This is a genomic window from Arthrobacter sp. zg-Y844, assembly GCF_024385465.1.
In the GTDB taxonomy this organism is placed as follows: Bacteria; Actinomycetota; Actinomycetes; order Actinomycetales; family Micrococcaceae; genus Arthrobacter_B.
The window spans coordinates 55,914-169,086 of sequence record NZ_JANFLS010000002.1 but is presented as its reverse complement, the minus strand read 5'-3'; the positions used below and the strand labels follow the sequence as shown (position 1 = coordinate 169,086).

Genomic DNA, 113,173 nt, shown 5'->3' with positions numbered 1-113,173 from the left:
TTCGGAAACCCGGCCCCGAAGACCCGTGGCAATCCGGTCCAGGAAGTCATCCACCTCATTCTGCGCATACCCCTCGCGGAACTTTGTCGGCTGGAACCTCTGATTTATTACCTCTTCAGGGCTGAGAATTGAAGCGGTAACGTCCTGCCTAAAAATGTCCGTCTTTGGCAGTTCAAGACGTTCCTTTTCGAGTCGCCGAAGCTCCTGGACAGTGCGTTCCAGGAAGTCATCCACCTCGTCCTGGTCATAGCCCTCCTTGAATTTGGTGGGCTGGAAGCGCTTCGCGACAACCTCTTCAGCTGTGAGAGTTCCGGTTCCGTATGTGACGGATTCCCCCTTGGATTTGGTGGATTTCGAAGCATTCGGCAATACCAAGGTGAGCAGGACTATTACCGCGACGAAAATCCAGGTTTTTCCTGAGCCTTCGCTTTCACCCGCCCCTTGGGCCATTACCGCTGAAACATACTCAAAAGACATGGAGTTCGACTTTCGTAAGGTCAGTCTGTGTCACAGCTGAACGGATCAAAATCCTGGCGACAATAACTGTAACCGATTGCTCCTTTCGAAAGCCGCCATTGATTTCGATGTTTCCGGCTATGTCCAGGACCACCCTGCAGCCGGCCGCCCGCGGCCCGCGGCGACTGTCTCACTGGATTTGGACAGGGCAGGGTTACGGGCGAGCATCCGGCCCAGGTTGGAGGAGTCCGGTTCGGTGCGTCCGGCGGCCGCCGCGAGGCTCCGGCTGATCCGTGCGGCCTGGGCCGTGGTGAAGTGCTTCCCCAGCAGCGCCTTGGTCAGTACCGCGTCCACCCAAAGCGCGTCCAGCACGGTGCCGGCGGTACGGCGGATGATGGTGTCGTGGTCGAACGGCAGCCCGGATACTCGCTCCACCGGCGTGACCCTAACGGCGGCTTCGTTCAGCCCGGCGTCCGGGTGCAGGACAGCGGTATGGACAATCGAAATGGTCGGCCCGCGTGGATCCCGGTCCGGGTTGTCGTAGACACCCGCCGTGTCGAGGTGTTCCACTCGGTCCTCCCCTACTCCGGTCTTGACCGTCAGCGCCCGCAGTGCGGCCTCGGCCAGCCGTTCGGAGGGAAGCAGGAGGACGCCGGGGAGCGCCTGCACGCCGGCGAAGGGCTCGTTGGCCCGCTCCGCCGTCACCAGGCACAGCCCCCCGTCCCTCACGATGAAGGGCACGGTATCGATCGAGACGAGGGGCTGCAGCCTTTCGGAATTCATGAGGCAATGTTACCGAGCACGGCACGGACGTCCGCGAAGGACTGGCGGCGGAGGAACCCGCCGTTGGCCCACACGGGCTGCAGCAGGGATGCCGCTTCCTGCTCGGGGGTGGCCTTCTCGATGAGGACCAGTTCGCCGTCGTCGTTCCGGGTGACGGCCAGGCGGCCGGTGGCGGAACGCTTGGACCCGAAGCCCTGGGCGGTGATCGGATCCTTGAACACGTTACGGGGCTGGCCGTTGACCTCGATGTAGGTGACCTTGATGGCCGAGGAGAACGTGTCCCGGGTGACGTACTGGTAGGTGAACGAACCGGCGCCGAGCACGACGTTCTCCGAGGCGTAGCCCGCTTTCTCCAGGCGTGCGGTGATGTCCGCGGCACGCTCGGGGGTGATGGAGTCGCCGTACATAACGCGCACGTAGTTCAGGACCTTGTAGCCGGCGTGGTTGCGGGTGGAGCCGAACTCGGCTTCCAGGAGGGCGACGACGCCGAAGTATGCCGGGTCCTCTGCCATCGACGGTGCCGTGTCGGGGGCGACGGCGCCGGGGCGGGTGGAGGTTCCGCAGACGATGTCGGCCGGGTCTCCGGAGTCGGGACGGATGACGACGTTGCCGTCGCGTGAGGTGATGATGTCCTTGAGCCCGGGCAGGATGCCCTGCAGCACGTGCCACAGGTCGTACCCGTCGGAGACCAGGGAGATGTTTCCGGTGGGGTTGGCCTCCAGGATGTGGCGGAAGGTTTCCGCTTCTCCGTCCTGGCCGCCGGCGCACATCACGGCGTGCTCGCTGGCGGGGATGGAGCCGAGGATCTGGCCGTTGTCCGTGCCGAAGGCGGAGTTGTAGTAACGGCGGATGAAGTCGGCCGAGCCGAGGGAGTCCGAGCCCTTGAAGGAGAGCAGGTGGCCGGCGCCGGACGCTGCGGCTGCTTCGATGCCGGGCATGCCCCGGAAAGAGAAGTCGTGGAGCTGCCAGTCCACATAGGCGGCGTCCGTGCCGGTCTTCGCGGCGGCGGTGTCCAGGATGCCGCGGTACTTGTCGGCAATGGTCGCTGCGGTGGAGGGCTGCCAGATGGAGGCGCTGAGCGCCGTCTCGATGTAGTTGACCAGCCAGAAGAACTCCGGCTCGGTGGATTCGACGGTGACGGAGGGGACCCGCAGGGGCACCCGGGTTCCCTCGGGCACGGCACGGAAGATCAGCGGCAGGTAGCCGCGGCGGTGCAGGGACCGGATGTGGTCGGTGCCGACGGTGTTGGGGCCGAGGATGTCGTTGAGGCCGGCCTGGTACTCGGCCACGGCGTCGTCCTCATCGGCGGCGAAGAACGGTGCGAAGGCTTCAATGCAGAACTTCTGCAGGAAGGCCTGCAGGCCGAAGTGCACCACGTGGTCAACGCCCTCGATCCGGGAGCCGCGGTTGGTGAAGTTGGAGAGAACCTTTGTGGTGCCCCGGGGGTACATGTGGATGTGGCCGAGCTTGTACGCGTCTGTCTGGAACAGGGCTGCGGTGATGCTGGCGGTGGTCAGGGCGGTCGGTGCTGATGTCGTGGTCATGGCCGGTTCCTTAGATGAGGTGGGAGATCAGGGGCGTGATGGAAGCGGCGACGTCCGGGTTGGCGGCGCCGGGGTGTGAATCCGTGGTGTAGATGGAGCCGTAGGCCTGCCGCAGCTGGGCTGCTTTGCCGGAGAACACTCCGTGGCTCACCCACAGGTCCAGGCGGTCCGGTCCCAGCCCGGTGGCTGCGGCCAGGCCCATGAAGGTTCCGCCGCCGTCGCAGATGTCGTCCACGACCAGGAAGCGTCCTTCGTCGGGCAGTTCCGCGCAGGTGAACCCGGACAGCTTGCCGGTGGCAAAGTCCCGGTGCTTCTCGGCGGAGTAGAGCGGAAGTCCGAGGGCTGCAGCGGTTCGGGCGGTGCGTTCCTTCGCCCCGGCGTCCGGGCAGATGACGCCGGCATACTCCCCTGCTTTGTTCCGCAGGACCTGGGCGATGACGGTCGAGGAATCCACAGCGCGCAGGTTGCGGACCAGAGCCGGCATGACGGGAGAGTGCGGGTCGAAGCAGACCACTTCGTCGGCGTTCATGGCGTTGATGAGGTTGGCGTAGACCTTGGCGCCGAAGGGATTGCCGCGGTCCTGGCGGGCTCCGGGCAGGTACGGAATGAGGGCCTGGACCTTGTGTCCGCCCTGGTGGGCGTAGTCGATCCACATGGCCGCGGTTATGTACTCGTTGGCATCGGCGCCGGTGAGGTAGAAGTACAGCGGGGTTTCCGCCGGGCTGCCTTCGACCTTGAGGTGAGCCTCCCCGGCCGGGAAGGACATCGGCGTCGCTGCCGAGTGGACGGTGTATCCCTGCGGGACTGTGGCGTATGCGGTGAACATGCTGCCAGCCTACACAGCTTTTTCGTCATTGGAAGTTTATTGGTCCAATAAACGTAGTATTACGAATAATGACGCCTGGCGTGCGGGCTATTCGCCCGCTGCGCTGACATAACTGCCGCCCAGTTCCGCGGCGAGGGCAGCGATTTGGTCGGGGCCCGGCATCCGTCCCTCACGGTCCGGCAGGACCAGCACGTGCCAGTTGCTGCCTTCGGCGAAGTACGGGAACGGGTTTTCGGCGGCCTGCAGCAATTCAGACGCCTTGGCCCGGTCCGCCTCGTTCTCGTAGCGGACTATTTCGACCGCGTCGGTGCACATCCGGTACTCGGGAAGATATCCGTCGATCTGTATCGTGACCGGTTCCGCTGTGGTGCCGGGGTCGCAGTCCAGGACGCCCGCGACGGCGTCGTACACTTCGTTGACTGAGGCGAAGGAAGGGGCCCCCTCCTCAACCCGAAGGTCGACCGATATCGCCGTCGTGCGGTCCGGCATCTGCCGCTCCACCCGCAGCGACCAGCACCCGGGCTCGTCAAACTCGTAGACGGCGTCCCAGCCCTCCCCCGGCTTGTCCAGCTCCCCTCCAGTGGAAGTGCCCGGTTTCTTCAACGCCTCAACCCGGTTTCCCTGCGGATCGGCAAGCCATGTATCGAACGTACCGGTCCCGGTAACCCGCCAGGCAATTTCCACCGGCGATCCGGTGGAGAACGGAACCGAAGCGTCGGCTGGCTCCACTAAGCCCCAGGCCTGGAAGTCCCGGGCATCGCTCAAGTCCAGCACCCGGTCCTCGCCAAGGACCACGGCGTTTTGGCAGGCCATGATTGAGGCGCCGTCATTCGGTGCCGGCGGAGTGGACTGCTCGTCCGCGGTCGACGATCCGGCGTCCGTGCAGGCGGAAAGCAGCAGCACCGCCGCTGCCGCGGCTGCGAGTCCCTTTACCTTGCGCATCGGCGCCCACCCGTCGTGTTTGGTGGGGACATCATTGCACAGGGCTCGCGGTCACGTGCCGATGTCCCTCCGGGTAAGGGCGACGGCAGCGAGCAGGACCAGCAGCGCGCTTGTGCCATACAGCGCACCGAGCCCGGCCCAATCGGCTCCGTTGCTGAGCGGCCCGGAGCCGAAGGCCCAGTGATAGGGCGTCCAGTCGTGGAGGTAGTCCAGGTCCTGGTTCTGGTTGGCCACCGCGTTGAGGGCGTACCCGCCGACGGCGACCGCAACGGCCGCAGTGAGCGCCCAGACGCGGCGGCCGGTGAAGGCCCCCGCAGCCAGGGCGACGGACGCCGTCAGCAGTGCCAGCCCGACGAGCGCCGCACACCCGGCCCAAACGTGGGAAGGGACGAGTCCGAGTTGTGCGGGGCGGTTGAAAACCAGCACGGCCAGACCCGCGAAAAGGCCGAGCAGCAGCAGACGCGCAACAATGGCGGCGCTGCGCTCCAGCACGAGCTGGACCCGGCCGACCGCGTGGGCCAGCACGAGTTCCAGTGTCCCGCTCTCCTCGTCGCCGGCAATCGCCCGGGTTCCCCAGGAGATGGCGGCGATGGTGAAGAGGGCGAACCCGATGAGGCCGAAGAACGTCGCCTGAGTGTAGCCGGCGCCGGTGGTCAGTTCGTCATAGCCCAGCGCGGAAATGAGTTCGGGCGGCAGGCTCTGCAGGAGATCCTGGAAATCCTGGCCGGCCAGGGACGGATAGAGGGGCAGGTACAGGCTCAGGACAGCGAGGATGCCCGCCGCCCATCCCAGAAGCGGACGCCATGACGCGGCAAGTGAACGGGTGAACAAAGGGAGGCGACTCATTCGGCGGCACCGCCGTCGGCCGGCCCGGCAGCATTCTCCGGCCCGTAAAACCGCAGCACGGCCTCCTCGAGGTCGGGCTCCTGCACCATCAGGTCGAGGAGAGGGTGTCCCGCCAGGGCCGTGATCAGGTCCGGCATGTCACCCTTGAACCGGCCATGGATTGAGGCTGGGCCCAGGGGGTCCGGGTCCGTGGGCACCTGCAGCAGCTCGAAACCGGGCACCCGCCGAAGGCGTTCAACCAAGGCAGGTGCCTCTGCTGCAGGGATACCAATCCGCACACGGCGGCCGGCCGACGCACGGATATCCGCGGTGCTGGCGGCGGATACCACTGCCCCCTTCCGAAGGATGGCCACAGTGTCAGCGGCCTCCTCAATCTCGCTGAGAACGTGCGAGCTGAGCAGTACCGTCTGGCCGTTGCTGCTCGCCTCCCTCACCAGCGCCAGAAACTCCTGCTGAACCAACGGGTCCAATCCGCTGGTTGGTTCGTCAAGGATCAGCAGCGGCGGTTGATGCATAAACGCCTGGATGAGTCCCAGTTTCTGCCGGTTTCCCTTGGACAGGGCACGCACCGGTCGGCCGAGGTCCAGATCGAGCCGCTCCGCCAGCGCCGGAACCGTCCCCGGATCTACGGCTCCACTGATATGTGAGAAAAAGCGGAGAAGTTCCCGTCCGCTGACTCTGTCCGCCAATGCCGGATCCCCCGGCAGGAACCCGATACGACGACGCAGGGCCGGCCCTCCGCTGCGGGGATTAACGCCGAGGACGGCTATCTCCCCGGAGCTGGGACGCAGCAGGTCCAGCAGCAGGCGCATCAGCGTGGTCTTGCCGGCACCGTTGGGACCGATGACCCCGAAGACGCTTCCCGCCGGGACATCCAAGTCGATGCCTTTCAGCGCTGCAACGCGTCCGAAGTTCTTGTACAGCCCGCGGGTGCGGACAACGGCTGAGCCAGAGCCAGGTTCCATGCGGTCAGGCTACGCGCCTGCCGCGGGGGCCGGATAGGCGGCGGCACCGGACGCCGGAGCGGGCCAGGACACGTCCCCCGGAGGATCCTCCCCCACCAGCCCGTCCACGGATTCACGGATCAGATCGGCATGTCCGGTATGCCGGGCATATTCCTCAATCAGGTCGATCAGCATGCGGCGCAGGCTCCCGGCTTGGCCCTCAATGGCGGGCAGCAGTTGCTCGAGTCCGCCCTCGGCCAGCGCTGCGGCAAGGCGTTGCCGTGAACGTCCGACGGCGTCGCTCCACAGCGCGTAGAGGTCCTCCGGGGTGTTGTCTGCGGCGGTACGCCAATCCCAGTCCGGGTCGTTTTGCCAGTCCACGGCATTCCACGGAGCTCCCGGGTCCTGGCCTTTCAGCCGCCAGGCGAAGTACATGTCCTCCACACCCGCCAGGTGCTTGAGGAGACCACCGAGGGTAATGGCTGAGGAGCCGACGGTGGCGGTAAGGGCTTCGGCACCGATGCCGCCGGTTTTCCAGGCAACGGTGGCGCGTTGCCGGTCCAGGGAACCCAGCAGGGTTTCAGTTTCCGTGCCCGCCAGCGGAGGTTCGATTTTGTCCGGGATTCCAGTCATAGCGCCGAAGACTAGGCGGACGGTGCAGCCGCGTCCATACGTGCTTCGCTCCAACGCGCTTTTCGCCCCGCTTACTGGAAGGGCGGCCGCTGATGCATGGTTGACAGCTGCACCCGCCCGCGCGAGGATCACGTCATGACTCGGCAGGAAGCCCTCCCCCTCCGCTGCGCCGTCGTGGCTTTTGCCGTGGCCGCCCTGCTGACCCAACTTGTCGTTGTTCCGCGGATGGCGGCCCGATCCGCGGAAGCCTATCCGGAGGTTGCGTATCTGGCGTCCTCGTACGTCACGGTCATCGGCATCGCGGTGGCCGTCTTCGAGCTGGCGTTGCTGGCAGCCTGGCAACTGGTCTCAGCCGCGGCAGCGGACAGGTCCGTGACACGTCGGACGACGGGATGGGCCAACATCATGGCAGTTTCACTGGGTGTTATGGCAGTACTTTTTGCAGGGGTTTTCGCCCATGCCGGGTTCAACGAGAATATCGGCGGTCCGGCGATACTGTTCGGGCTATTGGTCTTCCTCGCCCTCATCCCCGTCGCCTTTGCCTTCAGATATGGGGTTCTGGGCTGGCTGAAAGAAGAACATTCCGTGCCTTAAACAGCGCTGCCGCCGCGACGGACCCGAAAGGCCCGCCGCGGCGGCAATGGTGCGGATTCCGCTAAGGAACTAGAAGTCCCAGTCGTCGTCTTCCGTGTTCACGGCCTTGCCGATCACGTAGGAAGATCCGGAGCCGGAGAAGAAGTCGTGGTTCTCATCGGCATTCGGTGACAGGGCCGAGAGGATCGCCGGGTTCACGTCCGTCAGGGTGGACGGGAACATGGCCTCGTAGCCCAGGTTCATCAGCGCCTTGTTGGCGTTGTAGTGCAGGAACTTCTTGACGTCCTCGGCCAGGCCGACGCCGTCGTACAGGTCATGCGTGTACTGGACTTCGTTTTCGTACAGCTCGAAGAGCAGCTCGTACGTGTAGTCCTTCAGTTCCTGGCGGCGCTCCTCGGGAACCGTCTCCAGGCCGCGCTGGAACTTGTAGCCGATGTAGTAGCCGTGCACTGCCTCGTCACGGATGATGAGGCGGATCAGGTCGGCCGTGTTTGTGAGCTTGGCCCGCGAGGACCAGTACATCGGCAGGTAGAAGCCCGAGTAGAAGAGGAAGGACTCCAGCAGGGTGGAAGCCACCTTGCGCTTCAGGGGATCATCGCCGCGGTAGTAATCGGTGATGATCTGCGCCTTCTTCTGCAGGTTCGGGTTCTCCGTGGACCAGCGGAAGGCCTCGTCAATCTCCTTGGTGGAAGCCAGGGTGGAGAAGATCGAGGAGTAGCTCTTGGCGTGCACGGACTCCATGAACGCAATGTTCGTGTAGACCGCTTCCTCGTGCGGGGTGAGCGCATCGGGGATCAGCGAGACGGCACCGACGGTGGCCTGCATGGTGTCCAGCAGGGTCAGGCCCGTGAACACACGCATGGTGAGCTGCTGCTCATCCGGAGTCAGCGTGGCCCAGGACTGGACGTCGTTGGACAGCGGCACCTTCTCCGGCAGCCAGAAGTTGTTGACCAGACGGTTCCAGACCTCAACGTCCTTCTCATCCTGGATCCGGTTCCAGTTGATCGCCTGGACGCCGTCGATCAGCTTCAGCTTCTCGGTCATGAATAATTCCTTGTCTTCAAAAGTTCGGGGAAGGGGGTGCGGAAAGCGGCAGCCTTACAGCATGCAGGAAACGCAGCCCTCAACCTCGGTGCCTTCCAGCGCGAGCTGGCGCAGGCGGATGTAGTAGATGGTCTTGATGCCTTTGCGCCAGGCGTAGATCTGCGCCTTGTTGATGTCGCGGGTGGTTGCGGTGTCCTTGAAGAACAACGTCAGGGACAGGCCCTGGTCCACGTGCTGCGTCGCAGCGGCGTAGGTGTCGATGATCTTCTCGTAGCCGATCTCGTACGCATCCTGGTAGTACTCCAGGTTGTCGTTGGTCAGGTACGGAGCCGGGTAGTAGACGCGTCCCAGCTTGCCTTCCTTGCGGATCTCGATCTTCGACGCCACCGGGTGGATGGAGGAGGTGGAGTTGTTGATGTAGGAGATCGAGCCGGTGGGCGGCACGGCCTGCAGGTTCTGGTTGTAGATGCCGTGTTCCATGACCGAAGCCTTCAACGCCTCCCAGTCAGCCTGGGTGGGGATGTGCACGCCGTCGAACAGTTCGCGGACACGCTGCGTCTGCGGTGCCCATTCCTGGTTGGTGTACTTGTCGAAGTACTCCCCCGTGGCGTACTTGGAGCGCTCGAAGCCGGCGAACTTGCGGCCGGTCTCGATGGCCAGCAGGTTCGACGCCCGCACGGCGTGGTAGACCACCGTGTAGAAGTACATGTTCGTGAAGTCGATGCCTTCTTCGGAACCGTAATAGACCCGCTCGCGTGCCAGGTAGCCGTGCAGGTTCATCTGGCCCAGGCCGATGGCATGCGACATGTCATTGCCCTTGGCAATGGACGGAACGGAGCCGATGTGGCTCATGTCCGAAACGGCGGTCAGCGCACGGATAGCCGTCTCGATGGTCCGGCCGAAGTCCGGCGAGTCCATGGTCTTGGCAATGTTCAGCGAGCCGAGGTTGCAGGAGATGTCCTTGCCGGTCTCGTCGTAGGACAGGTCATCGTTGTACGTGGTGGGCTGGGAAACCTGGAGGATTTCCGAGCACAGGTTGGACATGATGATCTTGCCGTCGATCGGGTTCTCCCGGTTCACCGTGTCCTCGAACATGATGTACGGGTAGCCGGACTCGAACTGGATCTCGGCGAGGGTCTGGAAGAACTCGCGGGCACGGATCTTGGTCTTCTTGATCCGGGAATCGTCCACCATCTCGTAGTACTTCTCGGTGACCGAGATGTCGGAGAACGGCATGCCGTAGACCTTCTCGACGTCGTACGGCGAGAACAGGTACATGTCCTCGTCGCGCTTGGCCAGGTCGAAGGTGATGTCCGGGACGACGACGCCGAGGGAGAGGGTCTTGATGCGGATCTTCTCGTCGGCGTTCTCGCGCTTGGTGTCGAGGAACCGGTTGATGTCCGGGTGGTGGGCGTGCAGGTACACGGCACCGGCACCCTGGCGGGCACCGAGCTGGTTCGCGTAGGAGAAGCTGTCCTCAAGGAGCTTCATCACGGGGATGACGCCGGAGGACTGGTTCTCGATCTGCTTGATCGGCGCGCCGACCTCGCGGATGTTGGTCAGTGCAAAGGCGACGCCGCCGCCGCGCTTGGAGAGCTGCAGCGCGGAGTTGATGGAGCGGCCGATGGACTCCATGTTGTCTTCGATGCGCAGCAGGAAGCAGGAGACGAGCTCGCCGCGCTGGGCCTTGCCGGCGTTGAGGAACGTGGGGGTGGCCGGCTGGAAGCGGCCCTCGATGATTTCGTCCACCATCTGCGTGGCGAGCTGCTCGTCGCCGCGGGCCAGGTGCAGGGCAACCATGCAGACACGGTCTTCGTAGCGCTCCAGGTAACGCTTGCCGTCGAAGGTCTTCAGCGTGTACGAGGTGTAGAACTTGAACGCGCCGAGGAAGGTTTCGAAGCGGAACTTCTTCTTGTAGGCGCGGGTGTACAGCTCCTTGATGAAGGTCATGGAGTACTGGTCGAGCGTTTCCGGCTCGTAGTACTCGTTCTTGACCAGGTATTCCAGCTTCTCTTCCAGGTCATGGAAGAAGACCGTGTTGTTGTTAACGTGCTGGAGGAAGTACTGGCGCGCAGCAGCGCGGTCGGCGTCGAACTGGATCTCTCCGTTCTTGCCGTACAGGTTCAGCATGGCGTTGAGCTCGTGGTAGCCCAGGTCCTTGTAAGCCTCCGGGAGCTCCTTGGAGTCCGTCATGCCGGCTTCTGCGACTGATGTGTCCAAAACTTTTCCAATCCTTCGTTAACCTTGGCGACGTCCTCGGACGTGCCCATGAGTTCAAATCGATACAGCACGGGGACCTGGCACTTCACGGCGATGATGTCCGCCGCGAGGCAATAGGAGTCCCCGAAGTTTGTGTTGCCCGCCCCGATCACACCCCGGATCAAGGAGCGGTTGCGCTCGTTGTTCAGGAACTTGATGACCTGCTTGGGAACGGCGCCCCGGGCTGCGGCCCCCGGTGATGCAGCCGTTCCACCGTAGGTGGGAAGCAGCAGTACGTAGGGCCGGGTGGCCAGCAGTGTGGGCTGGGAGGTGTGGAGCGGAAGAGCCGCCGCGAAGATCCCGAGCTTTTCCACAAAACGGCGGGTATACCCGGAGGCTGAGGAGAAGTAGATCAGGGAGGCGTCCGTTTCCGGTTGTCCATCCCCTGCGGATGCCGATGCCGGCGCAAAGCCGGCTTGGTCTGCCATCCCCAGTGCCATGGTTGCTGCGCTCCTGACGGGTATTGCGCGGGTGGTGCGTGATGCGAGGTGCTGCGGCGGGAAAGCCGGACGGAGCCCGGCGGCTCCCTAGGCTACGGAGGAAACCTGCGCCTGGGCCAGCTCTTCGATCTTGTCGGGCCGGAAGCCGGACCAGGAGTCCTGCTCGGTGACGACAACGGGGGCCTGCATGTAGCCCATGGCACGGACGCGCTCGAGGGCCTCGGGGTCCTGCGACATGTCCACGCTCTGGTACACAATGCCCTTCTTGTCGAGGGCGCGGTAAGTGGCGTTGCACTGTACGCAGGCGGGCTTGGTGTAAACCGTAACGGTCATGGCGTGGTCTCCCCTAGTGAAGCGTGAAGTCTGTTCTGTGCTGCTGGATGGTGCCTGATGAAGCTGGCGATACTGGTCGTTCGTTGTGTTCAAAAAGTTGCTTGTGGAGCTTGGTGAAGCTCTCGAAGTCTGTTCCTAGATACTACATCCAGTTCCATGCCCAGACACTACATCTAGTGCGCCCCTCAAGGTGGAACCCCTACATGATGTATTACAAGTATGTCATTACAGGGGGCCGCCGTCCACAGTTTGTGCACAGGGCATGCCGCGTAAATAGGCGGGATTCCAGCGGGCCGGCAGGGGTTCTCCACAGCCTGTGCAGAACGCGATGCACATGTGACGAGGCAGGCAAGATTCAAGCGTGTCGCGTACCGTGGGCGTGTCGGGTCTAGTACCCGCTAACACTAGATATTGTGGTCGGCCCCGCAGGGGCGAGGAAGGAGGGTGCCGGAATGGTCAACCCCGTGCACCTGAAGACGCTGCTGGAGGTTCTCCGCACCGGGTCGTTTGCCGGAGCCGCCCTGCGGCTGGGCTACACGGCCTCGGCCGTGTCCCAGCAGATGTCCGCCCTGGAGAAGGACACCGGTGTGCGCCTGTTCGAGCGTTCCGCCCGCACCGCCTCGCCCACGGAAGCCGCCGTCGTCATGGCCCGGCACGCCGTCAAGGTGCTCACCGACATGGATGCCCTCCTGGCGGCCGCGGCCCGTCCCGGACCTGGCAGCTCAGAGGTGCTGCGCCTGGGCATCTTCCCCAGCCTGGCCACCTTCGCCCTGCCGGAACTGCTGGCGTCGCCCCAGTGGCGGGATCTGGGAATTGACCTGCTGCTTTCCGTCGCCGAACCGGCACAGACCATCCAGGGGCTGCGCACGGGAGGGAACCTCGACGTCGCACTGGTGTACCAGGTGGGCCAGGGCGGGCTGGCCTGGCCGTCCTCCATCAGCCGCCGCTGGCTGGGCGACGATAATTTCCGTGTGGTGCTGCCCGAGTCCTGGGGCATCCGCAGCGGCGCCGAGATGTCCGCCGAGCAGCTGGCGGGGATGCCCTGGATCATGCATCATCCAGGCACCCCCGATGCCCTGGTGATCGAGCGGCTCTTCGCCAGCTGCAGCCTCCACCCGCAGGTGGCCGCGTACTGCGATGACTTCAACGCCAGCCTGGCCATGGCTTCCGCCGGCCTTGGCGCGGCGCTGGTGCCCGAACTGGCGATGCTGAACCGGCCGGCCGGCACCGTGGTGCTGGATGTCCCCGAAATCCGGCTGGCCCGTAGCATCTTCGCCCTGCTGATCCATGAACAAAACGTGCAGGTCCGGCTGTTCCTGGACCGGCTGGCCGATGTGCTGGGCCGCCGGAGCATAGTGCCGCTCCCCACATCCGGTGCCCGGCAGGGCTGAAAAGTCGTTTCCTGAGTTAGGCCCGGGCCATACTCGAAACATGACCACTGGCGAAAAAACCATCTCCAAACGGTCATTGAGTGCCGTTACCAACCGGGTGACCGGAGTCCTGCGCGTCACCCGCTTCCAGCTCGCCTTCAAGGCCACCCTCGCTGTCGGCATCGCCTGGACACTTGCCCCGCACGTGCCGGGGGTGGCTTCGCAGTACCCGTATTACGCTCCGCTGGGTGCCATTGTCAGCATGTACCCCACCGTCTCCGGTTCCTTCCGCACCGGCATGGAAACCCTGGCCGGCCTGGTGACCGGCATGCTTTTGGCGCTGGGGGCCCTGCTGATCGGCACCCCGAATGTCTGGACCATTTCCGTGATCGTCGGCATTGGCGTGCTGCTCGGCGGGTTGAACTTCCTGGGGGCGTCCGGCCGGGAATACGTGCCGATGGCTGCGCTGTTCGTGCTGCTCCTGGGCGGTGATGATCCGGACGGCTATTCGTTCGGCTACGGCGTGCAGATGCTGGTCGGTGTCGTTGTCGGGCTGGGCGTCAACGCCCTCGTCTTCCCGCCCCTGCACCTGAACGGCGCCGTCAACGGGCTGGTCACACTGCGGAAATCGCTGGCACGGCAACTGCGGGACATGGGAACGGCGCTGGAGGAAACCTGGCCGCCCAAACACGAGGACTGGTCCCAGCGCGAGAGCGAACTGGATACCCTGACCAAGGAGGTCCGGGAAGCCGTGGAGCTGGCGGACACCAGCCGGCACGGAAACATCCGCAGCCGCAAGTACAGCCGTGATTTCACTGCCGACTACCGGGCGCTGCGGGCCATGGAACGCGCCACCCGGCATGTGAAGGACATGACCGAAGTCCTCACCGACGCCATCTGGCGGAATCCGCAGAACGTCGCTGTCCCGGCCGCCCTGACCGTACCCCTGGCCAAGGCAGTAAACGGCTGTGCCGAAGCGGTGGAGGCCTGGGATCCCGAAAGCGAGGAGCACTCCACGGCAACCCAGGCGCTCGTGGAGCTGGTGCGCCTGGTCAACACCTCGGGCTCGGCCGACAGCCCCGTGGATGCGACGGCCGCCCTGGCCATGGACCTGCGCCGCATCCTGCGGATCATCAACACGGAGTCCGACGGCGACGCCTAGGTCCGCGCCGCCCTTTCCTGCAGCGCGGGCGGACGGTTAGACTCCCCCGCAGCAGGGACCGCAACCAGGCCGCGCCGCACGAAGGATGACGCCGGACAAGGGACAGCGCCGTGAAAATTGTCGTTACCACGCCCACGGGGCACGTTGGTTCCCGGGTCTTAAGGCTGCTCATCCAGGCAGGCGTCCGGCCGACGGCCCTGCTGCGCGACGCCTCCCGGCTGGAGCCCGGGCTCCGGGGGTTCTGCGATGTGGTGGAGGGCAACCAGGACGATGAGGACGCCGTCCTGCGTGCCACCTTCGGCGCCGATGCCCTGTACTGGGTGGATCCGCCCAGTGATGACGACGACCCGCTGGACGGCTATGAGCGGTTCGGGGAGACGGCCGCCGCAGCGGTGACCGCCAATGCCGTTCCGCGCGTGGTGTTCCAGAGCAGTGTGGGGGCCGAGGTCCGCAGCGGGTTCGGTGAAGTGGACGGCCTGGCCCGCACGGAAGTACTGCTGAACGGTACGGGCGCGCACGTGACGCACCTGCGCTGCGGCTATTTCTTCACGAACCTGCTCGCTGATCTGGACTCCGTGCGCGCCGGCGTGCTGACCACCATCCTGCCCGTCGAGCACCGGATGCCGTGGGTCGATCCGCGGGACATCGGGGACGTTGCGGCCGGGCGGCTGCTGGCCACGGACTGGCACGGCAGGCGCACCCTCGGGGTTCTCGGCCCGCAGGACCTCTCGTTCCGTGAGGTTGCCGCGGTTGTGGGTGCCGCCGTCGGCCGCCCGCTGGCCGCACTGCAGATATCCGAGACGGAGTATGCCGGCATGCTGCGCGGGGCCGGACTAACGGAGGCCAGGATCGAGGGGATCCTGGGGATGTCGCGCGGCCAGCTGGACTTCACCCCGGAAGACCCCCGCAGCCTGGTGACCTCCACCCCCACCGCCCTGGCGGCGTGGGCTTACGATGTCCTTCGCCCGGCCCTGAATCCGCAGAGCTAGTACACGGGAAATTACCCCCTGGAAGCCGGTTTCAGGAAATTAATTGCATTCCCCAAAAAGCCTGAAATAAAGGGCATCCAAGGGCTGGCGGGCCCTCCGGGAACGCGTCTTCTTATTGACACTGCCCGGCGGAAAAGCAAGACTTCGAAATGTAAACACAGATTGAACTGCGATTCATAAAGCACCATCCGTAGGGGTCAGCCGCCCGGAAATCGGGTTAGACAACATGGAGGGCCTCCCCACTAAAAAGGGGAACCAATGTTAATGAAAAAACGCAGAATTGCACTGCCGGCATTAGCCGTATTCTCACTTGCCGCTATATCCTTGTCGGGTTGTTCAACAGCAGATACGGCGGAAGGCTCCGCTGTCTCGGAGACCCCGGCAAGCCAGAGCCCGGGAGCCGACCCGTCCGAGTCCGCGCTCCCGGTCGCAGCGCCGGATCCGGGCGCAGCCGTCCTGGTCGTCCAGACCAATAGCCGGAACGGCGGCGTCCGCGCCGTCCGCGGTCTCAAGACCGAGGCCGAGGCCGTCACTCTGCAGGCAGCCTGCGCCCAGACCGGCACCATGACCATCGAGCTGGCCAGGGTAGGACCAATGGAGCTCTCATGCGGGCCGGATGCGAACAACCATTCGCTTACCGTGGACATCAGGCCCGCCGCAGGGGTGCTCGATGTGGACGTACACGGCACCGAAGGCGTTCCTTGGGGAGTAACGATCACTGAGGCGGAACTGCCCTAAACCGCAAACCGGCTCGTGCCCTGGGACCTCCCAGGGCACGAGCCGGTTCTCGAAAGCGGGAAAACTACCCCTCGTCGGTCAGCAGCCCGAGCTCCGCGAGCTGACGGGCCATCCCGGCGCCGTCGGGCGCGTAGATCCAGGGGACGTCCACGGGGGTCTCCCCCGGCTTGCCCGTCCGTCCGCCGGCCAGCACCGCTTCGCCGGCCGACAGCTGGCGGATGGCAATGGCCCGGACGTTTTCCGGGTGGCGCTGGGCGAAGTCGGCGTAAATCTCTTCGTCATGCTGGCCGTTATCGCCGATCAGCAGCCACTTGATGTCCGGGAATTCCTGGGCCAGCCGTTCCAGCTGGCTGCGCTTGTGCGCCTGGCCGCTGCGGAACCAGCGGTCCGTGGTGGGACCCCAGTCGGTCAGCAGCAGCGGACCGGCCGGATACAGGTTGCGGGTAATGAACCTGGTCAGCGTAGCGGCGACGTTCCAGGCGCCGGTCGAGAGGTAGAGCACCGGGCCCACGGGGTTTTCCCGTGCCAGGCGGTCCATCATCACCGCCATTCCCGGTGTGGGCGTACGGGCGTGCTCATCGAGGACAAAGGTGTTCCAGGCTGCCAGCATCGGCCGTGGAAGTGCGGTGACCATGATGGTGTCGTCAATGTCCGACACCACGCCTACCTCGGCGGCCGGATCCACCACGTAGATCGGCGCGGTGGTTTCCTCGCCGTCTTCGGAACGAAGCAGGACGGTAGTCCAGCCCGGAGCAAGATCCGCAGGAAGGACGGCGTCAACCACTCCTCCCCGGTCCGCGGTGACCACATGCTTCTGGTCGCCCACAACCACGGTGACCGTGGCTTTGTTGACCGGCGGGCTCATGAAGTTCCGCCAGCCGCGGATGCCGTCGGCGATCGCCTTGGACGCCATCGACTTTTCAGCGCCGTCAAAATAACCGGGCTTGGCCAGGATGACCCGGCCAAGTACGCGCACCCATTCCGTGGAGCCGTATCCGGTGAAGGGAAGGACTATCTGCACGTCCCCCCGCTTCCGGGCACGTTCATCGCGCCATGCATGCAGGGAATCCTCCATGCGCATGCCGAGGTGGGCCACCGGAGTTTTGTCCGCCGGACGGTCTGCGGGGTTTTTTGTCATATTCCTAGTCTGTCAGATGCTTCGATCGCAGGTATTTGCCGTTGCTCCGGCGGATCAGCACGCTAGATGCGGTACTTTGACCGGACCGGGCAGTCGAACGGATCCCGGGCGGAGAGCCCCACCTCGTTGAGGTACCGGACCACAATGGCGTAGGACTGCACGAGCGTGGTCTCGGTGTAGGGGATGGAGTGCTTGGAGCAGTGTTCCTTCACCAGTTCGCTGGCCCGGGCCAGCGACGGCCGGGGCATGCTCGGGAACAGGTGGTGCTCCACCTGGTAGTTCAGTCCACCCATCAGGGTGTTCATGCCGCGGCCCACGATGTTCCGCGAAGTCAGAACCTGGCGGCTAAGGAAATCGACCTTGGAGTCCCTGGGGAGAATCGGCATGCCCTTGTGGTTCGGGGCGAACGAAGCACCCATGTAGACACCGAAAACTGCAAGCTGCACGCCGATGAAGGCGAAGGCCATTCCCACCGGCAGGAAGAAGAACACGGCAGCCAGGTACAGGCCCAGACGGGTGAAGACCATGACCAGTTCGGAGATGCGTCCCTTGACCTGCTTGTTCGCGAACAGGTGCTTGATGGACGTCGCATGCAGGTTGATGCCCTCCAGCATCAGCAGCGGGAAGAACAGCCATCCCTGGCGGCGTGCGAACCAGGCCATGAAGCCCTTCTGCCGTGCCGCCTGCTCCGGAAGGAAGGAGATGGTGTCCATGTCGATGTCCGGGTCCTTGCCCACCGTGTTGGGGTTGGCATGGTGCCGGCTGTGCTTGTTCATCCACCACTGGTAACTGATGCCGACGACGGCGTTTGCCACGAACTTACCGGCCCGGTCATTAGCCGGCCCCGATTCGAACACCTGGCGGTGCGAGGCCTCGTGCGCAATAAACGCTAGCTGCGTCAGGAGGATGCCCAGCGCCGCGGCGATGAGCAGCTGGAACCAGCTCTCCCCGATAAAGAAAGACCCTGTGGCGGCGGCAACCAGGCCGATGCACAGGAACACGAAAGTGGTGATGTAGAAAGAGCTCCGGCGCTTCAGCAGGCCTTCGTCACGGACGGCTTTAAGCAGTCCGGAGTAGGTGCTGGTGACGTTATTCCGGCGCGGCTTCTTTTCGCTCGGGACTTCTTCAACGGGTGCAGTGGAGGATGCGGTTAAACTCATGCGGCCTTCTGGTGGTGTACGACTTCCCAGTCGGCGTGGCGAGCGGTTTCGCTCTGCGGATGTGACCACCCTAACCCGGAAGGCTGGTGTTTGTCTGTGACATTGCGCTGCGGCTGCCGAGCGTTGCGTGCTGGAGGGTGCGGCATTCCGCGTTTAGGGTGGGTGCAGACAACGGAGGTCACCATGGGTAACCGCAACGACGCCGGGACTCCGGCTCCCCCTCTGCAATTGTTCCCGCCCGGCTTGCCGGGAACACCGGACCCATCCTCAACAGCCGTGTCCCCTCCCTGGCTGACCCCCGAAACCTATTGGCCCGCATTGTCGGAGGCCACCGCGGCCCTGCCGGCACCGGTGGCGGTGCTGGGGCTGGAGGCTCTTCGGTCCAACGCTGCGGACCTGCTCCGGCGCGCCGGCGGCATGCCCCTGCGGATTGCCAGCAAGTCCCTCCGCGTCCGCGGCGTCATAGAGGCGCTGCTTCAGCTCCCCGGTTTTCGGGGCGTTTTCGGTTACACACTCCCCGAAGCCCTGTGGCTGGCGGAGCGGTGCACGGATGTTTTAGTGGGATATCCCAGCACGGACCGGACGGCTCTCACCCGGCTGCTGGGCGACGAACGGCTGGCCGCCCGGGTGACCCTGATGGTCGACGACGAGTCCCAGCTGGACCTGATAGATGCCCTGGCACCGGCGGGCAAGCGCCCGGAGGTGCGTATCTGCCTGGATGCGGACGCCTCCTGGCAGGCGCCGGCGCTGGGCTTCATCGGCACCCGGCGGTCTCCCCTGCACACCCCGGACGACGCCGTCCGACTGGGCCGTCGGATTGCCGCCCGCCCCGGCTTCCGGCTGGTGGGTTTGATGATGTACGAAGCCCAGGTGGCCGGCGTGGGCGACGCGGTTCCCGGGGCAGGCCCGCGGAATGTCCTCATGCGGCACCTGCAGCCGCGGTCCATGGCCGAGCTCCTCGGCCGCAGGCAGCTCATTGCCGGGCGGCTGCGCGATCTGGCCCCGCTCGAATTCGTGAACGGCGGCGGCACCGGCTCCATCGAAGCCACGCGCGCGGACCCGGCGGTCACCGAGATAACGGCCGGTTCCGGACTCTTCGGCGGACACCTGTTCGACAACTACCGTGCGTTTACGCCGGCCCCTGCCGCCGCCTACGCGTTCGACGTCGTCCGCCGTCCGACGTCGGACACCGCCACCGTGCTGGGCGGCGGATGGATCGCCTCGGGGCCGCCGGGAGCCAGCCGCCTTCCGCGTCCGGTCTGGCCGGCGGGCCTGCGTTTCCTCCCGCGGGAAGGGGCGGGAGAGGTACAGACTCCCCTGCACGGTGCGGCTGCCGGGATGCTGCGTCCCGGTGACCGCGTCTGGTTCCGGCATGCCAAGAGCGGCGAGCCGGCCGAACACCTCAACGAGTACCAGGTCGTGGACGGCGGGAAGATCGTGGACACGTTGCCCACCTACCGCGGCGAGGGGAAGGCGTTCCTGTGAGGGCGGCGGGCGCCGGGTGGGAAAACTGGGGACGGAACGTTACTGCGGAGCCGCTTCGCGTGGAGCGCCCGCTCGATACCGCCGGCCTGCAGCGTTGCGTGGCCGGCGCGGCCGGCGCCGGGCAGCGGGTCAAGGCCGTAGGGGCGGGCCACAGCTTCACCGACATTGCCGCCACCGACGGCGTCCAGCTGGACCTCAGTGCCCTGCAGGGGGTAGTCGCCGTGGACACCGGAAGGTGCCGGGTGCGGCTCCGGGCCGGCACCCGGCTGCATCGGATTCCGGCACTGCTGGAACCGTACGGACTGGCAATGCCGAACCTCGGCGACATTGACCGGCAGTCCATCGCCGGTGCAGTTTCCACCGGGACGCACGGAACGGGTGCCGGGTTCGGCGGAATGGCCACCCAAGTGGCGGGCGTGACCCTGGTCCAGCCCGACGGCGGCCTGCTCAGCGTGGGCAGCGGGGATCCCCTGCTCCCGGCCGCCGCCCTCGGACTGGGTGCCCTGGGTGTCATCGCCGACGTCACCCTCCAGTGCGTACCCGCATTCGTGCTCCAGGCCGAAGAACGATCCGAGCCCCTGGCGGATGTGCTCGAGGGACTGGACGACCGGGTGAAAGCAACCGACCATTTTGAGTTCTACTGGTTTCCGCACACCGACCGCGCTGCCACCAAGGCGAACACCCGCCTGCCCGGTGCTGCCCGCTGCCGTCCGCCCGGTCCCGCTGCGCGCTGGATTAACGACTCCCTGCTGGCAAACACCGTGTTCCGGGGTACCTGTGCCGTAGGCAGTGCGGTACCGGCGGTTGTCCCTGCCGTGAACGCCGCCGCGGCACGGCTGCTCGGCGGCCGGGACTATTCGGACGCTTCGGCGCGGGTCTTCACCACCCGGCGCAACGTGAGGTTCCGGGAAATGGAGTACGCCGTCCCGGCGGACCGCCTGGGCCCGGCCTTCTCCGCCCTCCGGGAGCTGATCGAGGAGCGCCGCTGGCGGATCTCTTTTCCCGTGGAGGTCCGCTGGGCGGCGGCCGATGACCGCTGGCTGTCCACCGCCTACGGCCGGGAGACCGCCTATATAGCCGTGCACCGCTATTACCGGGAGGACTTCGCCGAGTACTTCGACGCCGTCGAGGAACTTATGCTCGCCCACGGCGGGCGGCCGCATTGGGGCAAGCTGCATTCGCTCCAGGCGGCGGCACTGGCGGAGCGGTACCCGCGTTTCAGGGACTTCCTGGCGGTACGGGAGCAGCTGGATCCGGGCCGGGTCTTCGCGAACGCCTATCTGGACCGGGTGCTGGGCGCCTAACGGCCATCGCGCCGGAGGCACCGTACGATGGTCTGCAGCCGACCCGAAGGAGTGCCGTGACCGCCGCGCCCGCCCAAAGCCAGACCACCGTCCTGCCCCGCTCGTGGTGGTGGGGATTCCTGCCTTTCGCAGCAGCCTCTGCCGTTCATGTCGGGGCGCGGGCAGTCGAAGCCACCGACATCGCCGAACCCACCAAACTCACCCTGATGCCGCTGCTTGCCGTCGCCGCCCTCTGGGGCGCGCGCGGCGTCGTCCGCGGGCCTGCCGGCCGGATGCTGCCGGCGGCACTGCTGCTTGCGGCCCTGTTCTTCTCCTGGATCGGTGACGGCGCCGCCGCGTTCTTCCCGTCGGCACCGGAACTGCCGGTAATGCTCGGCTCCTTCGGCCTGGCCCACGTCTGTTATATCTGGCTCCTGGCGGGGTACGCCGCTGCCGGACGAATCCCGCGGTGGGCACTGGTCTTCCCGCTGTGGTGGGTACTGATGCTTGTGGTGCTGTGGCCTGCACTGGGCGGTCTGGCCCTGGCCGTGGCCGCGTACGGCATTGTCCTCGCCGGCACCGCGGCGACGGCGGCGCGCTGCCGGCCGATGGTGGCCGCCGGCGGCCTGCTGTTCCTGGCCTCGGACACGATCCTGGCCGGCCGGATCTTCCTGCCCGAGCAGATGCCTGACTGGACCAATCCCCTTGTCATGCTGACCTACTGTGCGGGGCAGGCCCTTATTGTTGCCGGGGTGCTTCGGACCTGGCGGGACGGACGCTGAGGGTCCAGCCCCCCGTGGAAACGCCTCAGCCCTCCGCGGGCCGCATCATCGGCGGGCTGAGGTACTCGTCCTTGACGGTGAATACCGCTGCGGGGGCACCCTTCCCGCGGAGGACCTTGCGTCCGGTGTCCCGCAGGGCGCCGGTCATCTTCCGGGTGAAGTTCCCGGCGTCGAGCTTGTCGGTGTTCCACACGGCCTGGTACACGCGGCGCAGCTGGTAGAGGGCAAATTCCTCAGGCAGAAGCCTGGCTGCGGTGAGGGTGTATTCGATCTTGCCGGCAAGGCGGTCCAGGGCCGCGGTGAGGATCTCGCGGTGGTCGAAGGCCAGCGCCTCATTGGCGAGGACGTCATATACCGGCATCCACTGCGCGGCTGCAGTGTCGGTGCCCGGGTTCAGCACGGGCAGGGCGCTGCCGTCGGTTGCGAGCAGCGCCAGATGGGCGACGGACACAACGCGCATCCGCGGGTCGCGAACAGGTGAGCTGTAGGTGGCGAGCTGCTCGACGTAGGCGCGGTGCGCACCCAGGTCCAGTCCGGTTTCCTCCTGCAGCTCACGCCACGCAGCCGTGAGGGCATCCTCATCCGGCCCCACGAAGCCGCCGGGCAGAGCCAGGGCACCCTTGAAGGGATGCCCTCCGCGGCGGACGAGCGCTGCATGGAGGGTGCTTCCTTTGACGGCGAAGACGACCAGATCCACGGTCAGCGCAACGGAGGGATACTCCCTGGGCGCGTAGTCCTGAAGGAACTGCTCTTCTTCGGTGGCCATCAGGCTCCTGTCAGTACCGTCCGCTTTGCCCAGGGCGGTGAGGTGAAGCGGTTCCGCTGGGCGATGATGAGGTCGATTATCTCAGTTGCCGTGGATATCCGCTCCTCCGGAGTGCCGGAAACAAGGATCCAGGAATGCCCGGCTGCCGTGAGCTCCTCCTTGAACCACTCGGTCATTTCGGCCCGGGGGTGCTCCGGATCGCGCCATCCGTCGTCCTCGAAGGGCACGCCGTCGTGGTCGGTGACGAGGTAGAGGTCGCGGCGGGGCAACCGCTCCACGGCATGGTAGGAACCGTAGCTTTGCTCACCGATGTAGATCCGTTCAAAGAGCGCAGTGGCGATCACATCCGTATCGGCAATGACCAGCGGACACCGCGCCGCTGCTTCGTTTTCCATCTCGTTCTGCCGTTCCCCGATGACGGCGAAATCCTCCGCGGTCCAGACCATGTCGGACAGGACGGCGTCGGGCTTGGTTTCCTGCAGAGCGGCGAACTTGTCATAGGTGTACTGGCGGCCGAATTCGGGAACGTCGACGAGCTCGGGGAAGCTCGCCCGGTAGTGCTCGGTCAGTGCCCGGGCGAGGGTGGTGGTGCCGGCGGACTCGGCTCCGACCACGATGATTCGCACGGCCATGTCCTGCCGGGCACCTTTGATGATGTTCCGCCAGGCTGCGCCGATGTCGTCCCGGCAGAGGGTGCCGCTGACGGGATAGGCGGTGCGGAGCCTGTCCACCATGACGTGGGCCGCGCCGAAGTCCTGCGCGAGTTCGCTGCCGTAGTCCTCGGAGCTGAAGACGGCGTCGACGGCTGTGATGCCCTTTAGCTTGAGGGCGATGCGCAAGGCCTCGTTGTGTGCCTTCCAGATGGTCCGGGAGTTGTAGTCCACCGGGCAGTCGTCCGGCATCCCGATGACCGTTACGTTCGTCTCTGCGAACTCGGCGGCAAGCCACTTCACCCGGTCTTCAAGGGCGATACTCTCGAACCGGCTGCCAAGGATGACGACGGCGAGCCTTGTGCACTGCTCCGACGCCCGGGCGATGAGGTGCCGGTGGCCGACGTGCGGCGGATAGAACTTGCCGATCACGACACCCTGGCCAAACAGGCTCATGCCGGTATCTTTCCGGCCTCGGCAGCCGGGCGGACGGCCGCGGTGCGGGTGCGCTTCCAGTCGATAAGACCGTAGACGCAGAGGGCGGTGAAACCGATGTAGAGGATGGCGGTGAGGTTGAGTCCGCGGGAGAAGTACAGCGGAACACTGACGAGGTCGATGGCAATCCAGACGTACCAGTGCTGGAAGATCTTCTTCGCCTGTCCGTAGGTGGCCAGGAGCGACGCGGCCAGGACGAAGGCATCGGGCCAGGGAACCTCGGAGTCGGTTCCGTGCGTGAGGATCATGGCGATCCCCACGGTGGCCAGGACGACGGCGGCGATACCGGCAATAATCTCGTTCCGGCTTGCGTCGCGGATCGGCAGGTCGCTTTTCTGCTCCGTATCCTTGGCGCCGCGGACCCAGTTGTACCACCCGTAAACGGCGACGCCGGCGAACACGGCCTGCAGGAGGGTCTCGCCGTAGAGCCCGGCCCCGAAGAAGAGAACCATAAACGCGATGTTGTTGATGATGCCCACGGGCCAGTTCCAGGCCTTCTGCCGGGCGACGCCGTAGACGCAGGCAGCACCGGTGACGAACCCGATGACTTCGATCCAGCTGACGGGTGCTCCAAGCAGGGATGCTGCCGGCGAGTTCATCCAGTCCAGTACTGCATTCATGACGCTCTCCTGATTTATTGTCAGTGTGACAATGAGTAGCCTAAGGCCGATGGTGAGAGAACGGAAGACCTGCCGTGGACCAGTATTGAGAGCTACGTCACAACAAACCGGAGCATTCCGGGCACTAAAAAACCGCTGGACACAGGATTTCCCGTGTTCCAGCGGTCTTGTTGGTGGAGCTGAGGGGACTCGAACCCCTGACCCCCTGCATGCCATGCAGGTGCGCTACCAGCTGCGCCACAGCCCCGAACTTTCAGTGATTTTCCACCGCAAACCCTTCGGTCTCCCGAAGGTTTTGGTGGAGCTGAGGGGACTCGAACCCCTGACCCCCTGCATGCCATGCAGGTGCGCTACCAGCTGCGCCACAGCCCCAAAACTAAAGGTTGTTTACTTCACTTTCCCGTTCACCGGGGCGAAGCAACTCCTCTACCTTAGTACAAATCAACAGGAGCGCAAAATCCACTCAGCGCTCCCCTGACGGGCAGGAAAGAGGGTCTTTCAGCCCTCCACCGGGCCGCTGGGAAGCGAGTCCAGCCCCACGTTGTGCTGGGCCAGGTGCCAGGCGGAATTCCCGTGCCGGTCCGGGATTTCCTGAAGGACCGACCAGTGGCAATTGGATACCCCCGAGATGACCGCCCAGGACTCCGTAGGCAGGCCGAGCAGCGCGCAGATTCCGGCGCGGATCGCTCCCCCGTGGCTTACGGCCACAAGCGTGCCGCCGGCAGGCAGTTCCTGGACGGCCTCCCCCACTGCCTCGGCGACCCGCCGGCCGACGTCGACGCGCGTTTCCCCGCCGCCCGCCCGGGCGCTGCCTACTCCCGCCGACCAGGCGCTGAGCAGCGGTGCGTCCTGCTCCGCGATCTGTGTGAAGGTACGCCCTTCCCACGTGCCGGCAAATGTTTCCCGCAGGCGTTTGTCCTCCGCCACGTCAAGACCGGTCTCGGCGGCCAGGACCCTGCCTGTGCCCAGGGCACGGCTCAGGTCCGAGGAAACTATCGCGTCGGGTTCGAGGAACCGCAGCACTGCCGCCGCCTCGGCAGCCTGCCGCAGGCCGGTGTCGTCAAGGGCAATATCCTGCTGCCCTTGGAAGCGCCCCGCCCGGTTCCATTCCGTACGTCCATGGCGCCAGAAAACCACCCGGCGCGACGCGGAATCCGGATCCCAAGGGGCAGGGGCGCTCATGGTCACAGGCTATTCGGACTCGGCGCCGGCAGGAGCGTCTTCAAGCTGGAGGTCAACCTCGGGGCAGTCCTTCCACAGACGCTCCAAGGCGTAGAACACGCGGTCCTCCTCGTGCTGGACGTGCACAACGACGTTGGCGTAGTCCAGCAGGACCCAACGGCCTTCGCTGCGTCCTTCACGGCGCACGGGCTTGAGGTCCATCTTGGACAGTTCCTCTTCGATGCCGTCAACAATGGCGTTGACCTGGCGCTCATTCGAGGCCGAGGCAATGAGGAAGACGTCGGTGATGGCAAGCCGTTCGCTCACGTCGATTGCGACGATATCGTCCGCAATCTTGGCCGAGGCCGCTTTGGCCGCCGCCCGTGCAATGTCGATGGAAGATTCGGTGGCGCTCAAAGTGTGTCTCCTTGGGGTAATCGGTCAGCCGCCAAGGCCGCCGACGATCATTAGTACTCCGACGATCAGGGCAAGTGTGCCCAGACCTGCAACTCCGGCGGCCGCAAAACGCAGCCTCCGGGTACGGCCGAGTCCGGCCGTCATGACATCTAGGGGGTCAAGCCCGAAGGCACTGCGGGCACCGATGGGGGCCGCAGCTTCCTCGGATTCAACCGGTTTATTGACCAGCGCATCAGCGCGGGCGAGGATCCGTGAATGGCGCACGTCCGTGGCGCCGACGGGTACCCGGCGCGGCACGGACGCCGGACGCTGGGCAGGAACCGCCGGCAGGGGCCGCGCGGCAGCAGCCTCCGGATCCACCACCGGCGTCGACGAGGTGACAATGGGAATGTGCGAGGTCTGCGGCGCCTTCATCACGGGATGTTCCATCCCCGGGACCTTCACGAACTCGAGCGGCGTCACCATCGCCAGGTTGTGGGCAGTACTCGGGTCGCTCGGCGACGGTTTGCGCTGCTCGTTTTCCTGCGACAGTTTCTCGATGGCGCGGGTGCGGCGGTTCAGTACCTTGGCACGTTCGGCCAGGGCCTTCTGCTGGGCCAGCAGTTCCAGGTCCACGGCCTGCGGATCATCAACCTGCAGTGCCTCCATGGCCGCAACATGGTTGCGGGCCTGTCCCTCCAGTGCCTGGCGGGCAGCCAGGGCCTGTTCCACGCTCATACCCTCGACGTCGGCGTTCGGGTCGGTGCCGGCAGCGGGACCGGCGGCCGGACCTTCCGTAACGGCGGGAGTTGCCAAAGCCGGTGCCGCGCGGCGGCTCTGCTTTCGGGATGCCCGAGAGCTCAATTCCTGCTCGTCCTGCGTTTCCGCAACCTGCCGTTCCGAAGCCTTAAGTTGCGGAGCCTTGGGCTCCGGGACCTGGGACTCCGGTTCCGCGTCCGTACCCGCCAAGGACGATTGCCGGCGTCGTTCCCGACGCAGCGACGGACCGGCAGGTGCCGGTGGAGACGGTTCGGAAGAGACCGGTCCGGTTGCCTCCGGCGAGGCCGGGACATCCGCGGGCAACTCAGCCGAGCCGGCCCCGGTACCCGCAGCTGCAGCACGCTGTTGCTGCTGCAGCCTCAGCTGGCGGCGGGTGGGCGGCGCAGTCTCAGGGTCACGGCGCTCCGGCGTCTCTGCCAGGGCCTTGTACGCACGCAGCGCTTCCCGGTCCCGGGCACGCTGCTGGGACTCACGTTCCCGCGGCCCGGCCGGGGAATCCACGGGTACGTCGGCCGCCCGGCGGCTGCGCCGCGGCGCGGACTCTGGACCGTTAGTCATTTCCTACCCATCCGGTATGTGTATTTACGCTACTGGTTCTGTTTCGGTTTCCGCGGAGTTCGGAGCCTGCCTGTCGGCGGCGTACAAACGGTGCTTCGCGATGTACTGCACTACCCCGTCCGGGACGAGGTACCACACGGGGTTGCCTTCGGCCACGCGGCGCCGGCAATCGGTCGACGAAATCGCCATGGCCGGCACGTCCAACAGGAAGACGTCATCCCGGCCGACGTTCTCCAGAACGTGCCCCGGCCGCGTCACCCCCACGAACCGCGCCAGTGACCACAGCTCCTGGATGTCTTTCCAGGACAGGATCTGCGCCATGGCATCGGCGCCGGTAATGAAGAACAGGTCAGCCTCGGGCCTTGCCGTCTTCAAGTCACGCAGAGTATCAATGGTGTACGTAGGGCCCGGCCGGTCGATGTCGACGCGGCTCACCGTGAACCGCGGGTTCGATGCCGTAGCAATGACCGTCATCAGGTACCGGTGCTCGGCCGGACTCACCTGCTGGGCGGCCGGCTTATGCCACGGGTCGCCGGTGGGGACGAAAACCACTTCGTCCAGATCGAACGTGGACGCAACCTCACTCGCGGCAACCAGGTGGCCGTTATGAATGGGGTCGAACGTTCCACCCATGACTCCGAGGCGGAATCTGCGCTTTCCGTTGCTTTGTGTCCGCTGCGGTTCACCCATGGGGAAGAACGCCTCCGCTGACTCCACGTACGGGGTCAGTCCCGGATGGCCTGGCCGTGGTCATGCTTGTCGGGGAACTGGCGCTGGGGGTCAACGTGCTCCGGCTCGGCCGTGTGGCGGTTGCCCACATTGGAGAAGGACACCGTGATCAGCATCAGCAGCAGCAGCGCCGCAAAGATCACTCCGCCGTAGACGTACGGAGACGCCGGCAGTTCAACGTGGTGTTCTTCGGCAGCAGTAAACACGGCGCCCGTAAGCTGGATCAGCATGTATCTCCCCTAGAGATCGATAGGTTCCGCCGGGCAGCCGGCGGAACGGGTTCTTAGTCAATGGTACGCGTAACGGAGTGCACATCGCAGCCGGACCCGTCGCCGGGCGCTGGACGGAACTAGTCGCGGATCTGCCCGTCGCCCTGGATGATCCATTTCGTGGTGGTCAGTTCCCTGAGCCCCATGGGGCCGCGCGCATGCATTTTCTGCGTGGAAATTCCCACCTCGGCGCCGAGCCCGAGTTCGCCCCCGTCCGTGAACCTGGTGGAGGCATTGACAATCACCGCCGCGGAATCGATCTCCGCAATGAACCGCTCCGCATTGGCAAGGTCATTGGTGATGATCGCTTCAGTGTGTCCGGTGGTCCAGCGCCGAATGTGCTCCAGCGCGTCATCGAGCGTGTCCACTACCGCCACGGCCAGGTCCAGGTCCATGTACTCACGCCCCCAGTCGCCGTCGTCGGCTTTTTCCGCGCTGACTCCGGCGGGCAGCAGTTCCATGGCGCGGGGGTCGGCGTGCAGGCGGACGCCGGCGGCGGCCAGCGCCGCCAGGACATCGCGGGCAGCCGGAGCACCCTCGTGGATGAGCAGGGTCTCGACGGTATTGCAGACGCTGGGGCGCTGCGTCTTGGCGTTGAGCAGGATATCCACTGCCATCTCCACCGGCGCCGTCCGGTCCAGGTAGATGTGGACGTTGCCCTCCCCCGTCTCGATGACGGGCACGGTGGCGTTGGTGACGACGGACTGGATCAGGGAGCGGCCGCCGCGCGGAATCAGCACGTCCACCCGGCCCCGGGCCTTCATCAGGACGGTGGCGCCTTCACGGCCGTACTGGTCAACGCTCTGCACGGCATCGGCGGGCAGGCCCGCTTCCTCGAGGGAGTCACGGATGATCTCCACGAGGACGGCGTTGGTGTTCTCCGCGGCGCTGCCGCCGCGCAGGAGAACGGCATTGCCGCTTTTCAGCGCCAGTCCGGCAATATCGAGGGTGACGTTGGGGCGGGCCTCGTAGATCGCGGCCACCACGCCCATCGGAACATGCACCTGGCGCAGCCGCAGGCCGTTGGGCAGCGTCTGGCCGCGGGCTACGGATCCCACCGGATCCGGCAGCCCGGCCAGGTTCTCCAGCGCTGCGGCCAGCGCGGTGATGCGTGCCGGCGTCAGCGACAGCCGGTCCAGCATGGCCGCGGAGGTCCCGTTGTCCCGGCCTGCCGCCACATCGCGGGCGTTGGCCGCAAGGATGGCGGCCTGTTTCGCATTGACGTTCTGCGCAATCTGGCGCAGGGCGCGGTCCTTCCAGGCACGGTTGGCCCGCGCCAGGCGCCGGGCAGCCGTGCGGGAACGGTCGGCAAGGGCATGGACCTGGGCTTCCACGCCGTTGTCCGTGCCGGCAGGTTCCAGGTCAGCCTCTGTTGTGTTCACGGAAGTCATGACCCCAGTGTAGGCCCGGTCCCGGCATCCGGCGCGGGTGCCGGTGCTTCGTTGGGGTGCAGGAGAACGAGGTCGTTTACGTGGACCACCGCGCGTTCATAGCCGCGCCCCAGCTCGCGGGATAGTTCCCGGGTGGAGCGGCCGAGCATGGTGGGCAGTTCGTCCGAACCGTAGTTGGTCAGGCCATGGGCAATCACGCGGCCCGCGGTATCGGCCAGGGCAACGGCGTCACCGGGTTCGAACTGCCCCTTGACAGCAGTGATTCCTGCCGGCAGCAGCGAACGGTGCCGGTCCCCCACCGCCTTTGCGGCGCCGTCGTCGAGCACCAGGGTGCCTTGGATGCGGGCGAGGTGGGCGAGCCACAGCAGGCGGATGGACCGGCGCCGGCCGCGGGTGGTGAACCAGGTGCCCACGTCTTCTCCGGCCAGCGCGGCGGCCGCGTTGGCCGTGGACGTGACCAGTGCCGGGATGCCCGATTCCGCGGCAATGGTGGCTGCTTCGACCTTGGTTGCCATCCCGCCCGTACCGACGCCGGCCCTTCCCACCTTGCCGATCCGCACGTCCGCCAGGTCCTTGGGACCGGTGACTTCGGGGATGCGGCGGGCACCCTCGGACGGCGGACCGTCGTAGAGGGCATCGACGTCGGAGAGCAGGATCAGCGCGTCGGCCTTCACGAGGTGCGCCACCAGGGCGGCCAGGCGGTCATTGTCGCCGAAGCGGATTTCGTGGCTGGCGACGGCGTCGTTCTCATTCACGATCGGCAGGACACCGAAGTTCAGCAGCCGTTCCATGGCCCGGTGCGCATTGGCGTGATGGGCTCGGCGCATCAGGTCCTCGATGGTGAGCAGCACCTGGCTGACCGTGACACCGTGCACACTGAACGCCTGCGTGTAACGCGCCATCAGCAGGCCCTGGCCCACGCTGGCGGCAGCCTGCTGGGAGGAAAGCTGCGCCGGACGCTTGGTGAGGCCAAGCGGCGCCAGCCCGGCGCTGATAGCGCCGGAGGAGACCAGGATGATCTCGGTTCCCTGCGCATGCCGGGCGGAAAGCACGTCGGCCAGGGACCGCAGGGCAGAGTCGGAGATCCCGCCCGCCACGGAGGTCAGGGACGAGGAACCTACCTTGACCACCACCCGGCGGGCCCGGGCAAGCCCGGAGCGGGAAGTCAACGCACGGCGGGCAGGAGAGGCGAATTCGATGTGTTCACTCATAACCTGCCCAGCCTATGCGCTGCGCCCCGTCCCCACCGGGAAGATGAAGGCGTTACTCCGCTTCGTTACCCTCGACGTCCGCAGGACGGGACGAGTGCTTGTAGTTCACGGACTCGGTCCAGATGCCTGCCTTGCGCTCGGCTTCGAGCTCGTCCCGGGCGGCAGCCCGGGCTTCCTTGCGCTTCTGGTGGTCGCCGCGCTTTTCCTCGCGGGTGGGGCGGGAGAAGTCTTCGACACGGATGTCGCTGCCACGCGGGGAGGCGGCAAGCAGTTCCGCACCGCCGATCATCGTGGGCTCCCAGTCGAAGACGACGCCGTCGCCCTCGCCGATGACCACGGCGTCACCGGGCTTGGCGCCTTCCTTGAACAGTTTCTCCTCCACGCCCAGCTTGGCCAGGCGGTCCGCCAGGTAGCCCACGGCTTCGTCATTGGTGAAGTCGGTCTGCTGGACCCAGCGAACCGGCTTCTCGCCCAGGACGCGGAAGAGCGGCTCAAGGTTGCGCTCCTCGCGGCGGATCAGGAAGCCGCCCTTGTAGTTGACGCCGCGCGGCTTCAGGACCGGCGGCTGGATGCGCGGCGGAGCCTTCTCCACGGCGTCCCGTGCTTCCTTGACGATGGCAGCCATGGCGAACCCGAGCTCACGCAGGCCTTCATGGCTGGACGCGGAAACCTCGAACACGCGGTAGCCGCGCTTCTCCAGTTCCGGCCGGACGAACTCGGCCATGTCGCGGCCGTCAGGAACGTCGACCTTGTTCAGTGCGACAAGGCGGGGACGGCGGTTCAGCGGCACGACGTCGCCGTCGGTGCCCGCGTAGCTCATGTCCACTTCGTACTTCTCGAGCTCGCGCTCAATGACTTCCAGATCCCCAATGGGGTCGCGGTCCGTTTCCAGAGCGGCACAATCCAGCACGTGCACCAGGGCGGCGCAGCGTTCCACATGGCGCAGGAAGTTGTGGCCCAGGCCCTTGCCTTCCGAGGCGCCTTCAATCAGGCCGGGAACGTCGGCGACGGTAAAGCGCACGTCACCGGACTGGACAACGCCCAGGTTCGGGATCAGCGTGGTGAAGGGGTAATCGGCGATCTTCGGCCGGGCCGCGGAGATGGCCGCAATCAGCGAGGACTTGCCGGCCGACGGGAAGCCGACCAGTGCAATGTCGGCGATGGACTTGAGCTCCAGGACAATGTCGGACTCTTCGCCGGGCACGCCCAGCAGCGCGAATCCGGGAGCCTTGCGCTTCTGTGAGGAAAGCGAGGAGTTGCCCAGGCCGCCCTGGCCGCCGGCGGCGGCGATGTACTCGGAGCCCTCCCCAACCAGGTCCGCCAGGACCTCGCCGGCCTTGTTCTTGACGACGGTGCCGTCCGGCACGGGGAGGATCAGCGTCTCGCCGGTCTTGCCCGCGCGCCAGTCGCCCATCCCGTTGCCGCCGTTGGTGGCATGCCGGTGCGGGGCGTGGTGGTAGTCCAGCAGGGTGGTGGTATTCGAGTCAACGCGCAGGATGACGTCGCCGCCGTCGCCGCCGTTGCCGCCGTCGGGCCCACCCAGGGGCTTGAACTTTTCACGCTTGACGGACACGCAACCATGGCCGCCTGTACCGCCCGAAACATGCAGCACTACGCGGTCTACAAAGCTGGCCATGGTTCTCCTTCAAAGGAACTTCTTGATCATGCCAATTCTACTTGGCTTAAAAAACGACGGGGCGGGCCATCAAGGCCCGCCCCGTCGGAAAAGCTAAATGCCGGTGATTACTCGGCGGCTGCAGCAGCCACGATGTTCACGACGCGGCGGCCACGACGGCTGCCGAATTCAACTGCGCCTGCTTCCAGGGCGAACAGGGTGTCGTCGCCTCCGCGGCCAACGCCCTCACCCGGGTGGAAGTGGGTGCCGCGCTGGCGAACGATGATTTCGCCTGCCTTGACAACCTGGCCGCCGAAACGCTTTACGCCGAGGTACTGGGCGTTGGAGTCGCGACCGTTGCGAGTGGAACTCGCACCTTTCTTATGTGCCATTTCTTTGCCTGCCTTTGCTAACTGATATTGAAACCCTCAGGCGGGATCACACCCGCGTTCCCGGCCCTGGGGCCGGCAGGAGAATCAGGAGTTGATGGACGTAACCTTGACCTTGGTCAGCGAGGAGCGGTAGCCCTGACGCTTCTTGTAGCCGGTCTTGTTCTTGAACTTCTGGATAACAATCTTCGGACCCCGGAAGTTCTCGACGATTTCTGCAGTCACGGTAACCTTGGCCAGGTCCTGTGCAGCAGAGGTGACCTTGTCGCCATCAACCAAAAGCAGGGCAGGCAGCTCAAAGGTGCTACCGGCTCCACCGGGGACGCGGTCCAGGGTTACGAGGTCTCCGACGGAAACCTTTTCTTGGCGGCCGCCAGCGCGGACAATCGCGTACACCACTTGGGAACTCACTTCTCTCGACGTTTAATACTTGGATGCGCATTTAGCTGGGACCAGATTGGGCCTGCCTTGCGCCATGCAGTTCCGCCTAAGCCGATAAACGGTTGGAAGGCGTTCGCACCGAAGTTCAAGGCTACGCTAATGGTCCTATAACCCGCAAATGCGGCGCCTGCACACGGTATATGCAGCCGTACATATGCACTCGGACCAAGGGCGCCACCGAACCGGTGCCACTGCTCGATGTCTACTTTATCCCATGATGCCGGTGTTCCGGGCATCGGCGCCACGGCGGGTCCATGGCACGGGCTTAAAAGCCTGCGGGCGGCCCGGCCCCTAAGGGACAGGCCGCCCGCAGGCAGTGGTACGCGGGGCTACAGCTCGGAGGCGGGTACGCCAACGCCAAGGATCACCGGAGCCGCAGCACCGGTCTTTTCCTCACGGGCAACCGGCGGCTTGCCGGCCGCCGTAACCGTATGCCGTGCCGGCGTGGAGGAAACTGCTTCCCCTGCTGCCGGTGCCAGGACCTCGGCGGCACCCTGCGGGCTGCTGGCTGCCCTGCGGCGGCGTGCCGGGCGGGCCGGTGCCTCCGGTGCGGATGCCTGCACTGCAGCCTGCCGGGTGGACTTCGGCTCCTGCGCCTGGGCAGCGGGCTCCGGATCGGCGGCCGGCTGCACGGGCTGGGACACGGCCGAGGCGACCTCGTTGAAGGCTTCGGTCAGGCTTTCGAGGGTCAGGACGGGTTCTTCCTTCACCTGGCGGCGCCTCTGGCGGCGGGGAACCACTACAGTTTCCCCCTGGATGTTCAGCACGGCCCCCGGCTCGGTGTCGGACTCATCATCGGCTGCCTCATTCGCGGCCGGTACCGACGATCCCGCGTCGCCGTTGGCGGCTGCGTCAACCACCTCGTGTGCGGCGGCGGTCGCAGCGGCAATGCTGGCCAAGGCCGCGCGGGCGGCTTCGGCCTTCGCCTGCCGCTCGGCGTCTTCCTGTACCGGTTCCTCAGCCTGCGGCTGCTCTTCCGCTGCCTGGACGTTGCCGTTCTGTCCGCGGCTGCGGTTGCGCTTACGGTCCCCGCGGGACTGCTTTTCCTGCTTGAGGTGCTGCTGGTGGTTATCATCGGCAACCGCGTGGCCGTTGCCGGCCGGCGTGTGGCTGGTGCTGCGGCGGTGCTCCACGGGTACGTCCTGCGTGACGACGCCGCGGCCGTCGCAGTGCTCGCAGGTCTCACCGAAGACCTCGAGCAGGCCGGTGCCCATGCGCTTGCGGGTCATCTGGACCAGGCCCAGCGAGGTAACCTCGGCGACCTGGTGCTTGGTACGGTCCCGGCCCAGGCACTCCACGAGACGGCGCAGCACCAGGTCGCGGTTGGCTTCAAGGACCATGTCGATGAAGTCGATGACGATGATGCCGCCGATGTCGCGCAGACGCAGCTGGCGGACCACTTCTTCGGCCGCTTCGAGGTTGTTCTTGGTGACGGTTTCTTCCAGGTTGCCGCCGCTGCCGGTGAACTTGCCCGTGTTGACGTCCACCACTGTCATGGCTTCGGTGCGGTCAATCACCAGGGAGCCGCCCGAAGGCAGGAACACCTTGCGGTCCAGCGCCTTGGCAATCTGCTCGTCGATGCGGTGCGCCGAGAAGATGTCCTCGTCCTTGGTCCACTTCTCGAGGCGTCCCACCAGGTCCGGAGCCACGTACGTGACATAGGCCTCGATGGTGTCCCAGGCCTCTTCACCGGAGACCACAAGCTTGGAGAAGTCCTCGTTGAAGACGTCGCGGACCACCTTGATGGTCAGGTCCGGTTCGCCGTACAGGAGTTCCGGCGGCAGCGTCTTGGTGGACGTGGACTTGGCTTCGATGTTCTCCCACTGGGCGCGGAGGCGGTTGATGTCATTCATCAACTCTTCCTCGCTGGCACCTTCAGCGGCAGTGCGCACAATGACCCCGGCGTTTTCCGGCAGGTGGTCCTTGAGGATCTTCTTGAGCCGGTTGCGTTCGACGTCGGGCAGCTTGCGTGAGATGCCGGTCATCGAACCACCCGGGACGTACACGAGGTAGCGGCCGGGCAGGGAAATCTGGCTGGTCAGGCGTGCACCCTTATGGCCCACCGGATCCTTGGTGACCTGCACCAGGACCGAATCGCCGGACTTCAGCGCCAGTTCAATACGGCGCGGCTGGCCGTCCAGGCCGGCGGCATCCCAGTTGACCTCGCCGGCGTACAGCACGGCGTTGCGTCCGCGGCCGATGTCCACGAAGGCGGCCTCCATGCTGGGCAGCACGTTCTGGACCTTGCCGACGTAGACGTTGCCGATCAGGGAGTCCTGCTGGGTGTTGGAGACAAAGTGCTCGGCGAGGACGCCGTCTTCCAGCACGCCGATCTGGATCCGCTCGTCACGCTGGCGGACAATCATCTGGCGGTCCACGGACTCACGGCGGGCCAGGAACTCGGCCTCGGTGATTACGTGGCGGCGCCGGCCCGACTCGCGGGACTCGCGGCGGCGCTGCTTCTTGGCTTCCAGCCGGGTCGACCCCTTGACGCTGGTCACGCGGTCCGAGACCGGAGCCTCGGCGTGGGCGCGCGGTGCACGCACCCGGGTGACGGTGTTGGGCGGATCATCGTCCGCTCCCCCGGTCAGTTCCAGATCGGCGTCCCCGCGGCGGCGACGACGACGACGGCGGGAGGTTACGCCGTCGGACTCGGAGTCCTCGGGACCGGTCGCTGCTTCTTCTGCACCGGCTTCCTGCCCGTTTCCTGATTCCGAACCCTGGCGGCTGCGGCCGCGGCGGGACCGGCGGCGGGACCGGCCGGAATCGTCGCTGCCCTCCGCCTCGTCTGTATCTTCGGCTTCGGCGGGCTTGGCCACCGGCACGGAACGCACAGCGGTAAGGTCCGGGGCGTGGAACAGCACCGACGTGGGCGATTCCGGTACCGAGAACGGATCCAGCGCCGAGGTGGGCCCTGCGGCTTCAGCCTTTGCAGGCTCCTGGTTCTTGGCGGGGGACTCTTCCTTGGCGGGTGCTTCAGCCGCGGCGGGCAGCACAGGCTCGGCCGGGGTTTCGGCGGGTTCCGCAGCAGCGGACACGGCCGACTCAGCCGAGCGTGCCGGGCCGGTCGGCGTGCTGGCGCGGCGGCGCGTCCGGGTTTTCGGTGCAGCGGCTGCTTCGGCAGCGGGTTCGGCAGTGTTGGTGGACTCCGGACCGGCAGCCAGCGTCACTTCGTCGGCAGCAGCGTTCTCAACGGCAACGGCATCCACGGCAGGCTTCTTGGCCGGGCTGCGGCGCCGGCGCACTGTCTTGGCGGGAGCTGCTTCAGCGGAGGCGGTTTCGGCAGCTGCGTCAGCGGAAACCGAGTCCGCAGCGGCGGAAGCGGTCTCGGCAACGGCCTCGGGGGTCTCTTCGGGCGGCATGACTGCTTCGGCGGCCGGTGCTGCCTTCTTACGGGGGGTGCGTGTGCGCTTGGGCTTCTCAGCGGCGGGCGCGGGGGTTTCCGGCTGGATGTCCGCCGCTGCCGTTTCGGCTTGCGGCGCCTCCGCTGCGGACTGCCCTGCGGGGGACGCAGCGGGGACAGACTTACGGCGGCTGCGGGTGGCCTTTTTTACGGGTGCCGGCTGCTCGCCCTGCTGCACGGGAAGATCCCCTGCCGCTGCGGTTTCCACAGGCAGTTCATTGGTTCCATTATTCTGATTAGTCATGTAGGCCTATGCTCCGGCCCTGCGGCACTGGCCACATTCCAATGCCCCAAGGCAATGTGTCGGCTGTGCGGTGGCATCGCAGCCTGCCCGCCAGCCGGAAGTCGTCTGGATGTCATTCGAGGTCGTGCCAGCTGTGGGGCGCGGTATCACTCGAAGACCAGCGGCGCTTTTCCTGCTACCCCTGCGGAACGGATAATTTTCGTTACGGCTGTTCTGGGTAGGTCTGGCCGGCGGATTCCCTGGTTCCCATCCGGATTGATGGGCCAACTACACGGGAAGCGTCACCGGCAGAACCGGAAGCCTGTCGCTGGACCGGCGACGGAATGTGGTTCCGTTGTCAGCCAAGCTTCATTATCGCATACGGCCGCCTTTTTGGCCCGTCCCTGCGCATAGACTCGACGCAGATAGTTACTTCCGACAGCTACTCCGTAAGGAGCTTCCGTGCCCTCCAGCGCAGCCCGTCCATCATCCGGCGCCACCCCGGACGAAGCCGCCGATCCCCGGGACCAGGCAGCCGCTGCCGTCCGTCCGGAACGCCGGTCCTTTGCCTGGACGCTCCTGGTCACCTCGGTAGTCGGTTGGGTCGCGTCCGGCATCCTCGTGATTGAACGCCTCCACGTGTACGCGGACGCCGACTACATCACCAGCTGCGACATCAGCCCGTGGGTCTCCTGCGGAACGGTGTTCCAGACCTGGCAGGCGGCCATCTTCGGCTTCCCCAACCCGCTGATCGGCATCGTGGCCTTCGCCGTCGTCATCACCACTGCCATGGGGCTGCTGGCGGGTGCCCGGTTCTCCCGCTGGTACTGGATCGGACTGCAGATCGGCGTCACCCTCGGCATGGTGTTCGTGGTCTGGCTGTGGAGCCAGGCACTGTTCGACATTTACGTGCTGTGCATCTACTGCATCGTGGTGTGGGCGGCCATGATTCCGCTGTTCGTCTTCACGACCATCCGCAACCTGACGGCCGGCACCATCCCGGCGCCGGCCGGCCTGGTCCGCTTCCTCACGGACTGGGCGTGGCCGATCGTCGTTCTCCTCTGGGTCGCGACGGCGGCGTCCATCTTCTTCCGGTTCCTGAACTCCTTCCTGGGCAGCTAGACCTCCCCCGGAGTTTCAGCGGCCTTGGGTTGAAGCTACCGTTCCAGCGGAAGCCCCCAGGCGAGCACCACCGGTATGTCCTGGCCCTCCCATGTGGCCGTCAGCGAGGGGTCCGGTGCCGTGCGTCCGTCCAGGTCCAGCAAGCGCACTACGGAGAACTCCCAGCCGCCCTCGGTCAGGACGGAGGTTGCCCAGCCCTCCGGATCGGAAGCAGGCGCATCAACCAGCCCGGCGCCGTCGGGCATCCCCGTGCTGCTGACCTGCACGGTTTCGGACAACAGCTCGCGTCCGCCGTCGCTTTCAAGGTACTGGGCGGCCTGCGGCTGCCGGGAAAGGAGTGCCGCTTCCAGGGCCCGGGCGTAGACCGGGTCGCCGAGCGCGTCGTAGACCCAGCGCCGCCCGAGCACCGAGTGCTCCATTTCGTTGATCAGGAATTCCTCCGCGCCGGCCAGCGGTGCGCCGCGGTAGGTCAGGGGCACCTGCAGCAGCAGTGAACCGGCTTCCACGATATGGGTTTCGATTCCCACCTCGCCCTCGGGGTCATCGAACCGGAAGGAAGCCACCTTCCGAGCCGTCACCGGTTCCGTTGAGGGAAACCACCAGGTGCCCGGCAACCAGCCGGAGATCAATTCCATTTTGCCCGGACGCAGCTCGGCGTCGTATATAAGTGCCATGGCCACAGCCTAGGCGACTTTCTCCGGAACCCGTGAGGAATTTCCCCCGCCGGTTCCCCGTTGGCCCAGAGGAAGGCGTGCGGAAGATTGCCCCGCAGCGCCGCATTTCGATCCATGAGGAGAACCATGCTCAGAACCACGCCCGCCCGCCCGGAAACTCCCCGCACCGCACTCGTTGCCGGCGCCACCGGAATCGCCGGAGCGGCCCTGGTGGACCTGCTCGCGAACGAGGGCTGGACCGTCCTGGCCTTGTCCCGGAAGGCCGGAAACCCCGACCCGGCGCGTCCCGGCGTCGTTCCGGTTGCAGCGGACCTCGGTTCCCCCGACAGCCTGGCAAAGGCGCTGGAAGGCGCCCGCCCCACGCATGTCTTCTTTACGTCCTGGTCCCGGCAGGAGACGGAGGCGGAGAACATTGCCGTCAATTCGGCCATGGTCCGGAACCTGCTCACCGCTCTGGCGGACGCTCCCCTGGAGCATGTGGCCCTGATGACCGGGCTCAAGCACTACATGGGGCCGTTCGAGGCGTACGGGGAGGGTCCCATGCCGGACACTCCCTTCTCCGAAGACGAGCCGCGCCTGCCGGTGGAGAACTTCTACTATGCGCAGGAAGACGAACTGATGGCAGCGGCCGAGCGGCAGGGCTTCGCCTGGTCGGTCCACCGTGCCCACACCGTGATCGGCTTCGCCGTCGGCAACGCCATGAACATGGGACAGACCCTTGCCGTGCAGGCGACACTCTGCCGCGAGCTGGGGATGCCGTTTATTTTCCCGGGTTCCGAAACCCAGTGGAATTCGGTCACCGACATGACCGACGCCGGCCTGCTTGCCGAGCACATGCTTTGGGCCGCTACGGATGGGCACACCGCCAATGAAGCCTTCAACGTGGTCAACGGCGACGTTTTCCGCTGGCGTTCCCTGTGGCCGCGCCTGGCCGCCGAGTTCGGGGTGGAACCCGTCGGATTTGAGTCGGAGCCGCGCCCGCTGGAGGAGCAAATGGCCGGTATGTCCGAAGCCTGGGCCAAGATTGCCGCCGAGCACGGCCTGGCCGAGCCTGACCTCCGACGCCTGGCCTCCTGGTGGCACACAGATGCCGACCTTGGCCGGAAGGTCGAGGTACTCACGGATATGAGCAAGAGCCGGGTCGCCGGTTTCACGGGCTACCGCCGCACGGAGGATGCCTTCAAGGCGCTCTTTGCGCGGCTTCGGGCCGAAAACCTGATTCCCTAACGGGCGGGAAGCAGGCGGATTACACAGGAAGGGCCGGCACCAGTGATGGTGCCGGCCCTTCCTGTGTCCGGATGGACTGTGCTGTCAGTTGAACCAGATGCCGATTTCGCGGGCCGCCGATTCAGTCGAATCGGAGCCGTGGACCAGGTTCTGCTGGACGGCGGAACCCCAGTCGCGGCCGAAGTCGCCGCGGATGGTGCCCGGTGCCGCCGTGGTGGGGTCGGTGGTGCCGGCCAGGGACCGGAAGCCTTCAATCACGCGCTGTCCTTCAAGGACCACCGCAACAATCGGCCCGCTGAGCATGAACTCGACCAGCGGCTCGTAGAACGGCTTGCCCTGGTGCTCGGCGTAGTGCTCTTCGAGGATGCCGCGGGTGGCTTCGGTCTTCTTCAGCTCGGCCACGGTGTAACCCTTGGCTTCGATCCGGGCCAGGATGGCTCCGGTGAGCCGGCGCTCGACGCCGTCGGGCTTGATCAGGACAAGTGTGCGCTCGGTGCTCACGGTGTATCTCCTTGGAACGATCGGATATCGGATCTAAGCCTAGTCGGTGCCGGCGGCGGTTTCGGGGCCGGCTGCCGCGTTGCCTTCCTCGGGATGGGCTTTCTCCCATTCGGCCTGCATCCGGTCCCGTTCGCGGTTTTCCCGGTCCAGGCGCATTCCGGCTTTGAGTCCATACCACCAGGTCATGGCGAAGAGCACGCCGACGAGGAACATCATGGGTTCCAGGAATCCGCTGGCAATGATCACCAGCTGCAGGATCCACCCGATCAGCGGACCCGACGGCTTGGAGAGCAGCGCACAGGTTCCGATCAGCGCCGCTGCCAGCAGCAGTCCGCCGCTGAGCAGCAGCGGCGGGGAGATGCTGTCCCGGTGCAGCCCGAAGACCGCCAGCGTCCCGAACAGCACCACGAATGCTTCCAGCGTCAGCACCGTCGACGCGAACATCACCTTGACGGAGCGGCGCTTCTTGGGCATTCCCGGACGCCATTCGCGCTGCGCTTTGGTCAGTTTAGCCATAGCTGCGAAGCCTACTTTCCGAGGAGGGTGCGCGCTTCGGCGACCAAGGTGATGGAACCGACCACGAGCACGCCGCCGGAGAGATCGTTGTTCTCCTCAGCCTTGGCTACGGCCCATTCGATGGCGTTGTCCAGGCCTGGCTCGACCTGGATGTCTTCGTCGGCGAACCCGGCGTCCACGGCATCCTGGACCAGTTCCTCGGCGGGAATGGCCCGCGGCGAGCCGGACTGGGTCAGGACAATGCCGCTGACCAGGTCGCCGAGCTGTTCGCGGAGTTCGCTCAGGATGCCGACGGCGTCCTTCTCCGCCAGGATGCCGACCACCAGGACAAGCGTGGTGAAGTTGAACGCCTCGCGCAGCGCCTCAGCGGTTGCCTTCGCGCCCGCCGGGTTGTGCGCGGCGTCGACAACGATGGTGGGTGCGGTCCGCACCACCTCAAGGCGGCCCGGCGAGGTGACGGTCAGGAACCCGGTACGCAGCAGTTCGACGTCGAGCTCCTTGGTCCCGCCGCCGATGAAGGCTTCCAGCGCCGCCACGGCTACTGCGGCATTTTCGGCCTGATGGGCGCCGTGCAGGGGAACCTGCAGGTCCTCATAGCGGCCGGCGAGGCCGTTGATGGTGACCATCTGTCCGCCCACTGCCATCACCCGGGATTCGACGCCGAACTCGACGCCTTCGAACCGGAATGGGACGCCTGCCTCGTGGGCCTTTTCCAGCAGCACCTGCGCTGCCTCCATGGGCTGGGCGGCGCTGATGAGGAACCCGTCCTCCTTGATGATGCCGGCCTTTTCCCGGGCAATGTCGGCGACGTCGTCGCCGAGCAGCTCGGTATGGTCCAGGGAAATGGGTGTGACTACGGAAACGGTGCCGTCGCCGACGTTGGTGGCATCGGTGATGCCGCCGAGGCCCACCTCGATGACCGCCACGTCCACCGGTTCGTCCGCGAACACCGCGAAGGCCAGGATGGTCACGGCTTCGAAGTACGTCAGCCGGGGCTCGCCCGCGGCCTCCAGCTCGGCGTCGACAATGTCCAGGTAGGGATGGATCTCGTCCCAGATCCGGACAAACGTTTCATCGCTGACAGGCTCGCCGTCAATGCTGATCCGCTCGGTGACGCTGGTCAGGTGCGGGCTGGTGTACCGGCCGGTCCGCAGCCCGTAGGCCCGCAGCCCGGCTTCGATCATGCGGGCGGTGGACGTCTTGCCGTTGGTACCGGTGATGTGGATGATCGGGAACGCCTTGTTCGGCTCCCCCAGTACCTCCATTGCCCGGAACAGCGGAGCCATGCGCGGCTCCATCTTGTTCTCCGGCGCGCGGCTAAGCAGCTCGGCGTAGACGCTCTCCACGGAGAACCCGTCAATGGAACCGGACGGGCGGTCTGCTGAACTCATTAGATCTTCTCCACTGTGACGGTGTATTTCTCGGCGTCGGTATCGGCGCCGTCGGTGACCAGGTCCCCGGTGATGACGAGGTCATCGGTGAGCGTTTCGGCCTTCACCAGGGCCACGTTGGCCTGGAGGGCGGCTGCCTCTTCCTCCCCCGTGCTGATGCGGGTGCGGATGCGGTCGCTGATATGCAGGTTCGCGTCGCGGCGGGCCTGCTGGACCGCCCGGATGGCGTCGCGGGCGGTGCCTTCGGCGGCCAGTTCCGGGGTGACCTCGGTGTTGAGCACCAGGAAGCCGCCGCCGGGCAGAACGGCAACCGCCTTGGCGGATTCCCCTTCATCCGATTCGACGACGGTTTCCAGGGTGTACTCCTGCGGCTCCAGGGCGAGGCCGCCGGCGGTGACCGTGCCGGCGTCGTCCACGGACCAGTCGCCGGACTTGGCAGCCTTGATGGCCGTCTGGACGTTCTTGCCCAGGCGGGGCCCGGCGGCGCGCGCATTGACCACGAGCTTCTGGCTGATGCCGAATTCTGCCGGGTCGGCGTCGGCGGCCTCCACCAGGCGGACGTTCTTCAGGTTCAGCTCATCCGCGATGATCGCGGCGAACTGGCCGGTCAGGGACTGCGCCTCCGGAGCGACGACGGTCATTTCGGACAGCGGCAGGCGCACGCGCAGGTTGGCACCCTTGCGGAGCGAGGAACCGACGGAGGCAATCCGGCGGGTCGCCTCCATGCGTTCCACCAGGGCCGGGTCGCTGGGGAAGAGGTCCGCGTCCGGCCAGTCGGTCAGGTGCACGGAGCGCCCGCCGGTCAGGCCGCGCCAGATTTCCTCGCCGATCAGCGGCAGCAGCGGAGCTGCCACCCGGCACACGGTCTCCAGGCAGGTGTAGAGCACGTCGAAGGCCTGCGTATCTTCTTCGAAGAAGCGTGTACGGCTGCGGCGGATGTACCAGTTGGTCAGCGTGTCCATGTAGGCGCGGAGGATCTCGCAGGCCACGGACACGTCATAGGTGTCCAGTGCCGTGCCCATGTCCCGCACGAGGTCGCCGGTGGCGGCGAGCAGGTAGCGGTCCAGCGGCTCGGTGGAGTCGTAGCAGGCCTTGGCCTCGTAGCCGTTGCCGTTGTTGGCGGCGTTGGTGTAGAGGCTGAAGAAGTGCCACACATTCCACAGCGGCAGGATGGCCTGGCGGACGCCGTCGCGGATCCCCTGCTCGGTGACGATCAGGTTGCCGCCGCGCAGGATCGGGGAGGCCATCAGGAACCAGCGCATCGCGTCGGAACCGTCACGGTCCAGCACCTCCGAGACATTCGGATAGTTCTGCAGCGACTTGGACATTTTCTGCCCGTCGGAGCCCAGGACAATGCCGTGGCTGATGACGTTGCGGAAGGCCGGCCGGTCAAACAGTGCCGTGGCCAGGACATGCAGGGTGTAGAACCAGCCGCGGGTCTGGCCGATGTACTCGACGATGAAGTCGCCGGGGTTGTGGTTCTCGAACCAGTCGGCGTTCTCGTGCGGGTAGTGCACCTGGGCGTACGGCATGGACCCGGAGTCGAACCACACGTCCAGGACATCCTCCACGCGGCGCATGGTGGATTGTCCTTCTTCAGGGGTGCGGGGGTCGTCCGGGTTGGGCCGGGTCAGCTCGTCGATGAACGGGCGGTGCAGGTCCGGCTGGCCTTCCTTGTTCAGCGGCAGCCGGCCGAAGTCGGCTTCCATTTCAGCCAGCGAACCGTACACGTCGGTACGGGGGTAGTTGGGATCGTCCGAAACCCAGACCGGGATGGGGCTGCCCCAGTAGCGGTTGCGGCTGATGGACCAGTCACGGGCGTTTTCCAGCCACTTGCCGAACTGGCCGTCCTTGACGTTCTCCGGGATCCAGTTGATCTGCTGGTTCAGCTCGACCATGCGGTCCTTGATCTTGGTGACCTCAACGAACCAGGAGGAGACCGCCTTGTAGATCAGCGGATTCCGGCAGCGCCAGCAGTGCGGGTAGCTGTGCTCGTAGCTGGCCTGGCGCAGCAGCCGCCCCTCCGCCTTCAGGACGCGGGTGATCGGCTTGTTGGCGTCGAAGACCTGCAGTCCGGCGATGTCGGCGAGCTCCCCGACGGCGAACATGGGCAGGAACTTGCCGCCCTCGTCCACGGAGAGGATCACGGGGATGCCGTATTCCTCGCAGACCTTCTGGTCGTCTTCACCGTAGGCGGGTGCCTGGTGGACGATGCCGGTGCCGTCGGTGGTGGTGACGTAATCCGCGGTGACGATCTGCCAGGCGTTGGCAGTGCCCCACTTTTCCGTGTCGGTGTAGTAGTTCCACAGCGGTGCGTAGCGCAGCCCGGCGAGGTCCTTGCCGAGGTGGACGGCGGTGACTGCCGCGCGGGCCGCCTCGGCGTCGTCGTACCCCAGGTCCTTCGCGTAGGAGCCCACGAGGTCCTCGGCCAGGAGGAAACGTCCCTCGCCCGCCTGGGTGCCCTTCGGACCCGCGGGCACGACGGCGTAGCGGACCTCGGGTCCGACGGCGAGGGCCATGTTGGTGGGCAGGGTCCAGGGGGTGGTGGTCCAGGCGATGGCCTGCACGCCTTCGAGCTCGGCGGAAAGCGCGTTGTCGCCGGCGGTGATGGGGAAGGTGACCGTGACCGTCTGGTCCTGGCGCATCTTGTAGACGTCGTCGTCCATGCGCAGCTCATGGTTGGACAGCGGCGTCTCGTCCTTCCAGCAGTACGGAAGCACCCGGAAACCGCTGTAGGTCAGGCCCTTTTCGTGCAGGGTCTTGAACGCCCAGATGACCGATTCCATGTACTCGACGTTGAGCGTCTTGTAATCGTTCTCGAAATCGACCCAGCGGGCCTGGCGGGTGACATAGTCCTGCCAGTCGCCGGCGTACTTCATGACCGAGGCGCGGCAGGCATCGTTGAACTTGTCGATGCCCATCTTCTCGATCTGGACCTTGTCGCTCATCCCGAGCTGCTTCATGGCCTCGAGTTCGGCGGGCAGGCCGTGGGTGTCCCACCCGAAGCGGCGTTCCACGCGGCGGCCGCGCTGGGTCTGGTAGCGGGCCACCAGGTCCTTCACGTAGCCGGTGAGCAGGTGGCCGTAGTGCGGCAGGCCGTTGGCGAAGGGCGGACCGTCGTAGAAGACGAACTCGTTCTCGCCGTCGTTTCCGGCCGCCCGGGCGTCGATCGAAGCCTGGAAGGTGCCGTCTTTGTCCCAGTACTTCAGAACGCGTTCTTCGAGTTCCGGAAACCGGGGAGAGGAGGGAACGGCAGCAGAAGCTGCGTCGCCGGTGCTGGCTTTGGGGTATACAGAGGGCATATTCGTCATCCTGATAGCGGCAAGTGAATCTGGCTGTGGAACAGGATGCGAGGGCGGCCTCTACCGGCCCCGAAAGGCCGGCGGTAACCGCGGTACCACCTCGCTTGCCGCCGTGCGTTCCCGCTGGTGCTGGGGTCGCGCGGCTGCCGCTCATTGACTGCTGTGACGGGCTTACCCGTCCGGTTCTACTGGGCTGCCCCTATTTAAGAGGTAGCTGTTCTTCCGGAAGCTCACCGGTGATGGCCGGGTCAGTGCTGTTCCGGTCAAGTTTAGGCCACGCCCGCGCCGGTTGTCGAAGCACCGTCCCCGGCGGGGCGCTCCGGGAGTACCTGCCGGCCTACAATCCGGTGCGTATGACCTTGTGCTGGGCAGCCTGCGCCAGCGGGCGCAGGACCACCTGGTCCAGGTTGACGTGGTGCGGCACGTTCAACGCGAACGCGATGACCTCGGCGATGTCTTCCGCCGTCAGCGGTTTTTCGACGCCGGCGTACACCTTGTCCGCAGCCTCCTTGTCCCCCACCCGGTTCAGGGAGAATTCCTCTGTCTTGACCATGCCCGGGGCAATCTCGATGACACGGACATTGTGTTCGGCTTCCTCCAGGCGCAGTGTCCGGGCCAGCATCTCTTCCCCGGACTTCGCTGCACTGTAGCCGGCACCGCCCTCGTAGGCGGTAAAGGCCGCCGTCGACGTGAGCAGCAGGACCGATCCCCGGCCGTTCGCCCGCAGTGCGGGCAGGAATGCCTGCGTTGTCCGCAGTGCCCCCAGCACATTGACGTCGTACATGCGCTGCCAGTCGCTGATGCTTCCGCTCGCGACCGGGTCGAGTCCGAAGGCACCGCCGGCGTTGTTGATCAAGGCGGCCACTCCCCCGCCCGCCAGGACCTGCTCGGCGAGCCGTGCCACCGAAGCGTCATCCGTGACATCCGCAGCGATGGCTTCAGCACCGGTTTCCCCTGCGAGCGCCTCCAGCTTCTCCCTGCGGCGGGCGACGGCGACGACGTCCCAGCCCGAGGCGCGCAGTGCACGTACTGCGGCAGCCCCGATCCCTGAACTTGCTCCGGTAACAACGGCCCGCTTCGGTGTGATCTCAGTCATGGCTCCACTTTAGCCAGCGTTTGGTTCCGTCCTGGTTTTGCGGCGCTTTCCTTCCCTCTGTGACGACGGCGGTCGCTGGGCATGTTCGCGCAGGTTCCACATGTCCCGCGTCTTTTTCACCAGATCCACAAATTCCTCCGGCCGGTGCAGGACAAGTTCCGCGGTGATCCGCAGCGTGATCCACCCGGCTGCTGCCGACGCGTTCCAGCGTCGCCGGTCCGCGCGGTAGTGCTCCCGGCTGCTGTGGAACGCGAACCCATCGATCTCGATGATCAGCCACCCGTCAACAAGCAGATCCACTCGTCCGAGACCAGGCAGGGCCACCTCTGTCTCAACCCGCAGTCCGGCGTTCAGCAAGTGGAACCGCGCGCAGACCTCCAGCGGTGATGCCGTGGTGCGCCGAACGGTCCCCAGCAGGGCCCGGACCTGCCAGTCCTGCTGACCGGAGAATTCCTTCTGCAGGCTCTGCAGTCCTACGGCTTTGGTTACGACTGCGGATTCCGCCATCACCAGTGCGTCCAGCGGGGGAAGGCAGCGGAAGGCGTCCTTCAGGATCTGCCGGGGCGGTGCTATCAGCCGGTGTGCCGACCGCTGTCCCCGGTGGACAACCGTGCCGGGTATTGACCGGGCCGCGTCGCACCGGACGTGTACGGTTTCGGGTGGGGTCAGCAACCACCAGCCAAGAATGTCGGCCGCCGAGGTGCATGTCAGCGAGGTCTGGCTGCGTGCGGCATGGACCAACCGGGCGTCTGCCTGAGGCAGCGCCAACGTTCCGCGGGCCACGCGCCGGACGATCCCGGTGCGCAAGGCCTGGTCGATCGTGCGCCGAGGGAACCCATTGGCGGTCAGCGTCCCGTAGCTGGCCACTCCGTAACGTGTGAGCAGGAATGCCTCCAGTTGCTGCATCCCCTCACAGTGGCGGGTCTCCGGCCGGTTGTTGCTCTTCCGTGCTGCGGGGTGGCTTGCATCAGGTCACCCGATGCGGTTCGGTCCTGTGTGGAGGGATGGAGGCCGTGCCTGCCCGCACGGGGTCCCACGGTTTGGGGCTCCTGGCATCCATTGAGGCCCCACCGGCACCAGCAGCACCACCCGGTGGGACGCTGTGCTCGCAGATGGACCCAACCCGCACAGGCGGGGGCCAAGCTGTAGGCTCTCGGTACGCCCCCCCCCCCAATGGCTGCCCCGACCCTCCGCGAACCGAACAGGACCTATCCATGCCTCATGTCGCCAGATTCCTCGCCGGAGTACTCCTCGCCAACGCAGTCCCGCACGGGGTCAGCGCCGTCCAGGGCCGAAGGTTCCCCACCCCGTTTGCCGATCCGCCCGGCGTCGGACTCTCGGGCCCCGTGGCCAACGCCGTCTGGAGCGCCCTGAACGCAGCGGGCGGCGTCGCCCTTCTGGGCCGGGCCCCGTCCGGTCCGCGTGAACGCATCTCGCTGCTCACCGGAGCAGTCGCCATGACCTTCTTCCTGGCCCATTACTTCGGGAAGTCACCGCAGGATGGGAAACAGGCGGCAACACCCGGGACAGTCCGGTAAACCCGGCAGTGCCTCAGACCATAGGCCTGCATGGAAGAATGGAAAGCATGGCTGAACATATCCCGGGCACAGACACGCCCGACAACGAACCCCAGACCGTTTCCGTCCCCGACAAGCCCGCCCTTGAGGGGCTTGAGTCCAAGCTGAGCGCCCGCTGGCGCGAGGAGGGAACGTACGCGTTCGAGCCGGACACGGTCCGCGACGAGGTCTACTCCATCGACACTCCCCCGCCCACGGCCTCCGGCTCGCTGCACGTGGGGCACATGTTCTCCTACACGCAGACCGACGTGATGGCCCGCTACAAGCGGATGACCGGCAAGAACGTCTTCTACCCGATGGGCTGGGACGACAACGGCCTGCCCACCGAGCGCCGCGTGCAGAATTACTACGGTGTGCGGTGCGATCCCACCAAGCCGTACGACGCCGACTACCGCCCGCCTGCCAAGGCCGCGAAGAACCAGCGTGATTTCGACGTCGTCTCCCGCCGCAATTTCATCGAGCTGTGCGAGGAGCTGGCGGTGGAGGACGAGAAGGTCTTCGAGGACCTCTTCTCCACCCTGGGCCTGTCCGTGGACTGGAACCGCACCTACCGCACCATCGACGACCACTCACGTGCCGTCAGCCAGCGCGCCTTCCTGGACAACCTGCGGGCCGGCGACGCCTACATGGCCGAAGCCCCCACGCTCTGGGACGTCACCTTCCGCACCGCCGTGGCCCAGGCAGAGCTTGAGGACCGCGAGCAGCCCGGCGCCTACCACCGGGTGAGCTTCCACGCCCCCGACGGCGAGAAGATCTACATCGAGACCACCCGACCGGAACTGCTGCCGGCCTGCGTTGCCCTCGTTGCGCATCCCGACGACGAGCGGTACCAGCGCCTCTTCGGCACCACGGTGAAGTCGCCGCTGTTCGACGTCGAGGTGGAAGTGAAGGCGCACCCGCTGGCCAAGCCCGACAAGGGCTCCGGCATCGCCATGATCTGCACCTTCGGCGACCTGACCGACGTGACCTGGTGGCGCGAGCTGAACCTGCCCACCCGTGCCGTGATCGGCCGCGACGGGCGCATCCTCGCGGATACCCCGGAGTGGATCGCCACCGAGACGGCCAAGGAAAACTACGCGGCCATCGCCACGAAGACCGTCTTCAGCGCCAAAGAGACCGTGGTGGAAATGCTCCGCGAAAGCGGCGACCTCGACGGCGAACCGAAGAAGATCACCCACCCGGTCAACTTCTTCGAAAAGGGCGACAAGCCCCTCGAAGTGGTCACCAGCCGCCAGTGGTACATCCGCAACGGCGGCCGCGACGAGGAACGCCGCGAACGCCTGATTGCCCGGGGCAAGGAAATCGACTTCCACCCGGCGTTTATGCGCTCCCGCTACGAGAACTGGATTGAGGGCCTCAACGGTGACTGGCTGGTCTCCCGCCAGCGCTTCTTCGGCGTGCCCGTTCCGGTCTGGTACCCCCTGGATGCCGCCGGCAACCCGGATTACGACCACCCGGTGCTGCCCGATTCGGCATCCCTCCCCGTGGACCCGGCCGCCGAACCGGCTCCGGGCTACGAAGAGTCTGCCCGCAACCAGCCGAACGGCTTCATCGGCGACGCGGATGTGCTCGACACCTGGGCCACCTCCTCGCTGACCCCGCAGATTGTGGGCGGCTGGAGCGTGGACGAGGACCTCTTCGCAAAGGTCTTCCCGTTCGACCTGCGGCCGCAGGGCCACGACATCATCCGGACCTGGCTGTTCTCGTCAGTGGTCCGTGCCGATGCGTTGAACGCCGCTGCGCCGTGGAAGCACGCCGCGATTTCGGGCTGGATCCTGGATCCGGACCGGAAGAAGATGTCCAAGTCCAAGGGCAACGTGGTGGTCCCCACCGATGTGCTGAACGAGTTTGGTTCCGACGCCGTGCGCTACTGGGCCGCTTCGGCGAAGCTCGGTGCGGATACGGCCTACGAAATTGCGCAGATGAAGATCGGCCGCCGGCTGGCCATCAAGCTGCTCAATGCGTCAAAGTTCGTCCTGAACCTGGGCGCTACGGAGAAGAACGTGGCCCTGGCGGACACCTCGGTGATCACCAACGCGCTGGACCTGGCACTGCTGGCCCAGCTGACCGACGTCGTCAACGCCGCCACGAGTGCTTTCGAACGCTACGACTACGCCAAGGCACTGCAGCTGACCGAGTCCTTCTTCTGGTCCTTCACGGATGACTATGTGGAGCTGATCAAGGACCGTGCCTACGGGGCTGCCGGGGACGCGGAGCAGGCTTCGGTGCTCGCTACGCTGGCGACCACGCTGGATGCGCTGCTGCGCCTGTTCGCACCGTTCCTGCCGTTCGCAACGGAAGAGGTCTGGGGCTGGTGGCGCGCCGGATCGGTGCACCGCGCGCCGTGGCCGAACGTGGACGGTCTCGCCGCCGCAGTGGTGGATGCCGACGCCGGCATCCTCGGCACGGTTGCCGCCGCCCTGGGCGGTATCCGCAAGGCGAAGTCCGAGGCCAAGGTGAAGCAGCGGACCGAGGTCCTCAAGGCCACGGTCACCGCGCCTGAGGGTGCCGTCGCCCGGCTCCGCGCCGGGCAGGCGGATCTGAAGGCCGCCGGTAACGTCCGCGAACTCAACCTGGCCGTCGGCGAGGGCGAGCTGAGCGTTTCCGACGTCGAGCTGGCACCGCCGGCAGAGTAACCGCAGCAGGACAGCAGAACGCCCGGCCGGGTTATCCGGCCGGGCGTTCTGCTTTATGGAAGCAAAGCAATCAGTCGAACTGCGGGCTCTCGGTGCGGCTGCGCTTGAGTTCGAAGAACGCCGGGTTGGAGGCCAGCATAACGGCGCCGTCGAACATCGCGCCGGCCTCTTCCCCGCGCGGAATGCGGGTCAGGACCGGGCCGAAGAAGGCGGTGCCGTTGAAGGCCACGATGGGGGTGCCGACGTCGTCGCCCACCTTTGCGATGCCTTCCTTGTGTGAGGCGCGCAGCTGGGAATCATACTCGTCCGTTTCGGCGTACTGCGCGAGCTCGGCGGGCAGGCCGACCTCGGCCAGGGCCTCACGGATCACCGTGGGGAAGTCGGAGTTGCCGCCGATATGGATTCGGGTTCCCATGGCGTCGTACAGCTTCTTGATGTACTCGCTGCCGTGCAGTTCCTGCGCTGCGATGATCACGCGCACAGGACCCCAGGCCGCATCCATCCGCTTCCGGTAGTCCTCCGGAAGGTGGTCGCGGCCCTCGTTCAGCACGGACAGGCTCATGACGTGCCAGTTGGTGCGGACGTCGCGGACCTTTTCCACCTCATCCATCCAGCGGGAGGTGACCCAGGCGAACGGGCACATCGGGTCAAACCAGAAATCAGCAGTCGATGCGGAACTGGCAGGCGACGCAGAACCATTTACGGTCATGGAAACTCCTTCGAAGCGGTCGATGGCGCATTCAGCGCCGAACGTACTACTCCTCCCAACCCCGTACTACGCGGATTTGTTCCGGCGCTTGGTGGCGACTGCGTGGGAAATGAGGGTCGGTTCGGCCTTCTTCTCCACGGTATCCGCGGTAATGACCACCGTGGCGACGTCCTCCTGGCTGGGCAGGTCGAACATTACCGGCAGCAGCACTTCTTCGAGGATGGCACGCAGGCCGCGGGCTCCGGTGCCGCGGTCCAGCGCCTGGTCCGCGATCGCGTCCAGGGCGCCCTGCTCGAAGGTGAGTTCGACGCCGTCGAGCTGGAACATCTTCTGGTACTGCTTCACCAGGGCGTTCTTCGGCTCGGTCAGGATACGGATCAGGGCCGTGCGGTCCAGATTGGACACGGTGGTGATGACGGGCAACCGGCCGATGAATTCGGGAATCAGGCCGAATTTGAGCAGGTCCTCGGGCATGACCTCGGCGTACGAGTCCGTGCCCTTGGTGGTTTCGATCAGCGGCGCGCCGAACCCGATGCCCTTGCGGCCGGAGCGCGAACCGATGATTTCTTCCAGTCCGGCAAAGGCGCCGGCCACGATGAAGAGGACGTTGGTGGTGTCGATCTGGATGAATTCCTGGTGCGGATGCTTGCGTCCGCCCTGCGGCGGCACGGAGGCGACCGTTCCTTCGAGGATCTTCAGGAGCGCCTGCTGTACGCCTTCACCGGAGACGTCCCGGGTGATCGAGGGGTTCTCGCTCTTGCGGGAAATCTTGTCGATCTCGTCGATGTAGATGATGCCCTGCTCGGCCTTCTTGACGTCGTAGTCCGCCGCCTGGATGAGCTTGAGCAGGATGTTTTCCACGTCTTCGCCGACATACCCGGCTTCGGTGAGCGCGGTGGCGTCGGCGACGGCGAAGGGGACGTTGAGCCGGCGGGCCAGGGTCTGCGCCAGATAGGTCTTGCCGCAGCCGGTGGGACCGATCAGGAGGATATTGGACTTGCCGATTTCGACGTCGTCGGCCGCTACCGCGTCCGCAAGGTTGCCGGCGTTGCGCGGAGCGTGGCCGGCCTGGATCCGCTTGTAATGGTTGTAGACCGCAACGGCCAGCGACCGCTTGGCAGGTTCCTGGCCAATGACGTATTCCTGCAGCGAGTCGAAAATTTCCCGCGGCTTGGGCAGCTCGAAGGTACCCAGGTCAGCAACCTCTGAGAGTTCTTCCTCGATGATCTCGTTGCAGAGGTCGATGCACTCATCGCAGATATACACGCCGGGGCCGGCAATGAGTTTGCGTACCTGCTTCTGGCTCTTTCCGCAGAAAGAGCACTTGAGCAGATCCGTGCTCTCACCAATGCGAGCCATAGTTCAGTCCCCTTAGATGGTCCATCAAAAACGGTTCCGCAGCATGGGCTGAGCCAACCATGATCCACTCTAGGACACTTGGAGGAGCTATTCAGCAACCAAACGGCCCGTGGTGCGATATTACGCGCCACGGGCCGGCTGGACATGCCGTTATTTCGGCGAAGCAGGTTACATCTTGTTAATGGCCGGCGTCTTGAGCTTGCGGGAATCAAGCACCTGGTCGATCAGCCCGTATTCCAGGGCCGAGTCGGCGGTCAGGATCTTGTCACGCTCGATGTCCGTATTGACCTGCTCGGAGGTGCGGTTGGAGTGCAGCGCCAAGGTGTCCTCCAGCCAGGTGCGCATCCGCATGACCTCGGCGGCCTGGATTTCCAGGTCGGAGGCCTGGCCGCCCTGGCCGCCGGACAGCGACGGCTGGTGGATGAGCACGCGGGCGTTCGGCAGTGCCAGGCGCTTGCCCGGGGTCCCTGCGGCCAGCAGCACGGCGGCGGCGCTGGCAGCCTGACCGAGGCAGACGGTCTGGATCTCCGGACGGATGTACTGCATGGTGTCGTAAATGGCCGTCATGGCCGTGAACGAGCCGCCCGGGGAGTTGATGTACAGGGTGATGTCGCGGTCCGGATCCGTGGACTCAAGCACCAGCAGCTGCGCCATGACGTCGTCGGCGGACGCGTCATCAACCTGGACGCCCAGGAAGATGATGCGGTCTTCGAACAGCTTGGTGTACGGATCCTGGCGCTTGAAGCCGTAGGGCGTGCGCTCTTCGAACTGCGGCAGGACGTAGCGGCTGGTGGGCATCTGCGGGGCGACGGCGGAGCCGGCGGTGCCGAAATTATGGTTCATGAATTACTCCTGAAGTCTGCAAATGGAGGGGTGGCTGGCCGGGGACCCTAGTCCTCGTCCTTGCCCTCTGCCTGGTCCTGGTTGGTTCCGCCGCCGCCGGTCACTCCGCCTGCGTGCGCGGAGATCTTGTCGAAGAAGCCGTATTCGAGGGCTTCCTGCGCGGTGAACCACTTGTCGCGGTCATTGTCCTTGAGGATGGTTTCGACGGTCTGGCCGGTCTGCTCGGCAGTCAGCTCAGCCATCACACGCTTCATGTTCAGGATCAGCTCGGCCTGGATCTTGATGTCCGAAGCCGTGCCGCCGATTCCGCCGGAGGGCTGGTGCATCAGGATGCGGGCGTGCGGCGTTGCGTAGCGCTTGCCCTTGGTGCCGGAGGAGAGCAGGAACTGGCCCATGGAGGCGGCCAGGCCGGTGGCGACGGTGACGACGTCGTTCGGGATGAACTGCATGGTGTCGTAGATCGCCATGCCTGCGGTCACGGAGCCGCCGGGAGAGTTGATGTAAAGGTAGATGTCCTTTTCGGGATCTTCCGCGGAAAGCAGCAGAAGCTGGGAGCAGATCGCGTTGGCATTCTCGTCCCGGACTTCCGAGCCCAACCAGATGATCCGCTCCTTGAGCAGGCGGTTGTAGATGTAGTCGTCCCGGCCGGCCGGGTCCACCGTAGCCATGGTGGGTGTGTTCGGTGCAGTTGCCATACTGAGTGACCTCTCGCTCTGGCAGGAACGGGTGCTGGCCGTGCCAGCGGCTCCTGCCGTTTGTCTCTTCTAGGACACTAGCCTGTCGCGGCGGCGATCTGCTTCTGTTTGGCCGGCTGTTCGCTGACGGCGCACGATGCGCGTCACATCGGTCTGTGGCGCGGGCCGCCCGCCAAAGGAACGCTTAAACCACTGTGCCGCCGGCCCTTTCGGACCGGCGGCACAACAGGCGGTTAAGGAAACCGGGACAGGCTAGGCCTTGTCTTCGTTCTGCTGCTCTTCTGCTTCTGCTTCTGCTGCCTCGACCTCTTCGCCGGCGGGCCGGACGAATTCGGTGAGGTCGATCTCGGCACCGGTGGTGTCGGTGACCTTGGCCAGCTCGAGGACCTTGGCCAGTGCCTTGCGGCGGCGGACTTCGCCGACCATCATCGGAACCTGGCCGCTCTGGTCGATCAGCTGGGCGAACTGGTTCGGATCCATGCCGTACTGCGAAGCGGAGGAAACGATGTAGTCGATCAGCTCGTTCTGGTTGACCCCTACTTCTTCCTTCTCGGCTACGGCGTCAAGGATGATCTCGTTCTTGAACGCCTGCTCGGTGTTGGACCGAACCTCGGCGCGGTGCTCTTCGGTGTCGTGGTCCGGACCGGAGGTCTGGGCGCTCTCGGAGTTGAAGTGCTGTTCGATCTGCTCTTCGATGACGGATTCCGGAACCGGAACCTCAACGAGCTCGAGCAGCTTCTCCAGGACCTTGTCGCGGGCTTCGACGCCCTGCTCCATCAGCTTGGACTCGGCGGCACGCTTGGTGAGGTCTTCGCGGAGCTCGGCGATGGTGTCGAACTCGCTTGCCAGCTGGGCGAAGTCGTCGTTGGCCTCGGGGAGCTCGCGCTCCTTGACTGCCTTGACGGTAACGGTGACCACGGCGTCGGAACCGGCGTGCTCACCGCCGGCCAGCTTGGTGTTGAAGGTGGCGGATTCGCCGCTGCTCAGGCCGGTAACGGCCTCGTCCATACCTTCAAGCATGGTGCCGGCGCCTACCTGGTAGGACAGGTCAGCAGCGGAATCCACCTCTTCACCGTCTACCGTGGCGACCAGGTCCATGGTCAGGAAGTCATCGGCGGCGGCGGGGCGGTCCACGGACTTCAGCGTGCCGAAGCGGCTGCGCAGCTCGTCCAGGGCCTTGTCGACGTCGGCGTCGGAAGCCTCGGCGGGCTCGACGGTGACCTCGAGGCCGGCGTAGTCCGGGAGCTCGATTTCGGGGCGGATGTCCAGCTCGACGGTGAAGACCAGCTGGCCTTCGTCGGTGGTCGGGTCCGGCACTTCGGTGATCTCAACTTCGGGCCGGCTCAGGGGGCTGATTCCGGTTTCCTGGACGGCTTCGGCGTAGAAGCCATTGAGTCCGTCGTTGATCGCCGTCTCGAGGACGTAGCCGCGGCCAACGCGCTGATCGATGAGGCGGTTGGGAACCTTGCCCTTGCGGAAGCCCGGGACCTGCACCTGAGTGGCGATGGTCTTGTAGGCCTCTTCGATGCTCGGCTTCAGTTCCTCGAACGGAACTTCGACGTTGAGCTTTACCCGCGTGGGTGTGAGGTTTTCTACGGCGCTCTTCACAGCGTAAGTTCTCCTGAGGGTTCTGGGATTGGTCTGCACCATGGTTATACAGAGTCGGGGTGACAGGATTTGAACCTGCGACTTCCTGCTCCCAAAGCAGGCGCTCTTCCAAGCTGAGCTACACCCCGTCAGTGCACCTGACAGCCTACCTGCCCTGAAGCTGGTATGACGAATTTTCCCGGCACCACGATCGATTCCGCACCCGGTTGGGAGCCGGATACCGGCCGATTACTCACGGCCGGTTTTCGCGTGCTAAGGTAAAACCTGCCTTACGGCGCCGGGGATGTAGCTCAATGGTAGAGCCTCAGTCTTCCAAACTGATTACGCGGGTTCGATTCCCGTCATCCCCTCCACCTTAGAAGGGCCTTCCGCCGCGCGGAAGGCCCTTCTTGCTTTTAGGCCCGTGCAGGCCAGGCGGCCAGGCCGCTGCCCGCGCCCGCGCCCAGTCGGCCTGGCAGGATCAGTCGGCCTGGCAGGACGGGCACCAGTACAGTTTGCGGGCGCCCATCTCGGTTCCCGCCACCGGGGTTCCGCAGCGCCGGCACGGCAGTCCGGTCCGCTTATAGACATAGTGGGCCTCGGACACGGGGACCGGCTCGCCGGTGTCGTCCCGGTCCTGCCGCTCCGTAGTGATGATCCGGCCCTGCCGCACTCCGTCGTTCATCAGGCGCACGACGTCGTCCCACAGGGCCCCCGCCTCGCCCTCGCCCACGCTGCGGCCCAGCCGCCAGGGTGAAATCCGGGCCCGGAACAGCACTTCGGCGCGGTAGACGTTGCCCACCCCCGCCAGCACCTCCTGGTTCATCAGCAGGAGGCCGACAGGCGAGCCCTTGCTGCGCAGCCGGCGCGTGAATTCCGCAGCACGCCCGGCACCTGCGGCGCCGTCATCCCCGGCGCCGCCGTCCCCGCCCGCCAGCGGGTCCGGCCCCAGCCTGGCCAGCACCTTTCGGCGTTCGGCTTCGGTCACCACCTCACAGGCGGTGGGGCCGCGCAGGTCCGCCCAGCCGTGCTTGGAAACCAGCCGGACCCGCACCGCCCCCTTGGGTTCGGGCGGCCCGGAGTAGCCCGCGCCGTCGTCGCCTGCCGCCTCCTGCTCCCCCAGCCGCCGGGGCGCTCCGATACTGGAGGATCCGATGAACGTTTCGTCCCCGCCGAAATCGAAGGCGCCGTAGAGGCCAAGGTGGATGCGCAGGTAGAGATCATGGTCGAAACGCAGGAACAGCTGCTTGCCGTGGGCTTCCGCCGCCTCGAGCACATGTCCGTCCAGCCGGGCGGCACCGGCAGCAAACCGGCCCTGCGGGCTGCTTACGGTGAGCCTTTCGCCACCGAACACCGAGGAGAACTGCCGGGCCAGGCGGTGGATGGAATGCCCTTCGGGCATTAGAGCGTGGAGCCGGTGGTTTCGTACCGTGCAATCTGTCCGATCCGGCGGACATGGCGTTCGGCGTCGCTGAAGGGCTCGGCGAGGAAGGCTTCGATGATTCCGGTGGCCTCCTCTACGCTGTGCTGGCGCCCGCCCACGGCGACGATATTGGCATCATTGTGCTGGCGTGCGAGCTTTGCGGTCTCCAGGTTCCAGGCCAGTGCGGCCCGGACTCCCCGAACCTTGTTGGCGGCGATCTGTTCGCCGTTGCCTGAGCCGCCCAGCACGATTCCCAGGGCATCCGTGCCCGCTTCCTGATCCCGGACAACGGCCTCGGCCGCATCGATGCAGAACGCGGGGTAGTCGTCCTCGGCATCGTATTCCCGGGGGCCGTGGTCGACGACGTCGTACCCCTTGCCCGTCAGATGGGCAATGAGGTGGGAGCTCAGTTCCATGCCTGCGTGGTCGGTTGCAATATGGACGCGCATTTGGGGTAAGTCCGTTTCTTGAGGATGGGGAAAAGACGCTTCCAGCCTAGCTTCCGCTGCAGCCGCGTCTCCAAATTCCCCCGCCTCGACCGGAAACCGCCCTTACATGGCGTTGCTGCGTGCCGATAGAGCAGGTAGGACTATACTCCGATCCCTCCGGATTGGAGCGGTCTACCCGCGTCCGACGCTGGCGTCGCGGATACAGCACCGTTGCGCCCACCAGGAATCGCCCTACAAGGATTAGTCATTTGAAAAGTGCAAAACTCGCCGTTCTGGCCCTCCTCGCCGTTTCGCTGACAGCAGGAGGGCTTCCGGCACAGGAGTACGCCGTCCCCGGCGAACCCGCGGCCACACAGGTCCCCGCCGATCCCGGCGCCGCCACCCTGCCTCCCTCTCCTGCGCCCGACGCCGGCAGCGCCGTCGCGGAAGCCGTGCCGGGGGCTGAACCGACGCCATCCGCCCCGCTGACCGCCGCCCCGGCTGAGGAACATCCCGCCGACGGCGAAGAAAGCCACACGGACACGGCCGAATCCGGGGATGAGCTCGGGTACGACCCCGTGGTCGGCGGGGGCTTCCCGGTCCCCGGTCCCAACACTCCGATGGTCACGGACCCGGACGGGACCGTGCGTTCCGCCGTGGAGACGGACATCTCCGCAGCGCATGACCACGGCGCCTCTGCCTTCAGCAGCGCGGCCGGCGGTGCAAGCACGATGGGTGCCGCTGCCCGCAGCGGGACGATCAACATCACGCTCGTGTACGCCACGCTTACCGATAACCGGGGCGCGGTGAATGAAGCCGGAGCACTTAACTCGATGACCGCGGCCAACCAGTACTGGCGTGCCATGTCCAACGGCCGGCTGGGCGTGCTCCATACCAGCACCCGCGCCATCAACAGCTCCGCCAATTCCCGGCAGGACTACGCCGACATGATGAATACCATCAAGCGTGACCTCGGATGGCGGGACAGCGCCAACAATGCCCTGCTGGTCTTTGTGCCGGCCGGCGATCTCAAGAGCGGGGGGTACGGCGGCATCCTCGGCGGCGGCTGGACTTCCGGTCCCACCAGCGGTTCGGTGTTGATGCCGCAGCCTTCGGGCTTCACCAACAACGTGGTGACGCACGAATTCGGCCACGTACTGGGCCTGCTGCACGCCAACAGCCTCAAATGCAACAACGGCCGATCCGATATCGGTGTCGGCTCCAACGGCGCTTGGGCCGACGGTTCCTGCACCTCGCGTGAGTACGGAGACACTTCCGATCTCATGGGTTACGCACAGTATCCTTCGCCGGCCATTAATTCGTATTTCTGGGACGCCGGCGGTTTCGGCCGCGGCGACGAGATCTACAACGCCGGTACACCCGGATCCTCGATCACATACACCCTGAGGCCCTGGGCCGGCTCTTCCGCGCAGCGTGCGGTGAAATTCAGGGATTCCTCCGGCGAGACCTATTACCTCGAGCTTCGGCTTCCGGTGGGATATGACGAGTCCACGGCTGTCGGCGGCAACCGCGGCGTGAAGATCGTCAAGCCGGACCTGGCGAACGACTGGGCCGTGAATTCCCTGGTTATTGCACCCAACACCCGGGATTTCAGCGGTTATACCAATGCCAACAGCACCTGGCAGGCCGGCCAGACCTTCACCTCGCATTCCGGCACAACGGTGCACGTCAACTGGATCAGCGGCGAAGCCGCGTCCGTCACGGTGACCGGCGGCGTCGCCGCTCGTGCCGGAGCCCCGATCGACGAAGCCCGCAGGGCGCACCCGGAGCTGGGCAACGCGATCGGCGATATCCGCGGCGGGTTGAAGGACGGCGGGGCCTACCAGGACTTCCAAAACGGAGCCATCATCTGGTCCCCCAACACAGGTGCACGCGTTTCCACCGGAGCGATCCGCTCCGCCTGGGCGTCCACGGGTTTCGACGCCGGCTACCTCGGCCTTCCCACCAGTGACGAGGTCTACGGCCTGCCCAACGGCGGCGCCTACCAGGATTACCAGGGCGGCGCCATTATCTGGTCGCCCGCCACCGGGGCGCGGATCTCCAAGAACGGCCCGATCCGCACCGAGTGGGGCTACACCGGTTTTGAACGCAGCTACCTTGGCTATCCCACGAGCAACGAAATAGGCGGACTGCCCAACGGCGGAACCTACCAGGACTTCCAGAACGGAGCCATCATCTGGTCTCCGGCCACGGGCGCGCGCGTTTCCCGGAACGGACCCATCCGTGAAGCCTGGCGCCGTTCCGGCTTCGAGAACAGCCCCATCGGCTACCCGACGACAAACCAGGTGACGCTCGCAGACGGCGGCACCTCCCAGGAGTACCAGCGCGGAACCATCATCCACTCCCCTGCGTCCGGGGCCTGGATCGTCACGGGTGCCGTCCGGAATGTCTGGCGTGCCGCCGGAGCGGAAAAGTCGGACCTCAAATATCCCGTGGGCAATGAAGTCCTGATGGGGACCCAGGGCACCTACCAGGACTACCAGGGCGGTGCCATGATCTGGTCCGCTGCGACCGGAGCACAGATCTCCAAGAACGGCCCCATCCGCTCGGCCTGGGGCGCCACGGGCTTCAACGCCAGCTACCTCGGGCTTCCCACCGGCCCGGAGACAAGCATGGGCACTCAGGGGAAATACCAGGACTACCAGGGCGGCGCGATCATCTGGTCGGAGAAGACCGGGGCCAGGATCTCCCGGAACGGTCCCATCCGCTCGGCCTGGGGCGCCACAGGCTTCAACGCCGGTCCGCTGGGCCTGCCGACCGGGGAGGAACGGGCCATGGGCACCCAGGGCAGCTACCAGGACTACGAAGGCGGAGCCATCATCTGGTCTGCAAAGACCGGAGCCCAGGTGTCCTTGAACGGACCGATCCGCTCAGCCTGGGGTTCCACGGGCTTCAACTCCGGCTATCTGGGGCTTCCCACCGGAGGGGAACGGAGCATGGGAGCGCAGGGCAAGTACCAGGACTATGAGGGCGGCGCGATCATCTGGTCCCAGAAGACCGGGGCGCAGATCTCGAAGAACGGGGCAATTCGTTCAGCCTGGGGCTCCACCGGTTTCAACTCGGGCTACCTCGGACTGCCGACCAGCGGAGAAAAATCCTCCAACGGCGGAACCACACAGGAATACGAGGGCGGCACCATCCTCTCCTCCGCCGGCACGGGAACGCATATCCTCGCAAACGGACCCGTCCGGGACGCCTACCGTGCGCAGGGCGCGGAGACGGGACGTCTCGGATACCCGACCTCCGGTCCGACCGCGGCCGCAGGCGGTGCAACGGTCCAGAGCTTCAAGGGCGGAAAGATCACCCGGGATGCCGACGGCAAGGTACAGGTCAGCTACAACTAGCGGCTGACGGCAGGACACACCGGAACGGCGGATTGCTCTTTGCAATCCGCCGTTCCGTGCTTTGGAAGGGTGCTTGGCGATGAGAGACTGTTGCACAAGATCACTAGTGTGGAAGATTCTTGCAAACACCATGAATCCGCCGCACTCCTTGTCCTTGAGAAAGGCCCAACCTTGCCAGGTATGAATCTCACGCGCTCCGAAGCCCGTGAACGTGCAGAACTCCTCGACGTCGAGTCCTACGACGTCAACCTCGACCTGACCCGGGGAGAGGCGGTGTTCGGCAGCACGACCGTCGTCCGGTTCTCCGCCCGCCCCGGGACCTCGACCTTCATCGACGCGGTCACCGACACGGTTCACCGGATCACGCTCAACGGCGTGTCCCTGGACCCGGCGGAGGTGTCCGACGGCGTGCGGATCTCCCTGCCGAACCTCGCCGAGTCCAACGAACTCGTGGTGGACGCGGACGCCCGCTACATGAACACCGGTGAGGGCCTGCACCGTTTCGTGGACCCCGTGGACAACGAGGTCTACCTTTATTCGCAGTTCGAGGTTCCGGACTCCCGCCGGATGTTCGCGGTCTTCGAACAGCCGGATTTGAAGGCCACCTTCCGCTTCACGGTCACCGCGCCGTCGCACTGGGACGTCATTTCCAACTCCCCCACCCCGGAACCCGTTGCCGCCGGCGACCTGACGGACGCCAGTCCGCGCTCCACCTGGTCCTTCGAACCCACGCCGCGGATCTCCTCCTACATCACCGCGCTGATCGCAGGTCCGTACCAGTCCGTCCGCAGCGAGCTGACCAGTTCCGACGGACGCACCATCCCCCTGGGTGTCTTTGCCCGCCGGTCCCTGATGCAGTTCATGGACGCGGAGAACATCTTCGAACTCACCCGCCAGGGCTTCGCCTTCTACGAGGAGCAGTTCGGCACGCCGTACCCGTTCGAAAAGTATGACCAGCTCTTCGTGCCCGAGTTCAACGCCGGGGCCATGGAAAACGCCGGTGCCGTGACCTTCCTCGAGAGCTATGTCTTCCGTTCCCGGGTCACCGAAGCCACCGTGGAACGCCGCGCCGTGACGATCCTGCACGAACTGGCGCACATGTGGTTCGGCGACCTGGTCACGATGCGCTGGTGGAACGACCTGTGGCTGAATGAATCCTTCGCAGAGTTCATGTCCACCCTCGCCGCTGCCGAGGCCACCGAGTTCAAGCAGTCCTGGACCACGTTCGCCTCGTTGGAAAAGGCCTGGGCCTACCGCCAGGACCAGCTGCCCACCACGCACCCGATCGTCGCCGAAATCCGGGACCTGGAAGACGTCCAGGTCAACTTCGACGGCATCACCTACGCCAAGGGCGCTTCCGTGCTCAAGCAGCTGGTGGCCTGGGTCGGACAGGATAAGTTCATGGCCGGCGTGCGCGAGTACTTCGGCAAGCACTCCTGGCAGAACACCGAGCTGTCGGATCTGCTGTCGGAGCTGGAAACAGCCAGCGGCCGGGACCTGTCCGACTGGTCCGCGAAGTGGCTGGAGACTGCCGGCGTAAACACCCTGCGTCCGGAGTTCGAGACCGATGAGGACGGTACCATCACGTCCTTCGCCGTGCTGCAGAGCGCTATCGAGGAATACCCCACCCTTCGCCCGCACCGCCTGGCGATCGGCTTCTACAACCCGGACGCGGACGGCCGGCTGCAGCGCACGCACCGCGTGGAGCTCGACGTCGACGGCGAACGCACCGAAGTTTCCGAACTCATCGGCCAGCCGCGCCCGGCCCTGCTGCTGCTCAACGACGACGACCTTGCCTACGCAAAGATCCGCCTGGACGCCGCCTCGCAGCACACCGCCACCCGCAGCCTGCGCAACATTGCGGATTCCCTCCCCCGGACGCTCGTGTGGGCCTCCGCCTGGGACGCAGCGCGGGACGCCGAGATCCCCGCCCGCAACTACGTGGAACTGGTCCTGCAGAACATCGCCTCCGAGTCCGACTCGACCGTTGTCCAGGTGCTGCTGCGCCAGCTGGCCACCACCCTGGCCTTCTACGTCAGCCCCAAGGACCGCGGTCCCATGACCGTTGCCGCTGCGGAGAGTCTCTGGGAGTTGGCTTCGGCAGCGGAGCCGGGCTCCGATTCACAGCTGCAGTTCGTCAAGGCCTTCGCCGCCCACGCCTCGTCGGACGAGCAGCTGGACGCGCTGGCAGGTCTGTTCACCGGCGAGCAGTCCCTTGAGGGGCTGGCTGTCGACGCGGACCTGCGCTGGGAGCTGCTCACCGGTCTCGTGGCCGGAGGCCGGCTGGGCACAGCGGACATCGACGCGGAACTCGAGCGCGATGCCACCGCCACGGGTGCCCTTGCAGCGGCCATGGCCCGTGCGGCCATCCCCACGGCAGAAGCCAAGGCAGCGGCCTGGGAAGCGATCGTGGAGCGCTCCGACATGCCCAACGCCGCGCAGCGTTCGGCCATCGCCGGATTCATGCGGGTCCACGACACCGGCCTGCTGGAACCGTACGCACAGAAGTACTTTGCCTCGATCCGCGACGTGTGGGCCAGCCGCACCCATGAGATCGCCCAGCAGATCGCCGTCGGCCTCTATCCGTCCCGGCTGACGCGCCAGGACACGGTGGACACCACCGATGCCTTCCTCGCCGATCTGGGCGGGGACTCGCCCTCGCTGCGACGGCTGGTCCTGGAAAGCCGCGACGGCGTGGTCCGCGCCCTGAAGGCGCAGCAGGCCGACCGGTAACACCTTGCCGCCGCGGTTCCCTTCCATCCAACGGCTCAGACGGTAGCTTGGAGAACGTGAATCTCTCCGAACACCGTTACACGCTCGACCTGGAATGGACGGGAAACCGCGGCGACGGGACCGCTTCCTACCGCGGCTACGGCCGCGACCACATCATCCGCGCCCCCGGACTGCCTGACCTGCCCGGAACGGCGGATCCCACCTTCCACGGCGACCGGGACCGCTGGAACCCCGAGCAGCTTCTGCTGGCCGCACTGGCCCAGTGCCACATGCTTTCCTACCTGCACGTGGCGGTCCGAAACGGCATCAGGGTGCTCGCCTATGAGGACTCCCCGGAGGGGCTGCTGCGGCTCAACCGGGACGGCAGCGGTGAGTTCACCACAGCCGTGCTTCGTCCCAAGGTGACTATCGACGGCGGCGCGGGGCCGGCCGCCGTCGAACTGGCAGCCGGGCCGATGCACGCCGAGGCGAACCGGCTGTGCTTCATTGCGCGGAGCGTCAATTTCCCGGTGGAGCACCGGCCCCGGACGCTGACCGTGCCCGAGCTGCCCTCCGGGCACGGCCGGCACGGGTAGCCTTAACCGCAGACCACTGTCCGGCTACACAAAGGTGAACGGCTACCCGTGCTTTCCGCTTCCGAAATTGACCTCTCTTCAGTGACCGTCAATGATTTCGACTTTTCCGGCCTGATCGAGGCTGCCTTTATTGTCCTGGCCGCCACGGGCGTGTGGTTTGTCGCGCGTTTCCTGATCAACCGGCTGGTGGCGCGCGCCCAGAAGGGCTATTCGCTGCTGCACTCCTCCAAGATCAAGTGGGCGCAGCCGGTGATGCGCAACCTGGACAAGAAACGCCGCGCCCAGCGCGCAGACACCATCGGCGCCCTGCTGCGCAGCGCCGTCAACGTTTCCATCTGGACCGTCGCGATCATCATGGTCCTGGATGCCGTCGGCATCAACATCGCCCCGCTGCTGGCCAGTGTCGGCATTGTCGGCATCGCCCTCGGTTTCGGCGCGCGGGAACTCATCCGCGACGCCCTGGCCGGGTTCTTCATCACCATTGAGGACCAGTACGGAATCGGCGACGTCATCGAAGTCGGCGACACCGCCGGAACGGTGCAGTCCGTGGGCATCCGGATCACGCGGATCATCGATGACCGCGGCGTCATCTGGTACATCCGCAACGGCGAGATCGCCAAGATCGGCAACCGCTCCCAGGGCACGTACCTGGGCGAAACACCGGCAGAACCGGAGGAACCGGCGAAGGCCGGCGCGCTCAAGGACGGCATGGCCGCCAATGACTGAACCGTCGCCTGAAACGGCACCCCAGGCGCCCCCGAGCGCGGCATCCCTGCCGCTGCAGCCGGCGCAGCAGCCCACGCTGCAGCCGCAGGCTTTCCAGCAGCCGCAGTACACGGACAACTTCTATGAGGCCGTGGGCGGGCATCCCACGTTCGTGAAACTCGTGGACGTGTTCTATGCCGGAGTGGCGGAGGACCCCCTGATGCGGCCGATGTATCCCGAGGAAGACCTCGGGCCGGCCAAGGAACGCCTGCTCCTGTTCCTCGAGCAGTACTGGGGCGGCCCGAAGACCTACGGTGAGCAGCGCGGGCACCCCCGCCTGCGGATGCGGCACATGCCCTTCATCGTCACCCCCGCGGCGCGGGACGCCTGGCTGCGGCACATGCGTGCCGCCGTCGACTCCCTCGAGCTCTCACCCCTGCACGAGGGGACCCTCTGGGATTACCTGGAGCGGGCTGCCCACTCCATGGTCAATTCGGCCTGATCCGCCGCCGCGGCAGGCCTACAGGACCGCCGGCAACCGGGTCAGGACGTGCCCGAGCGGGGTACTCAGCCGCAGCCAGCGCCCGTTGCTGAACAGGGAGGCGTCGGTCTCGGGTCCGTCGGCGGGCAGGAAGCCGAGGGACAGCGCCGCAAAGGCAGCCCCTGCGGGCACCGGCGTTTCGGTTCCGCCCATGGGCTGCGCCCAGACCCGTGTCCGGGCACTGTGCACGACGGCGGCTCCCGGACTCTGGGGCAGCATCGCCGCGACCTCGCGGATTCCGCGGTGTGCCGTCTGCTCGAGCAGCTGTACCGGAACCCGGCCGGCCGGCTGCCAGCCCGAACGCGGTGCCAGGATGCCCGCCCACGTTTCGCGCACGGTCATCGGCGGCACGGGAAGCACGGTGTCTGCGGTTCCCATCCGGGCGAGCCGGTCCCCCACTGCCGACAGCTGGACCGTGGCGTCCACCTCCGCCGGAGCAGCCAGCGGCATGGTCCGCAGGCCCAGCACGGTCGGCGTGTCTTCCCCGAGGATCCGGGGGCGCAGGACGCAGACATAGGCGGCCAGGACACTGCCCACGGCCTGCAGGCGGACCGCGCCGTCGTCGGCCGTTCGGGCACGGGCCACGAAGTTGCGCAGATCGGCCGTGACCTGCGGATCCGCCAGCCGGAGTTCGCTGTCCATCTAGTTCCCCTGTCCGGCAGGAACGGCTGCACGGAACGGCACGGGCTCGCCCATCCACGCCTGGAGCACTTCCCGCTGCTCGTCCGTGAGCGGGGTGGGCCTGCCGGTGGCAGCCTCCACCTGCACCATGGCAGCTTCGGCGTAGGCGTACACCGTCGCCGGGTCTTCATCCGCCACGCGGAAACCGTAGGCAAGGCTGCTGGAGCCGATCCGGGTCACCCAGACGTCCACCCAGACAGGTTCCTTCCGGTGAAGCAACGGCGACACGTACTCGATTTCCTGCCGGACCACGTATGTTGCCGTCCGGTCCCCGGACAGGTCCCGGAAGCTACCCGGCCCGCCCGCACCGGCCGGAAGCGGCAGCAGGCCCAGCTGGACCCGCGCTTCCTCGAGGAACTGGACGAACCGAACGTTGTTGATGTGGCCGTTGGGATCTTGGTCGCCGAACCGAAGCTGGACGGGGAAACGATGCACAGACATCCCCCCATCTTTCCAGAGAGTGAGGTTTGCCCTAAAACGCAGGCCACCGGCGGCCGCACTGGTTACTGACCGGTACGTTTAAGCTAGAAGTGTTCCACGGTTCCTGCCTCAGGCAGCACCGCCTTTCCTGCTAGGAGATAGTCCCTCATGTCCATTGATGAATCCTTCGATCCGACCGCGTCCCTGCTCGAGCTCCTGAACCTTAGCTGGGCCGACGGCGCGAAGACCGACGAGGACATTTTTGTCGGGGGTTCCCAGGCAGAACCGCGCAAGCGGGTCTTCGGCGGACAGGTGCTGGGCCAGTCCCTTGTTGCTGCGGCCCGCACCGTTCCCGAAGACCGGATCATGCACTCCATGCACGGGTACTTCCTCCGCCCCGGCGACACCGAGGTACCCATTACCTTCGGTGTGGAACGGCTGCGGGACGGCCGCTCCTTCTCCGCCAGGCGCAGCCACGCCTACCAGAACGGCAAGCCGATCCTGTCCATGATCGCTTCCTTCCAGGTTCCCGATTCGGGGGTGGACCACCAGGAGGAGATGCCCGCCGGCATCCCCGAGCCGGAGGACCTGCCGACCACTGCCGAACTGCTGAAGGACTTCGACCACCCGGTGGCCGCAGCGTGGTCCCACCGGCGTCCCATGGACATCCGCCACGTAATGGACCCGGTCTACGTTCGCGCCGGACGGGAAAAGACCCCGCACAACGCCGTCTGGATGAAGACCTTCAAGCCAATGCCCGACGGCGAGAACCTCCACCGCGCGGCCCTGGCCTACGCCAGCGACTACACCCTGCTGGAACCGGTGCTGCGCGGTCACGGGCTTGCCTGGACCACCCCGGGCATGAGCATTGCCAGCCTGGACCACGCCATGTGGTGGCACCGGCCGGTACGGGTGGATGACTGGCTGCTCTACGTCCAGGAATCCCCCAGCGCTTCCGCCGCGCGGGGGCTGTCCACCGGACGGATCTTCAACCGAAGCGGTGAACTGGTGGCCACCGTTGCCCAGGAAGGCATGGTCCGCGTCCCGCAGTAAGCACTGCTGACCCTGCACGAAAAGAGCTCCGCTTCCCCGAAGGGAAGCGGAGCTCTTTTTTCTCGGGCTGCGCCGGACTTAGTCGCGGGTCAGGCGGCGGTGCGTCACACGGTGCGGCTTGGCTGCATCCGGGCCGAGGCGTTCGATCTTGTTCTGCTCATAGGACTCGAAGTTGCCCTCGAACCAGTACCAGTTCGCCGGGTTTTCCTCGGTGCCCTCGAAGGCGAGGATGTGGGTGGCCACACGGTCCAGGAACCACCGGTCGTGCGAGACCACCACGGCGCAGCCGGGGAATTCCAGCAGCGCGTTTTCGAGGCTGGACAGGGTTTCGACGTCCAGGTCGTTAGTGGGCTCATCGAGCAGGAGCAGGTTTCCGCCCTGCTTCAGGGTCATGGCCAGGTTCAGCCGGTTGCGCTCACCACCGGAAAGCACGCCGGCCTTCTTCTGCTGGTCCGGGCCCTTGAACCCGAAAGCGGAGACATAGGCGCGGGACGGCATTTCCACCTGTCCCACCTGGATCCAGTCGTGCCCCTCGGAAACGACCTCCCACAGGCTCTTCTCCGGGTCGATGCCGCCGCGGGACTGGTCCACGTAGGAGATCTTCACGGAGTCGCCGATCTTCAGCTCACCGCCGTCGAGCTCTTCCAGACCGACGATGGTCTTGAACAGGGTGGACTTACCCACGCCGTTCGGGCCGATGACGCCGACGATGCCGTTGCGCGGAAGCGAGAAGGACAGTCCGTCGATCAGCTGCCGGTCGCCGAAGCCCTTCTGCAGGCCCTTGGCTTCCAGCACGAGGGAGCCCAGGCGCGGGCCCGGCGGGATCTGGATTTCTTCGAAGTCCAGCTTGCGGGTGCGGTCCGCCTCGGCTGCCATTTCCTCGTAGCGGGCCAGACGGGCCTTGGACTTCGTCTGGCGGCCCTTCGCGTTGGACCGGACCCAGTCCAGCTCATCGGTGAGGCGCTTGGCCAGCTTCTGGTCCTTTTTGCCCTGGACTTCCAGGCGTGCGCGCTTCTTTTCCAGGTACGTGGAGTAGTTGCCCTCGTACGGGTACAGATGTCCGCGGTCCACTTCGGCGATCCACTGGGCCACGTGGTCCAGGAAGTACCGGTCGTGGGTCACGGCCAGGACGGCGCCGTGGTAAGCGGAGAGGTGCTGCTCAAGCCAGAGCACGCTCTCGGCGTCCAGGTGGTTGGTGGGCTCATCGAGGAGCAGCAGGTCCGGCTTCTGCAGCAGCAGCTTGCAGAGCGCCACGCGGCGGCGCTCACCGCCGGAGAGGAGGGTGACATCGGCTTCGGGCGGCGGGCAGCGCAGGGCGTCCATGGCCTGTTCGAGCTGGGAATCAATGTCCCAGGCATCGGCGGCGTCAATGGCTTCCTGCAGCTTGCCCATTTCCTCAAGCAGGCTGTCGAAGTCCGCGTCCGGCTGCGACATCTCTTCGGAGATTTCGTTGAACCGCTGGATCTTGCCGTAGATCTCGCCAACGCCCTCCTGGACGTTGCCGAGTACGGTCTTTTCCTCATTCAGCGGCGGCTCCTGGAGCAGGATGCCCACCGTGTAGCCGGCGCTGAGCCGGGCCTCACCGTTGGAGGGGGTGTCCAGTCCAGCCATGATCTTGAGGATGGTGGACTTACCCGCACCGTTGGGACCCACCACGCCGATCTTGGCACCGGGGTAGAAGGACATGCTTACGTCGTCGAGGATAACTTTGTCGCCAACGGCCTTGCGGGCCTTGGTCATCGTGTAGATAAATTCCGCCATATCTACAAGGCTAATGTGTCAGCGCCGATATGTACCATTTCCCGGCGTCGGGCCCGGGCGGTTACCCCTGCGCTGCGGCCGGGGAGACCGGGCCTCCAGGGTGTCCGGATCCCTGCAGGTTGTCCCCGCAAGTTGTCCGGATCCCCGCAGCATGTCCCCGCAGGTTGTCCGGATCCCCGCAGGTTGTCCCCGCAAGTTGTCCGGATCCCCGCAGTATGTCCGGATCCCTGCAGGTTGTCCCCGCAAGTTGTCCGGATCCCCGCAGTATGTCCGGATCCCTGCACCGCGCGGCGCAGGAATTGCCACAGACCGCAGGGATCACAACAAACCGAAGGGGCTTTCCCCGGCTGAGTCGGCCTGCCGGTCCGGACAGCTGATCCGACTCCGCGCCGGTGCCTGCATGGGGGTTGATTCCGGTGTCAGTTCCCGGTCAGTTCCCGGTCAGTTCCCGACGAAGCATCCGCCGCCGGACAACACCGGCAACACTGTGACGTAGGCCGACCCGTCCCGGACCTCACCGAAAATGCATTCCCCGTCCTGCACAGCCGCAGCCTGGATCGAGTCAACCTCCAGGCCGGTCGGGGTGCTGTCAGCCGAAACTTCCACCGATCCCGCCGGGAAGCCGGCCGCGGCAAACGCCGCAGCCACCGCTTCCCCGTCCGGCAGCGAATCCGAATCAGCCAGCTTTCCCAACTCGGATTCCAGTACTTCGGTGATCGCGGCATGGGGCGAGGGTGTCTCCGCCGAGGTCGATCCCGGCGCGGTCGATCCCGCCGGCGCAGGTTCCTCGGTGTTTTTCCCTTGCCATCCGCAGCCGGAAAGCCCGACCGCGAGCGCCAGGAACCCGGCCGCCATGCCAGCGGCGGGAGGGGTCGGTCGGGCTCTGCGGCGGGGGTTCATCCGGCGATTGTGCCACGTATTACGCTGCGCGGACAAAAGGGGTCCCGGGATATAGGGGTGCGCTCTCAATACGGCGCGGCAGCTCCTTCACGGGCAGCCTTCGTGGTTTCCGCCTGTTTGTCCTCCGCGGCCAGGCTGTCCCCGGCGACGGCATCAAGAAGTTCACCGGTCAGCGCATCAATCCGACCCAGGGACTCCGCGGACTCAAGATCCTCGTGAGACCCGGGCCCGGCGGCGTCGTCCGTTCCTGCTCCGCCGGCCATCCCGCCGTCGATACCGCCGCCGACGCCGGATGCGTCGCTGCCGGCGGACGTGGTGCGGCGGAAGCTGGCGGTCCCCCACATCAGGTCATGGCCCACCGTGTCGGCGTCAATGTCGGCGCTGGTGCCGCTGCGACCGTCCTCCGTGACCCACTGCCGCAGGCGCAGCCGGCCGGTCACTACTACCCGGTCCCCCTTGTGGATGCTGAACGCGGCGTTGGTGGCCAGCTGGCGGAACAGGCTGACGGCGTACCAGTTTGTCTGTCCGTCCTGCCATCCCCCGGTGTCACGGTCATACCGGCGCTCCGTGGTGCACATTCGAAAGCTCGCCACCGCGAGTCCATTGTCAGTGGTGTTCTGACGGAGGTCGGTGGCAACGTAGCCCCGGAGCGTAATGGTGTCACTCATGTTTTCCTGCCTTCGGTTCGGTACCGCGGCGCCTGTGCTTTGACGATGCGCAGTGTCGCCCTCATGCGTTCCGGCTGGTCCGCCGGTGCGTGCGAGTCTTCACCGATGTGCGTGCGCGTGCCCTCGGGAAGGGCCGGAATGTGGACCGCGTAAGGCGGGAAGGGGCACTGCCGGTCCTGTGGAGGAAGAGCTGTCAGTCCCCGGACCATGTGCCCTGCCTCGGCGAACGTCATGCCAAGAAGGTGGGGTCGCCGCGGACCGATGGGACGGCCGGCGGGGCGTTTACGCGGGCTTGGCGTCGCCGGGCAGCCAAAGCGCGAAGCCCACGCCGCCGCCGGGGCGCTGCAACAGATCCTGCTGAGTGCCCCCGGCGCGACTCGAACGCGCAACCTACGGATTAGAAGGCCGTTGCTCTATCCATTGAGCTACGGGGGCAACCACACGATGATACTACGGACGCCGCAGGCTCCCGTCCGAGTCCGTTCCCGCACCCCGCTGCTGCGGGCCGCCCGTCCCGGGCTAATACCCGCCGCCACCGTCCCGGATTTGGCTCCTCGAAGTCCCCGGCCCGGCTCCTCGAAAAACTTCTGCGGAAATTATCGCCGGTTCTGCATCCAAGACGATCCCACCGGAAGTAGTAGGGGTGTAAGTCACGGAACCCGTACCCGAAAGGTGCGGCAGATCAAGGAGCTCAGACCATGCGCAAGACCGCTACCGCTCTCGCGACCCTCGGACTGGGTGCCGCCGCAGCCTTCTCGGCTGTACCGGCATCCGCTGCTGATTCCGACACGGCAAAACTGTCGGTACTGCACGGCGTCCCGGACACTCCCGTGGACGTCTACGTCAACGGCACGCTTACCCTGGATGACTTCATGCCCGGTGATCTTGCCGGGCCGCTGGAGCTGCCGGGCGGCAACTACCAGCTGGCCATCACGGCCGCCGACGCCGCCGACGCCTCCGCCCCGATCATCGGCCCGGTCTCGGCTGACCTGGCAGCGGGAGGCAACTACACCGCCACCGCCAACCTGGATGCCTCGGGCAACCCGACGGCAAACCTGTTCACCAATGACACATCCGCCGTCGACGCGGGCAAGTCACGCCTGACCGTCCGCCACGTGGCCGCCGCACCGGCCGTCGACGTCCTGGCCGGCGGCACACCGGTGATCGAGGGCCTCACCAACCCCAATGAGAAAGCGCTGACCGTGGATGCCGGAACGGTTTCCGCTTCGGTCGCTGCAGCCGGCACCACCACTCCGGTGATCGGTCCGGCAGATCTCGCCCTGGCCGAAGGCACGAACACGATTGTCTACGCGTGGGGTTCGCTCGAAGCAGGAAACCTGGCCCTCGCCACCCAGACCATCGAGGGGCTGCACTCCGCGCCGCACGCGGTTCCGGGTGCACTGGAGCAGGTTGCCCAGTCCGGGGATGACCAGACCATGACGGCGGCTGCCGCTGTCGGCGGCGTCGCGCTGCTCACCTTGGGTGCCGCCCTGCTGCGCCGCCGTTCCACGGTCAGCGACAGCTAAGCAGCACCCGCCCGATCCCCCGGTGCTGCGGCGCACCCCCTTTCCGCGCCGCAGCACCGGGGCCACCCTTTTCCGGAGGTCCATCCATGCCCGTTGTTCCCCTGCGACGTTTCGCCGCAGCGGCTTGCCTCTCCGCCGGCATCCTGGGCGGTACGGCGGCCTGCAGCGGCGCCCCCGAGACCGCTTCCCCGGCGGATTCGGTAACGACGGCGCCCGCGCCGGCGTCGACGGCGGCACCAACCGTCCCCGCCACTGACATACCCGTGCGGCCCGCCGTACCTACCCCGGCGGAAGCCGTTCCCGAGCCCGTGCGGGTCAGCGTGGAAGGAACCGGCATCGAGCTGGAGGTGATCCCGGTGGGGCAGGAAGCGAACGGAGCCATGACGCTGCCGGACAACCATTACCAGGCCGGCTGGTACCGCTACGGACCCGCGCCCGGATCCTCCCGCGGGGCAGCGGTGCTGGCCGCCCATGTGGACTCACGCACCGAGGAACTTCCCATCGCGGGCTTGGACGATGTCCCTGCCGGCACCCCCGTGACCGTGACCCGCAGCGACGGAACCGTCGTGAAATACACGACCGAAAAGGTGCAGAACATTCCCAAGGCATCACTCGACGAATTTAATCTCTTCGACCGTGACGGTGCACCGCGGCTGGAACTGGTAACGTGCGGCGGTAGATGGCTGGACTCGGTAGGTGACTATGAAGACAACGTTGTGCTCACCGCCGTACCCGTACCATAGTGGCTACCTCAGAGAGCTGCCGCATACCGGACGCAGCCCCGCACGGCAGGAGAACGGCACTGATGCCCACGGGCGCCTCAGATCGCGACGCCGCGATGGACCATGCCTTTGCGGCAGGGGACGAAGCGGCGCTGGCAGAGGCCTACCGTCGGTTCTCGCCCCTGATCCGCGCGCTGGCGATGCGCAAACTGCTCGATCAGGGCGCAGCCGACGACGCCGTGCAGGAAGTGTTCATCCGGGCTTGGAAATACCGGGACAGCTACGCACCGGACCGCTCCACCCTCGCCGCCTGGCTGGTAGGGATCGGACGGAACGTGGCGGTCGGCATGGCCACTGCCCGGGGCCGTTCTTCGGAAACCCTGATGGAAGTTCCGGAGTCCGGCAGGAACCCGGTTCCGCCCGCCGGTCCTGATCCCGACGGCGTGGCAGACCGCGTGGTGCTTGATGCAGAACTGGCCAGGCTCGGGGAACCCCAGGGTTCCATCCTCCGCCTGGCCTTTCATGAAGACCTGACACATCAGCAGATATCGGAAACACTGAAACTCCCGTTGGGTACCGTAAAGAGCCATATTCGAAGAAGCCTTGTCCAACTCCGGCAGCGATTGGAGGTCAGCGATGCAGCATCTGCCACCTGAAGCGCTGGCCCTGTGCGCCCTCGGCGAGGCCGGTCCACAGGACACGGCGCACCTCGACAACTGCGCCGAGTGCACCGCCGAGGTCACCGCGCTGCAGCGCGTTGTGACCGCCGGAAGGACCACGTCAGTTCCCGAGGGGCTCCCCCGGCCGCCGTCGTCGGTCTGGGACTCCATCCATGCCCGGTTGGGACTCGGGGATGCCGTGCGCGCCGATCCCTTTGACGCCGATCCCCTTGCCGCGGCTCCGTCCGGAGAGGCTGCGTCCGGAGAGACTCCGTCCGATGAGGCTGCGTCCAATGAGGCTGCGCAGGCATCGTCTCCATCCGACAAGAACGCCGAGACCGGATCGGCGCCGTCTCCGGCAACGCTGCAGTCACCCCCGACAGGGTCGACGCCGGTTCCGCTGGAAGCCGCCCGGAAGCGCCGCGAACGACGTCGGCTGCCGCAGGTCCTCGGTGCCGCTGCTGCGGCCGTGGTGCTGGCAGCTGCGGGCACCTGGGGTGTCTCCCGGATCCTGGCAGACCGCAGCGAAGTTATTGCCGCGGTGGAGCTGGCCCCCTTGCCTGCCTATTCGGAAACGGGTCGGGCCGAGGTGGACCAGCGTTCCGACGGCGGACGCGAGCTGGTAGTCACGGCGAGCGGATCCGATGCCCAGGGGTTCCGCGAAGTCTGGCTGATCGCCCCTGACGTGCAGCGCATGGTCAGTCTGGGGACGATGGAGGGCACGGAAGGCCGGTTCACCATTCCGGCTAATCTTGACCTCGATGAGTACCCAATTGTTGATATCTCGGACGAGCCCTTTGACGGCAACCCCACCCATTCCGGCGATTCCATCCTGCGCGGGGTCCTCGAGCTCTAAGCCCGCACCGGCGGCCGTCCGTGGATGAGTCCCTGGGCGTCGCCGCCGAGTGGTGGTCGCGGGTCCTGGCCGGCTTCGACCGCGTTCCGGCCGTGGAACCCGAGCCCGGGGTGCTGCTGATGATTGCCGCCGCTGCCGCACTGCTGAGCGTTCCCCGGACAACGTGGCGGTGGTTCGGGCTATTCGTGACATTTGTCCATGAACTCGGCCATGCCTTCGCGGCACTGATGACCGGGCAGGTAGTGAAGGGCATCCGCCTCCGCTTTGACCACTCAGGAGACATGCGTTCCCTGGGGAGGGGCGGTTTCCCAGCGGCGTGGGCCGGCTTCTGGGGCTACCCCGTTCCGGCCGTGGTCGGGGCCGTCCTGGTGCTGGCAGCGCTCGGCGGCTGGTCGGGTGCGGCACTGTCGCTCAGCGCCCTGGTCCTGGTTGCCGCCCTGCTGTTCATCCGAAACGGCCAGGGGTTCGTGATTGCTTTCGGCTGCGCGTCCGTCTCGGTGCTGCTGGTCTGGTTCGCTGCCCCGCCGGTGGCGGGCTATGTGGCCATGTGTACCGGTATCGCGCTCCTGGTGGGCGCTGTCCGGGACTGGCTCAATGTGCTGAGCGTCCACACACGCCGGCGCCGGAACCTTGAAAGCTCCGACGCCTACATCCTCTTCCGGCGTACCGGGGTTCCTGCCGCCCTGTGGCTGGCGGGATTCGCCCTGGTCATTGCCGCTTCGCTCGCGACGGCGGTGTTCGCCGCGCTGGGTGCCTAGTCCGACCGCGGGCCTAGGCCTGGGGAGCGGGGAACGTCACCCGCAGCTCGAGCCGGTGCTGGCCGTCTTCTTCCTGCGTGTAGATGGCCTTGCCGGAGATGCCGGCGAGATCGTCGGTGCCGGAACCTGGAATGATGTGCCCGGAGCTCGCCGTCGCAGTCCCCTCGGCCAGCCCCCAGTGCTGGATGACCATGGTTCCGGAGCGGCCCGCTATGGTTCCGGCAAAGACCTCGGAGCCCACATAGCCGGCCCCCACGGAGTTGCCGGCCATAATCAGGTCCGCGACGGACGTCCCGGTGATGTCACCCTCGTAGATCTTCACCGCCCGAACCGTGGAGAGTTCGCTGTTGGTTCCTTCCACCTGGTACGGCGTGGGTTCCCACTCCGAAACGTCGAAATCCGCCACAATCACTTCTTCAGTTAGGTCGGTCATTACTCCAGTATCCCGTGTCCGACGGCGGATTGCATGCCGGGTGCCGCGCTTGGGTAGCCTTATCGCTGTGCACGGACGCGGCACGGCAACGGATTTACCTAAGGAGCACCACCCTCGCATGACCCGGAAATCGGCATTCCAGCATCATCGGTTACTCCGCCCCGCCACCCTCTGGACGGTATTTGCCGTAGTCCACCTGGGCTTCCTTGCCGCCCTCGCCACCCGCATCCTGGGCGGGGACGTCCTCAGTGATGTGGGCTTCTACCGGCTGTGGGCGTTCTCGGGAATCCAGAACGGCTACTGGGTCGGGATTGACGGCGGCTGGGTCTATCCCATAGCGGCGCTCATACCGATGGTCCTGTCAGCGGCCTTTGGCTACGATGCCTACCAGTTCACCTGGTTCCTGCTCTTCACCGCCCTGAACGCGGCCGGCGTCGCGGTCCTTGCCCGGCGCGCCGGGACCCAGGGCATCGCGTCCGCCTACTGGTGGCTGGCCGTCACTGCACTGCTCGGCCCGGTTGCCGTGGGGCGCGTGGACGGACTTACCGCACCGCTGGTGATCATGGGCCTGCTCTTCCTTGCCACCCGTCCCGTCCTTGCCTCGGCCCTGCTGTCGCTGGCCACCTGGATCAAGGTCTGGCCCGCCGCCGTGATCCTCGCGGTGCTCGTGGCGTGGAAGAAACGCCTCACCCTGCTGGCCACCGGTGCCGCCGTGTCGGCGGTCATTGCCGTCGCCGTGGCACTGTCCGGCGGCCTTTCCCACCTGCTGAGCTTCATCGGTGAACAGGGCGCCCGCGGCATGCAGATGGAAGCGCCGTTCACCACGCCGGGGCTCTGGCAGGCGATCCTCGGATCCTCCGACGCGTACATTTTCGAAGACAAGGTCATCAACACCCGCGAAGTCCGCGGCGCCCTCGGCGAGCCCGTGGCCGCGCTGATGACGCCGCTGCTGGCGCTGGCTGCCCTCGCCGTCGTCGGACTGCTCATCTGGGCGCTGCGCCGCGGGGCCGATTCGCGTGCCCTGCTGATCTCCGGCTCGCTGGCACTGGTGAGCGCGTTCATTGTGTTCAACAAGGTGGGGTCGCCGCAGTTCATGCTGTGGCTGGGCGCCGTGGTCGCCGTCGGACTGGCCTGGGAAGGCAAGGCTTGGAAGGTGCCCGGGGTACTTATGCCGGCGATTGCCGCGCTGACCACGCTGGTCTATCCGATGTTCTACTCTGCCCTGTACAACGACCTGAACATTGCCGTGGCCCTGCTCCTGACCGCCCGCAACATCCTGCTGCTGGTGCTCTTCGGCTGGTCGGTGGCCCGGGTCATCCGCCTTACCCGGGCCGGCGGCGACAGCCTCAGTGCGTCCGCAGTTCGCCCGGAGCAGGCTCCGTAAGCTTTTTGCGGAACAGGACCTTGGTCTTGGGATCCAGGAAGATCAGGTAGAGGGCGAAGCCCAGCGCGATCACGGCGGCGATCTGGCGGGCCGCGCTGAGGCTGAACTCGAAGTAGGGCCAGATATCGAGCTGGTCGCTGATGGCGTAGACCATAAAGAACGAAACAAACAGGTACAGCGTCTTCACCTGCCAGTCATCCCGCAGGCCCGTCACGGCGAACAGCGGGATGAGCCACACGACGTACCAGGACTGGATCATCGGTGCCAGCATCACGATGGCGGCGAAGGCCAGCGCCAGCCGCCTGATCAGGCGGCTGTACTGCCCCACGAACATCTGCCACAGCACAATCCCCACGGAGGCCACGCGTCCGATCGTGTGGACAATGTCGGCCAGGGTCCAGCCCGGCAGTCCCAAGGCGTTGCCCAGCGTTGCCACCAGCATGCCGGCGAAGCCCACCGGGGCGTACCAGATCCAGACACTTCCGGGCGTACTCAGGGCGCCCACCCAGCCGAAGCCGAAGCCGTTGATCAGGCCCATGATCCACAGCAGGCCCAGGGAAATGCCCGCAGTCATGAACCAGTAGGCAAACTTCCGCCGCCATGACGCGTTCTTTCCGGCCCACAGCAGGCCGATAAACGGAAGGAAAATGATGGTGATCGGCTTGATGCCGATGGACAGGGTCACCAGCAGGATGCCGGCGAGGGCCCGGTTGGTCGCGGCCAGATACAGTCCGGCCAGTGCCAGGCCGATCATCAGGGCATCGTTATGGACTGCGGCGATGAAATTCACCAGGAACAGCGGGTTGGCTGCGGTCAGCCAGAGGGCACGGTTCGGGTTGATGCCGTGCAGCTCGGCCAGCTTCGGCACGTAATAGACGCAGAGCGCGACGCCGATCAGCGCTATCAGCCGGAACAGCAGGATCGAGAACTCAGGCTGGCCGCCGGTAATCCGGACCACGAGTTCCTCGATCCAGAGGAAGACCGGTCCGTAAGGGGTGGGGCTTTGGGCCCAGAGATCATCTGCGCCGAGCTGCAGGTAGTTGGAGATCTGGGAGTAGCCGTCCTTGTACGGGTTCAACCCGCTGACCATCACCAGCCCCTGGGCGATGTAGGCGAAGACATCGCGGCTGAACAGCGGCAGGGCAACGCACATGGGTGCCGACCATGCGATCACGGCGCGCAGTACCACCGGACGCGATTCCGGGCCCCAGCACCCCTTCATCCGCTGGCCAAGCCGCAGCCAGGACCGCACCAGGAGCATCCCGCCCGTTGCCAGCATCAGCACAGCGGCCACGGCGCCGATGGGCTGATCGAAGCGCATCCAGATAATCAGCGGATTGCTCCGGAGAGCGGCGGAATCGAGCGACAGCCAGCCCACGCCGAATGATCCGAAGAGGATCAAAAGGGAACCGATGAACCCCTGCAGGATCGCGATGTTGGGGCGGTCGGCTTTCGCTATCTCCGTGCCAGGAGACGAAGGCTCGGTCGCGGGGACCTGGGCGGTCATCTACGTGGTTCCAATCTCTGGGTGACACTGTGTCCTGCGGGCCTGTCGGCAGTCAGGGTCCGGTACCTGCTTCGAATGCGGGCATGAAAATGCCCGGGTACCGTAACAGGCTGATATTAGCACCGGGCCCTGCGCTTGCCCGGGTCGTAGCCGACGCGGCCGCCGTCAATCCTGTGAGCCGGACCACTGTCGCTTACACTGGTGTTTCTGTTGTGACAAACGAGGCAAGGCGGTATTGGCTGTGGGGCGCCACCGGGCAACAAAGATAAACAAACCCGTAAGGATCCGGGTTGCGGCAGCGCGGCCCGCACTACCGCAGGGACGCAGTCCGGAACTGCTGGCGTGGGGTGTCTTCCTCACTGCCGTTGCCGTCGTCGCCATGCTGTGGGTCGAGGTGCCTTGGGGCACCGTGACCGCCGCGTCGGCGCTGCTGTTCCTCGCTTTCGGGCTCAGCTGGCTCTTCGCTCCGCCGCGTACGACGACGGCGGCAGCCTCCGCAGTTCCCGCTCAGGCCCTGCCGGCTCCGGCGGTGCGTGCTCGGGCGGCTCCGGCAATCGTTCCCTCGCCCGCCCCGCCCACGGCTGCAGTTGCATCTCCCCCATCCGCTGGAGCGGCCGCTGCGCATGCCCGTCCCCGCTCCGCAGACCGGGCCCGAAATGCGCCGCACGGACGGCGTGCTGCCGCCGCCCCGGTTTTGATGCCCGCCGAACCGAGCCGCTGGACCCGTACCTTCGGACCGCCCGACACCGGCCAGATTCCCCTGCAGCCCTACCTGTCCGGCGTGCCGGCAAGCTACGCCACCGCTGACAACGCCCTTCCGGACCGGCGCCAGCGCAGCCACTCCAGCCTTTAGCCTCCGGACCCTTTCCAGGGACCAGGTGGTCGAAAGCGGTACATTGGAGGAGTGCCAATAACAAATGAACGTATGGTCTGGATCGACTGCGAAATGACCGGTCTGGACATCAAGAACGACGCCCTGATCGAAGTGGCCGTCCTCGTCACGGACTCCGAGCTGAACATCCTCGGCGACGGCGTGGACGTGGTCATCAAGCCCGATGACGCCTCGCTGGCGCAGATGGGTGACTTTGTGCGCCAGATGCACACCACCTCCAAGCTCCTGGACGAACTGCCCAACGGCATCACCATGGCCGAGGCCGAGGCCGCCGTCGTCGAATACATCACCAAGTGGGTGCCCGAGCCCAAGAAAGCGCAGCTCGCCGGCAACTCCGTGGGGACGGACAAGATGTTCCTGGCCCGCGACATGCCCGAAGTGATCGATTACCTGCACTACCGGATCATCGATGTATCCACCATCAAGGAGCTGGCCCGCCGCTGGTATCCGAGGGCCTACTTCCAGGCGCCGGCGAAGAACGGCGGCCACCGTGCCCTCGGTGATATCCGCGATTCCATCAATGAGCTGCGCTACTACCGCGAGGCTGTTTTCGTCCCCGCGCCGGGGCCGGATTCCGCCACTGCGAAGAAGATTGCCGCAGGAATTTCGAGTTAGCTCCATCACAAAAGTGCTGCTCGGCGCCGGACGTGTCAAAAGCACTCCAAAAACCGTGTAAGCTTGATTCCGCTGCCTCAGATAAATGAGTCCGCAAGACCACTCGCCTGGACTTCGCGGATGAACGTTTGAGGCACATGGTGGGTATAGCTCAGTTGGCAGAGCGCCTGGTTGTGGTCCAGGAGGTCGCGGGTTCAACCCCCGTTACTCACCCCAATGAGGCTGGCGGTTCCAGCTTCGAAAGGCCGCCTCGGATTAGTCCGGGGCGGCCTTTTATGTTTGTGTTTCACTGTTAGCGGTGCAGTGCCTAATGCACGGCGCCCGTGGGCAATGGCCCGCACTGAACCCCATACGCCTATGCGTGGCTTATCAATGAGGAGGCGCCGCCTTGGAGCGCAGACTGTTCGAAGAGGACCATGAGCTGTTCCGGGAAGTCGTCCGGGAATTCGATGCCCGCGAAGTCGCCGCCGGATACCCGGAATGGGACGCCGCGCACATGATGCCCCGCCGGCTCTGGAAAGCCGCCGGCGAACAGGGCCTGCTCGGCCTGGCCGTCCCCGAGGAATTCGGCGGCGCCGGCATGCCGGATTACCGCTTCCGCGCCGTGATGGACGAGGAATTTGCCCGCTCCAACCACCTCGCCGTCGGCCTCGCCTTCCATCTGCATGACGACATGGTCCTCCCCCACCTGCTGGCCTACGGCTCCGACGAGCTGAAGGAACACTGGCTGCCCGGCATGGTGTCCGGAGATCTGGTCACCTCGGTGGCCTGGACCGAGCCCGGAGCGGGCAGCGACCTCCGGGGCATCCGCACCAAGGCGGTCCGCACCGACGACGGCGACTGGCGCCTCAGCGGCCAGAAGACCTTCATCGGCAACGGCATCAGCGGCGATGCGTCCCTGGTCCTTGCCCGGACGGACGGCGGCACCGGCCGCGGACAGCGCGATTCGTTCAGCATGTTCATGGTGGAGAAAACCGAGGGCTACAGCACCGGCCGCCAGCTCGACAAGATGGGCCTGAAGGCCTCCGACACCGCTGAACTGTTCTTCGACGATGTTCACGTCCCGGCCGCCAACCTTGTGGGCGACGTCGGCCGCGGGCTGGAGTACGCCGAGGGGCAGCTTCCCCAGGGCCGGCTGGCCATCGCCGTCGCCTCCTCCGCCGTCGCCCGCCAGGTCTACGAAGCCACCGTGGAATACACCAAGAACCGCAACGCCTTCGGGGACCGGATCGCCGACTTCCAGAACAGCCGTTTTGCACTGGCGGACATCCTCACCGAGGTTGAAGTCACCGAAGCCTACGTCGATTCGGCCATCCTTGCGTTCAATGAAGGAAAGCTCGACGCCGTCTCGGCCGCCAAGGCCAAGCTCTGGGCCAGCGAACGGGCCAAGTCCATCACGGACCGCTGCCTGCAGCTGCACGGCGGCTACGGCTACATCCTGGAATACCCGGTGGCCCAGGTCTTCCTGGCCGCCCGCCTGCTGACCATCTTCGGCGGCACCAGCGAAATCATGCGGGAAGTCATCGGACGCGGCATCGTCCGCTGAGCCCGGTTCCCGGCACCAACACCACGAGAGAAAGACAGTAATGACCGTTCGTCCCATCGTCATCCACGGAGAACCCGTACTGCACCGCAGGGCGGCCGAGGTGGAAGAGTTCAATGACGAGCTGCGCACCTTGGTTGCCGATATGTTCGAAACGATGGACGTCGCCAACGGCGTCGGCCTCGCAGCCCCGCAGATCGGCGTCGGCCTGCGTCTGTTCACCTTCGACTATGAGAACGACGACGACGCTCCGAACCGCGGCGTCGTCATCAACCCGGTCCTGATCACGTCCAAGATCCCGGGCTCCGCCCCCGATCCGGACGAAACCTCCGAAGGCTGCCTCTCCGTACCCGGCGAGAATTTCCCGGTGAACCGGGCCGAATGGGCGAAGATCAGCGGCTTCGACGAGTTCGGCGCGCCCGTGCAGTTCGAGGCGACCGACTGGTTTGCCCGCGTCCTGCAGCACGAGTACGACCACCTCGACGGCAAGCTCTACGTGGACCGGCTTACCGACCGCTGGAGCCGCAAGGCGCGGAAGGTGATGAAGGCGCAGGGCTGGACCGTCCCGGGCCATACCTGGATGCCGGGTGTGGACCCGGACCCCTTCGGCCACTGAGTCCTTCTGTACCGACACCGCCCGTAACGCACGAAGGGCCCGCAGGAAATCTCCTGCGGGCCCTTCGTGATTTAAGCTCGCTGCGCGTTGCCGGCCCTTAGCCGGCGATGGCTGCCAGCGACTGTGCCTTGGGGAAAGCCGGCGGGTTGACGTGCGCCATCTCCTCCAGGACCCGGACCACCTGGCAGCTGTACCCGAATTCGTTGTCGTACCAGACGTACAGCACGAGGTTCTTGCCGTTGGAAATGGTCGCGAGACCGTCCACGATCCCGGCGCGCTTGGAACCCACGAAGTCGCTGGACACCACCTCGGGCGAGGCGATGTAGTCGATCTGCTTGTGCAGCGGAGAGTTCAACGAGGTTTCGCGCAGGAAGGCGTTCACTTCGTCCCTGGTGGCGGCGCTCTCCAGGTTCAGGTTGAGGATGGCCATCGACACGTCCGGGGTGGGTACGCGGATCGCGTTGCCGCTGAGCTTGCCTTCCAGCTCCGGCAGTGCCTTGGCAACCGCCTTCGCGGCGCCGGTTTCCGTGATGACCATGTTCAGCGCCGCGGAGCGCCCGCGCCGGTCGCCGTTGTGGAAGTTGTCGATCAGGTTCTGGTCATTGGTGAAGGAATGCACCGTTTCCACGTGCCCGTTCACAATGCCGTACTTGTCGTTGAGGACCTTGAGCACCGGGGTGATGGCGTTGGTGGTGCAGGAGGCAGCCGTAATGATCCGGTCCTCGTCCGTGATGGACCCGTGGTTGATCCCGTGCACGATGTTCTTCAGGTTCCCCTTGCCCGGTGCGGTCAGCAGCACCCGGGACACACCCTTCGCGGCCAGGTGCTGGGACAGGCCTTCCTCATCGCGCCAGCGGCCGGTGTTGTCCACCACCACCGCATCGTTGATGCCGTACGCCATGTAATCCACGGTCGCCGGATCGTTCGAGTAAATGACCTGGATCAGGGTTCCGTTGGCGAGGATGGTGTTTTTTTCTTCGTCCACCGTGATGGTGCCGTTGAAGGCCCCGTGGACCGAGTCCCGGCGCAGCAGGCTGGCGCGCTTCACGAGATCGTTTTCGGAGCCCTTCCGCACTACGATCGCGCGCAGCCGCAGGCCCTGCCCGCCGCCTGCTTTCTCCACGAGGATCCGGGCCAGGAGCCGTCCGATGCGGCCAAAGCCGTAGAGGACGACGTCGGTGCTCGTCCGCTCGTCGGCTCCGCTCTTGCCGGCGACGTCGGCCAGTTCGGCGCGCAGGAAGTCGTTGAGGTCCCCGCCCTGCTCCTTGTACTTGTTGCTCAGCCTGGCCAGGTCCACGGACGCGGCACCCAGTTCCAGCTCGGTCAGGGCCCGGAGCAACGGGTAGGTCTCTGCGACCGGGAGTTCGGTTTCGTCGATCTGGCGGGCGAACCGGTGCGCCTTCAGGATGTCGATAACCGACTTGTTGACGAGTGGACGCCCATAGACCGAGGTCACCACGCTGTTTTCCCGGTAGAGCCGCCCGATCAGCGGAATCATGGCCTCGGCGAGGGCCTCCCGATCCATCCAGGCATCAAGGCACGTATCCGAATTGGAGCTCACAGAACTTCACATCCTTTTCTCAGCCGGCACTGCGTTGTGCCGGTTGGGCGGTAATCCCTACCAGTGTATTAGGACACATCAACCCCGCCGGACCCACGGCTGAGAGATCAGTCACATTCAGGAGGTCTGCAGGCCGCTTTCGGCACGGTCGCCTGCCGGACCTTCCGCTCGCGGGGGTTCCAGGTCCGCAAGATCCCTTACCCGGCGCAGCGGGCCGAAGACAGCGGCCAGCGGGGCAAGCGCGGCCACGAGGATCCCGGTCAGGATCGCTCCCCGGATATCCATCACCTCGACCAGCAGCCCGGCGGCAAATGCCGCGACGGCGAGCATGCCCCAGGTCACCATCCGCTGGGCGGAGCCGAGGCGGCCGAGCATCTGCGGCGGGCAGACCCGCTGGCGGAAGGTCGTGGAGACGACAATGTTCAAGGCAATGGAAAAGCCCGCGATGAAGAGTCCGACAAAGCCGGCAGTCATTCCCCAGCCCGGAGAGATGAACAGCAGGGTCGCGTATCCGCCTACTACCGGGAACATCGAATACCGCCACACCCGCCCGGAGCCGAGACGGCCGGTGATCCACTTGGTGGACAAGCCGCCGATGGTTCCCCCCACCGCCGTAGCTGCCGTCAGGAGGCCCAGCATGCCCGGAGACTCTCCGAGGGAACGGATCACCAGCAGGACCAGCAGCGACACCACGATGTTGCCGCCGAGGTTCCAGAGCGCGCCGGTGATGAGCAGCACGCGCAGGGGCACGGTACTGAAGGTGTAGCGCAGTCCCTCCCCCATGTCCCGGAAAACCCTCCGGTCCTTCGGGCGGTCGGGACGGGCCTCGGCAACGTCGAGCCTGAGAATCGCCGTCAGGGAGGCAAAGGACGCGGCGACCTGCAGCAGCAAAGCATTGGATGCCCCCCAGGCATCCGTGACCCAGCCGCCCACGGCCCGGCCGCCGGCGTCGCCAAGGGCACCGGAACCCGTCATGAGCCCGTTGCCCTCCACCAGTTCCTCGCGGTCCACCGCGGCAGGCATGAGTGCCTGCTCGGCAAGGGTAAAGAACACTGCTGCGAGTCCTGCGCCGAAAGACACCGCGAATAACTGGGTAACCGTGAGCGCCCCCAGCCACCAGGCCACCGGCAGGCTGGCCAGCAGCAGTGTCCGTACGGCAAGCGAAACCACTATCAGCGGGCGGCGCCGGTGCCTGTCCACCAGCACGCCGATAGGCAGCGCGAACAGGAGCCAGGGAAGAAAGGTCATACCGGAAAGGACGGCAACCGTGGAGTTCGAGGCATCCAGTTCCGTCACCGCTATCACCGGCAGGGCCACGCTGGTTACGGCAGTGCCGAATATTCCGGCGGTTGAAGAGATCCACAGCCGTCGGAAATTCGCATTTCGCAGAACCAGGGGCTTCCTTGCCGCCTCCGTGTGGGACATTGCCACAGACTAGCCCAGCACCGGTTGAATAAAACGAGTCAACGTGCCGGAAAAGGAATATTGCACGAAAGCTTTGCCAAGAGTGCGGAAATCTTTGGCTGCTCCGCACGGCCGCGGGTTTTGTGCGGAAGTATGTGGACGGGTTGGCCGATAAGCCGGGTTTTGTACGCCCGGACCGTTACCGGACCGGGAGCGGCAATCATCCATCTAGGGCCGCCGTTGCCGGCTGCCTCAAGCGGCCTACCCGGACACATCGGGCGGGCAGCCCTCAAACGTGTCCTGTATGGCCTTGCTCCGGGTGGGGTTTACCTAGCCGTCCCGGTCACCCGGGACGCTGGTGGTCTCTTACACCGCCTTTTCACCCTTACCTGCTCAGGCTGCAAAGCAGCTTTAGCCGGCGGTTTCCTTTCTGTGGCACTGGCCTGCGGGTTTCCCCGAGTGGGCGTTACCCACCACCCTGCCCTGCGGAGCCCGGACTTTCCTCGGCGGCTGCGGTTTCCTCGAAGGAGTCCGCGCCGACGCGATTGCCTGGCCAACCCGTCCACAGTCAACTCTACCGTCCCGGAGGCGCTGCCCGGTCCGGACCTGCGCCGGCCGGCTCGCGTAGGATTAACCGGTGCTGATTCTGCTCCCGCCCTCCGAAGGAAAAACCCCTGCAGCGTCCGGGCCGCCCCTGGACCCGTCCCGGCTGCATTTCCCCTTGCTTTCCGAGCCCCGCTCGCTGGTACTCAAGGCCCTGGCCGAAGCCAGCGGCTCCGAAAATGCCCTGGCTGTCTTGGGGGTGGGGGCAACCCTGGCCCCGGAAGTACGGCGCAATACCGCCTTGGACACCGAGCCCTGCGCACCCGCGCACCGGGTCTACACGGGTGTGTTGTACGACGCGCTGGGCTACGCCTCGCTCCCGCCGGCGGTGCAGCGGCGTGCAGACGATGCCGTGCTGGTGATGTCCGCCCTGTGGGGTGCCCTCGGCTTTGCGGATCCGATTCCGGCCTACCGGCTCTCGATGTCAGTGCGGCTTCCCGAGACCGGGCGCCTTGCCGCCTTCTGGAAGCAGCACCTGACCGGTCCGCTGGACGAGTACGCCGGGGATTCACTGGTGGTGGACTGCCGCTCCAGCACCTATGCGGCGGCTTGGGCGCCGGATCCGCAGCGCACGGCGGCGGTTAACGTATTTACCGTCCGCGACGGCCAACGCAAAGTGGTTTCGCACTTCGCCAAGCACACCCGCGGCGAGCTGGCCCGCCATCTGCTCCTGCGCACCGGCACGGAGCCGGCGACGCCGCAGGACCTGCTGGCTGCTGCACAGGAAAAGTGGGAGGCCGAGCTGGTGGCCCCGGCAGGCCGGAAGCCGTACCAGCTCAACCTCATCCTGGCCGGATAGCGCCCTACCCGGCCACCAGTTCCACTTCGAAACCCTCTTCGTTTTCCAGGTACGCGGCGCAGTGCTCCGCTCCCCCGGCGTGGGGATGCCGGTCCGCGAACATCAGGGTCCAGCCGTGGCTGGCCGCACGCCGTGCCAGGAGTTCGACGTCGGCCTCCGAACCGGCGCAGAACGCGAGGTGGTTCAGTCCGGGCCGCTTCCGGGAATAGGGACCGCGTTCGACGTCGGGGCCTTCCTCGAGCACGATGTAGCCCTCGGCGCCCTGCCAGCTCGCACCGGTGGTCCAGGTGTCCTTCCGGACGTAGCCCACCCGTTCCAGCAGCCAGCCCAGCGACTTTTCCGCCGCAGCGAAGTCGTTGACCCAGATCTCCGTGTGATGCAGCCGTCCCGTGGGGGCGGCCGCAGGAGCAGGAGACGACGCCGCTTCGAGTACCGCCGCGGCGGCGGCTGCCTTGGTATCCGCACCGGCGCGCGGCTTCCACGGAATGCCGGCCGTGCCTGCGTCCATTGCCTCATTGGACAACCGGTCCGCGTCCTTGTTCAGTTCCCGCGGAATCCACTGGTATTTCACCCGCTGCGGATTGACGATGGAACGTGCCTTCGCCGCAAGCTTCTGCATGTCGGCATGCTTGATCTTCCAGCGGCCGCTCATCTGCTCGACCACGAGCTTGGAATCCATCTTCGCCAGGATCCAGCAGTCCGGGTCGATGCTGTGCGCCAGCTCCAGGGCCGCGATAAGGCCTGAATACTCGGCAACGTTATTGGACACCCGGCCCACGTATTCGGCTTTTTCAGCCAGGATGCGGCCGGTGTCAGGATCGCGGACCAGCGCACCGTAACCGGCAATACCCGGATTGCCCCGCGACCCCCCGTCGGCTTCCACGATCAGGGTCCGCCGGGAGCTGCCGGCGGAGGCGCGGCGGGGTTCCTCGCCGGAGTCAGGCTCCGGGTCAAACAATGTCACCGCTTAGCTGCCCCACTCGGCAGAGCGGACCAGGATGCAGCCCGAATCCGGGCAGAACACAATCTCGTCTTCGGCAGCCTTGCGGATGTCAGCAAGGTCACCGGGGCTCAGCTGCATGCCCGAGCCCTCGGAGGTGCCGTGGAAGAGCCGCGCGGCGCCGATGCCGTGCTTTGACAAGGTCTTTTCGTAGACGGCAAGCAGCGCAGTATCGAAGCTGTCGGCCAGCTCTGCACGGCGGGCTTCGGCGTCGGAGCTGTCGGCAGCAATGACGGCGAGTTCGGCGTCGCGCTTCTCCTCCAGTTCCCGGCGCTTCCCGTGCAGGGATGTCAGTGCTTCACCGGCTTCGGCTTCGCGGGTGCGGGCAGCCTCAAGCCGTTCCATCACGTCGAGTTCGACGTCTTCAAGGTCGGACCGGCGGCGTTCGAGGGAAACGATTTCCGCCTGCAGCGCCGTGAGCTCCTTGGAGCCGCCCTTGCCGCTGTCCAGGTGCTGCTGGTCACGGGCCATCCGTGCGACAACGGATGCTACGTCCGCTTCGGCGCGGGTGAGCTCACGTTCGATGTCGGCCACTTCCGTGCCGGCTGCGACGCGTGCGCTTTCAGCTGCGGCGACGGCACCGGCCAGGGACGCGATCTCGGGATTGTTGCTAACGTTGCGGGCCTGATTGCGCAGGGACTTGATCCTGCTGTCCAGGGCCTGCAGATCCAGCAGCCTCAGCTGCTCCGCGGGCGATGCTTTTGCCACCGGTTACCTCCGTGTATATCCGGGCCTGCCTGGCCCGGCTCTCCTAAGCCTATGCCACCGCCGGGGATCACTTCAGCCTACGGCGTCAGCACGAAGTCCCACGGATCCGTGTTCACGCCGCTGACGCGCACGTCAGCGGCGAAGCCCTGGTCCGTCAGGACGTTTTCGAGGGCGTTCGCGGCCGGCGTCAGCCACAGCCATTCGCTGCCGAAGTGGGAGACGTCCATGAGGTACGGACGGCCGTTTCCGGCAGAGGCACGCTCCCGCAGCTCCGACGCCGGATGGTGGCGCAGGTCCGCGGTGACGTAGACGTCGGCACGCTGGGCCCGGACGGCGTCGAACAGGCTGTCGCCGGCTCCGCCGCAGACGGCTACCCGGCGGACCATGCCCTGCGGGTCGCCCGCCACGCGGACGCCGCCGGCGACGGCGGGCAGGAGGCTGAAGACGCGCTCGGCGAAGTCCGCAAGCGACAGCATCTCGGGAAGATCCCCGACCCGGCCGATTCCCTCTTCGGGCAGGCCTTCCGCGGCGGGAACCAGCGGGCTGACGTTCCGGAGCCCGAAGGCATCTGCGAGCACGTCGGACACGCCGCCGACGGCGCTGTCGCCGTTGGTATGCACCGTCAACAGTGCGCAGCCGCCCTCGATCAGCCGGTGCACGACGTCGCCCTTGAACGAATTGGCAGCTACGGAGTTCACCGGTTTCAGCAGCAGGGGGTGATGGGTGACGAGCAGATCCGCTCCCCATTCAAGGGCCTCGTCGATGACCTCACGGGTGGGATCAACCGCGAACAGGATCCGCCGGACCTCCCGGTCGCCGCGGCCTGCAACCAGGCCGGGCGCGTCCCAGTCCTCGGCCAGTGATTCGGGCCAGAGCTCTTCGGCTGCCAGGAGTACGTCGCCAAGGGTGGGTGTGTCGCTGCCGCCGGTGGCCTGGTCAGGTTCAGTGTCCGCGCCGGCGCGCTCGTGGGGGTGATCCGCTTCCATGACTTTAGTTCTACCCGCTGCCGTTGCCGTGCTCAATTCCGCCGCGCCTGCCGTGACGGAACGAACACCGCCGCACCCGGTTACCGGACATCGGGAATCAAAGCGGGACCTGATGCCTTGTTAAGGGCATGAAGACGTATGTATTAGGCGGAGGCTGCTTTTGGTGCCTCGATGCTCTTTACCGCAAGGTCCGCGGCGTAACCGACGTAGTTTCCGGCTACACAGGGGGCGCGGTGGACAACCCGGACTATGACAGCGTGAGCGCCGGGATCACCGGACACGCAGAAGTAGTGGCCGTGACCTTTGACGAGGACATGATCCCTCCGGAAGTCATCCTGGACATGTTCTTTTCGCAGCATGACCCCACCACCCTGAACCGACAGGGCTACGACGTCGGCACCCAGTACCGGTCCTCGATGTTCTACCGGGACGAGGATCAGCGCAAGGAATTCGAAGCTGCGCTTGAGCGTGCCCGGGAGAACTGGAAGGACCCGATCGTCACCGAGATCGTGCCCCTTCCCCGGTTCTACCCGGCGGAGGATTTCCACCAGGACTTCTACGCCAAGCACCCCGGCCAGGGTTACTGTCAGGTGATCATTAATCCGAAGCTGGCCAAGGCCCGCAAGTATTACTCCGAATGGCTTCAGGACTAAGGCTGTCCGGCCGCGCCGATAGGCTGGAACGGGCATAACTGAGTCCGGCTTTGTTGAGTCCGGCTTTTTGAAGGAACGTTGAAGGAATAGAGGAAACCATGGCTCGTATTTATGACGATGTAACCCAGCTCGTAGGCGGTACCCCGCTGGTCCGCCTGAACCGGCTCGCCGAGGGGCTTCCCGCCCAGGTGGCGGTGAAGCTGGAGTTCTACAACCCGGCCAACAGCGTCAAGGACCGGATCGGCGTGGCCATCGTCGACGCCGCCGAGAAGGCGGGCGCGCTTCAGCCCGGCGGCACCATCGTGGAGGGCACCTCCGGCAATACCGGTATCGCCCTGGCCATGGTGGGCGCTGCCCGCGGCTACAAGGTGATCCTCACCATGCCCGAAACCATGTCCACGGAGCGCCGCGTCATGCTCCGTGCCTACGGTGCGGAGATTGTCCTCACCCCCGGCGCCGAGGGCATGCGCGGAGCAGTGGACAAGGCCAAGGAAATCGTGGCCACCACCGAAAACGCCATCTGGGCGCAGCAGTTCGCCAATGAAGCGAACCCGGCCGTACACCGCGCCACCACCGCCGAGGAAATCTGGGCCGACACCGATGGAAAGGTGGACATCTTCGTGGCCGGCATCGGCACCGGCGGCACCATCACCGGCGTCGGGCAGGTCCTGAAGGAACGCAAGCCGGACGTGAAGATTGTGGCGGTAGAGCCCAAGGACTCCGCCATCCTCAACGGCGGATCCCCCGGCCCCCACAAGATCCAGGGCATCGGTGCCAACTTCGTCCCCGAGATCCTGGACACCACCGTCTATGACGAGGTCTTTGACGCCTCCATCGAGGATTCCGTAGCCACGGCCCGCGCACTGGGCACCCAGGAGGGCATCCTCGGCGGTATCTCCTCCGGTGCCATCGTCTGGGCTGCGCTGGAACTCGCCAAGCGCGAAGAGAACGCCGGTAAGCTGATTGTTGCCACCGTCTGCGACTTCGGAGAACGTTACATCTCTACGGTCCTGTACGACGACATCCGCGGTTAGTCCGCGTTCCGTCCCTGCGGGGCGGATCATCCGAGCAGAAAGTTCTCTGTGAGTCTGTTAGCCCGACTGCGCGAAGACCTCGACGCCGCCGCATCACACGATCCGGCGGCCAGAGGCTCGCTCGAAAACCTCGTTGTCTACTCCGGCCTGCATGCCATCTGGATGCACCGGCTGACGCACCGTATGTGGGCCCGGCCCCCGCTGCGGTTCCCGGCGCGCGTGCTCTCGCAGGTGACCCGTTTTGCCACCGGCATCGAGATCCACCCCGGAGCGACCATCGGCCGCCGGTTCTTTATCGACCACGGCATGGGGGTGGTCATCGGCGAGACAGCGGAGATCGGCAATGACGTCATGCTTTACCACGGGGTGACCCTGGGCGGCCGTTCGCTGGCCAAGGTCAAGCGCCACCCGACCATCTGCGACGGGGTCACCGTAGGTGCGGGAGCGAAGATCCTGGGGCCGGTGACCATTGGTGCGAACAGCGCGGTGGGAGCCAACGCCGTGGTGGTCAAGGATGCCCCGGCGGATTCGATCATCACCGGCATCCCGGCCAAGTGGCGGCATCGGGACACCAAGATGACCCAGCCCGCTGTGGACCCGGCCGAGTACATCGATCCGGCCATTTACATCTAGCCGGAACAGCACGCTAAAAAGGTCCGCAGCTTCCGCTGCGGACCTTTTTAGTACCCTTTGGGTTCCTTAGTGGGTGTCCACTGCCTCGACCTCGGCGCGGTCTTCGCCCCACATGGTGTGGAAGGTTCCTTCGGCGTCGACCCGGTGGTAGGTGTGTGCACCGAACAGGTCCCGCAGGCCCTGCGTCAGTGCCGCCGGAAGCCGCTTGCGGCGCAGGCCGTCGTAGTAGGCCAGCGAGGAGGAGAACACCGGCACGGGAATGCCCAGCTGCACGGCGACGGAGACCACGCGGCGCCAGGCCGGAACGGCGGCGGCGATCGACTCCGCGAACGCCGGGGCGAACAGCAGGTTCGCGGGAGCTTCGCTGCCGGCGTAGGCCTTCATGATGTCATCCAGCAGTTCCGCGCGGATGATGCAGCCGGCACGCCAGAGCGAGGCGATCTCGTCCAGCTTCAGTTCCCAGCCGTATTCCCTGGCTGCAGCGTTGAGCATGTCGATGCCCTGCGCGTAGCTGACCAGCTTGGAGGCGTAGAGGGCCTGCCGCACGTCGTCGACGAACGTATCCGGAAGCTCGACGGCGGCTTCCTCGCCCTGGAGAGTGTGCTGTGCAACTTCGCGCTGTCCGCGCTGGGAGGACAGTGCGCGGGCGAAGACCGACTCTGCGATGGCGGAAACCGGGGAACCCAGATCCAGGCCGGAGACGACCGTCCAGCGTCCGGTGCCTTTCTGCCCGGCGGAGTCCACCACTACGTCCACGAACGGTTTCCCGGTCCGGGCGTCCACGTGGCCCAGGACCTCCGCGGTGATTTCGATCAGGAAGGAGCTGAGCTGGCCGGTGTTCCACTCGTTGAAGATCCTGGCCTGCTCGGCCGGTTCAATGCCGGCAGCGGAGCGCAGCAGGTCGTAGGCCTCGCCGATCACCTGCATGTCCGCGTATTCGATGCCGTTGTGCACCATCTTCACAAAGTGGCCGGCCCCGTCGGTGCCGATCCAGGTGCAGCAGGGCTCGCCGTCGTACTTCGCGGCGATCTTCTCCAGCATCGGGCCCAGGGAATCGTAGGACTCGCGGGAACCGCCGGGCATGATGGAGGGGCCCAGGAGGGCTCCCTCTTCACCCCCGGAGACGCCGACGCCGACAAAGTGCAGGTCCTTCTCAGCCAGGGCGGCCTCGCGGCGGCGGGTGTCCTCGAAATGCGAGTTGCCGCCGTCGATCACGATGTCGCCCGGCTCCAGCAGCGGAACCAGCTGGCCGATCACCGAATCCACCGGCGCTCCGGCCTTGACCATGATCAGAACGCGGCGCGGTTTCTCCAGTGAGTCAACCAGTTCCTGCAGCGTCTCGGTGCGGATGAACTCCCCCTCATCGCCGTGGGCGGAAAGCAGGGCATCCGTTTTCTCGATGGAACGGTTGTGCAGGGCCACCGTGTAACCGTTGCGGGCGAGATTGCGGGCGAGGTTTGCACCCATGACGGCAAGGCCGGTTACACCAATTTGTGCACTCAAGTTCTCTCCAAGGATGGTTCGGGTGCCCGGCGGGCACGGGGACGGCACATGATCATTGCGCCGTGTTCACGCTCCAGCCTATGCTTCTTCGGCGTCCCGCCGCCACAGGGGCCCCGGCCGCGGGATCAGGCCCCGGCTTCGTAGCCGTTGATCACCGAGGCAACGCCTTCGACAATCCCGATCCCTTCCTCGAGCGTGGAGTTCCGGGAACTGAGCACAACAATGCTGTAGTCGCTCCCCCCGGTCCGGACGAACCCGGCGCTGCCCACGTTCCACACGGCGTCGTCGTCCTGCAGCCAGCCGTTCTTCAACGCCACCTCGGCATCGGGCGCCTGCACCCCCGCATTGATCCCCCAGTTCTGCTCCGGGCAGACGTTTTCCATGAGTCCGACGGCGAACGCCAACAGGTCCGGGTCCAGCCAGTCGGCCCCGCAGGCCACCGTCCGGGCAATGCGCAACTGGTCCCCTGCAGTGGTTTCGCCGGCTCCCCAGACTTCACCGGCTTCCGTATCCTCCACCCCGATGAGCTCATAGGTGCGGTTCAGTTCCTCCCGGCCCCCAAGCCGGCCGTACAACTCGGTGGTGGCTTCATTGTCGCTGTATTCGATCATCAGGGTTGCCAGGTATTCTTCCTTCGCCGTGAAGCTGCGCTGCTCTTCGGTGGCCTGGCGGACCAGGGTCAGGAGGATGGGAACCTTCACCAGGCTTGCCTCGAGGTACCGTCCGTCCGGGTTTTCGATCCAGGACTTCCCGGTGCGGTTGTCCTGGAGGGCCACGGAGAAATCGTCCCGCCTGTCCCCGGCCATCACGTCCAGGGCGGCTGCAATCGCTTCCGGTGCCCCTGTGTCCGCGGTGCTGGCGGTGCCTTGCTCTGCGGTTGGTGGTACCAGCGGAGCGTCGCCCGGCGCCGAGCAGCCGCCCAGCAGGATCATTACGGCAAGCGCTGCGCCAACGCGCTTCCGCGCCTGGAATTCCTTTGCCATCAACCCCACTCGTTTCGTACGTCTGTGCGGTTAAACCAAAAGCCGCCGTTGCCTTCCACATCTGCGGAAAGTAACGGCGGCTTCTCTGGTGGGTCCTACCGGGATCGAACCGATGACATCCACGGTGTAAACGTGGCGCTCTACCAGCTGAGCTAAAGACCCAAGACATGTTGCCCGGCCGTCAGAAACTTCTCCGCAGGCCCTGCATCACGAGGAACTACATTACCGTAAGACCGCACCGGATGCCTAATCGGCGCCGTTCTGCGCTTCGGCCGGCAGGTCCGGGAGGTTTTCGGCCAGCCAGGTCAAGGCCGTGCTGACTCCCATATCGATTTTCAGGGTGGCCAGCGGATCCCCCCGTGTGGACCCACGGTTGATGATGACCACCGGTTTGCCGGCCTTGGCCGCGTACCGGACAAAGCGCAGCCCGCTCATCACGGTCAGTGAGGAACCCGCCACCAGCAGGGCACCGGCGTCGTCCACCACAGAGAAGGCCCGGGCCACTCGGTCCTTGGGAACGTTCTCGCCGAAGTACACGAAGTCGGGCTTCAGCATTCCGCCGCAGACGGGACAGTCCGCAACGACGAAGTTCTCGGTATCGGCGATATCCGCGTCGGCATCCGGGGCGATCCCGCCGTCGAGCCGCACCTGCTCCAGATAGCCGGGGTTCAGCTCCTGCAGCAGCCCGGCAACTTCGGAACGGGAAAAGCCCGAACGGCAGTTCAGGCAGACCACACGGTCGTAACGCCCGTGCAGGTCGATGACGTTGACGCTGCCGGCGTCCGTGTGGAGCCGGTCCACGTTCTGGGTGATCAGGCCCGAGAGCAGTCCCCGCCGTTCCAGGACCACCGCGGCCCCATGGCCGGGGTTGGGCACCGCATGGCGCAGATGGTGCCAGCCAATGTGGTTGCGGGCCCAATACCGGCGGCGGAGGTCCGGATCACCGACAAACTGCTGGTAGGTCAGCGGATTCCGCGGGGGCGCGTCGGGCCCGCGGTAGTCCGGGATGCCGGAATCCGTGCTCAGCCCGGCACCGGTCAGCAGCGCCAGCCGCTGCCCGCCCAGATAGCCGACGGCGCGCTCGAGGAGCCGCAGCTCCGCCTCGGTGGGCGGCGGAACGGATTCGAGGGCATGGCCGCTGGCGAAACCCGTGAGGCCGAGGCCCGGGCGGGAGTCCTTCGGCTGCTGTTCGCTCACAGTGCCTCCAAAGCAGTACGGTACTGCTCGAGCGGACGCGCTGCGCCCGGGTCGGAACGGATGCATGCGCGGAGGGCGCCTTCCCCGTCCATCACAAAGCTGGCGCGTTCCGCCAGCCCCCTGCGTGCGTCAAAAGCCCCAAAAGCCCGCGCCGTCTCGCCGTGCGGCCAGAAATCGGAAAGCAGGTCGAAGCCGAAGCCTTCCTGCTCGGCCCAGGCACGCAGGGTGTACTTCGAGTCACAGGAAGCTGCCAGCAGGCGCACGCCGGCGTCGTCGAAAAGGGCACGTTCGGACTGCAGCTCCGCGAGCTCGCCCCGGCACACCTGGGAGAACGCGAACGGGAAAAAGACCAGCACGACGCCGGATCCCCGGAGACCGTCCAGCCGGACCTCTTCGCCGAACTGGTTGGGAAGGCAGAAGTCCGGTACCGCAGCACCTGCCGTGAGCAGGTGCGCAGTCACTTCTTGCGTCGGCTCACCAGGCGTGTGGCAGCCCAGTCATCGGTGACGCCCGGGGAAGTGGTGACGTGCAGTCCCGCTGTGGGTGCTGCTTCCTCGATGTCGGCCGGAGGAACGTAGCCCTCGCGCCCGGACTTCGGAGTCAGAACCCAGACCACGCCGCCGTCGTCGAGCGTGGTCAGGGAATCGACCAGCGCGTCCACGAGGTCGCCGTCGTCGGCGCGCCACCAGAGGATGACGCCGTCCACAACATCGTGGTCGTCTTCAGTGAGCAACTCGCCGCCGATGAGGTCCTCTAGGTCCTCACGGAAGTCGAAGTCCACATCCTCGTCGTAGCCGTACTCCTGAACCAGGTCCCCGTCCTTGAAACCCAATCTGCTCGCCACGTTTTCTTCAGTGACGGCTTCGGCCTCGCTCACTTCACTCCTCCTGGTTGACTGCATAAATACAAGGGAATCACACATTTGCCTGATCTGCGCTGTCTCCGACTCAACGAAACACCTAAAACCCGCAGGCTTCAAGGGTTTGGGGGTCTACGCCGTCAGCGATGAGTGCCGGGCAGGCTACGCAACTACGGCCGCTCGGGACTAGAGTGGATAAAAAGGGGCGCCGAGGCGCGCATACGCGCAAGCGAAGATCCGGCGGACACCGGCCGGATACCACAGAAAGAATGTCGCAGACACAATCTGTACATGAGAGAGGTTGGCCGTGGCCGCAGAAGACACAACGGACATCCTGAGCGGGTTAACCAACCAGCTGCCGGACCGTGATCCCGAGGAAACCGCAGAATGGATCGAATCGCTCGACGAGCTGATCCGTTCGCAGGGCACTGAACGCGCGCAGTACATAATGCGTTCACTGCTCCAGCGCGCCGGTTCCCAGAGCGTGGGCGTGCCGATGGTAACCACCACCGACTACGTCAACACCATCCCGGTTGATCAGGAACCCGAATTCCCCGGTGACGAGGAAATCGAACGGCGATACCGCGCCTGGCTGCGTTGGAACGCCGCCATCATGGTGCACCGGGCCCAGCGCCCGGGCATCGGCGTCGGCGGCCATATTTCAACGTACGCCGGAGCAGCGACCCTGTACGAAGTGGGCATGAACCACTTCTTCCGGGGCAAGGACCACCCGGGCGGCGGAGACCAGATTTACTTCCAGGGTCACGCCTCCCCCGGCATGTATGCCCGCGCCTTCCTCGAAGGCCGCCTGTCCGAAGAGGACATGGACGGCTTCCGCCAGGAGAAGTCCCGCGAGGGGCATGCACTGTCCTCCTACCCGCATCCGCGCAGCATGCCGGACTTCTGGGAATTCCCGACGGTTTCCATGGGCATTGGTCCCATGAACGCCATCTACCAGGCACAGTCCAACCGCTACCTGCAGAACCGCGGCATCAAGGACACTTCCGAGCAGCATGTTTGGGCGTTCCTTGGCGACGGAGAAATGGACGAGCCCGAATCGCGCGGCCTGCTCCAGCTCGCCGCCAATGACAAGCTCGACAACCTGACCTTCGTGATCAACTGCAACCTGCAGCGCCTCGACGGCCCGGTCCGCGGCAACGGCAAGATCATGCAGGAACTGGAAGCCTTCTTCCGAGGCGCAGGCTGGAATGTCATCAAGGTTGTCTGGGGCCGCGAGTGGGATGACCTGCTCCAGCGCGACAAGGACGGCTCGCTGGTGGACATCATGAATGCCACCCCCGACGGCGACTACCAGACCTACAAGGCCGAGTCCGGCGGATTTGTGCGCGACCACTTCTTCGGCAAGACCCCGGAGACCAAGGAACTCGTTGCCAACCTGACCGACGAGGAAATCTGGAACCTCAAGCGCGGCGGCCACGACTACCGCAAGGTTTACGCCGCGTACAAGGCCGCCACGGAATTCAAGGGCGCGCCGACGGTCATCCTGGCCCACACGGTCAAGGGCTACGGCCTGGGCACGCACTTCGAGGGCCGCAACGCGACCCACCAGATGAAGAAGCTCACCCTCGACGACCTGAAGGCCTTCCGCGACCACCTGCGGATCCCGATCAGCGACGAGCAGCTCGAAGCCGACCCGTACCAGCCGCCGTACTACAACCCGGGAGCGGATGCCCCCGAGATCAAGTACATGCTGGAACGCCGGCGCGAACTGGGCGGCAACGTCCCGGAACGCCGGGTAAAGCACGAACCCGTCCACCTTCCGGACGAGAAAGCCTACGAAGTAGCCAACCGGGGTTCCGGCAAGCAGCTGGCCGCCACGACCATGGCCTTCGTCCGCCTGCTCAAGGACCTGATGCGGGACAAGGAGTTCGGCAAGCGCATTGTGCCGATCATCCCCGACGAGGCCCGTACCTTCGGCATGGACTCGTTCTTCCCGACGGCAAAGATCTACAACCCCAAGGGGCAGAACTACCTGTCCGTGGACCGGGACCTCGTCCTGGCCTACAAGGAATCCCCGCAGGGCCAGATTGTGCACGTCGGCATCAACGAGGCCGGCTCGATTGCGGCGTTCACCGCGGCGGGCACGTCCTACGCCACGCACGGCGAGCCGCTGATCCCGGTCTACGTGTTCTACTCGATGTTCGGCTTCCAGCGCACCGCCGACTACATCTGGGCGGCTACCGACCAGATGGCACGCGGGTTCCTGATCTCGGCTACCGCCGGCCGCACCACCCTCACCGGTGAAGGCCTGCAGCACGCCGACGGCCACTCGCCGATCCTGGCCTCCACCAACCCCGCGGTGAAGACCTACGATCCGGCCTACGGCTACGAGATCGGACACATTGTCCGCCACGGCCTCGAGGAGATGTACGGCCCGGATTCCAAGGATCCGAACGTCATCTACAACCTCATGGTCTACAACGAGCCGATCCAGCAGCCCAAGGCCCCCGAGGACCTGGACGTGGAAGGCATCATCAAGGGCATCTACCTGCTCGCACCGGCAAAGATCGACGGACCCCGCACCCAGCTGCTGGCCTCCGGTGTTGCCGTGCCGTGGGCCCTGGAAGCCCAGAAGCTCCTTGCCGAGGACTGGGGTGTTTCGGCCGACGTCTGGTCCGTGACCTCCTGGAACGAACTTCGCCGCGACGGCCTCGCCGCCGAGGAGGAAGCCTTCCTGAACCCCGGCTCTGAGCCGCGGGTACCCTTCGTCACCCAGCAGCTGGCCGGTGCCACCGGCCCGATTGTTGCCTCCACGGACTACATGAAGGCCGTACCGGACCAGATCCGCCAGTTCCTGCCGAACGAATTCGCCACCCTCGGTGCCGACGACTTCGGTTTTGCGGACACGCGTGCAGCTGCTCGCCGGTACTTCAAGATCGACAGCCACTCGATGGTGGTGCGGGCATTGGAGATGCTCGCCCGCCGCGGTGAAGTCGACGCCAATGCCCCCAAGGAGGCAATCGAGAAGTACCACCTGCTGGACGTCAACGCCGGCACCAGCGGAAACGCCGGCGGCGACGCCTAGGTAATCCGCCGGTCCTCGAACTCGGGGAACATGAAAAGGAACCGCCGCATCTGCGGCGGTTCCTTTTCATTTGGCGGCCCCGTGTTGACCTGACTGGGAATCCATACGGATTTCGCGCAATCCCCGCCGTCCGGGCGTCCGCCAGCTGCTGCATTTCGGCGCGAGCGACGTGCTGCCCCTGAACGGCAGCGGGCAGGGCTAAAAGGACCGGGAACGCGGAACAGGACAGGCTGCCCTGGGACCGGCTTCGCTCCGGGAGGCACGCCGCTGGCCGCCCACGGGATTGTGGACCACACGGTGGCGGAACTGCCCGATGCCGCCGAGGAGGCACGCGAATTCTGCCGGCGGATGGCCCGGGCCGTGGAATACGAGCTGGCCTCGCTTCGCGCCGTTCCGCCGGACGAGCGGCTGGCACGGCGCACGGAGCGATTCCGGCGGCTGGGATCGGCGCTGTAGTCCCGCTGTCACTGCCCCCGCGCCGGCATGGGCAGTAACCGGGCGGCAGCCGGGAACGATGTGAAACCCAAGCTGCCTGCCTAGCCAACTTGTAGCCTTCACACAAAATAGCGGTTCACTCGTGCAGGCCGTAAGCTCGCAGGTATGCCAGTGCGTCCCAATACGTCCGCTGCCTCAGCGCCGCCGGAAGCAGACCAGCCCACCGTCGAGCGCCTGAAAGCGAATATCGGCAGGCTTTCGACTGCCACCCTGCAGCAGCTGGACATTTCCCTGCCGTGGTACCGGGGGCTGCGCCCGGACGAGCGCTCGGCACTGGGAATGGTTGCACAGAAGGGCATCGCGTCCTTCGTGAACTGGTACCAGCGTCCTGCCTCGCCCGCCTGGGTGCTCAGCGACGTCTTCGGCACCGCCCCTACCGAGCTCACCCGCTCGATCAGCCTGCAGAAGGCCCTCCAGCTGATCCGGGTGGTGGTCCAGGTGGTCGAGGACCGGGTGCCGGAGCTGGCCGGCAGCGAGGTCCAGTCCAAACTGCGCGAAGCGGTGCTGCGCTATTCGCGTGAAGTGGCCTTCGCCGCCGCCGATGTCTATGCCCGTGCGGCCGAAACCCGGGGTGCCTGGGACACCCGGCTGGAGGCCCTTGTGGTCGACGCCATCCTGCGCGGCGAGAGTTCGGACGCGCTGCGCTCCCGGATCGCCGCCGTCGGCTGGAGCTCCGCGGCACCGGTCACCGTCATGGTGGGCGGCTCTCCTGCCGAAGCCAATGCCACATTCGTGAATGAACTCCGCCGGGCCACGGGCCGGCTGGCCGAGGACACCCTCGTGGGGATCCAGGGCGAGCGGCTGATCCTGGTCCTGGGCGGCCTGGAGGACAAGGCCTTCTCCTACACCCGCCTGTCCGAACTCTTCGGTCCGGGACCGGTGGTGTACGGCCCGCCCGCACTCTCCCTTGTCGAGGCCGGCCCGTCCGCGCAGGCCGCGTTCGCCGGACTCACCGCCGCCCGCGCCTGGCCGGCTGCGCCACGCCCGGTGGCAGCTGACGACCTGTGGCCCGAGCGGGTGATGTCCGGGGATGACACCGCACGCAAGGCCCTGGTGGAAAGCATCTACACACCCCTGCTGGGTGCCTCCAACGGGCTGGCAGAGACCCTTAGCGCGTACCTCTCGCTGGGCCATTCCCTGGAGGCCACGGCACGTGAACTCTTCGTCCATGCCAATACGGTCCGCTACCGCCTGCGGCGCGTCTGCGATGTGACCGGATGGGACCCGATGCTGCCCCGCGAAGCGTTCGTACTGCAGACCGCGCTGGTGGTCGGACGCCTGGCACCGGCCGGAAAAGCCGCCCCCGAGAAGCCCGCCGTCCGCCTCTGAACCCTGCCCAGGCGCCGTCGTTGGCTTGTAGACTTCCTACAAAGGCGTCCGGGGAGCTTGGTCTACGCAAACACCCGGTCCCGTCCCCTATCTTTGGAAAGCTGTATACGTGCTTGCAATCGTCTGCCCCGGCCAGGGGTCCCAAACGCCAGGATTCCTCTCACCGTGGCTGGAACTGCCCGGCGTACGGGATCACCTTTCCGCGCTGAGCGACGTCGCCGGCTTGGACCTCATTGCCCACGGCACGGTCTCCGACGAGGAAACCATCAAGGACACCGCCGTCGCCCAGCCCCTGATCGTCGCCGCGGGCCTGATGGCCGCCCGGCTGCTGCTGGAGCCCTCTGCGCTGACATCCTCCACCGTCCTGGCCGGCCACTCGGTCGGCGAGATCACCGCCTCCGCCATCGCCGGTGCGCTGCCGGAAAACGACGCCCTGGTGTTTGTCCGGGAACGGGCCAACGCCATGGCACGCGCCGCAGCGGTTGAGCCCACGGGCATGAGCGCCATTCTGGGCGGGGATCCCGACGACGTGGCCGCCGTGCTGGAAGCCGCAGGGCTCACGGCGGCGAACGCCAACGGCGGCGGGCAGATCGTGGCGGCCGGGACACACAACCAGCTCGAGGTACTCACCGCAGCACCGCCGGCCAAGGCACGGGTTATTCCGTTGAAGGTCGCCGGGGCGTTCCACACCTCCCACATGGCCCCCGCCGTGACTGTCCTGGAAGCACTGCGTCCCTCCCTCACCCCGCAGGCGCCGCTGGCCACCCTGCTCTCTAACCGCGACGGCGCCGCAGTGGTGTCCGGTGACGCCAACCTTGACAGCCTCATCGCCCAGGTATCCCGCCCGGTACGGTGGGACCTCTGCATGGAGAACATGCTCGGCATGGGCGTGACCGGCCTGCTGGAACTGCCGCCGGCAGGAACCCTCACCGGACTGGCACGCCGCGGCATGAAGGGCATACCGACACTCGCCCTGAAATCCCCAGAAGATCTAACCGCTGCCCGGGAGTTCATCCGTGAGCATTCCGGAACGGCAGCAACAACCGGAGAAGGTAACGCGTGAGCACGCCCACCCTGAAGCAGTCCCCCGTCAACGAATTCAGCCGAATCCACGGCATCGGCGCCTTCCGCCCCGACGTCATTGTCAGCAACGACGACGTCTGCCAGTGGATCGATTCCTCCGATGAGTGGATCCGCCAGCGCACCGGCATCGTGACCCGGCACCGTGCGGACAAGGGCACGTCCGTGGTGGACATGGCAGAGGCTGCCGGACGCGAGGCGTTGAAGAACGCCGGCATCGAGGGATCCCAGCTCGGCGCCGTCATCGTCTCCACCGTGACCCACCCCTACGCGACGCCTTCCGCGGCCACCCAGATCACCGAGCGGCTGGGCGCGACGCCGGCACCGGCCTACGATGTTTCCGCCGCGTGCGCCGGGTACTGCTACGGCATTGCCCAGGCAGACGCGCTGGTCCGCTCCGGCGCCGCCACCTACGTGCTGGTCATCGGCGTGGAAAAGCTTTCGGACTTCATCGACAACACCGAACGCACCATCTCCTTCCTGCTCGGCGACGGTGCCGGCGCCGTCGTCGTCGGCCCCTCCGACACCCCCGGAATCGCGCCCTCCGTCTGGGGATCCGACGGCAGCAAGTCCGGTGCCATCGGCATGACCCACTCCATGCTGGATGTCCGGGAACTTTCCCTCGCCGCCGAGGCCGACGGCGGCATGAGCGCCGCGGACCTCTCCGACCGGGACACCAAGCTCTGGCCCACCCTGCGCCAGGACGGCCAGACGGTCTTCCGCTGGGCCGTATGGGAGATGGCCAAGGCTGCCCAGCAGGCGCTCGACGCCGCCGGGATCACCGCCGAGGATCTCTCCGCCTTCGTGCCCCACCAGGCCAACATGCGCATCATTGACGAGATGGCGAAGCAGTTGAAGCTGCCCGAGTCAGTCATCATTGCCCGCGACATTGCCGATGCGGGAAACACCTCGGCCGCGTCCATTCCGCTGGCCACCTACCGCCTGCTGCAGGAGCACCCCGAACTGAGCGGCAAGCTGTCGCTGCAGATCGGCTTCGGTGCCGGCCTTGTGTTCGGCGCGCAGGTAGTTGTCCTTCCCTAGCCCCAATTCCGCAGTGCCGGCGACGCCGGTGCAGCCCACAGAACCACACCGCTTCGGCGGTTGGAAAACCGGACCGGTCCCGTACCGGCACTACAAGAAAAGGAGCCAACATGGCTAGCAAAGAAGAAATCCTGGCCGGCCTCGCCGAGATCGTCAATGAAGAGACGGGTCTGGCCCCCGAGGCCGTTGAGCTGGACAAGTCCTTCACCGATGACCTGGACATCGACTCCATTTCCATGATGACCATCGTCGTCAACGCCGAAGAAAAGTTCGGCGTGCGCATCCCGGACGAAGAGGTCAAGAACCTGAAGACCGTCGGCGACGCCGTGGACTTCATCTCCAACGCCCAGGCATAACCTTCCGGCGGCCGCTGCCTGGCGGCGGCCGCCCGGTACTGCCGGAACCAGCACCTGCAACTGCTTCAAGAGAGTGAATCATGGCCCGCAAAGTAGTCATCACAGGCCTCGGAGCGACCACGCCCATCGGCGGGGACGTTCCAACCATGTGGAAGAACGCACTGCAGGGTGTCTCCGGCGCCCGTACCCTGGAAGACGAATGGGTGGAGAAGTACTCGCTGCCCGTGACCTTTGCAGCGCGGGCCACCACTCCCGCTTCGGAAGTCCTTTCCCGCGTCGAAGCCAAGCGGATGGACCCCTCCACGCAGTTCGCCGTCGTCGCGGCGCGCGAAGCCTGGGCCGATTCCGGCCTCGCAGACATTGACCACGACCGGCTTGCCGTCTCCTTCGCCACCGGTATCGGCGGCATCTGGACCCTGCTCGACGCCTGGGACACCCTGCGCGAAAAGGGACCGCGGCGGGTACTGCCCATGACCGTTCCGATGCTGATGCCCAACGGCCCGTCCGCCGCGGTCAGCCTCGACCTGGGTGCCCGCGCCGGCGCCCACACACCCGTCTCAGCCTGCGCCTCCGGAACCGAGGCCCTCCACCAGGGCCTGGACATGATCCGCTCCGGCAAAGCCGACATCGTCGTCGCCGGCGGCGCGGAAGCCTGCATTCACCCGATGCCCTTGGCATCCTTCGCCTCCATGCAGGCCCTGTCCAAGCGCAACGATGATCCCCAGCGTGCCTCCCGCCCCTATGACAAGGACCGCGACGGCTTCGTGATGGGTGAGGGCGCCGGTGCGCTGGTGCTCGAAAGCGAAGAGCACGCCCTGGCCCGCGGAGCACGGATTTACGCCGAACTTGCAGGCACGGCCGTCACCGCCGACGCGTACCACATCACCGCCCCGGACCCCGAGGGCCTCGGCGCCACCAGGGCCCTGAAGTCCGCTCTCTTTGATGCCCGGGCGCAGGCCGAGGACGTAGTCCACGTGAACGCGCACGCCACCTCCACCCCGGTGGGCGACAAGCCGGAATACACCGCGCTGAAGGCTGCCCTGGGCAGTGCCCTCGACGGAGTTGCCGTGTCAGCGACCAAGTCGCAGATGGGCCACCTGCTGGGTGCCTCCGGTGCAGTCGAAGCCGTCCTGACGGCTTTGGCGGTCTACGAGCGCCAGGCGCCGGCCACGATCAACCTGGAAAACCAGGATCCGGAGATTCCGCTCGACGTGGTGACCTCCAGCCGCCAGCTGCGCGGCGGAGACATCGTGGCGCTGAGCAATTCCTTCGGCTTCGGCGGGCACAACGCCGTCGCCGTGCTGCGCAGCCGCTAACCCGTTCGCTTACGACAACAGGCGTCCGTTCCCCGCGGGGAACGGACGCCTGTTGTGTTTGCTACGGAGTTTTTGAGGAGACTAGCCGACCTGGTGCAGCCAGCGCACCGGAGCGCCGTCGGCCGCGTGCCGGAACGGCTCCAGCTCTTCGTCCCAGGCCTCGCCCAGGGCGAGTGAGAGTTCGTGGTAGACCGCCGACGGATCGCCGGCACCGTTTTCATAGGCGTAACGGATGCGGTTCTCGGAAATCATGATGTTGCCGTGCACGTCGGTGGCGGCGTGGAAGATGCCCAGCTCAGGCGTGTGTGCCCAGCGGCTGCCGTCGGCTCCGGGGCTCTGTTCCTCCGTCACCTCGTACCGGAGGTGCGCCCAGCCGCGCAGCGCGGACGCGAGCAGGGAACCGGTGCCCTGCGGTCCGGTCCAGGCGATTTCGGCCCGTACCATTCCGGGCGCAGCCGGCTGAGGGGTCCACTGTAGATCCGTTCGCTTTTCCACGACGGATCCGATGGCCCACTCAATATGGGGGCACAACGCGGAAGGGGCAGAGTGCACAAACAGTACGCCGCGCGCCATCACAACAGACATTCCATCCTCCATAGCTGTAGGTACGTCTTCCCCAACGACCTGCTGCTGCATGGACGGATATCGAGCCGGATGTGACCGCTGTCCATCATTGTGCCGTAAGTTACGTCGATGCGCCAATGTATCCTTTTGAGCCTCTGCAGCACCGCAGGCTCGGCGGTGCTGCCGGAGTCGGGCGGCGGTCCCTGGGCGGCCGTCCCTTAGGCTCGCGGATGCGCCTGGCTGTAGCTCTGGCGCAGCCTGTCCACTGACACGTGTGTGTAGAGCTGCGTGGTGGCCAGCGACGAATGGCCCAGGATTTCCTGCACGGCACGCAGGTCGGCACCGCCGTCGAGCAGGTGGGTGGCCGCGGAGTGGCGCAGGGCGTGCGGCCCGGAGGCGGACGTGTCCGGCACGGCTTCCAAAAGCCCTGCCACCACGCTGCGGACCTGCCGCTGGTCCACCCGTCCGCCCCGCTTGCCCAGGAACAATGCCGGACCGCTGTCCCCGGTCGCCATCGACGGACGGCCGCGGCGCAGCCAGTCATCCACCGCGAGCGCAGCCGGCAGGCCGTAAGGCACCGTGCGTTCCTTGTTGCCCTTGCCCAGCACGGTGAGCGTCCGGCGGTCCGGATCGAGGTCGTCGACGTCCAGTCCGGCCAGCTCCCCCACCCGGATGCCCGTTGCGTAGAGCAGTTCGACCATCGCGCGGTCCCGCAGAGCCACGGGTTCGCCCTCGGCGGCAGCCGCCTGCAGGGTTTCGAACAGGTCATCGAGCTGGCTGCTGCGCAGCACGCCGGGAAGGGTCTTCTCCTTCTTCGGTGCTTTCAGCCGCAGGGCCGGGTTTTCGCTGATGAGTTCCTCGCGCAGGGCCCAGTTGGTGAAGCTGCGTGCCGTGGCGGCGCGGCGGGCCAGCGTGGAACGGGCCTGCCCGCCGGCACTGAGTTCGCCCAGCCAGCCGCGCAGGATGCCCAGGTCCAGTTCCTGGAGCGAGCCTGCTCCGGCGCCGAGGGCATAGTCGAGCAGCTTCGACACGTCCGACTCATAGGCACGGACCGTGTGCTCGGAGCGGCCACGCTCTGCCGTCAGGTAACGGCAGAAGCCCTCCAGCGCGGAACGGAATTCCGCCGGCCACGCAGTTCGCCCTGCTGCTCCCTTTGATGTCACCTCTTTACTGTTCTCTCTTTGCCGCCGCCGTTCAAGCAGGCACGCTGTCGGCACGCAGGCAGTTGCGCCGCAGGTGTTCTGTCTGCGGGGCCTGCTCGAGTTCCAGCAGGTACCGTTTCGCATCGACGCCGCCCGAGTATCCCGTCAACGCGCCGCGGGACCCCACCACGCGGTGGGTGGGCACCACCAGATTCAACGGGTTATGGGCCAATGCTGCTCCCACGCTTCGGGCCTTGGCCGCGTCACCCAGCAGGACCGCCAGCTGCTTGTAGCTTGCCGTCCTGCCGTAGGCGATGCCCGAGACCTGCTCCCATACCCTGCGCTGGAACTCGGTCCCCTGGGGATTGGTATCCACGCTGATGCAGCAGCGCCGGCCCTCGAAGTACTCCGTCAGTTGACGTTCGACATCCTCGAAGCCGTCTTCGGCCGCAATGCCGTACGGTGTCCCTGCCCCTGCCGGCGCAGCGGGCGGCCCCAGCCGGACCTTGGACAGGAGTCCGTCCATAGCGACGAGGGTGAGTACCCCTACCGGCGAGGTGACTATCTTGTGAGTGATCATGATGACGTCCTTCCTGGTTGTGCGGATAGTCGAAATGTCGATGCTGCTAACGCCGGCCGCGACGCCACTGGTCTCCTTCGGACCGTATGGCCAGTCCTTCCAATTCCAGCCGCGCCAGCCCGGCGCGCACCCCTTGCAGGGAAAGCCCCGCGACGGTAGCCAGTTTCTCGGTGGTCGTTCCGCTGCGCACCGGCAGCGCATCCAACAGCAGCAAATCCTCCACGGGCAGCCCGTCGTGATCTGCCCGGCGGCCTCCTGCCCGGCTGTCCCCTGCCCGGCTGTCCGGATCGCCCGGCTCTCCCGGCGGGACATCACGGAGCGGCCCGGCCAGCTCCACCACTTCCCGGGCATCGGTCACGCAGACTGCACTTCCGTCGCGCAGCAGCCGGTGGCATCCGGCAGAGTTGGCTGAGTACACGGAGCCCGGCACGGCACCGACTTCCCGCCCTAACCCGGCGGCATGGTGGGCAGTGTTCAGTGCTCCGGATCTCCAGCGGGCCTCCACCACCACGGTGACGGCGCTCAGCGCAGCGATGATCCGGTTCCGTTGCAGGAATCTCCACCGGGTGGGGGCAGATCCCGGCGGCACTTCGGACAGCAGCAGCCCGCGCTCCGCGACGGCGCGAAGCAGGTCCTCGTTGCCGGCCGGGTAGAACCGGTCCGCACCGCACGCCATGACCGCTAGCGTGGCCGGGGCATCAGCGGATGCAGCTGCGAGCGCGGCACGATGTGCCTGGGCATCGATTCCGTAGGCGCCTCCGGAGACAACGGTGTACCCGCGGTTGGCCAGCCCCGCTGCAAGGTCCCCCGCTATGGACAGCCCGTATCCGGTCGCGTCCCGGGAACCCACTACTGCCACGGTCCGGTCCAGTTCCGGCAGGCCCCGCTCCAGGTCTCCCCGTACCCAGAGACACAACGGCATTTCCTGCTGCAGGTGGCGCAATGACTCGGGCCAACGGGGATCCTCCGGCACAAGGAGTTCCCCACCCAGACGGCGGATCGCGTCCAGGTCCCGGTCCGGCGCAAGGTCCGCTACCCGCGGGGCCCACCTTTTCAGTCCCTCTGCCAGGGCGCTTCCCTGGCCGCTGCCCGGGGATGGAAAGCGTGACGTTTCGGCGGCGAGATCCGGAGGCGTGCCCGCCGCTCCGGTGGCGATCTGCAGCGCCTGGACCGGACCGGCGGCCGCCACGAGTGCCAGGCCCACGGTATCTGAAGGTTCGAACAGCCTGGACAACGCCGCCCGTGCGACCAGCACCTCGTCATTACTCATGCCGCCGCTCCCTGCCGGCGGAAAGCGAGGGCCTGCCCGACGTCGTCGGCGTCCGGGCTTCCGTGCCCGGCAAGATCGGCGACGGTCCAGGCCACCCGCAATACCCGGTCGTAGCCCCGGGCCGTCAGGAGCTGGCGGTCCATGGCCCGGTCCAGGGCCGACGTTGCTTTGCTCGGCGGCCGCAGGCTGTCCCGCAGCAAGGTGCCGGGAACTTCGGCATTGGTTTCGCATCCCAGCGGTTGAAGCCGCTCCCGTTGGAGCCGCCGCGCCTCCAGCACGCGTGCCGCCACCGTGGAGCTGGCCTCCGCAGGCTCTGCGGCGAAGTAGTCGACCAGGGAGACCCGCTGCACGGACAGCTGCAGGTCCACCCGATCCAGCAGCGGACCGGAGAGCCGGCTGAAGTACCGGCGCCGCTGTGTGGAGGTGCAGGTGCACTCGATTCCCTTGCCGGTTGCGAGTCCGCAGGGACAGGGATTGGCGGCAAGGACGAGCTGGAAGCGTGCCGGATACACGGCTGTACCCGCTGCCCGGTGCAGGACAAGCTCGCCGCTCTCAAGCGGTTGGCGCAAGCCGTCCAGGACCCGTCTCTCATACTCGGGCGCCTCATCGAGGAACAACACGCCGCGGTGGGCACGGGAGGCAGCGCCGGGTCGCGGGATTCCTGAACCGCCGCCGATTACCGCTGCCGTGGACGCGGTGTGGTGCGGACTTTCGAACGGCGGTCGACGGAGCAGCTGGCGGCAGGGGCGTCCCTGCCAGGCGAGGGAGTGAATGGCGGTGACTTCCATTGCCTGGTCATCGGAAAGGTTCGGCAGGATGCCGGGCAACCGCTCAGCCAGCATGGTCTTTCCGGCGCCCGGCGGCCCGGTCATCAACAGATGGTGTGCTCCTGCTGCAGCCACTTCGACGGCGAAGCGGGCCTCTGCCTGCCCCGCCACGTCCGCAAGGTCGGGAATCCGGGATTCAGCCGGGCACTCTTCGTGGTCGGGATCTTCGCCGGTACGGGCCACCGGCAGTGGAAAACTAAGCTGCTCGGCGTCGGCGCCGAGGTCGGCGGCCACCTCGGCCAGGCAGGAGTATCCCCGGACGCGGGCGGCAGGCACCAGTGCAGCTTCCTCTGCGTTCTCCGCCGCCACGGCAAAGTCCGTGTAGCCGGCGGCAACCGCGGCCATAACAGCCGGAAGTATGCCCCGGATCGGCCGAAGCCGGCTATCCAGCCCGAGTTCCGCCAGGAAGATGCAGCGGCCCGGGCTGCGCAGGACACCGCCGGCGCAGAGTGCAGCCACGGCTATGGCCAGGTCGAAGCCGGAGCCGTGCTTCGGTACATCCGCAGGCATCAGGTTGACCGTGATGCGGCGCCGGCTCAGCGGCAGCCCGGCGTTTTTTGCCGCCGACTTCACCCGGTCGCGCGCCTCATTAAGGGAGGCGTCCGGCAGCCCCAGCAGGATAAAGGACGGAAGGGACTGGCCGATGTCGGCTTCAATCTCGACGATCCTGCCCTGCAGGCCGACCAGCCCTACCCCGTAGGTCCGTCCGAGCCCCATCAGGAGATTCCCCGCAGGTGCTCCACGACGGGCGGATTGGCGCCGTCGTCGACAATCGAGACTGCGTCGATCCGGCGGTGGGTGAAGTAGCGGCTGTTGGCCCGGGCCCAGGCCCCTGCCAGCTGGTAGAGGCGGACGACCTTATCCTGCCCGATCGCTTCGAAGGGGTGTCCGAAGTCCAGCGAGGAGCGCGTTTTCACTTCGACCACCACCAGGGTGGCGCCGTCCACGGCGACCAGGTCGATCTCGCCCTCGGGACACCGCCAGTTCCGGTCGATGATGCGAAGCCCGGCGTCGGTCAGGTACCGCGCCGCCAGTTCTTCTCCGCGGCTTCCCAGGATGTCTTTGGCTTTCATGTCCACCACGTTGGCTCAAACCGGACGGACCGGGCACAGCAGGACACAGCCGTGTGGAGAAGGATTCCGCCGCCGTGCACCGGAACCTGAGTGTGGAGGAGCAGAAGGTCAGGCCAGTCCCCCGTTGGCGTAGACCACCTGGCCGTTGACCCAGCGACCCGGCCCGGCAAGGAAGGCAACGGTTTCGGCGATGTCTTCGGGCTGGCCCAGGCGCCCTGGCGGCGCCGCCTCGGCCAGCCGCTCGACGGTGGCCTCGTCCTTTCCGTCCAGGAACAACGCCGTCGCTGTCGGCCCGGGCGCCACCGCGTTGACCGTGATGTCCCGTCCCCGCAGTTCCCGCGCCAGGATCAGCGTCATCCCTTCCACTGCAGCTTTGCTGGCCACATAGGCGCCGTAGCCGGGGTATTGGGTGCGCCGGACGGTGGTCGAAAAGTTGATGATCGCTCCACCCGGACGGACCCGGCGGGCCGCCTGCTGCGAGACCACGAACGTTCCCCGGATATTCGTGTGGTGCATCCGGTCCAGGTCCGCCAGTTCCAGCTCGGCGATCGGGGCAAGGAGCATGATGCCTGCGGTATTGACGACCACGTCCAGGCCGCCGAACGCTGTCTCGACGGCGTCGAACGCGGCGGCCATCGCGGTCTCGTCCCCCACGTCTCCGCCCACGGCCAAGGCACGTCCGCCCTCGGCGGCAATGTCGGCAACAACACCGTCCGCTGTCGCCCGGTTCCGCGCGTAGTGCACACCCACCGAATAGCCGTTCAACGCGAGCCGTCGGACCACGGCCGCTCCGATCCCGCCGGATCCTCCGGTTACCAGGGCAACCCGTCCCGCAGTATCCATAACGCTCTCCTCGCTGGTCGTGGGCAGGACCTCGGCGTTTTCAACTTCCGGGATACACCAGCGATGCCATATCGCCAAGGGCAGATGAGACGCCCGACCGGAATTTGAGCGGGTCTTGTCGGGAAACTGCGTCATTCCGTAGGGGAACGCTGAGACGGCCCGGACAGGATAGCGACGCTAACGCCCATGTTCGACTCACAAAAAGGACATCATGCAAAACCGCAAGCGAAATACAACCGCTGTCGTGGCAGGATTTGCAGCCTTAGCGGGGCTGTCGATCGTCACCGGTGCACCGGCTTTGGCCACCGCCGCGCCGGCGACCGGGGACACTGTCCCAACCACGTCGCCGAGTGGGTCTCCCTCGGCGGAGGTTTCCGTGACGGAAACAGGAATCTACTTGTACCGGAAGGTAGACGCGCAGAAGCCGGCCGCCTGGGAGAACTCGGGAAAACAAACCTTCCTGGCCAAGCAGCCCGGACACCAGTGGTTCACCGATGTAACGTCCCTGGTCCCCTTGGTTCCATTCGAGGTATGCGGTCCCGGCTGGGCCGTCCAGCAAGACGTACTCGAGTTCGAAGGCACTTATGAGTGGCCGAAGAACCTCCTTTATCCCGAGCCCTTCCCCGGGAACCCGAAGCTAAAGGCCTCCCAGCATCAGGAGCTCGAGGAGGTGATGACGGTTCCCGATTGCGCTTCCACGCCGACGCCGACACCGACACCGACACCGGAGCCTACTAATCCCCCTCCCACGTCGACGCCGACGCCCACCCCCACGGACACCCCGTCCCAGAAGCCGACGCCGACCCCTACGGACACCCCGTCCAGGCCCCCGGCAGGTGCGGTCACGCCGACACCGGCAGCCACTCCGTCGGAAACCCCGGCAGGTTCGGTAACCCCGCCCGGTTCGAACAGCACCACTCCTGCCCCGGGCAGCACCCCGCCGGCCCCGGGCACCACGGACCCCGGGATCCAGGTTGCCGGCAACCCCAGCCCCCGCGTTCCCGATGCCGGGCTCGCCCACACGGGTGCCGGCGGAACGTGGCTTGCCGCGGCCGGCGCAGCCATTCTGGCTGTGGGAGCGGTACTGGTGGTCATTGCCCGCCGCAGGAAAGCCTAAGCCCAAAGGTGTACCCCGGATGCCGTCAGTGCCCGGGGTACACCACCGGCATCGGCTGCAGCGTCACGGATTCCAGCGGCAGGGAAGGCAGGGCGCCCGCAAACCCCCGCGCCAGGGAGATGTGCGGGCGCAGGGTCCCGGCATGCATGAAGTTCGGATTACCGGCCATGAAGGCCGCGGCGTCCCGAATGCCGGCGGCGCCGAGAAAACCAACCAGCTCGGCGTACAGGTCCCGATGCAGCAAGGCGAGTTCCGGCGTCGGCAGGTATTCCACTACCAAGGTCGAGCCGCGCGTACCGAACCCGGCAAACCCCGCCGGCTCCA

The 113,173-nt window shown here is 66.0% G+C and carries 106 protein-coding genes, 7 tRNA genes, 1 other RNA gene and 2 pseudogenes (2 of these 116 only partly in view); 42 read left to right on the top strand and 74 right to left on the bottom strand.

Going from position 1 to position 113,173, the window contains the following annotated elements:
• The 9 genes and pseudogenes from NNX35_RS07555 to NNX35_RS07515 all read right to left on the bottom strand — a co-directional run.
• Positions 1–114: pseudogene (locus NNX35_RS07555) on the bottom strand (DivIVA domain-containing protein); its annotated part reaches 63 nt to the left of the window's first position; the annotation flags it as partial.
• 48 nt (positions 115–162) lie between these two features.
• A pseudogene (locus tag NNX35_RS07550) lies at positions 163–369 on the bottom strand (DivIVA domain-containing protein); the annotation flags it as partial.
• Between the two features lie 225 nt (positions 370–594).
• On the bottom strand, positions 595–1,239 hold the full coding sequence (locus NNX35_RS07545; protein ID WP_255867407.1) for an NUDIX domain-containing protein: 645 nt from the start codon (positions 1,237–1,239) through the stop codon (positions 595–597).
• Complete coding sequence (locus tag NNX35_RS07540) at positions 1,236–2,783, bottom strand: nicotinate phosphoribosyltransferase (protein ID WP_255867406.1); 1,548 nt, start codon at positions 2,781–2,783, stop codon at positions 1,236–1,238. The genes NNX35_RS07545 and NNX35_RS07540 overlap by 4 nt, the downstream gene beginning before the upstream one ends.
• 10 nt (positions 2,784–2,793) lie before the next feature.
• Positions 2,794–3,609 (bottom strand): ribose-phosphate pyrophosphokinase, encoded by an 816-nt coding sequence (locus tag NNX35_RS07535; RefSeq protein ID WP_255862907.1) that lies wholly within the window; start codon positions 3,607–3,609, stop codon positions 2,794–2,796.
• Positions 3,610–3,696: 87 nt separating this feature from the next.
• On the bottom strand, positions 3,697–4,551 hold the full coding sequence (locus NNX35_RS07530) for a hypothetical protein (RefSeq protein ID WP_255867405.1): 855 nt from the start codon (positions 4,549–4,551) through the stop codon (positions 3,697–3,699).
• A gap of 51 nt (positions 4,552–4,602) precedes the next feature.
• On the bottom strand, positions 4,603–5,397 hold the full coding sequence (locus NNX35_RS07525; RefSeq protein ID WP_255766414.1) for an ABC transporter permease subunit: 795 nt from the start codon (positions 5,395–5,397) through the stop codon (positions 4,603–4,605).
• Entirely contained in the window at positions 5,394–6,362 is a 969-nt protein-coding gene (locus NNX35_RS07520) for an ABC transporter ATP-binding protein (RefSeq protein WP_255867404.1), read from the bottom strand. Before NNX35_RS07520 ends, NNX35_RS07525 begins: the two co-directional genes overlap by 4 nt.
• A gap of 9 nt (positions 6,363–6,371) precedes the next feature.
• Complete coding sequence (locus NNX35_RS07515) at positions 6,372–6,974, bottom strand: DinB family protein (protein ID WP_255867403.1); 603 nt, start codon at positions 6,972–6,974, stop codon at positions 6,372–6,374.
• A gap of 135 nt (positions 6,975–7,109) precedes the next feature.
• On the opposite strand from NNX35_RS07515, the gene NNX35_RS07510 reads away from it, so the two are divergent.
• Complete coding sequence (locus NNX35_RS07510; RefSeq protein WP_255867402.1) at positions 7,110–7,568, top strand: DUF2975 domain-containing protein; 459 nt, start codon at positions 7,110–7,112, stop codon at positions 7,566–7,568.
• 69 nt (positions 7,569–7,637) lie between these two features.
• Here the strand turns inward: NNX35_RS07510 and nrdF are convergent, their stop codons facing one another.
• The 4 genes from nrdF to nrdH form a co-directional block, all read right to left on the bottom strand.
• Positions 7,638–8,612 carry a class 1b ribonucleoside-diphosphate reductase subunit beta gene (gene nrdF / locus NNX35_RS07505; protein ID WP_229951693.1) on the bottom strand — a complete coding sequence of 325 codons (975 nt, stop codon included), beginning with the start codon at positions 8,610–8,612 and terminating at the stop codon, positions 7,638–7,640.
• Positions 8,613–8,666: 54 nt separating this feature from the next.
• Entirely contained in the window at positions 8,667–10,805 is a 2,139-nt protein-coding gene (nrdE, locus tag NNX35_RS07500; protein WP_255863299.1) for a class 1b ribonucleoside-diphosphate reductase subunit alpha, read from the bottom strand.
• Positions 10,802–11,299, bottom strand: a complete 498-nt coding sequence (gene nrdI, locus NNX35_RS07495; protein ID WP_255766423.1) for a class Ib ribonucleoside-diphosphate reductase assembly flavoprotein NrdI — start codon at positions 11,297–11,299, stop codon at positions 10,802–10,804. The genes nrdE and nrdI overlap by 4 nt, the downstream gene beginning before the upstream one ends.
• A 99-nt stretch (positions 11,300–11,398) precedes the next feature.
• Entirely contained in the window at positions 11,399–11,644 is a 246-nt protein-coding gene (gene nrdH, locus NNX35_RS07490) for a glutaredoxin-like protein NrdH (protein WP_146361766.1), read from the bottom strand.
• Positions 11,645–12,096: 452 nt separating this feature from the next.
• Between nrdH and NNX35_RS07485 the strand changes: the two genes are divergently transcribed.
• The 4 genes from NNX35_RS07485 (at position 12,097) to NNX35_RS07470 (ending at position 15,903) form a co-directional block, all read left to right on the top strand.
• Entirely contained in the window at positions 12,097–13,035 is a 939-nt protein-coding gene (locus NNX35_RS07485) for a LysR family transcriptional regulator (protein WP_255867401.1), read from the top strand.
• A 40-nt stretch (positions 13,036–13,075) separates the two neighbouring features.
• Positions 13,076–14,176 (top strand): aromatic acid exporter family protein, encoded by a 1,101-nt coding sequence (locus NNX35_RS07480; RefSeq protein WP_255862905.1) that lies wholly within the window; start codon positions 13,076–13,078, stop codon positions 14,174–14,176.
• Positions 14,177–14,286: 110 nt separating this feature from the next.
• The gene (locus NNX35_RS07475) at positions 14,287–15,165 is read left to right on the top strand and encodes an NAD(P)H-binding protein (protein ID WP_255862904.1); all 879 of its coding nucleotides are present in this window, start codon (positions 14,287–14,289) and stop codon (positions 15,163–15,165) included.
• 324 nt (positions 15,166–15,489) lie between these two features.
• Positions 15,490–15,903 carry a hypothetical protein gene (locus NNX35_RS07470; RefSeq protein WP_255862903.1) on the top strand — a complete coding sequence of 138 codons (414 nt, stop codon included), beginning with the start codon at positions 15,490–15,492 and terminating at the stop codon, positions 15,901–15,903.
• Between the two features lie 64 nt (positions 15,904–15,967).
• On the opposite strand, the gene NNX35_RS07465 is transcribed toward NNX35_RS07470, so the two are convergent.
• Both NNX35_RS07465 and NNX35_RS07460 read right to left on the bottom strand, forming a co-directional pair.
• A complete protein-coding gene (locus NNX35_RS07465; RefSeq protein ID WP_255766428.1) occupies positions 15,968–17,041 on the bottom strand; it encodes an App1 family protein in 1,074 nt (357 codons plus the stop codon).
• 62 nt (positions 17,042–17,103) lie between these two features.
• Positions 17,104–18,201 carry an acyl-CoA desaturase gene (locus NNX35_RS07460; protein WP_227921104.1) on the bottom strand — a complete coding sequence of 366 codons (1,098 nt, stop codon included), beginning with the start codon at positions 18,199–18,201 and terminating at the stop codon, positions 17,104–17,106.
• A 276-nt stretch (positions 18,202–18,477) separates the two neighbouring features.
• Between NNX35_RS07460 and NNX35_RS07455 the strand changes: the two genes are divergently transcribed.
• Genes NNX35_RS07455 through NNX35_RS07445 form a run of 3 tightly spaced genes read left to right on the top strand, consistent with a single transcriptional unit; the run spans position 18,478 to position 21,751 of the window.
• Positions 18,478–19,686: an amino acid deaminase/aldolase gene (locus NNX35_RS07455; protein WP_255867400.1), complete on the top strand. Its 1,209-nt coding sequence runs from the start codon at positions 18,478–18,480 to the stop codon at positions 19,684–19,686.
• Positions 19,683–20,990, top strand: a complete 1,308-nt coding sequence (locus NNX35_RS07450; protein ID WP_255867399.1) for a D-arabinono-1,4-lactone oxidase — start codon at positions 19,683–19,685, stop codon at positions 20,988–20,990. The genes NNX35_RS07455 and NNX35_RS07450 overlap by 4 nt, the downstream gene beginning before the upstream one ends.
• A gap of 56 nt (positions 20,991–21,046) precedes the next feature.
• Positions 21,047–21,751 (top strand): lysoplasmalogenase, encoded by a 705-nt coding sequence (locus NNX35_RS07445; protein WP_255766431.1) that lies wholly within the window; start codon positions 21,047–21,049, stop codon positions 21,749–21,751.
• Between the two features lie 25 nt (positions 21,752–21,776).
• Here NNX35_RS07445 and NNX35_RS07440 read toward each other — a convergent pair whose 3' ends face one another.
• The 16 genes from NNX35_RS07440 to NNX35_RS07365 all read right to left on the bottom strand — a co-directional run bounded on the left by NNX35_RS07440 (position 21,777) and on the right by NNX35_RS07365 (position 36,869).
• Positions 21,777–22,517 (bottom strand): NUDIX domain-containing protein, encoded by a 741-nt coding sequence (locus NNX35_RS07440; protein ID WP_255867398.1) that lies wholly within the window; start codon positions 22,515–22,517, stop codon positions 21,777–21,779.
• On the bottom strand, positions 22,517–23,623 hold the full coding sequence (locus NNX35_RS07435) for an AAA family ATPase (protein WP_255766433.1): 1,107 nt from the start codon (positions 23,621–23,623) through the stop codon (positions 22,517–22,519). The genes NNX35_RS07440 and NNX35_RS07435 overlap by 1 nt, the downstream gene beginning before the upstream one ends.
• Positions 23,620–24,282 (bottom strand): nicotinamide riboside transporter PnuC, encoded by a 663-nt coding sequence (pnuC, locus tag NNX35_RS07430; RefSeq protein WP_255766434.1) that lies wholly within the window; start codon positions 24,280–24,282, stop codon positions 23,620–23,622. Before pnuC ends, NNX35_RS07435 begins: the two co-directional genes overlap by 4 nt.
• A gap of 171 nt (positions 24,283–24,453) precedes the next feature.
• Positions 24,454–24,529: transfer RNA gene (locus NNX35_RS07425), tRNA-Ala, on the bottom strand.
• Between the two features lie 49 nt (positions 24,530–24,578).
• Positions 24,579–24,654 (bottom strand) — tRNA-Ala (locus NNX35_RS07420).
• Positions 24,655–24,780: 126 nt separating this feature from the next.
• Positions 24,781–25,464, bottom strand: a complete 684-nt coding sequence (locus NNX35_RS07415; protein ID WP_255766435.1) for a histidine phosphatase family protein — start codon at positions 25,462–25,464, stop codon at positions 24,781–24,783.
• A 9-nt stretch (positions 25,465–25,473) separates the two neighbouring features.
• On the bottom strand, positions 25,474–25,860 hold the full coding sequence (gene rsfS / locus NNX35_RS07410; RefSeq protein WP_227921091.1) for a ribosome silencing factor: 387 nt from the start codon (positions 25,858–25,860) through the stop codon (positions 25,474–25,476).
• A gap of 24 nt (positions 25,861–25,884) precedes the next feature.
• On the bottom strand, positions 25,885–27,177 hold the full coding sequence (locus NNX35_RS07405; RefSeq protein WP_255766436.1) for a hypothetical protein: 1,293 nt from the start codon (positions 27,175–27,177) through the stop codon (positions 25,885–25,887).
• Between the two features lie 24 nt (positions 27,178–27,201).
• Positions 27,202–27,867 (bottom strand): nicotinate-nucleotide adenylyltransferase, encoded by a 666-nt coding sequence (gene nadD / locus NNX35_RS07400; protein ID WP_255766437.1) that lies wholly within the window; start codon positions 27,865–27,867, stop codon positions 27,202–27,204.
• 35 nt (positions 27,868–27,902) lie between these two features.
• Entirely contained in the window at positions 27,903–28,136 is a 234-nt protein-coding gene (locus tag NNX35_RS07395) for a hypothetical protein (RefSeq protein WP_227921083.1), read from the bottom strand.
• Between the two features lie 119 nt (positions 28,137–28,255).
• Positions 28,256–29,566: a glutamate-5-semialdehyde dehydrogenase gene (locus tag NNX35_RS07390; RefSeq protein ID WP_255867397.1), complete on the bottom strand. Its 1,311-nt coding sequence runs from the start codon at positions 29,564–29,566 to the stop codon at positions 28,256–28,258.
• A complete protein-coding gene (gene proB, locus NNX35_RS07385) occupies positions 29,563–30,777 on the bottom strand; it encodes a glutamate 5-kinase (protein WP_255867396.1) in 1,215 nt (404 codons plus the stop codon). The genes NNX35_RS07390 and proB overlap by 4 nt, the downstream gene beginning before the upstream one ends.
• Positions 30,778–30,829: 52 nt before the next feature.
• Positions 30,830–32,413, bottom strand: a complete 1,584-nt coding sequence (gene obgE / locus NNX35_RS07380; RefSeq protein ID WP_255766441.1) for a GTPase ObgE — start codon at positions 32,411–32,413, stop codon at positions 30,830–30,832.
• A 107-nt stretch (positions 32,414–32,520) separates the two neighbouring features.
• Positions 32,521–32,784 carry a 50S ribosomal protein L27 gene (gene rpmA / locus NNX35_RS07375; RefSeq protein WP_104053918.1) on the bottom strand — a complete coding sequence of 88 codons (264 nt, stop codon included), beginning with the start codon at positions 32,782–32,784 and terminating at the stop codon, positions 32,521–32,523.
• Between the two features lie 84 nt (positions 32,785–32,868).
• A complete protein-coding gene (gene rplU / locus NNX35_RS07370; RefSeq protein WP_146361875.1) occupies positions 32,869–33,180 on the bottom strand; it encodes a 50S ribosomal protein L21 in 312 nt (103 codons plus the stop codon).
• Between the two features lie 371 nt (positions 33,181–33,551).
• On the bottom strand, positions 33,552–36,869 hold the full coding sequence (locus tag NNX35_RS07365) for a ribonuclease E/G (RefSeq protein ID WP_255867395.1): 3,318 nt from the start codon (positions 36,867–36,869) through the stop codon (positions 33,552–33,554).
• A gap of 441 nt (positions 36,870–37,310) precedes the next feature.
• Between NNX35_RS07365 and NNX35_RS07360 the strand changes: the two genes are divergently transcribed.
• Positions 37,311–37,970: a vitamin K epoxide reductase family protein gene (locus NNX35_RS07360; RefSeq protein WP_370646989.1), complete on the top strand. Its 660-nt coding sequence runs from the start codon at positions 37,311–37,313 to the stop codon at positions 37,968–37,970.
• A gap of 35 nt (positions 37,971–38,005) precedes the next feature.
• Here the strand turns inward: NNX35_RS07360 and NNX35_RS07355 are convergent, their stop codons facing one another.
• Positions 38,006–38,644, bottom strand: coding sequence for a hypothetical protein (locus tag NNX35_RS07355; RefSeq protein ID WP_255766443.1), 639 nt, complete (start codon positions 38,642–38,644; stop codon positions 38,006–38,008).
• A 126-nt stretch (positions 38,645–38,770) separates the two neighbouring features.
• Here NNX35_RS07355 and NNX35_RS07350 point away from each other — a divergent pair, with 126 nt between their 5' ends.
• Positions 38,771–39,871 carry an SDR family oxidoreductase gene (locus NNX35_RS07350; protein ID WP_255867394.1) on the top strand — a complete coding sequence of 367 codons (1,101 nt, stop codon included), beginning with the start codon at positions 38,771–38,773 and terminating at the stop codon, positions 39,869–39,871.
• 84 nt (positions 39,872–39,955) lie between these two features.
• Here the strand turns inward: NNX35_RS07350 and ndk are convergent, their stop codons facing one another.
• The 6 genes from ndk to NNX35_RS07320 all read right to left on the bottom strand — a co-directional run bounded on the left by ndk (position 39,956) and on the right by NNX35_RS07320 (position 47,583).
• Complete coding sequence (gene ndk / locus NNX35_RS07345; protein ID WP_255867393.1) at positions 39,956–40,372, bottom strand: nucleoside-diphosphate kinase; 417 nt, start codon at positions 40,370–40,372, stop codon at positions 39,956–39,958.
• A 39-nt stretch (positions 40,373–40,411) separates the two neighbouring features.
• Positions 40,412–40,888, bottom strand: coding sequence for a DUF4233 domain-containing protein (locus NNX35_RS07340; protein WP_255867392.1), 477 nt, complete (start codon positions 40,886–40,888; stop codon positions 40,412–40,414).
• An 11-nt stretch (positions 40,889–40,899) separates the two neighbouring features.
• A complete protein-coding gene (locus NNX35_RS07335; RefSeq protein ID WP_255867391.1) occupies positions 40,900–42,279 on the bottom strand; it encodes a folylpolyglutamate synthase/dihydrofolate synthase family protein in 1,380 nt (459 codons plus the stop codon).
• Complete coding sequence (ileS, locus tag NNX35_RS07330; RefSeq protein ID WP_255867390.1) at positions 42,279–45,590, bottom strand: isoleucine--tRNA ligase; 3,312 nt, start codon at positions 45,588–45,590, stop codon at positions 42,279–42,281. The genes NNX35_RS07335 and ileS overlap by 1 nt, the downstream gene beginning before the upstream one ends.
• 328 nt (positions 45,591–45,918) lie before the next feature.
• Positions 45,919–46,677, bottom strand: a complete 759-nt coding sequence (locus tag NNX35_RS07325) for an SDR family oxidoreductase (RefSeq protein WP_255867389.1) — start codon at positions 46,675–46,677, stop codon at positions 45,919–45,921.
• Positions 46,678–46,686: 9 nt separating this feature from the next.
• On the bottom strand, positions 46,687–47,583 hold the full coding sequence (locus NNX35_RS07320; protein WP_255867388.1) for a hypothetical protein: 897 nt from the start codon (positions 47,581–47,583) through the stop codon (positions 46,687–46,689).
• A 308-nt stretch (positions 47,584–47,891) separates the two neighbouring features.
• On the opposite strand from NNX35_RS07320, the gene NNX35_RS07315 reads away from it, so the two are divergent.
• Positions 47,892–48,215 (top strand): hypothetical protein, encoded by a 324-nt coding sequence (locus NNX35_RS07315; RefSeq protein WP_255867387.1) that lies wholly within the window; start codon positions 47,892–47,894, stop codon positions 48,213–48,215.
• A gap of 47 nt (positions 48,216–48,262) precedes the next feature.
• Positions 48,263–50,890 carry a valine--tRNA ligase gene (gene valS, locus NNX35_RS07310; protein WP_255766451.1) on the top strand — a complete coding sequence of 876 codons (2,628 nt, stop codon included), beginning with the start codon at positions 48,263–48,265 and terminating at the stop codon, positions 50,888–50,890.
• Positions 50,891–50,960: 70 nt separating this feature from the next.
• Here valS and NNX35_RS07305 read toward each other — a convergent pair whose 3' ends face one another.
• The 6 genes from NNX35_RS07305 to NNX35_RS07280 form a co-directional block, all read right to left on the bottom strand.
• Complete coding sequence (locus NNX35_RS07305; protein WP_255766453.1) at positions 50,961–51,599, bottom strand: DsbA family protein; 639 nt, start codon at positions 51,597–51,599, stop codon at positions 50,961–50,963.
• Positions 51,600–51,665: 66 nt separating this feature from the next.
• Positions 51,666–52,958, bottom strand: a complete 1,293-nt coding sequence (clpX, locus tag NNX35_RS07300; protein ID WP_255766454.1) for an ATP-dependent Clp protease ATP-binding subunit ClpX — start codon at positions 52,956–52,958, stop codon at positions 51,666–51,668.
• A gap of 168 nt (positions 52,959–53,126) precedes the next feature.
• Complete coding sequence (locus tag NNX35_RS07295; protein ID WP_227921049.1) at positions 53,127–53,801, bottom strand: ATP-dependent Clp protease proteolytic subunit; 675 nt, start codon at positions 53,799–53,801, stop codon at positions 53,127–53,129.
• Positions 53,802–53,848: 47 nt separating this feature from the next.
• Positions 53,849–54,469, bottom strand: coding sequence for an ATP-dependent Clp protease proteolytic subunit (locus NNX35_RS07290; protein ID WP_227922731.1), 621 nt, complete (start codon positions 54,467–54,469; stop codon positions 53,849–53,851).
• 279 nt (positions 54,470–54,748) lie between these two features.
• Positions 54,749–56,104 (bottom strand): trigger factor, encoded by a 1,356-nt coding sequence (gene tig, locus NNX35_RS07285; protein ID WP_255867386.1) that lies wholly within the window; start codon positions 56,102–56,104, stop codon positions 54,749–54,751.
• 54 nt (positions 56,105–56,158) lie between these two features.
• Positions 56,159–56,232 (bottom strand) — tRNA-Pro (locus NNX35_RS07280).
• Positions 56,233–56,383: 151 nt separating this feature from the next.
• Here NNX35_RS07280 and NNX35_RS07275 point away from each other — a divergent pair.
• Positions 56,384–56,457, top strand: a tRNA-Gly gene (locus NNX35_RS07275).
• Between the two features lie 107 nt (positions 56,458–56,564).
• On the opposite strand, the gene NNX35_RS07270 is transcribed toward NNX35_RS07275, so the two are convergent.
• Together NNX35_RS07270 and NNX35_RS07265 are read right to left on the bottom strand one after the other, a co-directional pair.
• Entirely contained in the window at positions 56,565–57,485 is a 921-nt protein-coding gene (locus NNX35_RS07270; protein ID WP_255867385.1) for an Fpg/Nei family DNA glycosylase, read from the bottom strand.
• Positions 57,485–57,955, bottom strand: coding sequence for a ribose-5-phosphate isomerase (locus tag NNX35_RS07265; RefSeq protein ID WP_227921043.1), 471 nt, complete (start codon positions 57,953–57,955; stop codon positions 57,485–57,487). The genes NNX35_RS07270 and NNX35_RS07265 overlap by 1 nt, the downstream gene beginning before the upstream one ends.
• A gap of 248 nt (positions 57,956–58,203) precedes the next feature.
• Between NNX35_RS07265 and NNX35_RS07260 the strand changes: the two genes are divergently transcribed.
• From NNX35_RS07260 to NNX35_RS07240, 5 genes are all read left to right on the top strand, one after another.
• Positions 58,204–61,299, top strand: a complete 3,096-nt coding sequence (locus NNX35_RS07260) for a zinc-dependent metalloprotease family protein (RefSeq protein WP_255867384.1) — start codon at positions 58,204–58,206, stop codon at positions 61,297–61,299.
• Positions 61,300–61,479: 180 nt separating this feature from the next.
• The gene (gene pepN / locus NNX35_RS07255) at positions 61,480–64,032 is read left to right on the top strand and encodes an aminopeptidase N (RefSeq protein WP_255867383.1); all 2,553 of its coding nucleotides are present in this window, start codon (positions 61,480–61,482) and stop codon (positions 64,030–64,032) included.
• Between the two features lie 56 nt (positions 64,033–64,088).
• Positions 64,089–64,607, top strand: coding sequence for an OsmC family protein (locus NNX35_RS07250; protein WP_255867382.1), 519 nt, complete (start codon positions 64,089–64,091; stop codon positions 64,605–64,607).
• A gap of 48 nt (positions 64,608–64,655) precedes the next feature.
• Complete coding sequence (locus NNX35_RS07245; RefSeq protein WP_255766465.1) at positions 64,656–65,333, top strand: mechanosensitive ion channel family protein; 678 nt, start codon at positions 64,656–64,658, stop codon at positions 65,331–65,333.
• Positions 65,326–65,814, top strand: coding sequence for a globin (locus tag NNX35_RS07240; protein WP_255766466.1), 489 nt, complete (start codon positions 65,326–65,328; stop codon positions 65,812–65,814). The genes NNX35_RS07245 and NNX35_RS07240 overlap by 8 nt, the downstream gene beginning before the upstream one ends.
• An 18-nt stretch (positions 65,815–65,832) precedes the next feature.
• Here NNX35_RS07240 and NNX35_RS07235 read toward each other — a convergent pair whose 3' ends face one another.
• Together NNX35_RS07235 and NNX35_RS07230 are read right to left on the bottom strand one after the other, a co-directional pair.
• A complete protein-coding gene (locus NNX35_RS07235) occupies positions 65,833–66,495 on the bottom strand; it encodes a hypothetical protein (RefSeq protein WP_255867381.1) in 663 nt (220 codons plus the stop codon).
• Positions 66,496–66,975 carry a thioesterase family protein gene (locus tag NNX35_RS07230; RefSeq protein ID WP_255867380.1) on the bottom strand — a complete coding sequence of 160 codons (480 nt, stop codon included), beginning with the start codon at positions 66,973–66,975 and terminating at the stop codon, positions 66,496–66,498.
• Positions 66,976–67,122: 147 nt separating this feature from the next.
• Here NNX35_RS07230 and NNX35_RS07225 point away from each other — a divergent pair, with 147 nt between their 5' ends.
• Complete coding sequence (locus tag NNX35_RS07225; RefSeq protein ID WP_255867379.1) at positions 67,123–68,007, top strand: acyl-CoA thioesterase II; 885 nt, start codon at positions 67,123–67,125, stop codon at positions 68,005–68,007.
• A gap of 78 nt (positions 68,008–68,085) precedes the next feature.
• Here NNX35_RS07225 and ettA read toward each other — a convergent pair whose 3' ends face one another.
• The 4 genes from ettA to NNX35_RS07205 all read right to left on the bottom strand — a co-directional run bounded on the left by ettA (position 68,086) and on the right by NNX35_RS07205 (position 71,771).
• Positions 68,086–69,768, bottom strand: coding sequence for an energy-dependent translational throttle protein EttA (gene ettA / locus NNX35_RS07220; protein ID WP_227921013.1), 1,683 nt, complete (start codon positions 69,766–69,768; stop codon positions 68,086–68,088).
• A 441-nt stretch (positions 69,769–70,209) separates the two neighbouring features.
• On the bottom strand, positions 70,210–70,623 hold the full coding sequence (locus NNX35_RS07215) for a hypothetical protein (protein ID WP_255867378.1): 414 nt from the start codon (positions 70,621–70,623) through the stop codon (positions 70,210–70,212).
• 110 nt (positions 70,624–70,733) lie between these two features.
• Complete coding sequence (locus NNX35_RS07210; protein WP_255867377.1) at positions 70,734–71,336, bottom strand: single-stranded DNA-binding protein; 603 nt, start codon at positions 71,334–71,336, stop codon at positions 70,734–70,736.
• A gap of 362 nt (positions 71,337–71,698) precedes the next feature.
• A tRNA-Arg gene (locus tag NNX35_RS07205) sits at positions 71,699–71,771 on the bottom strand.
• A gap of 263 nt (positions 71,772–72,034) precedes the next feature.
• Between NNX35_RS07205 and NNX35_RS07200 the strand changes: the two genes are divergently transcribed.
• The 5 genes from NNX35_RS07200 to NNX35_RS07180 all read left to right on the top strand — a co-directional run bounded on the left by NNX35_RS07200 (position 72,035) and on the right by NNX35_RS07180 (position 75,857).
• Positions 72,035–72,862: a DUF4397 domain-containing protein gene (locus tag NNX35_RS07200; RefSeq protein WP_255766472.1), complete on the top strand. Its 828-nt coding sequence runs from the start codon at positions 72,035–72,037 to the stop codon at positions 72,860–72,862.
• A gap of 86 nt (positions 72,863–72,948) precedes the next feature.
• Positions 72,949–73,605 carry a class F sortase gene (locus NNX35_RS07195; protein WP_255867376.1) on the top strand — a complete coding sequence of 219 codons (657 nt, stop codon included), beginning with the start codon at positions 72,949–72,951 and terminating at the stop codon, positions 73,603–73,605.
• 62 nt (positions 73,606–73,667) lie between these two features.
• Positions 73,668–74,240, top strand: a complete 573-nt coding sequence (locus NNX35_RS07190; protein ID WP_255766475.1) for an RNA polymerase sigma factor — start codon at positions 73,668–73,670, stop codon at positions 74,238–74,240.
• Complete coding sequence (locus NNX35_RS07185) at positions 74,221–75,099, top strand: anti-sigma factor (protein WP_255867375.1); 879 nt, start codon at positions 74,221–74,223, stop codon at positions 75,097–75,099. The genes NNX35_RS07190 and NNX35_RS07185 overlap by 20 nt, the downstream gene beginning before the upstream one ends.
• A 20-nt stretch (positions 75,100–75,119) precedes the next feature.
• Complete coding sequence (locus NNX35_RS07180; protein WP_255867374.1) at positions 75,120–75,857, top strand: M50 family metallopeptidase; 738 nt, start codon at positions 75,120–75,122, stop codon at positions 75,855–75,857.
• Between the two features lie 13 nt (positions 75,858–75,870).
• On the opposite strand, the gene NNX35_RS07175 is transcribed toward NNX35_RS07180, so the two are convergent.
• Positions 75,871–76,290: a DUF3224 domain-containing protein gene (locus NNX35_RS07175; protein WP_255766478.1), complete on the bottom strand. Its 420-nt coding sequence runs from the start codon at positions 76,288–76,290 to the stop codon at positions 75,871–75,873.
• A gap of 118 nt (positions 76,291–76,408) precedes the next feature.
• Between NNX35_RS07175 and NNX35_RS07170 the strand changes: the two genes are divergently transcribed.
• Positions 76,409–77,674 (top strand): glycosyltransferase family 87 protein, encoded by a 1,266-nt coding sequence (locus NNX35_RS07170; protein WP_255862882.1) that lies wholly within the window; start codon positions 76,409–76,411, stop codon positions 77,672–77,674.
• Here the strand turns inward: NNX35_RS07170 and mptB are convergent.
• Positions 77,637–79,181 (bottom strand): polyprenol phosphomannose-dependent alpha 1,6 mannosyltransferase MptB, encoded by a 1,545-nt coding sequence (mptB, locus tag NNX35_RS07165; protein WP_255867373.1) that lies wholly within the window; start codon positions 79,179–79,181, stop codon positions 77,637–77,639. The two genes, NNX35_RS07170 and mptB, sit on opposite strands and share 38 nt — an antisense overlap.
• A gap of 379 nt (positions 79,182–79,560) precedes the next feature.
• Between mptB and NNX35_RS07160 the strand changes: the two genes are divergently transcribed.
• From NNX35_RS07160 to NNX35_RS07140, 5 genes are all read left to right on the top strand, one after another.
• On the top strand, positions 79,561–80,034 hold the full coding sequence (locus tag NNX35_RS07160; protein WP_255867372.1) for a hypothetical protein: 474 nt from the start codon (positions 79,561–79,563) through the stop codon (positions 80,032–80,034).
• 51 nt (positions 80,035–80,085) lie between these two features.
• Positions 80,086–80,688, top strand: coding sequence for an oligoribonuclease (gene orn / locus NNX35_RS07155; protein ID WP_255766482.1), 603 nt, complete (start codon positions 80,086–80,088; stop codon positions 80,686–80,688).
• A gap of 140 nt (positions 80,689–80,828) precedes the next feature.
• A tRNA-His gene (locus tag NNX35_RS07150) sits at positions 80,829–80,904 on the top strand.
• Between the two features lie 172 nt (positions 80,905–81,076).
• Positions 81,077–82,234 carry an acyl-CoA dehydrogenase family protein gene (locus NNX35_RS07145; protein ID WP_255867371.1) on the top strand — a complete coding sequence of 386 codons (1,158 nt, stop codon included), beginning with the start codon at positions 81,077–81,079 and terminating at the stop codon, positions 82,232–82,234.
• Positions 82,235–82,274: 40 nt separating this feature from the next.
• The gene (locus tag NNX35_RS07140) at positions 82,275–82,847 is read left to right on the top strand and encodes a peptide deformylase (RefSeq protein ID WP_255766484.1); all 573 of its coding nucleotides are present in this window, start codon (positions 82,275–82,277) and stop codon (positions 82,845–82,847) included.
• A 97-nt stretch (positions 82,848–82,944) separates the two neighbouring features.
• On the opposite strand, the gene NNX35_RS07135 is transcribed toward NNX35_RS07140, so the two are convergent.
• The 3 genes from NNX35_RS07135 to rnpB all read right to left on the bottom strand — a co-directional run bounded on the left by NNX35_RS07135 (position 82,945) and on the right by rnpB (position 86,373).
• Positions 82,945–84,408, bottom strand: coding sequence for a glyceraldehyde-3-phosphate dehydrogenase (locus NNX35_RS07135; RefSeq protein WP_255867370.1), 1,464 nt, complete (start codon positions 84,406–84,408; stop codon positions 82,945–82,947).
• A gap of 117 nt (positions 84,409–84,525) precedes the next feature.
• Entirely contained in the window at positions 84,526–85,833 is a 1,308-nt protein-coding gene (locus tag NNX35_RS07130) for an MFS transporter (protein ID WP_255867369.1), read from the bottom strand.
• Positions 85,834–85,968: 135 nt separating this feature from the next.
• Positions 85,969–86,373, bottom strand: an RNA gene (rnpB, locus tag NNX35_RS07125) — RNase P RNA component class A.
• 76 nt (positions 86,374–86,449) lie between these two features.
• On the opposite strand from rnpB, the gene NNX35_RS07120 reads away from it, so the two are divergent.
• The gene (locus NNX35_RS07120) at positions 86,450–87,214 is read left to right on the top strand and encodes a YaaA family protein (RefSeq protein ID WP_255862876.1); all 765 of its coding nucleotides are present in this window, start codon (positions 86,450–86,452) and stop codon (positions 87,212–87,214) included.
• 4 nt (positions 87,215–87,218) lie between these two features.
• Here NNX35_RS07120 and NNX35_RS07115 read toward each other — a convergent pair whose 3' ends face one another.
• From NNX35_RS07115 to NNX35_RS07105, 3 genes are all read right to left on the bottom strand, one after another.
• Positions 87,219–88,178, bottom strand: a complete 960-nt coding sequence (locus tag NNX35_RS07115) for a reverse transcriptase-like protein (RefSeq protein ID WP_370646987.1) — start codon at positions 88,176–88,178, stop codon at positions 87,219–87,221.
• Between the two features lie 3 nt (positions 88,179–88,181).
• The gene (locus NNX35_RS07110) at positions 88,182–88,922 is read right to left on the bottom strand and encodes a C4-type zinc ribbon domain-containing protein (protein ID WP_255766490.1); all 741 of its coding nucleotides are present in this window, start codon (positions 88,920–88,922) and stop codon (positions 88,182–88,184) included.
• Positions 88,923–88,999: 77 nt separating this feature from the next.
• A complete protein-coding gene (locus NNX35_RS07105) occupies positions 89,000–89,908 on the bottom strand; it encodes a Nif3-like dinuclear metal center hexameric protein (protein WP_255766491.1) in 909 nt (302 codons plus the stop codon).
• Between the two features lie 128 nt (positions 89,909–90,036).
• Between NNX35_RS07105 and msrA the strand changes: the two genes are divergently transcribed.
• The 3 genes from msrA to epsC all read left to right on the top strand — a co-directional run bounded on the left by msrA (position 90,037) and on the right by epsC (position 92,228).
• Entirely contained in the window at positions 90,037–90,561 is a 525-nt protein-coding gene (gene msrA / locus NNX35_RS07100) for a peptide-methionine (S)-S-oxide reductase MsrA (RefSeq protein WP_255862873.1), read from the top strand.
• Between the two features lie 98 nt (positions 90,562–90,659).
• Positions 90,660–91,595, top strand: a complete 936-nt coding sequence (gene cysK / locus NNX35_RS07095; protein ID WP_227923738.1) for a cysteine synthase A — start codon at positions 90,660–90,662, stop codon at positions 91,593–91,595.
• 48 nt (positions 91,596–91,643) lie between these two features.
• Positions 91,644–92,228, top strand: a complete 585-nt coding sequence (epsC, locus tag NNX35_RS07090) for a serine O-acetyltransferase EpsC (RefSeq protein ID WP_227923736.1) — start codon at positions 91,644–91,646, stop codon at positions 92,226–92,228.
• Between the two features lie 66 nt (positions 92,229–92,294).
• Here the strand turns inward: epsC and gndA are convergent, their stop codons facing one another.
• The 6 genes from gndA to NNX35_RS07060 form a co-directional block, all read right to left on the bottom strand.
• Complete coding sequence (gene gndA / locus NNX35_RS07085) at positions 92,295–93,731, bottom strand: NADP-dependent phosphogluconate dehydrogenase (RefSeq protein ID WP_255766497.1); 1,437 nt, start codon at positions 93,729–93,731, stop codon at positions 92,295–92,297.
• A gap of 125 nt (positions 93,732–93,856) precedes the next feature.
• On the bottom strand, positions 93,857–94,714 hold the full coding sequence (locus tag NNX35_RS07080; RefSeq protein WP_255867368.1) for a class A beta-lactamase-related serine hydrolase: 858 nt from the start codon (positions 94,712–94,714) through the stop codon (positions 93,857–93,859).
• Between the two features lie 86 nt (positions 94,715–94,800).
• A tRNA-Val gene (locus tag NNX35_RS07075) sits at positions 94,801–94,876 on the bottom strand.
• An 84-nt stretch (positions 94,877–94,960) separates the two neighbouring features.
• Positions 94,961–95,911 carry an NAD-dependent protein deacetylase gene (locus NNX35_RS07070; protein ID WP_255766499.1) on the bottom strand — a complete coding sequence of 317 codons (951 nt, stop codon included), beginning with the start codon at positions 95,909–95,911 and terminating at the stop codon, positions 94,961–94,963.
• Positions 95,908–96,372: a peroxiredoxin gene (locus tag NNX35_RS07065; protein WP_255766500.1), complete on the bottom strand. Its 465-nt coding sequence runs from the start codon at positions 96,370–96,372 to the stop codon at positions 95,908–95,910. Before NNX35_RS07065 ends, NNX35_RS07070 begins: the two co-directional genes overlap by 4 nt.
• A complete protein-coding gene (locus tag NNX35_RS07060) occupies positions 96,369–96,788 on the bottom strand; it encodes a DUF3052 domain-containing protein (RefSeq protein WP_255766501.1) in 420 nt (139 codons plus the stop codon). The genes NNX35_RS07065 and NNX35_RS07060 overlap by 4 nt, the downstream gene beginning before the upstream one ends.
• A gap of 283 nt (positions 96,789–97,071) precedes the next feature.
• Here NNX35_RS07060 and aceE point away from each other — a divergent pair, with 283 nt between their 5' ends.
• The 7 genes from aceE to fabF all read left to right on the top strand — a co-directional run bounded on the left by aceE (position 97,072) and on the right by fabF (position 105,433).
• Positions 97,072–99,816, top strand: a complete 2,745-nt coding sequence (gene aceE, locus NNX35_RS07055) for a pyruvate dehydrogenase (acetyl-transferring), homodimeric type (RefSeq protein WP_257794942.1) — start codon at positions 97,072–97,074, stop codon at positions 99,814–99,816.
• Positions 99,817–100,113: 297 nt separating this feature from the next.
• Positions 100,114–100,272: a hypothetical protein gene (locus NNX35_RS16175; RefSeq protein WP_370646985.1), complete on the top strand. Its 159-nt coding sequence runs from the start codon at positions 100,114–100,116 to the stop codon at positions 100,270–100,272.
• Positions 100,273–100,416: 144 nt separating this feature from the next.
• The gene (locus NNX35_RS07045) at positions 100,417–101,640 is read left to right on the top strand and encodes a CdaR family transcriptional regulator (RefSeq protein ID WP_227923715.1); all 1,224 of its coding nucleotides are present in this window, start codon (positions 100,417–100,419) and stop codon (positions 101,638–101,640) included.
• A 109-nt stretch (positions 101,641–101,749) separates the two neighbouring features.
• On the top strand, positions 101,750–102,703 hold the full coding sequence (locus NNX35_RS07040) for an ACP S-malonyltransferase (RefSeq protein WP_255867367.1): 954 nt from the start codon (positions 101,750–101,752) through the stop codon (positions 102,701–102,703).
• Positions 102,700–103,761 (top strand): beta-ketoacyl-ACP synthase III, encoded by a 1,062-nt coding sequence (locus NNX35_RS07035; RefSeq protein WP_255867365.1) that lies wholly within the window; start codon positions 102,700–102,702, stop codon positions 103,759–103,761. The genes NNX35_RS07040 and NNX35_RS07035 overlap by 4 nt, the downstream gene beginning before the upstream one ends.
• Before the next feature lie 110 nt (positions 103,762–103,871).
• Entirely contained in the window at positions 103,872–104,117 is a 246-nt protein-coding gene (locus NNX35_RS07030; protein ID WP_255766505.1) for an acyl carrier protein, read from the top strand.
• An 80-nt stretch (positions 104,118–104,197) separates the two neighbouring features.
• Positions 104,198–105,433, top strand: a complete 1,236-nt coding sequence (gene fabF, locus NNX35_RS07025; protein WP_255766506.1) for a beta-ketoacyl-ACP synthase II — start codon at positions 104,198–104,200, stop codon at positions 105,431–105,433.
• 81 nt (positions 105,434–105,514) lie between these two features.
• On the opposite strand, the gene NNX35_RS07020 is transcribed toward fabF, so the two are convergent.
• The 7 genes from NNX35_RS07020 to NNX35_RS06990 all read right to left on the bottom strand — a co-directional run bounded on the left by NNX35_RS07020 (position 105,515) and on the right by NNX35_RS06990 (position 111,732).
• Positions 105,515–106,018: a DUF3145 domain-containing protein gene (locus tag NNX35_RS07020; protein WP_227923692.1), complete on the bottom strand. Its 504-nt coding sequence runs from the start codon at positions 106,016–106,018 to the stop codon at positions 105,515–105,517.
• A gap of 197 nt (positions 106,019–106,215) precedes the next feature.
• Positions 106,216–107,160: a tyrosine recombinase XerC gene (locus NNX35_RS07015; protein ID WP_255766508.1), complete on the bottom strand. Its 945-nt coding sequence runs from the start codon at positions 107,158–107,160 to the stop codon at positions 106,216–106,218.
• Between the two features lie 31 nt (positions 107,161–107,191).
• A complete protein-coding gene (locus tag NNX35_RS07010; protein WP_255867364.1) occupies positions 107,192–107,719 on the bottom strand; it encodes a methylated-DNA--[protein]-cysteine S-methyltransferase in 528 nt (175 codons plus the stop codon).
• Between the two features lie 46 nt (positions 107,720–107,765).
• The gene (gene dprA / locus NNX35_RS07005) at positions 107,766–108,989 is read right to left on the bottom strand and encodes a DNA-processing protein DprA (RefSeq protein ID WP_255867363.1); all 1,224 of its coding nucleotides are present in this window, start codon (positions 108,987–108,989) and stop codon (positions 107,766–107,768) included.
• On the bottom strand, positions 108,986–110,533 hold the full coding sequence (locus NNX35_RS07000; protein WP_255867362.1) for a YifB family Mg chelatase-like AAA ATPase: 1,548 nt from the start codon (positions 110,531–110,533) through the stop codon (positions 108,986–108,988). Before NNX35_RS07000 ends, dprA begins: the two co-directional genes overlap by 4 nt.
• The gene (locus NNX35_RS06995) at positions 110,533–110,898 is read right to left on the bottom strand and encodes a YraN family protein (protein WP_255867361.1); all 366 of its coding nucleotides are present in this window, start codon (positions 110,896–110,898) and stop codon (positions 110,533–110,535) included. Before NNX35_RS06995 ends, NNX35_RS07000 begins: the two co-directional genes overlap by 1 nt.
• A gap of 99 nt (positions 110,899–110,997) precedes the next feature.
• Positions 110,998–111,732 (bottom strand): SDR family oxidoreductase, encoded by a 735-nt coding sequence (locus tag NNX35_RS06990; RefSeq protein WP_255867360.1) that lies wholly within the window; start codon positions 111,730–111,732, stop codon positions 110,998–111,000.
• 211 nt (positions 111,733–111,943) lie between these two features.
• Between NNX35_RS06990 and NNX35_RS16170 the strand changes: the two genes are divergently transcribed.
• Positions 111,944–112,849, top strand: coding sequence for an LPXTG cell wall anchor domain-containing protein (locus NNX35_RS16170; RefSeq protein ID WP_370646983.1), 906 nt, complete (start codon positions 111,944–111,946; stop codon positions 112,847–112,849).
• 25 nt (positions 112,850–112,874) lie between these two features.
• On the opposite strand, the gene NNX35_RS06980 is transcribed toward NNX35_RS16170, so the two are convergent.
• Positions 112,875–113,173, bottom strand: the 3' portion of a protein-coding gene (locus tag NNX35_RS06980) for a 2'-5' RNA ligase family protein (protein ID WP_255867359.1). 289 nt of this gene lie beyond the right edge of the window; the window shows 299 of its 588 coding nt (coding positions 290–588); its start codon lies beyond the right edge, outside the window; it ends in the stop codon at positions 112,875–112,877.

Bases quoted from the DNA above. Each gene is read 5' to 3' on its own strand.
- NNX35_RS07545 (WP_255867407.1), bottom strand. From the start codon at position 1,239: ATGAATTCCGAAAGGCTGCAGCCCCTCGTCTCGATCGATACCGTGCCC.
- NNX35_RS07540 (WP_255867406.1), bottom strand. From the start codon at position 2,783: ATGACCACGACATCAGCACCGACCGCCCTGACCACCGCCAGCATCACC.
- NNX35_RS07535 (WP_255862907.1), bottom strand. From the start codon at position 3,609: ATGTTCACCGCATACGCCACAGTCCCGCAGGGATACACCGTCCACTCG.
- NNX35_RS07530 (WP_255867405.1), bottom strand. From the start codon at position 4,551: ATGCGCAAGGTAAAGGGACTCGCAGCCGCGGCAGCGGCGGTGCTGCTG.
- NNX35_RS07525 (WP_255766414.1), bottom strand. From the start codon at position 5,397: ATGAGTCGCCTCCCTTTGTTCACCCGTTCACTTGCCGCGTCATGGCGT.
- NNX35_RS07520 (WP_255867404.1), bottom strand. From the start codon at position 6,362: ATGGAACCTGGCTCTGGCTCAGCCGTTGTCCGCACCCGCGGGCTGTAC.
- NNX35_RS07515 (WP_255867403.1), bottom strand. From the start codon at position 6,974: ATGACTGGAATCCCGGACAAAATCGAACCTCCGCTGGCGGGCACGGAA.
- NNX35_RS07510 (WP_255867402.1), top strand. From the start codon at position 7,110: ATGACTCGGCAGGAAGCCCTCCCCCTCCGCTGCGCCGTCGTGGCTTTT.
- nrdF (WP_229951693.1), bottom strand. From the start codon at position 8,612: ATGACCGAGAAGCTGAAGCTGATCGACGGCGTCCAGGCGATCAACTGG.
- nrdE (WP_255863299.1), bottom strand. From the start codon at position 10,805: ATGACGGACTCCAAGGAGCTCCCGGAGGCTTACAAGGACCTGGGCTAC.
- nrdI (WP_255766423.1), bottom strand. From the start codon at position 11,299: ATGGCAGACCAAGCCGGCTTTGCGCCGGCATCGGCATCCGCAGGGGAT.
- nrdH (WP_146361766.1), bottom strand. From the start codon at position 11,644: ATGACCGTTACGGTTTACACCAAGCCCGCCTGCGTACAGTGCAACGCC.
- NNX35_RS07485 (WP_255867401.1), top strand. From the start codon at position 12,097: ATGGTCAACCCCGTGCACCTGAAGACGCTGCTGGAGGTTCTCCGCACC.
- NNX35_RS07480 (WP_255862905.1), top strand. From the start codon at position 13,076: ATGACCACTGGCGAAAAAACCATCTCCAAACGGTCATTGAGTGCCGTT.
- NNX35_RS07465 (WP_255766428.1), bottom strand. From the start codon at position 17,041: ATGACAAAAAACCCCGCAGACCGTCCGGCGGACAAAACTCCGGTGGCC.
- NNX35_RS07460 (WP_227921104.1), bottom strand. From the start codon at position 18,201: ATGAGTTTAACCGCATCCTCCACTGCACCCGTTGAAGAAGTCCCGAGC.
- NNX35_RS07440 (WP_255867398.1), bottom strand. From the start codon at position 22,517: ATGGCCACCGAAGAAGAGCAGTTCCTTCAGGACTACGCGCCCAGGGAG.
- NNX35_RS07435 (WP_255766433.1), bottom strand. From the start codon at position 23,623: ATGAGCCTGTTTGGCCAGGGTGTCGTGATCGGCAAGTTCTATCCGCCG.
- pnuC (WP_255766434.1), bottom strand. From the start codon at position 24,282: ATGAATGCAGTACTGGACTGGATGAACTCGCCGGCAGCATCCCTGCTT.
- NNX35_RS07415 (WP_255766435.1), bottom strand. From the start codon at position 25,464: ATGAGCGCCCCTGCCCCTTGGGATCCGGATTCCGCGTCGCGCCGGGTG.
- NNX35_RS07405 (WP_255766436.1), bottom strand. From the start codon at position 27,177: ATGACTAACGGTCCAGAGTCCGCGCCGCGGCGCAGCCGCCGGGCGGCC.
- nadD (WP_255766437.1), bottom strand. From the start codon at position 27,867: ATGGGTGAACCGCAGCGGACACAAAGCAACGGAAAGCGCAGATTCCGC.
- NNX35_RS07395 (WP_227921083.1), bottom strand. From the start codon at position 28,136: ATGCTGATCCAGCTTACGGGCGCCGTGTTTACTGCTGCCGAAGAACAC.
- NNX35_RS07390 (WP_255867397.1), bottom strand. From the start codon at position 29,566: ATGACTTCCGTGAACACAACAGAGGCTGACCTGGAACCTGCCGGCACG.
- proB (WP_255867396.1), bottom strand. From the start codon at position 30,777: ATGAGTGAACACATCGAATTCGCCTCTCCTGCCCGCCGTGCGTTGACT.
- obgE (WP_255766441.1), bottom strand. From the start codon at position 32,413: ATGGCCAGCTTTGTAGACCGCGTAGTGCTGCATGTTTCGGGCGGTACA.
- rpmA (WP_104053918.1), bottom strand. From the start codon at position 32,784: ATGGCACATAAGAAAGGTGCGAGTTCCACTCGCAACGGTCGCGACTCC.
- NNX35_RS07365 (WP_255867395.1), bottom strand. From the start codon at position 36,869: ATGACTAATCAGAATAATGGAACCAATGAACTGCCTGTGGAAACCGCA.
- NNX35_RS07355 (WP_255766443.1), bottom strand. From the start codon at position 38,644: ATGGCACTTATATACGACGCCGAGCTGCGTCCGGGCAAAATGGAATTG.
- NNX35_RS07350 (WP_255867394.1), top strand. From the start codon at position 38,771: ATGCTCAGAACCACGCCCGCCCGCCCGGAAACTCCCCGCACCGCACTC.
- NNX35_RS07340 (WP_255867392.1), bottom strand. From the start codon at position 40,888: ATGGCTAAACTGACCAAAGCGCAGCGCGAATGGCGTCCGGGAATGCCC.
- NNX35_RS07335 (WP_255867391.1), bottom strand. From the start codon at position 42,279: ATGAGTTCAGCAGACCGCCCGTCCGGTTCCATTGACGGGTTCTCCGTG.
- ileS (WP_255867390.1), bottom strand. From the start codon at position 45,590: ATGACGAATATGCCCTCTGTATACCCCAAAGCCAGCACCGGCGACGCA.
- NNX35_RS07325 (WP_255867389.1), bottom strand. From the start codon at position 46,677: ATGACTGAGATCACACCGAAGCGGGCCGTTGTTACCGGAGCAAGTTCA.
- NNX35_RS07320 (WP_255867388.1), bottom strand. From the start codon at position 47,583: ATGCAGCAACTGGAGGCATTCCTGCTCACACGTTACGGAGTGGCCAGC.
- NNX35_RS07315 (WP_255867387.1), top strand. From the start codon at position 47,892: ATGCCTCATGTCGCCAGATTCCTCGCCGGAGTACTCCTCGCCAACGCA.
- valS (WP_255766451.1), top strand. From the start codon at position 48,263: ATGGCTGAACATATCCCGGGCACAGACACGCCCGACAACGAACCCCAG.
- NNX35_RS07305 (WP_255766453.1), bottom strand. From the start codon at position 51,599: ATGACCGTAAATGGTTCTGCGTCGCCTGCCAGTTCCGCATCGACTGCT.
- clpX (WP_255766454.1), bottom strand. From the start codon at position 52,958: ATGGCTCGCATTGGTGAGAGCACGGATCTGCTCAAGTGCTCTTTCTGC.
- NNX35_RS07295 (WP_227921049.1), bottom strand. From the start codon at position 53,801: ATGAACCATAATTTCGGCACCGCCGGCTCCGCCGTCGCCCCGCAGATG.
- NNX35_RS07290 (WP_227922731.1), bottom strand. From the start codon at position 54,469: ATGGCTACGGTGGACCCGGCCGGCCGGGACGACTACATCTACAACCGC.
- NNX35_RS07270 (WP_255867385.1), bottom strand. From the start codon at position 57,485: ATGCCCGAAGGGCATTCCATCCACCGCCTGGCCCGGCAGTTCTCCTCG.
- NNX35_RS07265 (WP_227921043.1), bottom strand. From the start codon at position 57,955: ATGCGCGTCCATATTGCAACCGACCACGCAGGCATGGAACTGAGCTCC.
- pepN (WP_255867383.1), top strand. From the start codon at position 61,480: ATGAATCTCACGCGCTCCGAAGCCCGTGAACGTGCAGAACTCCTCGAC.
- NNX35_RS07240 (WP_255766466.1), top strand. From the start codon at position 65,326: ATGACTGAACCGTCGCCTGAAACGGCACCCCAGGCGCCCCCGAGCGCG.
- NNX35_RS07235 (WP_255867381.1), bottom strand. From the start codon at position 66,495: ATGGACAGCGAACTCCGGCTGGCGGATCCGCAGGTCACGGCCGATCTG.
- NNX35_RS07230 (WP_255867380.1), bottom strand. From the start codon at position 66,975: ATGTCTGTGCATCGTTTCCCCGTCCAGCTTCGGTTCGGCGACCAAGAT.
- NNX35_RS07225 (WP_255867379.1), top strand. From the start codon at position 67,123: ATGTCCATTGATGAATCCTTCGATCCGACCGCGTCCCTGCTCGAGCTC.
- ettA (WP_227921013.1), bottom strand. From the start codon at position 69,768: ATGGCGGAATTTATCTACACGATGACCAAGGCCCGCAAGGCCGTTGGC.
- NNX35_RS07215 (WP_255867378.1), bottom strand. From the start codon at position 70,623: ATGGCGGCCGGGTTCCTGGCGCTCGCGGTCGGGCTTTCCGGCTGCGGA.
- NNX35_RS07210 (WP_255867377.1), bottom strand. From the start codon at position 71,336: ATGAGTGACACCATTACGCTCCGGGGCTACGTTGCCACCGACCTCCGT.
- NNX35_RS07200 (WP_255766472.1), top strand. From the start codon at position 72,035: ATGCGCAAGACCGCTACCGCTCTCGCGACCCTCGGACTGGGTGCCGCC.
- NNX35_RS07195 (WP_255867376.1), top strand. From the start codon at position 72,949: ATGCCCGTTGTTCCCCTGCGACGTTTCGCCGCAGCGGCTTGCCTCTCC.
- NNX35_RS07190 (WP_255766475.1), top strand. From the start codon at position 73,668: ATGCCCACGGGCGCCTCAGATCGCGACGCCGCGATGGACCATGCCTTT.
- NNX35_RS07185 (WP_255867375.1), top strand. From the start codon at position 74,221: ATGCAGCATCTGCCACCTGAAGCGCTGGCCCTGTGCGCCCTCGGCGAG.
- NNX35_RS07175 (WP_255766478.1), bottom strand. From the start codon at position 76,290: ATGACCGACCTAACTGAAGAAGTGATTGTGGCGGATTTCGACGTTTCG.
- NNX35_RS07170 (WP_255862882.1), top strand. From the start codon at position 76,409: ATGACCCGGAAATCGGCATTCCAGCATCATCGGTTACTCCGCCCCGCC.
- mptB (WP_255867373.1), bottom strand. From the start codon at position 79,181: ATGACCGCCCAGGTCCCCGCGACCGAGCCTTCGTCTCCTGGCACGGAG.
- NNX35_RS07160 (WP_255867372.1), top strand. From the start codon at position 79,561: ATGCTGTGGGTCGAGGTGCCTTGGGGCACCGTGACCGCCGCGTCGGCG.
- NNX35_RS07140 (WP_255766484.1), top strand. From the start codon at position 82,275: ATGACCGTTCGTCCCATCGTCATCCACGGAGAACCCGTACTGCACCGC.
- NNX35_RS07130 (WP_255867369.1), bottom strand. From the start codon at position 85,833: ATGTCCCACACGGAGGCGGCAAGGAAGCCCCTGGTTCTGCGAAATGCG.
- NNX35_RS07105 (WP_255766491.1), bottom strand. From the start codon at position 89,908: ATGGAAGCGGATCACCCCCACGAGCGCGCCGGCGCGGACACTGAACCT.
- msrA (WP_255862873.1), top strand. From the start codon at position 90,037: ATGAAGACGTATGTATTAGGCGGAGGCTGCTTTTGGTGCCTCGATGCT.
- cysK (WP_227923738.1), top strand. From the start codon at position 90,660: ATGGCTCGTATTTATGACGATGTAACCCAGCTCGTAGGCGGTACCCCG.
- NNX35_RS07080 (WP_255867368.1), bottom strand. From the start codon at position 94,714: ATGGCAAAGGAATTCCAGGCGCGGAAGCGCGTTGGCGCAGCGCTTGCC.
- NNX35_RS07045 (WP_227923715.1), top strand. From the start codon at position 100,417: ATGCCAGTGCGTCCCAATACGTCCGCTGCCTCAGCGCCGCCGGAAGCA.
- NNX35_RS07030 (WP_255766505.1), top strand. From the start codon at position 103,872: ATGGCTAGCAAAGAAGAAATCCTGGCCGGCCTCGCCGAGATCGTCAAT.
- fabF (WP_255766506.1), top strand. From the start codon at position 104,198: ATGGCCCGCAAAGTAGTCATCACAGGCCTCGGAGCGACCACGCCCATC.
- NNX35_RS07020 (WP_227923692.1), bottom strand. From the start codon at position 106,018: ATGTCTGTTGTGATGGCGCGCGGCGTACTGTTTGTGCACTCTGCCCCT.
- NNX35_RS07010 (WP_255867364.1), bottom strand. From the start codon at position 107,719: ATGATCACTCACAAGATAGTCACCTCGCCGGTAGGGGTACTCACCCTC.
- dprA (WP_255867363.1), bottom strand. From the start codon at position 108,989: ATGAGTAATGACGAGGTGCTGGTCGCACGGGCGGCGTTGTCCAGGCTG.
- NNX35_RS07000 (WP_255867362.1), bottom strand. From the start codon at position 110,533: ATGGGGCTCGGACGGACCTACGGGGTAGGGCTGGTCGGCCTGCAGGGC.
- NNX35_RS06990 (WP_255867360.1), bottom strand. From the start codon at position 111,732: ATGGATACTGCGGGACGGGTTGCCCTGGTAACCGGAGGATCCGGCGGG.
- NNX35_RS16170 (WP_370646983.1), top strand. From the start codon at position 111,944: ATGCAAAACCGCAAGCGAAATACAACCGCTGTCGTGGCAGGATTTGCA.